At 47.7% G+C, this 115,343-nt stretch carries 100 protein-coding genes and 1 riboswitch (2 of these 101 running past the window's edge); of the genes, 48 read left to right on the forward strand and 52 right to left on the reverse strand.

Going from position 1 to position 115,343, the window contains the following annotated elements; genetic code table 11:
- A protein-coding gene (locus QFZ48_RS03250; protein WP_429061117.1) for a prolyl oligopeptidase family serine peptidase crosses the window boundary here: on the reverse strand, positions 1 to 169 show its 5' end (the start). It extends 1,925 nt beyond the left edge of the window; the window shows 169 of its 2,094 coding nt (coding positions 1-169); the start codon lies at positions 167 to 169; its stop codon lies off the left edge, out of view.
- 171 nt (positions 170 to 340) lie between these two features.
- Between QFZ48_RS03250 and pfkA the strand changes: the two genes are divergently transcribed.
- The 4 genes from pfkA to QFZ48_RS03270 all read left to right on the forward strand — a co-directional run bounded on the left by pfkA (position 341) and on the right by QFZ48_RS03270 (position 5,121).
- Entirely contained in the window at positions 341 to 1,321 is a 981-nt protein-coding gene (gene pfkA / locus QFZ48_RS03255; protein WP_370913492.1) for a 6-phosphofructokinase, read from the forward strand.
- Between the two features lie 12 nt (positions 1,322 to 1,333).
- A complete protein-coding gene (gene pyk, locus QFZ48_RS03260) occupies positions 1,334 to 2,821 on the forward strand; it encodes a pyruvate kinase (protein ID WP_429045772.1) in 1,488 nt (495 codons plus the stop codon).
- Between the two features lie 109 nt (positions 2,822 to 2,930).
- Positions 2,931 to 3,500 carry a TetR/AcrR family transcriptional regulator gene (locus QFZ48_RS03265; protein WP_429061119.1) on the forward strand — a complete coding sequence of 190 codons (570 nt, stop codon included), beginning with the start codon at positions 2,931 to 2,933 and terminating at the stop codon, positions 3,498 to 3,500.
- 214 nt (positions 3,501 to 3,714) lie between these two features.
- Positions 3,715 to 5,121: an MFS transporter gene (locus QFZ48_RS03270; RefSeq protein ID WP_429061121.1), complete on the forward strand. Its 1,407-nt coding sequence runs from the start codon at positions 3,715 to 3,717 to the stop codon at positions 5,119 to 5,121.
- Here QFZ48_RS03270 and QFZ48_RS03275 read toward each other — a convergent pair.
- A complete protein-coding gene (locus QFZ48_RS03275) occupies positions 5,111 to 6,286 on the reverse strand; it encodes an MFS transporter (protein WP_429045766.1) in 1,176 nt (391 codons plus the stop codon). The genes QFZ48_RS03270 and QFZ48_RS03275 overlap by 11 nt on opposite strands.
- 152 nt (positions 6,287 to 6,438) lie before the next feature.
- Here QFZ48_RS03275 and QFZ48_RS03280 point away from each other — a divergent pair, with 152 nt between their 5' ends.
- From QFZ48_RS03280 to QFZ48_RS03300, 5 genes are all read left to right on the forward strand, one after another.
- Positions 6,439 to 7,794: an NAD-dependent succinate-semialdehyde dehydrogenase gene (locus QFZ48_RS03280; protein ID WP_429045764.1), complete on the forward strand. Its 1,356-nt coding sequence runs from the start codon at positions 6,439 to 6,441 to the stop codon at positions 7,792 to 7,794.
- Between the two features lie 9 nt (positions 7,795 to 7,803).
- Positions 7,804 to 8,760 (forward strand): type I pantothenate kinase, encoded by a 957-nt coding sequence (gene coaA / locus QFZ48_RS03285; RefSeq protein ID WP_370913498.1) that lies wholly within the window; start codon positions 7,804 to 7,806, stop codon positions 8,758 to 8,760.
- On the forward strand, positions 8,761 to 9,339 hold the full coding sequence (locus QFZ48_RS03290; RefSeq protein ID WP_429045761.1) for a Crp/Fnr family transcriptional regulator: 579 nt from the start codon (positions 8,761 to 8,763) through the stop codon (positions 9,337 to 9,339).
- A gap of 84 nt (positions 9,340 to 9,423) precedes the next feature.
- Positions 9,424 to 9,870: a DoxX family protein gene (locus tag QFZ48_RS03295; protein ID WP_429061124.1), complete on the forward strand. Its 447-nt coding sequence runs from the start codon at positions 9,424 to 9,426 to the stop codon at positions 9,868 to 9,870.
- Positions 9,871 to 9,906: 36 nt separating this feature from the next.
- Positions 9,907 to 10,665, forward strand: coding sequence for an MBL fold metallo-hydrolase (locus tag QFZ48_RS03300; protein WP_429045757.1), 759 nt, complete (start codon positions 9,907 to 9,909; stop codon positions 10,663 to 10,665).
- A gap of 79 nt (positions 10,666 to 10,744) precedes the next feature.
- Here the strand turns inward: QFZ48_RS03300 and tssD are convergent, their stop codons facing one another.
- From tssD to QFZ48_RS03325, 5 genes are all read right to left on the reverse strand, one after another.
- Entirely contained in the window at positions 10,745 to 11,131 is a 387-nt protein-coding gene (tssD, locus tag QFZ48_RS03305; protein WP_079468771.1) for a type VI secretion system tube protein TssD, read from the reverse strand.
- Between the two features lie 154 nt (positions 11,132 to 11,285).
- A complete protein-coding gene (gene tssO, locus QFZ48_RS03310; protein ID WP_079468772.1) occupies positions 11,286 to 11,810 on the reverse strand; it encodes a type VI secretion system TssO in 525 nt (174 codons plus the stop codon).
- Positions 11,811 to 11,973: 163 nt separating this feature from the next.
- Positions 11,974 to 13,149, reverse strand: a complete 1,176-nt coding sequence (locus QFZ48_RS03315; RefSeq protein ID WP_370913502.1) for a hypothetical protein — start codon at positions 13,147 to 13,149, stop codon at positions 11,974 to 11,976.
- 12 nt (positions 13,150 to 13,161) lie between these two features.
- Positions 13,162 to 14,016, reverse strand: coding sequence for a TssN family type VI secretion system protein (locus tag QFZ48_RS03320; protein ID WP_429061126.1), 855 nt, complete (start codon positions 14,014 to 14,016; stop codon positions 13,162 to 13,164).
- Between the two features lie 109 nt (positions 14,017 to 14,125).
- A complete protein-coding gene (locus tag QFZ48_RS03325; RefSeq protein ID WP_429045755.1) occupies positions 14,126 to 15,088 on the reverse strand; it encodes a type VI secretion system baseplate subunit TssG in 963 nt (320 codons plus the stop codon).
- Between the two features lie 230 nt (positions 15,089 to 15,318).
- Here QFZ48_RS03325 and QFZ48_RS03330 point away from each other — a divergent pair, with 230 nt between their 5' ends.
- Genes QFZ48_RS03330 through QFZ48_RS03345 form a run of 4 tightly spaced genes read left to right on the forward strand, consistent with a single transcriptional unit; the run spans position 15,319 to position 18,666 of the window.
- Positions 15,319 to 15,780 (forward strand): hypothetical protein, encoded by a 462-nt coding sequence (locus QFZ48_RS03330; RefSeq protein WP_429061128.1) that lies wholly within the window; start codon positions 15,319 to 15,321, stop codon positions 15,778 to 15,780.
- Complete coding sequence (locus tag QFZ48_RS03335) at positions 15,674 to 16,375, forward strand: hypothetical protein (protein ID WP_429061130.1); 702 nt, start codon at positions 15,674 to 15,676, stop codon at positions 16,373 to 16,375. The genes QFZ48_RS03330 and QFZ48_RS03335 overlap by 107 nt, the downstream gene beginning before the upstream one ends.
- A gap of 9 nt (positions 16,376 to 16,384) precedes the next feature.
- Entirely contained in the window at positions 16,385 to 16,816 is a 432-nt protein-coding gene (locus QFZ48_RS03340; RefSeq protein ID WP_370913506.1) for a GPW/gp25 family protein, read from the forward strand.
- Positions 16,817 to 16,839: 23 nt separating this feature from the next.
- The gene (locus tag QFZ48_RS03345; protein ID WP_429061132.1) at positions 16,840 to 18,666 is read left to right on the forward strand and encodes a hypothetical protein; all 1,827 of its coding nucleotides are present in this window, start codon (positions 16,840 to 16,842) and stop codon (positions 18,664 to 18,666) included.
- Here the strand turns inward: QFZ48_RS03345 and QFZ48_RS03350 are convergent.
- The 9 genes from QFZ48_RS03350 to QFZ48_RS03390 all read right to left on the reverse strand — a co-directional run bounded on the left by QFZ48_RS03350 (position 18,647) and on the right by QFZ48_RS03390 (position 28,733).
- Positions 18,647 to 19,747, reverse strand: coding sequence for a transglycosylase SLT domain-containing protein (locus QFZ48_RS03350; RefSeq protein WP_429045749.1), 1,101 nt, complete (start codon positions 19,745 to 19,747; stop codon positions 18,647 to 18,649). The genes QFZ48_RS03345 and QFZ48_RS03350 overlap by 20 nt on opposite strands.
- Positions 19,748 to 19,756: 9 nt before the next feature.
- Positions 19,757 to 20,656 (reverse strand): hypothetical protein, encoded by a 900-nt coding sequence (locus tag QFZ48_RS03355; protein ID WP_429045747.1) that lies wholly within the window; start codon positions 20,654 to 20,656, stop codon positions 19,757 to 19,759.
- 116 nt (positions 20,657 to 20,772) lie between these two features.
- Positions 20,773 to 22,143, reverse strand: coding sequence for a DUF5458 family protein (locus QFZ48_RS03360; RefSeq protein WP_370913510.1), 1,371 nt, complete (start codon positions 22,141 to 22,143; stop codon positions 20,773 to 20,775).
- A gap of 38 nt (positions 22,144 to 22,181) precedes the next feature.
- Positions 22,182 to 22,628 carry a hypothetical protein gene (locus tag QFZ48_RS03365; RefSeq protein ID WP_429045745.1) on the reverse strand — a complete coding sequence of 149 codons (447 nt, stop codon included), beginning with the start codon at positions 22,626 to 22,628 and terminating at the stop codon, positions 22,182 to 22,184.
- Between the two features lie 37 nt (positions 22,629 to 22,665).
- Positions 22,666 to 25,107 carry an AAA family ATPase gene (locus QFZ48_RS03370; RefSeq protein WP_429061134.1) on the reverse strand — a complete coding sequence of 814 codons (2,442 nt, stop codon included), beginning with the start codon at positions 25,105 to 25,107 and terminating at the stop codon, positions 22,666 to 22,668.
- A gap of 374 nt (positions 25,108 to 25,481) precedes the next feature.
- Positions 25,482 to 26,492, reverse strand: a complete 1,011-nt coding sequence (locus tag QFZ48_RS03375) for a DUF3137 domain-containing protein (RefSeq protein WP_429061136.1) — start codon at positions 26,490 to 26,492, stop codon at positions 25,482 to 25,484.
- Positions 26,493 to 26,505: 13 nt separating this feature from the next.
- Complete coding sequence (locus tag QFZ48_RS03380) at positions 26,506 to 27,033, reverse strand: hypothetical protein (protein ID WP_370913513.1); 528 nt, start codon at positions 27,031 to 27,033, stop codon at positions 26,506 to 26,508.
- Positions 27,034 to 27,052: 19 nt separating this feature from the next.
- Positions 27,053 to 27,364: a hypothetical protein gene (locus QFZ48_RS03385; protein ID WP_429045738.1), complete on the reverse strand. Its 312-nt coding sequence runs from the start codon at positions 27,362 to 27,364 to the stop codon at positions 27,053 to 27,055.
- Positions 27,365 to 27,503: 139 nt separating this feature from the next.
- Positions 27,504 to 28,733 carry a PmoA family protein gene (locus QFZ48_RS03390; RefSeq protein WP_429061138.1) on the reverse strand — a complete coding sequence of 410 codons (1,230 nt, stop codon included), beginning with the start codon at positions 28,731 to 28,733 and terminating at the stop codon, positions 27,504 to 27,506.
- A 137-nt stretch (positions 28,734 to 28,870) separates the two neighbouring features.
- Between QFZ48_RS03390 and QFZ48_RS03395 the strand changes: the two genes are divergently transcribed.
- The gene (locus tag QFZ48_RS03395) at positions 28,871 to 30,427 is read left to right on the forward strand and encodes a C25 family cysteine peptidase (protein ID WP_429045734.1); all 1,557 of its coding nucleotides are present in this window, start codon (positions 28,871 to 28,873) and stop codon (positions 30,425 to 30,427) included.
- Positions 30,408 to 30,683, forward strand: a complete 276-nt coding sequence (locus QFZ48_RS03400) for a hypothetical protein (RefSeq protein ID WP_429061139.1) — start codon at positions 30,408 to 30,410, stop codon at positions 30,681 to 30,683. Before QFZ48_RS03395 ends, QFZ48_RS03400 begins: the two co-directional genes overlap by 20 nt.
- On the opposite strand, the gene QFZ48_RS03405 is transcribed toward QFZ48_RS03400, so the two are convergent.
- The 3 genes from QFZ48_RS03405 to dnaK form a co-directional block, all read right to left on the reverse strand.
- Complete coding sequence (locus QFZ48_RS03405; RefSeq protein ID WP_429061141.1) at positions 30,659 to 31,699, reverse strand: dipeptide epimerase; 1,041 nt, start codon at positions 31,697 to 31,699, stop codon at positions 30,659 to 30,661. The two genes, QFZ48_RS03400 and QFZ48_RS03405, sit on opposite strands and share 25 nt — an antisense overlap.
- 62 nt (positions 31,700 to 31,761) lie before the next feature.
- Entirely contained in the window at positions 31,762 to 34,386 is a 2,625-nt protein-coding gene (locus tag QFZ48_RS03410; RefSeq protein WP_429061143.1) for a 4-alpha-glucanotransferase, read from the reverse strand.
- Between the two features lie 287 nt (positions 34,387 to 34,673).
- Entirely contained in the window at positions 34,674 to 36,581 is a 1,908-nt protein-coding gene (gene dnaK / locus QFZ48_RS03415; protein ID WP_429045729.1) for a molecular chaperone DnaK, read from the reverse strand.
- A 266-nt stretch (positions 36,582 to 36,847) separates the two neighbouring features.
- Here dnaK and QFZ48_RS03420 point away from each other — a divergent pair, with 266 nt between their 5' ends.
- The 4 genes from QFZ48_RS03420 (at position 36,848) to argS (ending at position 41,453) form a co-directional block, all read left to right on the forward strand.
- Entirely contained in the window at positions 36,848 to 38,212 is a 1,365-nt protein-coding gene (locus tag QFZ48_RS03420) for an OmpA family protein (protein ID WP_429045727.1), read from the forward strand.
- 64 nt (positions 38,213 to 38,276) lie between these two features.
- Positions 38,277 to 38,762 (forward strand): GNAT family N-acetyltransferase, encoded by a 486-nt coding sequence (locus QFZ48_RS03425; protein ID WP_429045726.1) that lies wholly within the window; start codon positions 38,277 to 38,279, stop codon positions 38,760 to 38,762.
- Positions 38,763 to 38,842: 80 nt separating this feature from the next.
- On the forward strand, positions 38,843 to 39,418 hold the full coding sequence (locus QFZ48_RS03430; protein ID WP_429045725.1) for a porin family protein: 576 nt from the start codon (positions 38,843 to 38,845) through the stop codon (positions 39,416 to 39,418).
- 106 nt (positions 39,419 to 39,524) lie between these two features.
- Complete coding sequence (argS, locus tag QFZ48_RS03435; protein ID WP_429045722.1) at positions 39,525 to 41,453, forward strand: arginine--tRNA ligase; 1,929 nt, start codon at positions 39,525 to 39,527, stop codon at positions 41,451 to 41,453.
- A gap of 331 nt (positions 41,454 to 41,784) precedes the next feature.
- Here argS and QFZ48_RS03440 read toward each other — a convergent pair whose 3' ends face one another.
- The 3 genes from QFZ48_RS03440 to lepB form a co-directional block, all read right to left on the reverse strand.
- Positions 41,785 to 42,168 carry a hypothetical protein gene (locus tag QFZ48_RS03440; protein WP_429045720.1) on the reverse strand — a complete coding sequence of 128 codons (384 nt, stop codon included), beginning with the start codon at positions 42,166 to 42,168 and terminating at the stop codon, positions 41,785 to 41,787.
- A 77-nt stretch (positions 42,169 to 42,245) separates the two neighbouring features.
- Complete coding sequence (gene cdd, locus QFZ48_RS03445; RefSeq protein ID WP_429045719.1) at positions 42,246 to 42,734, reverse strand: cytidine deaminase; 489 nt, start codon at positions 42,732 to 42,734, stop codon at positions 42,246 to 42,248.
- A 109-nt stretch (positions 42,735 to 42,843) separates the two neighbouring features.
- Positions 42,844 to 44,043, reverse strand: coding sequence for a signal peptidase I (gene lepB, locus QFZ48_RS03450; protein WP_370913527.1), 1,200 nt, complete (start codon positions 44,041 to 44,043; stop codon positions 42,844 to 42,846).
- A 177-nt stretch (positions 44,044 to 44,220) separates the two neighbouring features.
- On the opposite strand from lepB, the gene QFZ48_RS03455 reads away from it, so the two are divergent.
- A complete protein-coding gene (locus QFZ48_RS03455; protein ID WP_429061145.1) occupies positions 44,221 to 45,090 on the forward strand; it encodes a MerR family transcriptional regulator in 870 nt (289 codons plus the stop codon).
- A 6-nt stretch (positions 45,091 to 45,096) separates the two neighbouring features.
- Here the strand turns inward: QFZ48_RS03455 and QFZ48_RS03460 are convergent, their stop codons facing one another.
- Entirely contained in the window at positions 45,097 to 45,744 is a 648-nt protein-coding gene (locus tag QFZ48_RS03460; protein WP_429061147.1) for an alpha/beta fold hydrolase, read from the reverse strand.
- 11 nt (positions 45,745 to 45,755) lie between these two features.
- Positions 45,756 to 46,940 (reverse strand): sigma-54-dependent transcriptional regulator, encoded by a 1,185-nt coding sequence (locus QFZ48_RS03465; RefSeq protein ID WP_370913530.1) that lies wholly within the window; start codon positions 46,938 to 46,940, stop codon positions 45,756 to 45,758.
- A gap of 245 nt (positions 46,941 to 47,185) precedes the next feature.
- Here QFZ48_RS03465 and QFZ48_RS03470 point away from each other — a divergent pair, with 245 nt between their 5' ends.
- Together QFZ48_RS03470 and cysM are read left to right on the forward strand one after the other, a co-directional pair.
- Entirely contained in the window at positions 47,186 to 47,998 is an 813-nt protein-coding gene (locus QFZ48_RS03470; protein WP_370913531.1) for a serine O-acetyltransferase, read from the forward strand.
- A gap of 4 nt (positions 47,999 to 48,002) precedes the next feature.
- Complete coding sequence (gene cysM / locus QFZ48_RS03475; protein WP_429045710.1) at positions 48,003 to 48,884, forward strand: cysteine synthase CysM; 882 nt, start codon at positions 48,003 to 48,005, stop codon at positions 48,882 to 48,884.
- Positions 48,885 to 48,958: 74 nt separating this feature from the next.
- On the opposite strand, the gene QFZ48_RS03480 is transcribed toward cysM, so the two are convergent.
- Positions 48,959 to 49,993: a pyruvate dehydrogenase complex E1 component subunit beta gene (locus QFZ48_RS03480; RefSeq protein WP_429065455.1), complete on the reverse strand. Its 1,035-nt coding sequence runs from the start codon at positions 49,991 to 49,993 to the stop codon at positions 48,959 to 48,961.
- A 210-nt stretch (positions 49,994 to 50,203) separates the two neighbouring features.
- Here QFZ48_RS03480 and QFZ48_RS03485 point away from each other — a divergent pair, with 210 nt between their 5' ends.
- The gene (locus QFZ48_RS03485; RefSeq protein WP_429061149.1) at positions 50,204 to 50,749 is read left to right on the forward strand and encodes a hypothetical protein; all 546 of its coding nucleotides are present in this window, start codon (positions 50,204 to 50,206) and stop codon (positions 50,747 to 50,749) included.
- 313 nt (positions 50,750 to 51,062) lie between these two features.
- Here the strand turns inward: QFZ48_RS03485 and QFZ48_RS03490 are convergent, their stop codons facing one another.
- Positions 51,063 to 52,235, reverse strand: coding sequence for an acetyl-CoA C-acyltransferase (locus tag QFZ48_RS03490; protein ID WP_429061151.1), 1,173 nt, complete (start codon positions 52,233 to 52,235; stop codon positions 51,063 to 51,065).
- Between the two features lie 144 nt (positions 52,236 to 52,379).
- On the opposite strand from QFZ48_RS03490, the gene dnaG reads away from it, so the two are divergent.
- Positions 52,380 to 54,347: a DNA primase gene (gene dnaG, locus QFZ48_RS03495; RefSeq protein ID WP_429045705.1), complete on the forward strand. Its 1,968-nt coding sequence runs from the start codon at positions 52,380 to 52,382 to the stop codon at positions 54,345 to 54,347.
- A 17-nt stretch (positions 54,348 to 54,364) separates the two neighbouring features.
- On the opposite strand, the gene QFZ48_RS03500 is transcribed toward dnaG, so the two are convergent.
- Together QFZ48_RS03500 and QFZ48_RS03505 are read right to left on the reverse strand one after the other, a co-directional pair.
- On the reverse strand, positions 54,365 to 54,856 hold the full coding sequence (locus QFZ48_RS03500) for a dihydrofolate reductase (RefSeq protein ID WP_429045703.1): 492 nt from the start codon (positions 54,854 to 54,856) through the stop codon (positions 54,365 to 54,367).
- 8 nt (positions 54,857 to 54,864) lie between these two features.
- A complete protein-coding gene (locus QFZ48_RS03505) occupies positions 54,865 to 55,686 on the reverse strand; it encodes a thymidylate synthase (protein ID WP_429045702.1) in 822 nt (273 codons plus the stop codon).
- 324 nt (positions 55,687 to 56,010) lie between these two features.
- Here QFZ48_RS03505 and QFZ48_RS03510 point away from each other — a divergent pair, with 324 nt between their 5' ends.
- Genes QFZ48_RS03510 through QFZ48_RS03520 form a run of 3 tightly spaced genes read left to right on the forward strand, consistent with a single transcriptional unit; the run spans position 56,011 to position 60,355 of the window.
- Positions 56,011 to 58,614, forward strand: coding sequence for a SusC/RagA family TonB-linked outer membrane protein (locus QFZ48_RS03510; protein ID WP_429061153.1), 2,604 nt, complete (start codon positions 56,011 to 56,013; stop codon positions 58,612 to 58,614).
- Between the two features lie 55 nt (positions 58,615 to 58,669).
- Positions 58,670 to 59,008, forward strand: a complete 339-nt coding sequence (locus tag QFZ48_RS03515) for a hypothetical protein (RefSeq protein ID WP_429061155.1) — start codon at positions 58,670 to 58,672, stop codon at positions 59,006 to 59,008.
- Between the two features lie 30 nt (positions 59,009 to 59,038).
- Entirely contained in the window at positions 59,039 to 60,355 is a 1,317-nt protein-coding gene (locus tag QFZ48_RS03520) for a RagB/SusD family nutrient uptake outer membrane protein (RefSeq protein WP_429045698.1), read from the forward strand.
- A 63-nt stretch (positions 60,356 to 60,418) separates the two neighbouring features.
- Here QFZ48_RS03520 and QFZ48_RS03525 read toward each other — a convergent pair whose 3' ends face one another.
- Positions 60,419 to 61,600 carry a proline dehydrogenase family protein gene (locus QFZ48_RS03525; protein ID WP_429061157.1) on the reverse strand — a complete coding sequence of 394 codons (1,182 nt, stop codon included), beginning with the start codon at positions 61,598 to 61,600 and terminating at the stop codon, positions 60,419 to 60,421.
- 182 nt (positions 61,601 to 61,782) lie between these two features.
- Between QFZ48_RS03525 and QFZ48_RS03530 the strand changes: the two genes are divergently transcribed.
- Positions 61,783 to 62,580 carry a FecR family protein gene (locus QFZ48_RS03530; protein WP_429045695.1) on the forward strand — a complete coding sequence of 266 codons (798 nt, stop codon included), beginning with the start codon at positions 61,783 to 61,785 and terminating at the stop codon, positions 62,578 to 62,580.
- A 192-nt stretch (positions 62,581 to 62,772) separates the two neighbouring features.
- Here QFZ48_RS03530 and QFZ48_RS03535 read toward each other — a convergent pair whose 3' ends face one another.
- Positions 62,773 to 63,984 (reverse strand): NAD(P)/FAD-dependent oxidoreductase, encoded by a 1,212-nt coding sequence (locus tag QFZ48_RS03535; RefSeq protein ID WP_429061159.1) that lies wholly within the window; start codon positions 63,982 to 63,984, stop codon positions 62,773 to 62,775.
- Between the two features lie 63 nt (positions 63,985 to 64,047).
- Here QFZ48_RS03535 and QFZ48_RS03540 point away from each other — a divergent pair, with 63 nt between their 5' ends.
- Positions 64,048 to 64,893, forward strand: a complete 846-nt coding sequence (locus tag QFZ48_RS03540; protein WP_429045691.1) for a dienelactone hydrolase family protein — start codon at positions 64,048 to 64,050, stop codon at positions 64,891 to 64,893.
- Positions 64,894 to 64,932: 39 nt separating this feature from the next.
- Here the strand turns inward: QFZ48_RS03540 and QFZ48_RS03545 are convergent, their stop codons facing one another.
- From QFZ48_RS03545 to QFZ48_RS03570, 6 genes are all read right to left on the reverse strand, one after another.
- Positions 64,933 to 65,955, reverse strand: a complete 1,023-nt coding sequence (locus QFZ48_RS03545) for a sugar phosphate isomerase/epimerase family protein (RefSeq protein ID WP_429045689.1) — start codon at positions 65,953 to 65,955, stop codon at positions 64,933 to 64,935.
- A 254-nt stretch (positions 65,956 to 66,209) separates the two neighbouring features.
- The gene (locus QFZ48_RS03550; RefSeq protein WP_429061161.1) at positions 66,210 to 67,088 is read right to left on the reverse strand and encodes an alpha/beta hydrolase; all 879 of its coding nucleotides are present in this window, start codon (positions 67,086 to 67,088) and stop codon (positions 66,210 to 66,212) included.
- 37 nt (positions 67,089 to 67,125) lie between these two features.
- The gene (locus QFZ48_RS03555) at positions 67,126 to 67,716 is read right to left on the reverse strand and encodes a TetR/AcrR family transcriptional regulator (protein WP_429061163.1); all 591 of its coding nucleotides are present in this window, start codon (positions 67,714 to 67,716) and stop codon (positions 67,126 to 67,128) included.
- 267 nt (positions 67,717 to 67,983) lie between these two features.
- A complete protein-coding gene (locus QFZ48_RS03560; protein WP_429045682.1) occupies positions 67,984 to 68,682 on the reverse strand; it encodes a LytR/AlgR family response regulator transcription factor in 699 nt (232 codons plus the stop codon).
- A gap of 34 nt (positions 68,683 to 68,716) precedes the next feature.
- On the reverse strand, positions 68,717 to 69,901 hold the full coding sequence (locus QFZ48_RS03565) for a DUF4407 domain-containing protein (protein WP_429061165.1): 1,185 nt from the start codon (positions 69,899 to 69,901) through the stop codon (positions 68,717 to 68,719).
- A 4-nt stretch (positions 69,902 to 69,905) separates the two neighbouring features.
- Positions 69,906 to 71,417: a sensor histidine kinase gene (locus tag QFZ48_RS03570; protein ID WP_429045680.1), complete on the reverse strand. Its 1,512-nt coding sequence runs from the start codon at positions 71,415 to 71,417 to the stop codon at positions 69,906 to 69,908.
- Positions 71,418 to 71,574: 157 nt separating this feature from the next.
- Here QFZ48_RS03570 and QFZ48_RS03575 point away from each other — a divergent pair, with 157 nt between their 5' ends.
- The 3 genes from QFZ48_RS03575 (at position 71,575) to QFZ48_RS03585 (ending at position 74,540) form a co-directional block, all read left to right on the forward strand.
- Positions 71,575 to 71,985: a Dabb family protein gene (locus QFZ48_RS03575; protein WP_370909870.1), complete on the forward strand. Its 411-nt coding sequence runs from the start codon at positions 71,575 to 71,577 to the stop codon at positions 71,983 to 71,985.
- Positions 71,986 to 71,994: 9 nt separating this feature from the next.
- Positions 71,995 to 72,498, forward strand: coding sequence for a DinB family protein (locus tag QFZ48_RS03580; protein WP_429061166.1), 504 nt, complete (start codon positions 71,995 to 71,997; stop codon positions 72,496 to 72,498).
- 68 nt (positions 72,499 to 72,566) lie between these two features.
- Positions 72,567 to 74,540 carry a gamma-glutamyltransferase family protein gene (locus tag QFZ48_RS03585; protein WP_429061168.1) on the forward strand — a complete coding sequence of 658 codons (1,974 nt, stop codon included), beginning with the start codon at positions 72,567 to 72,569 and terminating at the stop codon, positions 74,538 to 74,540.
- Between the two features lie 5 nt (positions 74,541 to 74,545).
- On the opposite strand, the gene QFZ48_RS03590 is transcribed toward QFZ48_RS03585, so the two are convergent.
- The 4 genes from QFZ48_RS03590 to QFZ48_RS03605 form a co-directional block, all read right to left on the reverse strand.
- Complete coding sequence (locus QFZ48_RS03590) at positions 74,546 to 75,244, reverse strand: hypothetical protein (protein WP_429061170.1); 699 nt, start codon at positions 75,242 to 75,244, stop codon at positions 74,546 to 74,548.
- A 77-nt stretch (positions 75,245 to 75,321) separates the two neighbouring features.
- A complete protein-coding gene (locus tag QFZ48_RS03595; protein WP_429045673.1) occupies positions 75,322 to 75,690 on the reverse strand; it encodes a winged helix-turn-helix transcriptional regulator in 369 nt (122 codons plus the stop codon).
- Positions 75,691 to 75,711: 21 nt separating this feature from the next.
- On the reverse strand, positions 75,712 to 76,224 hold the full coding sequence (locus QFZ48_RS03600) for a hypothetical protein (RefSeq protein WP_429045671.1): 513 nt from the start codon (positions 76,222 to 76,224) through the stop codon (positions 75,712 to 75,714).
- Positions 76,225 to 76,242: 18 nt separating this feature from the next.
- The gene (locus QFZ48_RS03605; protein WP_370909864.1) at positions 76,243 to 76,734 is read right to left on the reverse strand and encodes a DUF4240 domain-containing protein; all 492 of its coding nucleotides are present in this window, start codon (positions 76,732 to 76,734) and stop codon (positions 76,243 to 76,245) included.
- A gap of 239 nt (positions 76,735 to 76,973) precedes the next feature.
- Here QFZ48_RS03605 and QFZ48_RS03610 point away from each other — a divergent pair, with 239 nt between their 5' ends.
- The 5 genes from QFZ48_RS03610 (at position 76,974) to QFZ48_RS03630 (ending at position 85,169) form a co-directional block, all read left to right on the forward strand.
- Positions 76,974 to 77,573, forward strand: coding sequence for an RNA polymerase sigma factor (locus tag QFZ48_RS03610; protein WP_429061172.1), 600 nt, complete (start codon positions 76,974 to 76,976; stop codon positions 77,571 to 77,573).
- Between the two features lie 90 nt (positions 77,574 to 77,663).
- Positions 77,664 to 78,848, forward strand: a complete 1,185-nt coding sequence (locus QFZ48_RS03615; RefSeq protein ID WP_429045667.1) for a FecR family protein — start codon at positions 77,664 to 77,666, stop codon at positions 78,846 to 78,848.
- Positions 78,849 to 79,099: 251 nt separating this feature from the next.
- Positions 79,100 to 82,387 carry a SusC/RagA family TonB-linked outer membrane protein gene (locus QFZ48_RS03620; RefSeq protein ID WP_429061174.1) on the forward strand — a complete coding sequence of 1,096 codons (3,288 nt, stop codon included), beginning with the start codon at positions 79,100 to 79,102 and terminating at the stop codon, positions 82,385 to 82,387.
- Between the two features lie 24 nt (positions 82,388 to 82,411).
- Positions 82,412 to 84,049: a RagB/SusD family nutrient uptake outer membrane protein gene (locus tag QFZ48_RS03625; protein ID WP_429045663.1), complete on the forward strand. Its 1,638-nt coding sequence runs from the start codon at positions 82,412 to 82,414 to the stop codon at positions 84,047 to 84,049.
- Positions 84,050 to 84,215: 166 nt separating this feature from the next.
- Complete coding sequence (locus QFZ48_RS03630; RefSeq protein ID WP_429061176.1) at positions 84,216 to 85,169, forward strand: endo-beta-N-acetylglucosaminidase H; 954 nt, start codon at positions 84,216 to 84,218, stop codon at positions 85,167 to 85,169.
- Between the two features lie 56 nt (positions 85,170 to 85,225).
- On the opposite strand, the gene zwf is transcribed toward QFZ48_RS03630, so the two are convergent.
- Positions 85,226 to 86,731 carry a glucose-6-phosphate dehydrogenase gene (zwf, locus tag QFZ48_RS03635; RefSeq protein ID WP_429061177.1) on the reverse strand — a complete coding sequence of 502 codons (1,506 nt, stop codon included), beginning with the start codon at positions 86,729 to 86,731 and terminating at the stop codon, positions 85,226 to 85,228.
- Between the two features lie 85 nt (positions 86,732 to 86,816).
- Entirely contained in the window at positions 86,817 to 87,209 is a 393-nt protein-coding gene (locus tag QFZ48_RS03640; protein ID WP_429045659.1) for a hypothetical protein, read from the reverse strand.
- A 181-nt stretch (positions 87,210 to 87,390) separates the two neighbouring features.
- Here QFZ48_RS03640 and QFZ48_RS03645 point away from each other — a divergent pair, with 181 nt between their 5' ends.
- The 7 genes from QFZ48_RS03645 to QFZ48_RS03675 all read left to right on the forward strand — a co-directional run bounded on the left by QFZ48_RS03645 (position 87,391) and on the right by QFZ48_RS03675 (position 95,533).
- On the forward strand, positions 87,391 to 87,885 hold the full coding sequence (locus QFZ48_RS03645; RefSeq protein WP_429045657.1) for a molybdopterin-dependent oxidoreductase: 495 nt from the start codon (positions 87,391 to 87,393) through the stop codon (positions 87,883 to 87,885).
- A gap of 87 nt (positions 87,886 to 87,972) precedes the next feature.
- Entirely contained in the window at positions 87,973 to 89,289 is a 1,317-nt protein-coding gene (eat, locus tag QFZ48_RS03650; protein ID WP_429061179.1) for an ethanolamine permease, read from the forward strand.
- On the forward strand, positions 89,286 to 90,644 hold the full coding sequence (locus tag QFZ48_RS03655; protein WP_429061181.1) for a glutamine synthetase family protein: 1,359 nt from the start codon (positions 89,286 to 89,288) through the stop codon (positions 90,642 to 90,644). Before eat ends, QFZ48_RS03655 begins: the two co-directional genes overlap by 4 nt.
- Before the next feature lie 10 nt (positions 90,645 to 90,654).
- Positions 90,655 to 91,791, forward strand: coding sequence for an iron-containing alcohol dehydrogenase (locus tag QFZ48_RS03660; RefSeq protein WP_429061183.1), 1,137 nt, complete (start codon positions 90,655 to 90,657; stop codon positions 91,789 to 91,791).
- A gap of 3 nt (positions 91,792 to 91,794) precedes the next feature.
- A complete protein-coding gene (locus QFZ48_RS03665; protein ID WP_429061185.1) occupies positions 91,795 to 92,511 on the forward strand; it encodes a gamma-glutamyl-gamma-aminobutyrate hydrolase family protein in 717 nt (238 codons plus the stop codon).
- A complete protein-coding gene (locus QFZ48_RS03670) occupies positions 92,508 to 93,872 on the forward strand; it encodes an aldehyde dehydrogenase family protein (RefSeq protein WP_370909848.1) in 1,365 nt (454 codons plus the stop codon). Before QFZ48_RS03665 ends, QFZ48_RS03670 begins: the two co-directional genes overlap by 4 nt.
- A 143-nt stretch (positions 93,873 to 94,015) precedes the next feature.
- Positions 94,016 to 94,227, forward strand: a riboswitch (cobalamin riboswitch).
- A gap of 175 nt (positions 94,228 to 94,402) precedes the next feature.
- On the forward strand, positions 94,403 to 95,533 hold the full coding sequence (locus QFZ48_RS03675) for a DUF5074 domain-containing protein (protein WP_429045651.1): 1,131 nt from the start codon (positions 94,403 to 94,405) through the stop codon (positions 95,531 to 95,533).
- Positions 95,534 to 95,577: 44 nt separating this feature from the next.
- Here the strand turns inward: QFZ48_RS03675 and QFZ48_RS03680 are convergent, their stop codons facing one another.
- From QFZ48_RS03680 to QFZ48_RS03715, 8 genes are all read right to left on the reverse strand, one after another.
- Entirely contained in the window at positions 95,578 to 96,660 is a 1,083-nt protein-coding gene (locus QFZ48_RS03680; protein ID WP_429061187.1) for a DUF2652 domain-containing protein, read from the reverse strand.
- A 70-nt stretch (positions 96,661 to 96,730) separates the two neighbouring features.
- On the reverse strand, positions 96,731 to 98,692 hold the full coding sequence (locus tag QFZ48_RS03685; protein ID WP_429061189.1) for a hypothetical protein: 1,962 nt from the start codon (positions 98,690 to 98,692) through the stop codon (positions 96,731 to 96,733).
- 44 nt (positions 98,693 to 98,736) lie between these two features.
- Complete coding sequence (locus QFZ48_RS03690) at positions 98,737 to 100,335, reverse strand: solute:sodium symporter family transporter (protein WP_429045646.1); 1,599 nt, start codon at positions 100,333 to 100,335, stop codon at positions 98,737 to 98,739.
- A gap of 12 nt (positions 100,336 to 100,347) precedes the next feature.
- Positions 100,348 to 101,364, reverse strand: a complete 1,017-nt coding sequence (locus QFZ48_RS03695) for a GntR family transcriptional regulator (RefSeq protein WP_429045644.1) — start codon at positions 101,362 to 101,364, stop codon at positions 100,348 to 100,350.
- A 48-nt stretch (positions 101,365 to 101,412) separates the two neighbouring features.
- On the reverse strand, positions 101,413 to 102,486 hold the full coding sequence (locus QFZ48_RS03700) for a UDP-glucose--hexose-1-phosphate uridylyltransferase (protein WP_429061191.1): 1,074 nt from the start codon (positions 102,484 to 102,486) through the stop codon (positions 101,413 to 101,415).
- Between the two features lie 6 nt (positions 102,487 to 102,492).
- Positions 102,493 to 104,700, reverse strand: a complete 2,208-nt coding sequence (locus QFZ48_RS03705; protein ID WP_429061193.1) for an alpha-galactosidase — start codon at positions 104,698 to 104,700, stop codon at positions 102,493 to 102,495.
- A 90-nt stretch (positions 104,701 to 104,790) separates the two neighbouring features.
- Positions 104,791 to 106,449, reverse strand: a complete 1,659-nt coding sequence (locus tag QFZ48_RS03710) for a RagB/SusD family nutrient uptake outer membrane protein (RefSeq protein WP_429045638.1) — start codon at positions 106,447 to 106,449, stop codon at positions 104,791 to 104,793.
- 39 nt (positions 106,450 to 106,488) lie between these two features.
- Entirely contained in the window at positions 106,489 to 109,578 is a 3,090-nt protein-coding gene (locus tag QFZ48_RS03715) for a SusC/RagA family TonB-linked outer membrane protein (protein ID WP_429061195.1), read from the reverse strand.
- 246 nt (positions 109,579 to 109,824) lie between these two features.
- On the opposite strand from QFZ48_RS03715, the gene QFZ48_RS03720 reads away from it, so the two are divergent.
- Entirely contained in the window at positions 109,825 to 111,297 is a 1,473-nt protein-coding gene (locus tag QFZ48_RS03720; protein WP_429061198.1) for a M28 family peptidase, read from the forward strand.
- Between the two features lie 36 nt (positions 111,298 to 111,333).
- On the opposite strand, the gene QFZ48_RS03725 is transcribed toward QFZ48_RS03720, so the two are convergent.
- Positions 111,334 to 111,678: a winged helix-turn-helix transcriptional regulator gene (locus QFZ48_RS03725; protein WP_429045633.1), complete on the reverse strand. Its 345-nt coding sequence runs from the start codon at positions 111,676 to 111,678 to the stop codon at positions 111,334 to 111,336.
- Positions 111,679 to 111,748: 70 nt separating this feature from the next.
- A complete protein-coding gene (locus QFZ48_RS03730; protein WP_429045631.1) occupies positions 111,749 to 112,384 on the reverse strand; it encodes a DUF4142 domain-containing protein in 636 nt (211 codons plus the stop codon).
- Between the two features lie 329 nt (positions 112,385 to 112,713).
- Between QFZ48_RS03730 and QFZ48_RS03735 the strand changes: the two genes are divergently transcribed.
- From QFZ48_RS03735 to QFZ48_RS03745, 3 genes are all read left to right on the forward strand, one after another.
- Positions 112,714 to 113,316, forward strand: a complete 603-nt coding sequence (locus tag QFZ48_RS03735) for an RNA polymerase sigma factor (RefSeq protein ID WP_429045629.1) — start codon at positions 112,714 to 112,716, stop codon at positions 113,314 to 113,316.
- A gap of 56 nt (positions 113,317 to 113,372) precedes the next feature.
- A complete protein-coding gene (locus tag QFZ48_RS03740; RefSeq protein WP_429061200.1) occupies positions 113,373 to 114,566 on the forward strand; it encodes a FecR family protein in 1,194 nt (397 codons plus the stop codon).
- A 258-nt stretch (positions 114,567 to 114,824) separates the two neighbouring features.
- A protein-coding gene (locus QFZ48_RS03745; protein WP_429061201.1) for a carboxypeptidase-like regulatory domain-containing protein crosses the window boundary here: on the forward strand, positions 114,825 to 115,343 show its 5' portion. It continues 399 nt past the right edge of the window; 519 of the gene's 918 nt are visible here — the first part of the coding sequence; it begins with the start codon at positions 114,825 to 114,827; the stop codon falls past the right edge of the window.

A 115,343-nucleotide genomic window follows, 5' to 3' on the forward strand; every position in this document is an offset into this window, starting at 1 on the left:
CCACCCATGCTTTTGTTTCGGGGCTGTGATCGTCTTCCAGCCACCGGTAAGGATCTGCGATCGGGGTACCGTGATAGTTATCTATGGTATCCACTTTTTTGGATTCGGGATAAGTAATCGTTTGCTGCTGCTGCGCTATTGCCTGCCCGGCGATTAAACTTACGCTCATAAAGATCCACCTCCTATTATTTTTTTTCGACATGCGTAATATTTTTTAAAAAATTTATCTACTTTGTTTGATGGAAATTAAAAATTTAGGTTATTTCATCAGATAACAGTTAGAAAACAATTGCAAAATGTTATTTTTGTGCGCCTTTAAGATATTTTTTTAGCAATTTATATGAAAAAACTGAACAACATTGCAGTCCTTACATCGGGGGGAGATGCTCCCGGGATGAACGCCGCCGTTCGTGCCGTTGTAAGAACGGGCATTTATCATCAGCTGAATGTGTATGGCATTATGTACGGCTATAGGGGAATGTTGAAGAACGAGATCTTCCCAATGGAGTCAAAATCCGTTGCCAACATTATTCAGCGCGGAGGCACCATATTGAAGACCGCCCGGTGCAAAGAGTTCTATGAATATGAAGGGCGAAAAATGGCTTATGAAAATCTGAAAAAACACAACATTGACGGGCTGGTAGTAATTGGTGGAGACGGCTCGTTTAATGGTGCGCAAAAGTTCAGCCAGGAATTTGATATTCCGTGTATAGGCTTGCCTGGTACTATTGACAAGGACATTGCAGGAACTGATTCTACGATTGGATTTGATACAGCTGTGAATACAGCGGTGGAAGCTATCGACAAAATCAGGGACACTGCCGATGCGCATGACCGTTTGTTTGTAATCGAGGTAATGGGCCGTGATGCCGGTTATATTGCGTTACACAGCGGCATTTCCACTGGTGCGGAGCACATATTGCTGCCTGAGCGCAAAACCGAAGTAAATGACATTATTGAAGAACTGCAGGCGAACGAACGCCGCAGAAAACTGGTTAACCTGATCGTAGTAGCCGAAGGCGATGAAACCGGCGGCGCTACTGAAGTTGGTCGTATCATTAAAGAAAGGTGCCCACAACTGGATACCCGGGTTAGTATCCTCGGACACATCCAGCGTGGCGGCGCTCCCACCTGCACAGATCGTATTCTGGCCAGCCGTCTGGGCTATGCAGCCGTAGATGCCCTTCTCGAAGGCATCCACAATGTAATGGTCGGTGTTGTCAACGACAAGATCCATTACACTCCTCTTGATAAAGCTGTAAAAGCCAAACAGGAAATTGACCCCGAATGGTTTAAGATTGTTAAAATTCTTGCGAGTTAAAAAATTAGACTTATGAGTACAAAGGATCTTTCGAAATACTATCACAAGCAGATGGATAACGCTGCGGGTAGAGAACACTCTTCGCACAAAACAAAAATCGTGGCTACCGTAGGCCCGGCATGCGATACCTATGAAGGCCTGCTGACACTGGTAAAGGCCGGCGTTAACGTTTTCCGCCTCAACTTTTCACACGGCTCGCACGAAGATAAACTGCGGATTATTGAATACATCCGCCAGATCAATAAAACAGAACCTTACACCGTAGCCATACTGGCCGATTTGCAGGGACCAAAACTGCGTGTGGGTGAAATCGAAAACAATGCACTCCCGCTGAAGAAAGGTGATATCCTCACTTTCGTAAACGAAAAGCTGGTGGGCAACATGGAAAAAATTTACGTTTCCTACCCTGACCTGTACAAAGATCTTAGAGTTGGCCAGAAAATTCTGCTGGACGACGGCAAAATCGAGACAATTGTAAAAGAAATTACTGCCAGCGGTGAAATCAAAGCGGAAGTATCCCTGCCAGGTGTACTGTCTTCCAAAAAGGGCTTTAACCTCCCGGATACCAAAATCTCCCTCCCTGCGCTGACAGATAAAGATATTATTGACCTGGAATTCATCATCGACCACGAATGCGACTGGGTAGCGCTCTCCTTTGTAAGAAGCGTAAAAGACCTGGCCGTATTACGCAAACGCCTGGAAGCACGTAATTCTAAAATGAAGGTGATCTCTAAAATTGAGAAGCCTGAAGCGATACAGAATCTGAAAGAAATTATCTGGGAAAGTGATGGCGTGATGATTGCCCGTGGTGATCTCGGTGTGGAACTGCCAGTAGAGCAGATCCCGATGATCCAGAAAGATATCATCCGCAAGTGCATTCACCGTGCAAAGCCCGTTATTGTGGCTACACAAATGATGGAAAGCATGATGGACCGCACCCGTCCGAACCGTAGTGAAATCACCGACGTAGCCAACGCCGTACTGGAAGGTGCTGATGCGGTAATGCTGAGCGGCGAAACTGCTACCGGTATGTTCCCGGAACTGGTTATCCAAACCATGAATAAAATTATCCAGGAAGTGGAAAAAGAAGCGATCATTTACAACCGCAACCTGATCCCTCACCGCCACTCTCCTACCTTCCTCAGCGATGCACTGTGCTACAACGCCTGTAAAATTGCGGAAGACCTGGACGCTGATGCCCTCATTGGTATGACCCAGAGCGGTTACACCGGCTTTATGCTGAGTAGCTACCGCCCACGCAGCCCGCTCTACATCTTCACCAAAGAAAGGTCGCTGGTAAACCAGCTGAGCCTGAGCTGGGGTGTACGCGCCTTCTACTACGAAGAAGAAGAAAGCCTGGATGATATCGTATTCGATCAGATCAATATCCTGAAAGAAAGAGGATTCATCAAATCAGGAGATGTAGCCGTTAACACCGGTAGCACCCCTGTCAAAGAACACCTGCCCACAAACATGCTGAAGATCACGAAAGTGGACTAATTGCTATAAGGATTTAGTAAGCGGCGGAGAGGAAGTTCCTTTTCGCCGCTTTTTTGTCAATAATATATACAGACTTGTCTGTTTTGTAAATTTAGCCTAATATTGCCTTATGAAAGAACAAGGCGCAAAAGAAAGAATCTTAAACACAGCCAGCGAATTGTTTTACAAGCAAGGCTACCAGGCAACCGGTATTAACCAGATCATAGAAGAAGCGGGGATTGCCAAAGCAAGCCTGTACCAGCACTTTCCATCCAAGGAAGCTTTGCTGACGGAATATCTACTGCGAACCCGGACCAACAACCACGCCGAGCGGATGGCTTATATTGACCAGCTTGCGCCTGGCAGGGAAAAGCTCATGGGCCTGTTCGAATACCGCCGCCGCCACATGGAAAAAAACAATTTCAGGGGTTGCGCCTTTATCCGCATCGCCTATGAACTGCCAGGATTGAATGAGGACGCACTTTTACAGGTACGGACGCATACCCAAACGCTGAAAACATTTATCGCCGAACAATTACAAATCATAAAACACCCTTACCCCGCAGCGGAACTTGAAGAAATGACCGGCATGCTGTTGAATCTGTATGAAGGCGCGGGGCTTCAGGGCTATATCCAACGGTCCGCAAAACCGGTAGAAGACACGAAGAAAGTGGTTGCCAGGTTGCTGGATACACTTTGAAGCTGATAGATTGAGGAATTGCGACCAAAGGGAAACACATCTTTATAAATACCGGCGAATGCCGGATAAACAAAACTAAATACCAGCAACACTGCCGGAATATCACCAGCAAGGCTGGTAAAAAGCGCCGTAAAACATTAAAGTTTTCGCGGCGTATTTCCATCAATTATTTAGTGCATCCAATAACGTTATCTATTATAAAAAATTTACTCTCATGAAAACAGACCAGTCTGTATATATTAAACCAACCACTGTCAATCCATGGATATCGCTGGCAGTTATCCTGCTGGCGCCACTCATCACCGTGATCGATGTATTTATTGTAAACATCAGCACACCAGCCATTAAAGCGTATTTCCATAGTTCGGACGCAGCGCTGGAACTGGTGATTGCCAGCTACCTCCTGGGTTACGCCGTGTTTCTCATCACCGGCAGCCGCACAGGCGATTACCTGGGCAAAAAGAAAGTATTTATAACCGGGCTGGCTGCATTCACCCTCACCTCAGCCATGTGCGGCTTTGCCACTTCCATGGAAATGTTGATTGTGTCCAGGCTGCTGCAAGGCGTGGCAGCAGCTTTCACCGTACCGCAAACCATCACGCTGATACAACTGAACTTCCAGTCGCCCGCCGACCGCGACAAAGCCTATGGCCTCTACGGCATGGCCCTCGGCACCGGCGCCACCCTGGGACAATTCCTCGGCGGCTACTTCATTACCTCGCACCTGATCACCGACAGCTGGCGGCTGATCTTCCTCGTCAATCTCCCGTTTGGTATTGTAGCAATGTTGCTGGCCTGGTTCTTTGTGCAGGAATCCGGTCAAAACAAAAGCACCCGGTTTGATATACCAGGCATCATCCTGCTCACCTTAGCCTTATCTCTCCTGATATATCCTGTTATACAGGGTGCAGAACTTGGCTGGCCTGCCTGGACTATCACCATGCTGGCAGGTGCATTCATATTATTAGGCGTATTCGTGTGGTATCAACACTGGCTGGGAAAACGGCAACGCGATCCGTTAGTACCGCTGGAACTCTTTCGTATCAGGAGTTTCAACACCGGTGTCATCAGCGTATTATTCTTCTTTGGTGTAAACACCGCTTATATTTTTATTGTAGCCATCTACTTTCAGAATGGATTTCATATGTCGCCTTTTACAGCGGGGAATTACTTCGTCATGCAAACCATTCCTTTCCTGCTGGCTTCTTTGTGGTCAATTAAAAATGCTGCACGATACGGTATCCGCCTGCTACAGTTTGCGTGTATACTAATGATCCTCTCTTTTATCTTACAATTAGTTTTATTTCAGGGAGATGTAGTAACACCTTACGATATCATGCCGTGTTTAATTATTTATGGCAGCGGATCTGGTTTGCTGATGCCATCATTATTAAAAGTGGCGATGTGGGATATGCCGCCGGCTAAAGCAGGAGCCGCCAGCGGCGTGTATTCTACGGTACAGCAGTTTGCCTCTGCGCTGGGTGTAAGCATGCTTGGAGGCATTTTTCTCTACCTTGCACGCCACTCCGGCAATTTTTATCTCGCTTATAAAATTGCGTTGTTCTGCATGATGGGTTATTTAGTAATAGTGATGATCGTGCTAAACCGGGTTAAGCGGTAACTGCTCCTTTTGTTTTCTTATAAGTACCCAGGTAAATAATCAGGGCAATGGTGATCAGTGCAGTACCGGCCACGCATATACCATTCCATTGTGCAAAAGACCATACCCATAGCCCGATGCCGGAGCCAAGTGAAGTGCCAATAAAACTGGTAGTCATAAACACCGTATTCAAACGGTTCCTTGCTTCCGGCAATAATGTGTAGATGCGGGTTTGGTTGGATACATGGATACCCTGTAAACCAAGATCAATAGCGATGATCCCCACGATGATACCTATAATATTGGCTTTAAAAACATAGAAGAGAAAATAACCGAGGAACAAAAAGATGATACCATAACCAATGGCAATGCGCGGATTCTTTTTATCTGCAATGCGTCCCACCAGTGGGGCGCCTAAAGCGCCGGCAGCCGCAGCAAGTCCCATCAACCCGATTTGTTCACTGGTATATTTAAAAGGCGCATCAGACAATAAAAATACCACGGTTGTCCAGAACATGCCAAACATAGCGAAACAACAGGCATTGATAGCCGAAGCTTCTCTTAATAAAGGCTGTTCTTTGATCAGCGTAAGCAATGATTTCATCAGGTCGCCGTAGCTTCCTTTGAAATTTGGTTTACTGGATGGAAAAGATGTAATCATGATCACCGCCAGCAAAGCGCTGATACACGCGGCTATCCAGAACATGGCACGCCATCCGAAATGATGTCCTACTACACCGCTGAGGGTGCGGGATAATAAGATGCCGACGAGTAAGCCACTCATAATAGTACCAATCACTTTCCCCCGGCTTGCAGGATCAGAAAGGCCTGCTGCCAGTGGCAATATCAGCTGCGGCACTACCGAAGTAAAACCAATCAGCAAACCCGTAATTTTCAGCATAGTGATATTCACCGACTCTGCAGCCGCCACCAGGGCCACTACCGCAGCCAGTGTCATCACCACTATCTGCCGCTTGCGCTCCAGTTTGTCACCCAGCGGCACACAAAATAACAGGCCCAGCGCGTAGCCCACCTGCGTAAAAAATGTGACCTGTCCGGCATTACTTTCCGATACGCCAAATTCGTTGCTCATCAACACCAGCAAAGGCTGGCTGTAATAAATATTGGCAACGATCAACCCCGTGCAAAGGGCCATTATCATGATATTCCACCTGCTAAGCGCCATAAAATTGTACTGTTTTTTCCGGGAGATGCAAAGATAGCCTTTTCGTGTTTAGTAGTTGCCCTTTAGCTTTTAAGACGGGCTTTTAACGGAAAAAGGTAAATTTGTCGGACTATTCACTAACAGCTAAATGCTAACCGCTAAAAGCTACCCGTATGTTTACAAGCATTAATCCGTTTACGCAGGAAACCATTGCTGAATATGCAGCACATACACCGGAACAAATAGAGCAGAAATTACAGCTGGGCCATAAAGCATACCGGGAATTATTACAAGTTTCCCTGGAACAACGCCGGCAGTGGATGATGCAGGTTGCACAATCCATGAAAGACAATGCAGATGAACATGCCGCGCTGATCACGCGGGAAATGGGAAAAACGCTGAAAGAAGCACGGGCCGAAGTGCTGAAATGCGCCACCTCGGCAGAATATTATGCAGAAAACATCGTGGAAATGCTGGCACATAAACCGATCGGTTCCGATGCGTATAAAAGTTACGTATCGTACGAACCAAAAGGAATTATACTGGCAATCATGCCCTGGAACTTCCCCTACTGGCAGGTATTCCGCTTTGCTATTCCCAATATACTTGCCGGCAACACCGGCATCCTGAAACATGCCAGCAATGTAAGCGGTTGTGCACTGGCCATCGAAAAAATATTCACTGAAAGTAATTTTCCCGCCGGTACTTTCCAGTCGTTACTCATCTCTTCCAAAGATATAGAACCAGTTATCGCAGATCACCGCGTACAGGGCGTTACACTCACCGGCAGTACCCCCGCAGGTAAAAGTGTAGCGGCGCTTGCCGGGAAATATATCAAGAAAACCGTGCTGGAACTGGGTGGCAGTGATCCTTTTATTGTATTGAAAGATGCCGACCTGGAAGCCGCCGCTAAAACAGCGGTACAAGGTCGTATGCAAAACGCCGGTCAGTCGTGCATTGCCGCAAAACGCTGGATCGTAGAAAAAGATATTGTTCCCGCGTTTACCGCAGCTGTAAAACGGATCCTGCAGGACCTCAAACAGGGAGATCCCACGCAGGAAAGCACACAAATGGGCCCAATGGCCCGCCCCGACCTGGCAGAGGAGCTGGCCAAACAATTACAGGACTCTATTCGCCAGGGGGCTAAGCTGGAGTTGGGTGGCACGCATGAAGGCTGTAACTTTGCGCCTACCCTGCTTACCGGGGTAACCAATAAAATGACGGCTTTCAAAGAAGAAACTTTTGGTCCGCTCGCCGTGATCATAGAAGCAGCCGACGAAACGGATGCTATCGCACTGGCCAATGAAACAGAATTTGGCCTGGGCGCAGCCCTGTGGACCAGCGATCTCGACAAAGCCGCCAAACTGGCCACACAGATAGAAAGTGGCAATGTATTTATTAATGCGATGGTTCGCTCTGATGCACGCTTACCTTTCGGCGGCGTAAAGCAATCCGGCTATGGAAGGGAACTATCACTGGAAGGCACACACGAATTTCTGAATGTAAAGACTGTCTATATACAACAATAAAGCACTGGAATGACCACCTCTCTGAAACGCGACCGCTATACTCCCTATATCAGTTTCTCCCGTAAAGAATGGGCAGAAAGAAGCAATGATGCCATGCTGCAATTACAGGATTACGACCTGGAAGCGCTGCACGGCATGAATGAACCACTCACACAGGAAGAAATAACACAGGTATATCTTCCGCTGGCACATCTGCTCAACTTATATGTAACCGCGTCGCAACAACTGCATACTGCTACCAGTAATTTCCTCAGCAGCCAGGTACATAAAGTGCCTTATATTATTGGCATCGCCGGAAGTGTAGCCGTTGGGAAAAGTACGACCGCCAGGGTGTTACAAAAATTATTACAGGCATGGCCCAATCATCCGCGGGTAGACCTGGTAACAACGGATGGTTTCCTCTATCCCAATAAAGTGCTGGAGGCCAATAATATCATGAACAGAAAAGGCTTCCCGGAAAGCTATGATATTAAAAGACTGATCCACTTCCTGGCGGATGTAAAATCCGGTAAGGAAAAGGTGGCGGCGCCACTTTATTCCCACCTGGAATACGATATCTTACCCGGCCAGCTGCAGTGGATAGAGCAACCGGACATTGTGATTGTAGAAGGCGTGAATGTGTTGCAGGTTCGTCACCGGCAGCAACAAAAAGATCCAGCCGTATTCGTATCCGATTTCTTCGACTTCAGCATTTATGTAGACGCTGCGGAAAAAGATATCCGCAAATGGTACATCGCACGCTTTGAAACCCTGCGCAGAACTGCCTTTCAGAGTCCTGAGTCTTTTTTCCACCGTTATGCACATCTTTCTGATGCGGCCACTATCGAGTTAGCCACACAGATCTGGGATGATATCAACAAACCTAACCTGGAACAAAATATTGCACCTACCCGCTACCGCGCCAGCCTGATTTTGGAAAAAGGTCATCATCATTTCGTTCAATCCATTCAACTGAGAAAGACCTGAATGCAAGGCACACAAATTATCCGTCAACAGCTGCAGGCACTGCTGAAAGAACCCATGGTTCACTGGGAACTGTTTGAAGACATCCTGCAGCCGGTAACTTTCCCCGCAGGCGATCACCTGTCGGAAGCGGGTAAAACCGCCAATGCTATTTATTATATCGAAGAAGGAATTGTGCGGGTATATACCATCCACGATGGTAAAGACATCAGCATGGACTTTGCCTTTCCGCATAACTTTACTACTTCCTACGCCTCTTTCATTACACAAAAACCCGCGGTAGTAAGTTTGCAGGCAGTAACGCCGGTACGTGGGTACGCCTGTTATTATACCGATCTGCAACAATTATATCGCACCTCGCACCAGTCGGAGAAGATAGGCCGGCTGGTAGCTGAACAGCAATACCTGCGGAAATACAACCGGGAACTCTCCTTCCTGCAATACTCCGCACAGGAGCGGTATGCGCAGTTGCTACAGGAATATCCTGAAGTGGTGCAGCATATTCCTGTCAAACAAATTGCTTCTTACCTGGGAATTGAACCGGAAAGTTTAAGCCGGATCAGGAAGAAAAGAAGTACATAACTTGTTCTTCTTACCCATTAACTAACATTTGTCAATTTTATTCCTCCGGAAGATGTGGATCTTTGAGTCCTAAAAAATATACAAATGGCTTTCTTTTCCGGTTTATGCAGTATTGCCCTCTTACTACTGGCGATTGGCTATATCTTCCAGATCCCTCTTTTACAACAACTCCCTGCAGATGCCCGTATATCCGCTGCCGTTATGTTTCTCTTAATAGGGGTCACACATTTGGTTAAGCCGCGCAAACTTACCTATATGATTGAAGGAATGATCCCATATCCTTTATTCATGGTGTTGTTTACCGGGGCGCTGGAAGTATTACTGGGAGCGGGTTTGCTGTTTTCTGCCACACAGTATTATGCGGGATGGGGATTAATGATACTCCTGGTGGCTATGTTTCCTGCCAATATCCGCGTAGCGGTGCTGAACCTGCCGGCGCCTGGCGGATTACCCTCCAAACCCTGGTACATCTGGAGCCGCTTATTATTTCAACCTGTTTATATTTTATGGATATGGTGGGCCATCAATTAATTGATAACTTTATGCCATGCTATAAAAAATTTAACCATGCGCATACATTATTTACGCAATGCCACATTGCTCATAGAATGGAATAATAAGAACATACTGGTTGATCCCATGCTCGGCGTTAAAGACAGCCTGGACCCCGTTCCCAACGCAGCCAACAGCATCCGGAATCCCATGACCGATCTTCCGCTTAACGACGACGATTTAAAGCAGTTGCTGTCGTCCCTGGATGCCATTCTCGTCACCCACCTGCACCGCGACCACTGGGATGTAACTGCACAGGCCATACTGCCTAAAAGCATTCCTTTATTTTGTCAGCCGGAAGATGAAGCCACTATCAGGGAACAGGCATTTACACAGGTGATTCCTGTTGTTACGTCGGTTACCTGGGAAAATATAGTCATTACACGTACTGGTGGACAACATGGCACCGGCGAAATAGGCAAAATGATGGCGCCTGTTTCCGGCTTTGTGCTGAAAGAAGGGAACACTACATTATACATCGCCGGCGATACTATCTGGTGTGAAGAAGTAACAGCTGCGCTGGATACTTTCCGCCCGGATTATGTGGTGGTGAATGCAGGCGCTGCACAATTCCTGCAGGGAGATCCCATCACCATGACCGCAGCAGACGTGATTAAGACCATCCGGCACGCTTCGCAGCCCAAGGTAATAGCAGTGCACATGGGCGCTATAAATCACTGTTTTCTCAGCAGGGAAGCGTTGAGAGCGGCTGTTGCTGCCGAACAGCTGTCCGCCATTATTCCTGAACAAGGCGAATGGATTAATCTTTCATAAAAAGATCTTTTGTACACACAAAAAAAAGGGGCTGTTACCTTCCGGTAACAGCCCTTTCTGCATAATGTAAGGAGTTTTTTTATACCCACTCATTAACATGTTTTGCATTACCCATGCTAACTTCACGGGCCGAAATGGTAAAGGAAATTACCATTGGATTTTTGTTTTCGTAGTCAAAAGACTCTTCAAACTTTACTAAATACCCTTCTTTAAATTCCAGGGTTTTCAGTTTGGAATCAGTGTCTCTTTTGTAAAAAGTAATGGTACCATCTTTTCTTTCAAAGTTGTTTACCATCCACTCAAAGAGATCTGTTTTTCCGGTAGATTCAACGGTCAGCTTAATGCGTCCGCCACGGGTGATGGCTGAAGGGCGACCGGTTGCATCTACTTCTTGTGTGAGGTCATAAGCGACATGCTGTACATTGTACTCGTTGCCGCCTGCTTCAAATTTGGCTTTGAATGACATGTTGGGTTAATTTTTAAGGTTACAATAAAGAAAAAATAATTAGTATTTATTTATGAATTATAAGTACCAAATATAGGATGAAAATTTCAATAGTCAAGAGTCCTAACAAATAATTATTATTCCAATATTTACCGGATTAATACCCTTCTGAAAGTTAGTGAGCGCGGCTGTTTAGCAACATCATTTGCCGGCAGTTATCGAGGTCCCTGCTCTTGCTTTCCAGTTTCGCATTCAGGTCGGCGACCTGTTCTTTCAGACCTGCAATATTTTGTTGTGCATTTTGCAGTTCGCGGAGCTGCTGTTTGGTTTGTTGCAACGACAAACAGTTCTGCACAATATTATCATACAGCCCGTAATGCGTCACTGCATTTTTTGGAATAGAGTTGCGCATATCCGCCAGGGATGCGGCAATCACCTGATCCATGTAATTGGCGTTCTGGTTAGGAAGGTTAATAGAATCGAGGTTATGTTTTACCTTATCCAGCTTTTGCAGGAACTCTGATTGGAACGCCTGCTCTTCCCTGAATGAAGTCAATTCTTTCCGCAGGGATGCGTTTTCCCTGGCAGGTACCTGGTAATTAAAGAATACAGCCAATACAAATAAGGCGACCGTTATAATGAAAAATAACAGGAACCAAATAAAGGATACATTTCTTTCCTGCCTGTTTAATACTTGCATATTGCGGATCGTTTTTTTTAGGGAAATTATCTTGTTGAATGATCAGTTAAGCGGAATAAATTCCTGTTGAAACATTTAGTGTTATTGCACCTGGTTTGTACGCATCACAAACGTCAGAAGCGTTGGGTAATGGCTGTTATATTGCTGCCATAACCGCATGATACTAGTCGGTAAAGAACCAGCGCTTGGTTTTATGCTTCCGCAGGTATTCCGCGTCTTCCTGTGATTCTTCTTTTACGAAAATATTGCTGTCCTGCTTGCGTCCGATATAATCCAATCTGCTCAGGCTTTCAAACAGTTTATTCACGGCCCTTACAAAAGGAATCATGGGCTGCAGGCACTCTCTTACATCCAGGTGCTTATATTTGATATTGGCGCAGTTGATCATGAGCGTTTCAAGTTCTCCCTGTCGCAGTTCGCACCACTCAGATAAGTAGTTCAGCAGCTCCTCTTTACCTGCGCCGGCACGTTGATCAATAGCGTTTTTCATGGTGCGGGCAAGGCCTGCAATAATTTCCAGCATCTGGGCCGGTGGTTGCTGTAATCCTAACCACCGGAATTGCGTGATCCTGGTGCCGAGATACTGCACCATTCTCTCCGTGATATACAATACGACAAGTGCCAGGTCATTTTGCTGGTTCCTGCCGTAGATCTTTTGCACGATGTGTACGCCGTATAATTCCATTTGCCCCAGGAACTGGTCCAGTTCATGAAAGAGATCTATCAATGCAGGATGTGCGCTGACGATGCTGCAGGGAGGGATATAGTCATCATCCATCTCCGGACGGCCATCGGACACACTGATGCGGCCCAGCACCATCTGGTAGCTGCCTAGCTGGCCGGAAGGCAGCTGCGACGCCGGCGCTACGTATAAACTATATTCCGGTGTGGCATAAGGCAATCTTGGTGGATCTTCATCCAGCAAAGGCTCTCCGCTGGGCTGCCGGTCAAAGGGATTTACCTGTATGATGACGTAATAAGTAGTTTCTGTATGTTGCGGGTCCCAGGTATAAGTTGCTTCGGGGAAGGTAGTAGCATACTTCAGCGAATGCACGGTATGTTCAGGGATCTCAATACGGCCGCCACCGGGAGTTACCGCACGGCATTCGGTTAATTTGATCCGCCACAACTGCTGATTATCGGTCACAAACCAGCAACGCAGCGATTCCTTATTTTCTGCTTTGGGGGGCAACAGTCCATAGTTAAGCGCATGGATACCGCATGCCAATGCATCCCTGATCTGGTCCAGCAAAGCATTTTCCGTATCTATAAAATGCTGCTTTTTTATCTTCATACCATCAACCCAGTTAACGGGAAAATGCTTTAGCGGTTCTGCCATAGTTCTGCTCTTTTACGATAACATAATTCTGTTGCAAATAATCACACTGTTTTCTTTAATGCCATTCATAAACACGGCCTTGTCGGGGTCCAGTGTTTTAGCGCTGCCAAACCAACGTGGTTTCAGGTGGAATACCCATCCATATGGCTGCCCGGTGTGATCCACAAAATCAATCGGGGTATTGGGATAGCGATCATTATAATCATTGATAAAATGATAGAACAGGTCGCCCAGATCCATCTTGATAGGTGTACGTGCCCGGAAATAAGTACGGCTGTTGTCAAGCGGACCTTTTTCCATTTCCAGTCCAATGACAATCAGGTCTTTCATTTCATCCTCATTCACTTCCGGTACCTCTTTATAGATAGGATACTGCCACCACTTGTGTACCTTCACAGGAATGGCCATCATCTTTTCAAAAGTTTTATAAACAAAGGTGGGCAGTACAAAGGAAAACATGCTGGTGAGCATCGGGTAATAAAGAAACGTGTCCTTGTCCAGGAACCGGTTTACCAGTACAAATCCGGCGCCGCCAAATAACCAGATGGCCAGTATGAAAGCCAGTTCAGATACCAGGGTGGTTTCATTGGCCCAAAAGCGGGTATACATAAAGTGGCAATGCACTACGCCTAATCCCAGGAACCACACTTCGTAAAAAAGATATTGGTTCATCAGGTTCTGATGGGTAAACAGGAAGGGAATGGAACTGATTACAGCAAATACCAGCGTCATACACACTAAATACAGCAGTGCTTTCTTTTTATAAAGACTGAAATTTTTGATGTATCTGCTGAGCAGAGCCACTATAAAGGACCCTATTGCCAGGGCGCCGACCAGCATGATATAAAACTTAGCGGTGTATCTCATAGTTCTGTTGGTATGTCAAGGTTTTTCGGGTTTGGGTACTAACATTTCAGTTTTTCAGATGGTCGTTAATAGCAAAAATGATTCCATGTAACCTTCTGCCAGCTGTTTTTCAGAGAAAAAAATTATACCCCATCAGCCCCTGCTCAGGTTGCTTGTCAGACAGGATTACTTTTTTCTCTCCTGAAGACGGCACCAGCAAGGTATTAATTTCCACATCTGCAGGAAACAGGTATCCATAGCAGGTTTCCAGCAGCTTGCCATAAGGTTGCCAGGGCAGGTAATCGTATATCCGTTGGCGTTTTACCGGGCCAATGCTCACCGTTACCACCGGCATGTCCGTATAACACGATGTTCCTACCATAGCGTCTACCCCAAGCATGCATTCGCCCAGGGGAACACTGCTTCCGGTATTAACCATTTGCGGCTGACGTTGCCAGGTAATCGTTACCGTTTCTTCCAGTACCTGTTCCAGGCAAAGCTTCACCAGGGTCATATTGCCTGCTATCCGATGAACATATGGTAACAGTTTTACTAACCTGTTCACGGCAGCATCAGGAAGCCCGGGAGGCAACTCCCAGAATTCATGAAATAACTGGTCTGTGTCCTTTCCGAATACGTCAAACAACAGGTGCTTTTCCCGTTGTTCCAGGTATACACGTTGCAGGAAAAACTCATTTTCCAGGGGTTGAAAAAAGCGGCGTGCCTGCTGTTGCTGTTGCTGCTGCTTTTTATACCGCACCACCATTTCGGCAACGGCATTCTGCCTGGAAGAGGGCTCCTGCTTGAATTCATGAAACATGCCCTGCGGCAGCCGGTCGTAAATACCATCGCGCGAAAGGGAAAAACTAATAAACGGCTGATACGGCTGACTGTCGTCCAGCTTCACCCCGGTAATATCTGTTGCAAAAGAACGGGTAAATACATTTTGCAACTGCACCACTATTTCTTCTTCCCGCACATGATTATCGAGTAATTCCCCCACCACTACTTCGGCTCTGATGTCGTATGGTAAAGCATTGACGTGGTCAATCACTTCTTCCAGCACGGCAGCCTTCTGCGCATTATTTACCATGAGGTTATATTTAGGTTTCTCGGATTCTGCTATTAGCGGCAAACTGTTAGCATAACTATCTTTCGTTTATGGTTCCGGGCTAACAACTCAGTAACAAAAATAGCGGTTTGATTTTATTATTATGAATATTACGGCTTAAATTTTGAACCGGGAAAAAATTTTTTCTACGGCCATTATCTTTGGCAATTTATCTAAAAAAAACACTAAAATTGTAAAAACCTGAAAAACCGATGGCCCCCCGTAAACCCGAAAATGAACGCAAGGTAAATTCATTCAGACCCTTTGGAAAAATTGCCAGTCATGTTGACCCCATGGTGCTGTGGACCTTCCTGGGCCTGTTCCTCATAAGCATAGTACTGCTGGCTTTCCAACTCGATGGCCGGGAAGATTGCAGTAATACAGATATAAAACTCAGTCATATTCAGAATAGTAACAGTAAAGCATACGCCGTTGGAGAAGTGATTACTTTTAATGCCGAAAACGCTGATAAAAAAAATGCAGACTATTCCCTGGGAGTTCGGCGACTCCAGCGCCAGGGCCACTGGCAGGCAGGTATACCACTCTTTCAACAAGGCCGGCAGCTATATGATCACACTCACTTCCGGCAAATGCACCTGGCGGAAAGAAGTACTGGTGATCATGAACACACCGGCAGCAGCCAACAGTCAGCCCGATATCTTCCCCGTTATTGATGGCCCCGCTGAAGCATTTGCAGGCAGGCCGGTGACCTTCACCAACTCCACGCCAACCGCCAAAAACTGGACCTGGCGGCTGTTGCAGGATAATGCGGAACCACATGGCGGTTCATCTGTTACATATACCTTCTCTTCCCCTGGTGAAAGAACCCTGTCGCTGATCATCAACGGCGACAGCAGCCATATGGTGCTAAAACATATCACGGTATTCCCTGCAAGGGCCCCCGAACACCAGGAGCAGCCGGAACCGGCCTTTAACCCGGCGCCACTGCCTGCACCAACACCGGAGGTACCGGTAAAGAAAGAAGAGCCACGACCCACCATCTCCGATGATGAATTTAAATACATGCTCACCCAGGTGACCCTGAAACAAAAAACGGCGTCCGATTTTGCGCAATACCTCTGCAATAATCTTAATGCAAGGGTGGTGCTCAATACCAGCGATGTGGATAACTTCACGCATTTCTGTCAGCGGATCTATGGCAAGAAGAAATTCAAGATCGAAAGAGTAAACCTGGCAAAAGACGAGAAAGGATGCGTAAAGGAAATTCTCATCATGTACGACCGCAAAAAAGTGCTGGGCATATTTTAAGCTGATATCATGAAAGGAAAATATTATCAATTACCCATCGATTTTTCACTGCTGCTGCAGAAAAAAGACATGCCGGCCATTTCGCTGGAAGACTCTATCGCGCAGCATATTCACCTGCTCATCACTACCGTACTGGGCGAAAACAAGGATGATGCCCAATATGGCTGCCAGTGGTGGGACAGCGACTTTGACATCAAAGCTTCCAATAACGAAGTAAAGGAGCAGATAGAAAATGCGGTTAAAGCATCCATTACCCGGTATGAAAAAAGGATTTCCCAAATAAGGGTAGTGGCCGCTGTAAACCAGGAAGAATTGTTGCTGCCATCTACCCGTAAAATGAAAAAGAAAATCCGGGTGACCGTTTCAGGAAACGTTACCAAAAACAATCATCCGTTTCAGTACAGCAGCTTCTTTTATATCAGCCCGTTGTCGTACGATTGATTACTTGTTTATTAACCGCTCTCATGAAAGAAAAAAAAGAAAGAATAAAAGACCGCATGCTGAAAACAGCTGCACGGCTCTGGGGATACCCGGATGCTGAAGTGGAAACTTCGTTTGACCCGGTAGTGCAGCTGCTGCTGGAAGCATGCGCCAGTGAGCTGGAGAAAATTTCAGGAGAAGTGGATGTTTCACACGCCCGGCTGGTGGAACGTCTGGCGCAGATCATGATGCCGGAACCCATTACCAGCAGCCAGCCGGCCTATGGCATTCTCCATGCCATTGCCACAGAACCGGTAGCCGATATTCATGCCGATCACCAGTTTTATCATCATACCAAATCAGGCATGCATAACCGCGACCTGTTCTTTGCGCCGGTGACCAGTCACCGCCTGTTCCGCGGACAGGTGCAATACATGGTTATTGGCAACAAGCTGTATGAAACCCGCGATCACTGGTTCAAGGAGCAGATATTACAGGGGCAAACATTCCCTGATATGGCCCCGAATCATTTATGGATAGGCATTTCACTCGAAGATGTACCGCACTCCTGGGAAGGTATGTCCTTCTTCTTTGACCTGCGTAATATCCATCAGCAGGAAATGTTTTATCATTATCTCCCGCTGGCAAAAGTATTTAGCGGCAACCGGGAGCTGATGATAAAAGGAGGCTATCACCATAGCAGGACTGTAGCTGAAGAAGAAAGAGATAATATGATCCAGGTAGCAGTAAATAACAACTCCCGTTATAGCCAGCATATCCTGCAACGTTTCCGCCGCCACTTCCTTACCATCACGGATACGCAGCCACCCCTCGCTTCCCGCACACCGGAAGCCCTCACCAGGATTTTCGGGCAAGATACCGCCCGCTTAAATAAAAAAGTACACTGGTTGCGCATCGAGTTTCCCGAAGCGCTGCATCACACCCTGCTGGAAGACCTGTATTGCAGCATTAACTGCTTCCCGGTTATCAACAAAAAAAATAACGAGCAGTCTATGAAACTGAATCGTTATCTGAATATCATTCCCCTGCAAACACCAGATATTTTTTTTGATATCAAACGTGTTTACGACCTCGAAGGAACCGATTACTATGTGCGTAACTTCTCTACAGCCGGACAAATGCAGGAAGGCGAACTGGTGATCCGCAGCAGTGGCATCGGGCGTTTTGATACCCGCGAAGCCAAAGAAGTGATCGCTTATCTCGTGGAAGTAATCCGCGACGAAAGCTCTTTATTCGAAGAAGTAAAAAATGATTTTGTTACCAACCGCATGAGGGAACTGCATCAGTTGATTGCCTCACTGGAAGAACAGCTGCAACCCGGCAACAACAAAGGAAATATTCCTTATGTGATGGTAAAGCCCAAAGAAAATGCAGAATATATTTTCCTGGAATTTTACTCAACGAACGGCACCGCTGCTAATAATATCCGCATGGGTACGCGAATGCTGGAATATGGCAGTATCAACACCCGCCCCAACAGCATCACACTGCTGAGTAATACCCAGGGAGGAAAAGACAGGCTGAATATCGATGAGAAAATTAACCTGTACCGGTCCCATTTATTGTCGCATAACCGTGTGGTTACCCCCGAAGATATCAAAGCGCTTTGCCGTACTATTTTTGGAAAGGAAATGAAATCGGCCGCTGTTGTTAAGGGGATGGCCCTGCAACCCGGTATGAATGCGGGTTACAGCCGTACGCTGGATATCCGTATTTCATTGCTCCATCAAACCGAACGTTATCCCGCCGCCAATTTGCAATACATGAAAGAGGAATTGCTTTTGCAACTGGAAGAAAAATCCAGCAATACGTTCCCGTTCCGCGTGTTTATTAATGAAGTGTTGATGTAAGTGCATCAACCGGTGCGGGTAATGCAGAAATAGCGCTCCGGTTATCGGTTCTTCCACGCAACTGCACATCTCCGCCGGTTTTCAGCAAATCGGCGGGCACTCCTTTTTTACCATCTGCGGCGTATAATACCACTGCATTCTCAAAACCAAGGTCCACGTAAATCCGGCTACCCACCACCCAGCCTTTGCCGGAGAGGCTTGCATTTTTACGGATATACACGCCATTTGCCTGCAGGTCGTCCAGCAACTGAATGCTCACCAACTGGCCGTCTTCAAAGGCGTTGCTGATTTTCAGCCGCGCAGCATATATCATCATTGCCGGCCGGCTAACCGGCTGTTTACCTACAGAGATACGGATGGAATTAAAATCTTTGTCGCCCGCTTTGCTTACCGGTGCAGGAGTAGAGAAAACGGAACCATTGGCGGAGTTTTTACTGAACACATTGTATCCAAAACCTGGCAGGTATAATTCGGGGCTTTCAAAAAGCTGTTTTATAGCGATGATCTTGTAGATATACTGGGCGGTTTCGTTATTCAGCAGTAGCTGGTAGTAATCACTGCTCCCCTGGCGTTTTATGTTCCGGGAGATGTTACCCGAACCGGCGTTATAGGCTGCTGCGGCCAATGTCCAGGAGTTCAGCTGCTGGTGCAACAGCCGTATCAGTTTACAGGCCGCATGGGTAGCCTTGATAAGATGATTCCTTTCATCGTAGCCCCCGCTCACAGTTAGTCCAAGTTCAGCAGCAGTGCCGGGCATTATCTGCCACACGCCTTGTGCGCCCACCGGTGAGGTAGCATTGCTTAAACCGCTTTCCACAATAGGCAGGTATTTGAAATCCAGCGGCACCTGATATTGTTGCAGGATGGGTTCTATTATCGGGAAATATTGCTCCGCCTTCAACCGGAGTGCCGGCAGATAGCCCTGATAGCGCAGGTTGCGTTTAATAACATCCATGAGGCGGTACGAAACAAAATCCCTTTCCATTGGCACCACCTCCCCGCAGAAATCCACCTGCTGCGCCGTGGTATAACCCGGCAACAGCATCAGCAGTATTCCTATCAGAACAACCTGTTTCTTCATTTGGTTTCTCTATTGCTTCGCCAGCATGTACCGGGGGAATACAGTTACCGGCACATACAATACCAGTTGTTGTTTTCCTTCGGTTGTTTGCAGCACAATGATCACTTCATCCTCTTTCCGGAATTGCTTGGAGGGAACCACAAATACTTCATTGGCCTCTTCTTTTGGCGCTATGGTTTCCGGTCCTTTTTTATAAAGGATGGGCATCGCATGCAGCAGGGCGGTATCTTTCTTTTCCTTGTGCAACAGGCTTGCCTTCACTATTTCGAAAGGTACCTTTCCTTTATTGCGGATACGGAAACAAAAGTAGTTCATGTTGTTCAGTGTCATGGCCTGCGCATATCCTACGCTCACGTCTTCCACCTTCACTTCATACTGGCGGTTTACTTTACGGTCTTTCCCGAAGTCCTCCGCTATTTTACCTACTGTTACCGTATCAACACTGATCAGGTGTCCGGTTTCTTCCGGAACTTCTGCCAGGGAAATTTGCCCGTCCCTTTCGCCATAGCCGGCGCGGGGCGCCTGCGGTGTTGCTTCCGGAGTAGTAAATGCGCCTGTTGTTTTGGCTTTACCGGATAGTGTGTATTTCAGGCGGGCCAGGTCCACTTTATCGCGGAAGGCAATAATCATGTAATGAATGTTTTCTCCTTCCCTCACTATCAGGTTGGTAGGCCGGGGAGTGGGAGTTATCGGGCGCAGAAAAACCATGTTACCATCCACAATGCGGTAATCGTAGTCGGTGTTTTTCCCGTCGCCGATCTGAAAGGTACTGATAGGCGCACCGGATGTGATCAGCGTCACTGCCCCTTTGGTGGTCAGAATACTATCTGTGACCGTTTGGGCACTTACCGTTGACAAGGCGCCTGTGATTAACAAACAAAGCAGCAAACTGCACAGCACATGTTTCATCTTTTCAATTGGCTTTAATGCTTATGATATTTTATATACGGGGTTAAAGCAATCAGCTCCGGGATGGAAGGTTACTCCCACATACGCATTTAAGCCCCAAAGCTGACCGCTGACGGCTATTTACCATCCTGTTCGTAAGTAGTATCCCAATCTGCCGCATCATCGCCCCTTTGCCCCTCCATTTTGATCAGGAAGTTTTTGGCAGGGAAATATGGCTTCAGATGAATATCCAGGTGGATACGGTCTTTCTGTACCGGATCCTGCTCGAAACGGCGGATATTAAAATCTTCGATCAGCTTGTCCGGCCCGGTGATCCCATCAAGGAAGCGGATGATCTGTTTCATCAGGTCCTTGCGGGTGTTGGCGTTAAAGTTCTCGAAGGCCCTGCGGTTCAGGAAGTCCATCAGCACTTTGGTAACAAAGTCGAACACACGCACTACGGAATAAGTTTGCAGGCCCAGGTTATCCCCGTTGAACAGTGTTTTCGCACTGAATGCCATTACTTTTCCGTATTCTTTCACCATCGGTACCAGTCCCATTTTTTCCAGGCTGGCGATTTCACTTTTCTTCAGTTCAAATTTCACCCCGTCTACTTCGTTCATACCACCGAATTTCTTACCGGCGGTAACCTGCGACATCAGGGTTTTATAGATCTTACCTGCCAGTGCGCCGGAAGGTGGTACATACAAGTGATCCTGTTCTCCTACTTCATCAAATTTTCCACGGCCAACCAGCCAGTTGCAGGACATGATTACATTGGAACGATGAATTTCTCCACCGGTCAGATTCGCCAGTTCAAACATCTCCATTACATCATCCGGTGCATCGAGATGCGCGAAATCGGTTACCAGCATGGCTTTGTTTTCATGCGCGATCTTTGCCCATTTTTCTATTACCTTATTGGAGCCCAGGTAACCGGGAATCACCAGCAGGCTGTAGTTGGTACGAAGATCCAGTCGATCGTAGTTATTCACCAGTTCTGTACTGATGGCGTCAATGAACCGGGTGTTATCCAGGTCTTTGAGCTGCTCCAGTTCCACATTGATGAACGACACATTCTTTACTTTATCAGACTCTGTGTTCTTGAAGAAGAGTGCCACATTGCGGTACGACTGTTCCAGTTCACGGGTAGACTCTACTGCTTCCCCGAGATTAGTGGACAGCACCTTTTCCGCTTGCTCTGCATGGGAAGTACAGTAGTCCACCATTTCAGGCAGTTCGTTTGTTTCGGACAATACTTTTTCCCAGAGCGACAGTATCTTCTTTAATTTATCTCTTTCTGTTTTTTTGCCGGCTTCTGTCAAAAAGATATTGCGGCGCGCCTTACGATCGGGGTTCAGGTTTTGCGCACCTTCCACCGCTGCTTCCAGCAGGTCGAAGCCACCATATTTTGCCAGATCTTCAATACTTCCGGCGAGGTTTACTTCAGATTGCTGTGAAGACAGGTTCTCATTCTGCAGTTCCTGGTTTTTCTGTAATTCTGCCATAATCATTGAGGTTATGTTCCCGTATAGGCAACGGTTAATTATTTGGTATTAAGGTCTTTCATCATTCCACGAATGGCGTTCAGCATGGCTTTACGGGCGTCCGGATCCGCCAGGGCTGACTTCAGGATCTTATTCGTTTTCAGCTGCTTCATAATTTTCAGGTACTGCTCCTTTTCGGTAGCCAGGTCGTTGAGAAACGCGCTTTGCGCCGTGATACCTTTTATGCCAAAATCGCCCAGGTGGTGGAATTGTAATTTTTCCGGTACAGGGCGGCCTTCTGCATCATGGAAACTTACATTCACTGCCGGCTTGAAGTGTTCAAACACACTTTCTACGGAAGTAAGCCCTTCCACTATTTCGGGTTTAACAGGCGCCTGCTGGGTTAACTTTTCAGCAAACAAGGTACGGTTATGCGAGATTTCCGCGATGGCTTCGTTGGCGTCCAGCTTCACTTCTGTGCCGCCAATTCCGTAGTTGTCATTCATTTGAGATAAATTTAGAATTTTGGGAATCTGACAATCATCAAATTATTGTCCAGTCTAACTGATCATTTTTTATATCCAGTGTTACCGTCATATCTTTCCGGAGGCTGCCGTCGATAATCATTCTCGACAAGGGCTTCCGTAGTTGTCCCCGTATCACCTCCCGCAGCGGCCGTGCGCCATACTGAGGAGAATATCCCATCAGCGCCAGGTGCCTGCGGGCAGCTGTTGTTACGGTAAAACTGATGTGCTGCTGCTCCAGCAGTTGCAGTAAATGTTGCAAATGAATATCGAAGATCTTTTCTACGTTGGCTGATTGAATAGGCCCGAAGGGAACGATCTCGGTAAGTCTTCCCAGGAACTCAGGCCGGAAGTGACGGGCCATTAGCTCCATCAATTGTTGGGAAGCGGGAATCACGCCTTCCTGGAAGGACCGCGATATGGCTTCGCTGCCTATGTTGGAAGTAAACAACACCAGTGCATTGGAAAAGTCGCCTGTTTTCCCCAGCCTGTCGTGCAATTTCCCTTCATCCATGATCTGCAGAAAAATATCAAATACAGAGGGATGTGCTTTTTCTATTTCATCGAATAATACTACGGCGTAGGGTTGTTGCCGTATTTTATTCACCAGCAGTCCACCTTCCTCGTATCCCACGTATCCGGGAGGGGCGCCGTATAAAAGTGCGGCAGCATGTTCCTCTTTGAATTCCGACATATCGAAGCGGATCATGGAGCGTTCGTCCTGGAAGAGAAAATCCGCCAGTGATTTTGCCAGTTCTGTTTTACCCGTTCCCGTTGGCCCCAGGAAAAAGAAGGAACCAATTGGTTGTCCCGGGCGGCTCAGGCCTGAACGGGATTCCAGTATCGCATCTGCTACGGCTTTGAGGGCATGGTCCTGCCCTACCACCCGCTTGCGCAGTTGCGCTTCCATGTTGATCAGCCGTTCCCTTTCCTGCGATTGCACCTTTCCCAGGGGAATACCTGTAATGGCCGCAATCATGGTAGCCAGATCCACCGGTGTTACCGCTTCCTGCCGGGAAGAAGCGATTGTTTCCAGTTGCTCCAGCAATTGCTGCAAGGAGGATTGCAGTTCCGGCACAGACGTAATCTTATCAGGATCGGTTTCCGTATGTAAACGGGATGATAGTAATACGCCCAGCCTTTCTTTCATTTGCCGGTAAAACCAATGAAGATCCGCTATCTGTAAGGATTCCTTACTATTAAGATCAGCAAATTCCTGTTGTAAAGTTTGTAACAGCGGCTGGCTGGTGTCTTCCGTTGCCCTTACCGCGGCCATGGTGCGGTCCAGCAGGTTCACGGCGCTATCCGGGAGGCTTCTTTCCTTCAGGTAACGTTTCGACAAACGGATGGCTTCGTTTATCCCTTCGGGTGAGACGGTGAGCTGGTAAAAGTTTTCATACACCGGCACCACAGCACTTACCATTTTTCCGGCCAGTGCTTCGTCGGGCGCTGCCAGGTTGATCGTTTCAAAACGGTGCCGAAGGATAGCATCCGGCTCAATGAGTTTACGGAAACCTTCCGGTGTGGTAGTTCCGATAAGGATGATCTTCCCTTTGCCCAATGCGGCTTTCAGCACATTGGCCATGCCTGTACCGGTTTGTTTATCCAGCAGGCTATGAAGATTATCTATAAAGAGGATATGCCTCCCTGTTTGTTTAAGTTGCTGAATGATCTGGAGGAGACGGTCTTCCAGTTCACTTTTATAGGCGGCGCCTGCTATAAATGCACCGTAGTCCAGCGCATAAATATCGGATGCCTGCAATTGCAGTGGTACCTGCTTCTGCACAATGGCGCGGGCCAATCCTTCTGCCAGCGCTGTTTTCCCTACACCTCCCTCACCAATGATCAGTACGCTGGCGCGGTCTTTACGTGTAAGCACTTCCGTTACTGCCCTGATTTCCCCGTCGCGGCCAATCACCGGGTGAAAGGTTTTCAGCAGTTGCGGATCGGTAATACGGTATACATATTTCAATGCGCCGGGCTTAATAGCGCCGGGCACTGTGGTATTGGCGGTACTGGTTTCTTTTCCTTTTTTGCCGGCGCCCAGAAGCTGGTCGCGGGTGAATGGAAATGTTTTGAGTTGTTCATAGGAAAAACCTACACCCGGCGTGCATAAAGCAATAAGCAGGCTCCATGCATCCGGTTCACTGTCGCTATCCTGTGCTATACTGATGGCTTCATTCAATACTGCTGCCGCAGCTTCATCCGGTTCCGGTTCATCGGGAATACGCGATGCCCTGGGCATCTCATCCAGCCGGACTTCTGCCCATTCTTCCAGGTAGTATACATCGATGTCCATTTGATGCAATGCAGGGGCGAGACCCGTTTCCTTATGCAAACAGGCGCGCAGTAAGTGCGCAGGTGTAAACTGCGGATGATGATACTCCTTTGCAATGGCCGTTGCAATTCTGATAGCAGATTGCAATGCAGGGCCGAATATGGTCAAGGTTGACAGGGTCATTTGGATGATTCCAGGTTTTTCAGAATTCAGTTAACAATTACAATTTTTCGGGTTGCCTCTTTTGGAAGCAAAGTAAAGATACAGCGAAAACATATACGTAGAATTCATTCCGGAAAAAAATGCAGTCTTTTTTTAAGCCCACCACCACCGGATATATATCTTATCCCCCGCGATTCATAAAAGCCATAAAACGCGCTACAGCAAAGAGTTCCAAAGGGTGTCAAAAATCAAACAATATTATTTATCTTTTTTATAATATAAGTAATCATTAAAAAATAACAGCGGATATAGGGAGGATGTCTACCAATTAAATAGGAACGTGCGGTCTTTATATCTCCGGAAAAAAAATTACCTGGCATACTCATCCGGTTTTTTTATGACGGAGAAAATGCGCAGGAAGTCCAGATAGGCAGATTGCTTTTCAGGTCTTCCGCCAATTGTAACATTGACATGAAATCCAGGAAAAAGTTATTCAGCAGCTGCCGGTTATGTAACGACTTGTTCAAAGTGGTTTCAAAATAATCGGTTCCATGATCGATGCCGATGTAAACCCGGTTATTATAAAAAGAAATAAACAATCTCGCCCCGGTGCGTTCGTGCAATGCCACCATCCTCTCCATCAGCGCCGGAGTAAGCAGCTGCTGCGCTGCCACCTCATCAGGAGCGTACACCATAAATAATTTATTAAAAGCGGCATCAGCCGGCAATACCTTCTTTCCAAGATGCCAGGTTTGAATGTATCCCTCGCCGGCCGCGCTGTTATTGCGTGACAGCACATACACAGGCGTACTGAAGTACCGGGGAAACTGGCCGATAAAATAGCTGCCACAGAAAACGGTGTCGGGTCCCTGTCCGCGTACGGTTACCAACGGCATATGCATCACCGTGAGGTCGCAGAACTGAAAATTCATCTCCCCAAGTTTACCATACACCTGGTCATTACCCGTTATCTGGTATGCTTTCTTTTCAAACAGCCCGCTTTCTGTAAATTCTTCATAGCTGGCATGATTAAGGGGCTGGTATTGATAATCCGGATGGATGAAGCTGATTAATGGTTTTACAATCCGTTGCTTAAAATCGTGCCGGTAATCTGTTGCTTCGTTTACGCCTCCCTGTTTCATCATAAAACGGCGCATTGCATAGCCTGTCAGCGTTACAAGCAGTACCAGACCGGCAATAACGACGGTCCTGTTCCCTTCATTTCCCGAAGCGGGCTGCAGAGAAAAACGCACGATAAAGAAAACAAAGGCAGCAAACGGTAGCAGTGACACCACCCACATCCGGCGTACCCAGTTACGGCCGGCAATACGTTGTTTTTCCAGCGACTCCAGTTCATCATTGAGTTGCCGATCCAGGAAGGCATTAAATTCTTCCAGTGTTTTCATCACAAAATTGTTATCAGTTAGAAGACCAATGTGCAGCAGTGCCACCGATGCTGCTTACCACCCCGCCTGAAAATGGCTGGCTAATGAGCGCTTTAAATGGTTGCACATTTTCAGCAGATAAAGGCAGCTTGAAAAAAGACCGGCTTTGTCCGAGTTGTACATACGCATATTCCATAGGAAACAGGCGTACCCTGATGATCCGCAGCGGCAAAATGAGTTTATAGTCCGTATAGGTGTCCACGTTATTTACTGATTCACCTCTTTCCAGACGGCTCACAAAGTCATTAATTTTTCCCGGCCGTTTTCTGATCTGTGCAAACATAAAAAGATATGGGATCAGTACTCCCACGGGCATGAACAGCAGTATAAAAAGAACAGCAGCAGGTGTTTCAGTACTTCTGCCCGCAAAGATGCTGTAGCCGATAAGTCCAAACACCAGTACAGCCAATACTTCTGCGGTGATCAGGGCGGTGATGGTCTGCTTTTTATCTTTTTCATGGATTTCCAGCAGCTTGGTTTTCAGCTCAGAAAAATTCTTCATCGGATATGGTTTTGTAAATTTATTTTGCCCGCAGTTTGCTGTAATTGCTGATAGCGAGATAGAATCCTGCCAACGCCACGAGCCCATAGGCTGCCATCAGTGCCCAGATGCTTTCACCGGTTACCTTATAGATCAGCATTTCAATTTTGGTAATACTGATACTGACATCGCTGACGGCGTGAAATTGTTTGTAACGGTAGAAGATCAGCGCGATACCCGCTATGCCAAGTAATACACCAACAATAACGCCACCCCAGGAAGGCGGATCATCGTCTTCTTCTTCAGGATTACGCGGACGCACGTCTTTACCAGGTTCATTTGCATTACTCATCCGGATGATGGTTAAGGGTTACTAAATACAAGGCTGCTATCAATATTTCCGTTCACAGGGCTTCTCCGAGGTTAACCGAATTGAAACCGAATCATTCACTGTACGAAAATAAATGAAAAAGACATCACTCACAAACACATTATGGTGCGGTGATCACTTCCGGTGGATACGCATAGTCCTGCCAGGCTGCCTCTGCTTCTTCTGCAGTGATATCGCCGCTATACACCATTACCCGGTATTTCAGCTGGTAGCGGGCATCCGGATACAGCTGCCACGGTTTCATACGGGTGGGAGTATAATTGAACATCAGTTCACCACCTTCCGCATTTTCGGGCCATACACGCAGGGGTTCAGGAGAATCAAAATTATCAGGATAGTTCATGATCAGCAATCCTGCCTTTCCCTGTGGCGTAGCGCCGGATATTTTCACCCAGCGGGCACAGGTACTGTCGGCATCCCGGCGTGTTTTGCCCTCAGATGTAAGCACCTGGCTGGTTTTATCTGTAAAGTCGGCGGTGGTTCTTAAACCAAACCCGCCACCATAGCGGTATTGCAACAGGGTAATGCCAGTGGGGGTAGCTGGTGTAAAGGTGGAAGTAAAATCCCACAGGCGGCGGTTGCCGTTGTTGGTGGCGGGATACGCCTGTACCAGCCATGTTTCATGAATGGCGGTTTTTTCTGTACCATCTTTCAGAAATGCTATATGATCCTGGCTGGCACTGAATCCGCACCATACGTTTCCGGAAAATGTTTCCATTTTACCCGCAAAGCGCACCTTGCCTTCTTTCTTCTGCACATTCCAGAAATCAGTTTCGCGTCCTTCAAACAGCGTATGGGTCCAGGGATTCCAGATGCCCATATGATGCCGGTGACCGGCATTTGGGAAGATATTCGTGAGCACTACGCCATTAGGCGCCCAGAGCGGATGGATAAATGCACTGCGGTTATACACGGTATCTGTGCCGGCGGGTGCGGGCACCGTTTTAAAATTATACTGCAAAATAGGTTGCGCGGATTGTTCCAACAGTACATGGCCATCCTGGCGGAGCGCCTTCATCAGGGTATCAGTTGCGCCCTTGCCTTTGCGCAGTTCATATTTTCTTTCTGTACCTGCTGCAGTAGTTCCCGTAAGGATCCAGCAAAGCTGACCTGCCTGCCGGCTAACGGCTACGGGTACACGCTTATTACCGGTTACTTCTTCCAGTATCACCGGATCACCGGCGGATGACAGAACGCCGGTATATACAATGCTGTTGTAGCGGTTCAGCTTTCCTGCCTTCACAGTAAAGTGTGCAATTACCTGCGCATGGGTGTCCATATAAAAGAAAACAAATAGTAACGGTAACAGGTGGAATTTTTTCATATTCATCTCCGGTAGATTCCCTGAAAAATACGGTTTACTTTTTCAGTATGCAAATACCTTGCGCAGGGAAATATTAATATTGTTTGGAGACCGGCACCATATTATCCTTTAATTCAATATTTTTGAACGCTTAAAGGTTAATTATGGCAGCCCCTCTCAGTAACATGCTGACAACAAAACTCATTATAACCAATAAATCCGCCCTTCAACAGAAATACGGCGATGCTCACCAGCAGATTCTGGATGATATAAACGCATTGCAGGCATTTGATAACAACAGGCACCTGGATGCCCACATTATTTTCCTGGATGATGCTGCCCAGATGCTGGGCTGCCAGTCAACCGCAGTAACAGCAGCCACGGACGATGCCCAGAACAAAAAAGCGATTGATGAACTGTACCGCTTCTTTTCGCCCGGATATATACTCTTGCTGGGGTCGCAGGATATTATTCCGTTCCAGCGGCTGAAGAATTTGTTACCGGGAGATAACGACCCCGATACCTTTATACCCAGTGACCTGCCCTATGCGTGCGACACGCCGTATGATACAGACCCAGGTAAATTTATTTCACCCACGCGGGTGGTAGGGCGTTTGCCGGATATTCCAGGCGTGGGGGACCCTTCTTACCTGCACACGCTGATTACGAACATACTGGCAGCAGTGCCTTCCAAACAGGGCGACTACCTCCCCTATTTTTCCATGAGTACTTTCGACTGGCAGAACTCTACACAAAATACCCTTCAGAACATTTTTGGCAGTACCAGCAACCTGCTCATATTCCCCGGCAGCGATGAAACGCTGAACGGTACCAACTGGACCGCTGCGCAACTGCAGGCTAAAACGCATTTCATCAACTGCCACGGAGCCATCTATAATCCAGGGTTTTACGGGCAGAAGTCCACCGAGTTTCCGCTGGCGATGAGATCAGATATTCTGAAAGATAAGATCACCCACGGCACCATTGTGGCAGCCGAATGCTGCTATGGCGGCCAGCTGTTTGACCCGAAGAAAAACAGCGGTAAGCGCATCAGCATGGCCAACAGCTACCTGCTGAATCATGCACTGGCTTTTGTAGGCAGCTCCAATATTGCCTATGGCCCGCCTACCGGGCAGGGACTGGCTGACCTGCTCACGCAGTATTTTGTGATCAATGTGCTGAACGGCGCTTCTACCGGGAGAGCCTTGCTGGAAGCCAGGCAACGGTTCCTCAATGAAATGGGCCCCATGCTGGATCCCTATGAACTGAAAACGGCCGCACAGTTTTATCTCCTGGGCGACCCATCATGGCAACCGGTGATCAACGACAAAGATCCCAGCAGCACGGGCGATACGCAGCTTTTTGTAAATACCCTGCAAAACCGCCGCGATAACCTCGAAGCACGGGGTAAAATGCTGGACGACTTCATCGCAGTGCCCCATCCGTCTGATGGCTCGCACGCCACAGATCCCGCACTGCACCAGGCGATGCACAAGTTGCTGGATGAAAAGAACTTTGCCGAAAAAAGAGATCCGAAGGTATTTGTCAACAAAAAAAATAACCCTGTGGTTAAAGAAGATGTGAGCGGCTCCATGCCATCTGTAAAATTTCACGTATTTTCGGAATCTGCCACCACTGGGGACTCCCCTTCAACAAAGGTGATAGTGGTGAAAGAAAAGAATAATCAAATACTGGGGTATCGTGAATATGTCAGCAGATAACAGCAACAGGGACAAAAACAGTCCCTTTATTACACTTACCGGGCGTTTGGTGCTCCGCACATTTGGTAAACACAGCAAAAGTGAACACCTCGGCGTATTCCTGGTAACAGACCAGGGAGATTACCTGATTCGCCCTTCAGGAGCAAATCCCTTTATGCCCAACCCGCTGATGCCACTGGCCGGCAAAACTATAGTGGCCACGGGTTGCATTGAAGACTATGTTTTCCTTGCTCAAACCTGGAAAGAAGAAGAGTGAGCTGCCTTCAATAACTCCGCACCAGTTCCCCACCTGTCGGCGTAAATAATACGGCCGTTTTCCATTTTAATACCGTCTGCGCTATCTTCCGCCAGCAACAGCGGACCATCCATATCCACATAATCCAGCAGCGGCAGCAGATGCGCCACTGCAGAAGTGCCTACCGTGCTTTCGTTCATACTGCCGGTCATTACTTTCATGCCTAAACGCTTTGCCTCCGTAATCATCCGCAGCGCCGGTGTAATGCCGCCACATTTGGTAAGCTTGATGTTGATACCATGAAAATAACCGTGGCATTGGGCTACATCCTGTTCTACAATACAACTTTCATCGGCTATAACCGGTAACACCACTTTTTCATATACCTGTTTCATTCCTTCCTTGTCTGCTGCTGCCATCGGCTGTTCAATAAATTCCACGCCCAGCTCCTTTAACGCAATGGCATTACGCAGGGTTTCCTCTACTCCCCAGGCACAATTGGCATCTACCCGGAAAATAGCCGTGGTATGCTTTCTCAGCTCTTTAATAATCGCAATATCTTCCTTTGTACCAAGTTTGATTTTATAAATGGGCCACGGAAATTCCTGTAGTTTCCGCACCATATTTTCAATGGTGTCAATACCGATGGTATAGTCTGTAAGCGGATTATGCGAAATATCGAGTCCCCATACCTCGTAGAGTTTCTTTTGCTGCTGTTTTGCGTACAAGTCCCACGCAGCAATATCCAGGGCGCATAGGGCAAACATATTATCCTTCAGCAGCGGGTACATGTCCTGCCAGAAAAGCTCTGGTGTATGCAGGGTATAGTTTTCAATAAAAGAACGGTGCTGCTCAAGATCTGCCATCAGCCGCGGCACGGTCATCTGGTAATAGGCATTGTCGGCGGTTTCACCCAACCCGCTTTCCCCCTCCTGTTCCAGCTGTACCACCAGTAAGGGTTGCAGATCTTTGGACTTACGGGAAATCGTAAACGTGTGCCTGAATTTCAGTTCAAAAGGGAAAAGGGTGAGCTTCATTTTACTAACGGGTTCTTTCTGTGAAAATACAATGCATTTGTGATATTGTTAACCGCAGCTGATCATCGAACGGACATCATCTCCGGAAGGTTCCGCGGAATGCGGTAACGCCAGTAATGCGATGCCACTGCGGGAATATTGATCCTTTCCGTATCAGGATTCCGGGGACTTTCGGGGGCTTCCGCCGCCAACAGGTCCTGCACCTGGAAGATGCGCCACATAGCAGGAGACGCCATATGCCGGCTGATAATTTCGCGGATCAGTTCCGGCGTAGCAGTGGCAGGTGCTGGTCCGGTATGTTGCAGCTGTTGCTGATAATACTTCCGGGAGATGGATGTATTTTCCTTCCACCACCCTCTCAGGGTGCTCATGTCGTGCGTGGAAGGCGTTAAAACAGACAGGTAGGGCGCCTTTGATATGTCTGCAAAGAGTGCGTTCCCGGATTTTGGCATACGCTCAATTTCCAGGCTTAAAATGCCTTGTGCCTGCATTACGCCAGGCACACATGCGGGCACCATGCCCAGATCTTCCCCGCAGATGAGCATACGGGTAGCCCTTTTTATCAGGGGGAGTTTATCAAGCGCTTCCCGGCGCCAGCAGCTTTCCTGCCGCAGGTAGAAGTAGTCGTGGTACAATGCCTGCAAAGCTTCCCTGCTCCCGGCATCCAATGCCGCAAACGACCTGGTGGCCGCCATATCATAACGGGGATGGTACAACGTTTTACTGTCTCCACTTACTTTTATAAATAATACATCAGCTATCAGGTTATAGAGGATCGTTTTTATGGTTTCCGGCAACGCTGATGCCGCCACCTTTTGTTGCGTACTGTATGCCGGCAACAGCTGGTAACGTCCGTCCGGCAAGGGATGCATCAGTTGCTCTTTCATCATACCCGCATAGTTGCCAAACAGTTCTTCCAGGATGGCGTCGGTTATATAAGGCAGGCAGTACCTGCTTTCTTCAAACTGAATGCCACGGCGACTCATTTCCTCCGGTGTAACGGGAACGGCTGGATGAAAATATCCCAGTATGCCTTGTATAGCATCGCGGGGTATCTGCCAGATGCGGAAGAAGCCAAGGATATGATCAATCCGGAATGCGTCAAAATAAACAGACAGGTGACGAAGGCGCTGCTGCCACCACTCCAATCCGTTTTCCCTCATGTGTTTCCAGTTATAGGTGGGAAATCCCCAGTTTTGTCCTTCGCTGGTAAAGCTGTCTGGTGGCGCTCCTGCCTGCATATCCAGGTAATAATGACCGGGGTTCATCCAGGTGTCTGCGCTGTGGCGGGCCACACCAATGGCGATGTCGCCTTTCAGGACTACGTTACAATCGTGTACTGCGGCGCTGGCAGCGGCCAGCTGCCGGTGCAGGTGGTATTGCACAAAGAAATGATACTGTACTGCCGCAGCAGCATCTTCATCTGCTACTGCCAGTTGTTTCACTGCCGTAGCGTCATATACATTATAGCCGGGCCATTGAGCGAAATCACCGGTCCCGTAACGATCGCGCAGAAAGCAGTATACGGCGTAAGGCAGCAGCCAATGCTCATTGGCAGCCAGCCATTGCCGGTATTCCGGTGTTTGTAACCGGTGCCCTTCCGCTTTAAACAGCGCCCGCAGATAAGCCAGTTTGAACGACATTACTTCTTCATAGTCCACCGTTTCTTTTTCGTTGAGCCATTGCCGTAGCCGATCAAACTGCCGTTGCAACGGATGGGATGCAGGCAAACTGCCTACGTACTGCAAGCGGATATATTGTGGGTGCAGCGCGAAAGAAGAAATAGCGGCATATGGATAGGAATCTTTCCAGGTACCGGTTTGTATGGTATCATTCACCGGGAGCAGCTGTATCAGCTGCAGCCCTTTCTGCTGCGCCCATTGGGCAAATGCCGGCAGGTCTGCAAATTCGCCGGTACCAAATCCTTCGGGACTGCGCAAACTGAACACGGGTACGGCCACGCCGGCGCCTTTCCAGGGAGCAGGTGCAATACGCAAAAATCCGTCGTGTAAAATTACCTGCCGCCCTGTTGTTGCGGTGGTATGCAATTCACGGTTGCTGCCGGTTTCATACTGAACAAATTGTTGCCTGTTCTGGTCGTAAATGCCGTATTTATAATACATGGGCGCCGCTTCACCGGAAAGGTTCAGCGCTATGGAAAACCAGCCTTGTTCATCGTATTGCAGCAACAGTGGGTTACTGGTATCCCAGTTACCTGTTGACAGACTGCTGCCCAGCAAACAAACGGTTTTACTGCTATCCAGCAGTGGCGCCTGCACACGGAATATATGCGTTGCCGTTAGGGGTGCTGTAATTGCAGCAGGGGATCTTTTATAAAAAACGCGGGAGAAAGGAGCCGTTAGCCAGGCATTTTCCGGGCGATGCGCATCATTCCAGGTATCCAGGAAAACGATATCAGGATGTTCTCCCGGTATAAAAACAAATTCACGTACCGTGCCTTCGTATATCACCTCTTCCCCTTCTCTTAACAAGTACTGGTATCGCAGGGTAAAAGGTTTCCCGGGAGCCAGCCGGATATCGGTGTACCACCATTCTTCGTTTCCCCATTGCATAAGGCGGGCATGTTGTGGCACATCATTACCCAACGCAGGTAAATTACCAAGCAGGTATAGATCCTGCCCGTAATGAGTATGGTAACGGATATAAAAACGTACACTGTAATTCATCGGATCCCGGCTAAGCCGGAACAAAGTAGGAAAAAACGCGCGGATTTTCGCGGATGTTGTCTTTCCCGCTGATTACGCTGATTATACTGATTCAGGGGATTTGATCACTTTGGATTTTAAAGGATTGGGGGAGATGAAAGAGAATTTGATCATTTTTGATTAAAAAAAAGGGAGATATAAGCAGGTTTATCCGCTTATATCTCCCAAAATCCTTTAAAATCCAAAGTGATCAAATCCCCTGAATCAGTCTAATCAGGTTAATCCTGAGAAAGACAACATCCGCGGCATTATTTTACTTCTTCGAATTCTGCGTCGGTAACGCCATCGTTGGCACCACCCTGAGGCTGGCCCTGTTGCTGACCGCCGTTTGGCTGGCCGCCTTCGGGTTGACCCTGAGATGCTTTGTACAGCTCTTCTGAAGCAGCAGTCCAGGCAGCTTCCAGTTCTGCAGTAGCAGTATCCAGTTGCGCGCTGTCCTGTGATTTGTGTGCTTCTCTCAGCTTTTCAAGTGCTGCTTCGATAGTTGCTTTCTTATCAGCAGGCAGTTTGTCGCCGTATTCTTTCACCTGTTTTTCGGTCTGGAATATCAGGCTGTCTGCTTTATTGAGCTTTTCGATCTTTTCGCGTTGTTCTTTATCTGAAGATTCGTTGGCTTTTGCTTCGGCTTTCATCTTTTCGATTTCTTCCTTGCTCAAACCACTACCTGCTTCAATCTTAATGTTCTGTGTTTTTCCGGTGCCTTTATCCTTTGCAGTTACGTGCAGGATACCGTTGGCATCAATATCGAAAGTTACTTCGATCTGAGGAACGCCACGCGGAGCAGGAGGAATATCACCCAGGATAAAGCGGCCCAGTGTTCTGTTCTGGTTAGCCATTGGCCTTTCACCCTGCAGTACATTGATTTCCACGCTAGGCTGGCTATCTGCTGCAGTTGAGAAGGTTTCAGATTTCTTGGTAGGGATAGTGGTATTGGATTCGATCAGTTTGGTCATTACACCACCCATTGTTTCGATACCCAGTGACAGCGGTGTAACGTCCAGTAACAGTACATCTTTCACTTCACCTGTCAGTACACCACCCTGGATTGCAGCACCTACGGCTACTACTTCATCCGGGTTTACACCTTTATTAGGCTTTTTACCGAAGAATTTTTCTACTACTTCCTGGATTTTAGGAATACGGGTAGAACCGCCTACCAGTATAATTTCGTCAATTTCGGAAGTGTTCATACCGGCATCTTTCAATGCTTTGCGGCAAGGCTCCAGTGTTCTTTCCACCAGGCTGTCGCTCAGCTGTTCGAATTTAGCGCGGGTTAATTTTTTCACCAGGTGTTTGGGAACGCCATCCACTGCGGTGATATAAGGAAGATTGATTTCAGTTTCCTGAGAAGAAGATAATTCGATCTTTGCTTTTTCAGCAGCTTCTTTTAAACGCTGCCATGACATTGGATCCTTGTGTAAATCTACTGCTTCATCTTTTTTGAATTCATCTGCCAGCCAATCCATGATCACTTTATCGAAGTCATCACCACCGAGGTGTGTATCACCATTGGTTGATTTTACTTCAAATACGCCATCACCTAATTCCAGGATAGAGATATCGAAGGTACCACCACCGAGGTCAAATACAGCGATTTTGCTGTCCTGGTGTTTTTTATCCATACCATAAGCCAGTGCCGCAGCAGTAGGCTCGTTGATAATACGGCGAACATTTAAACCGGCAATTTCACCGGCTTCTTTGGTAGCCTGACGTTGTGCGTCATTAAAGTACGCAGGTACAGTGATTACTGCTTCTGTTACTTCCTGACCCAGGTAGTCTTCGGCTGTTTTCTTCATTTTCTGCAGGATCATTGCTGAAATTTCCTGCGGAGTATATAATCTGCCGTCTATATCAACTCTTGTGGTATTGTTGTCTCCTTTTACCACTTTATATGTAACGTGGCTCACTTCACTGGCAACTTCGTCAAAATGACGGCCCATGAAACGCTTCACTGACATAATAGTGTTTACGGGGTTGGTAATAGCCTGACGCTTTGCGGGGTCGCCTACTTTCCTTTCTCCGTTCTTTAAAAAAGCCACTACAGATGGGGTTGTTCTCCTGCCCTCATCATTGGCAATCACTACCGGTTCGTTACCTTCCATTACGGCAACGCATGAATTGGTAGTTCCTAAGTCAATGCCTATTATTTTTCCCATAGTATTAAAGATTATCCTTTAGTTGTAAGTATTTCCGTGTTTGTCGTTGGTTTGTCAATGATTATGCCAAGCAAAAAAATATGAAATTATGTCAGTCAGGTACCCTATATTTGATCACAGATCACAGTTATTCCGTTGGCAAACACCTTTTTACTAAATAACTGAGTCGTTTAATTTGTTCATAACCTCGCCTTTCTTCAGCTATTTTATTCCTGACCTCCTGTTTTTATAATGATACAAATTGTGTAACCTAACCGTTATTTCTTATGAATACATCCATTTTATGGAGGGCTGCGTGCTTGTTGTTAGCAACCACCCCAATGATGAGCCAGGCTCAGGATCAACCTACCACTACTTCTGCCGTACCCACAGCAAAATTATTCAGTGGCCCCAGTGACTATAAAACATGGTCAATTGGCGTAAATGGCGGCGTTTTGGCGCCAGTGGCTGCCACCGGTGGCAGTAACGACTTTACCAAATGGAAAGGATCCTTCGGTTATGGCGCCTATGTTAAGTACCAGGTACTGCATTTCTTTGCCCTGCGGGCAGATTATGTAGGCGGTAAACTCCAGGCAGATAACAGTAAAGAACTCGGTAACGGCTCCCTTCCTGTCAGACCGTATAAGTCGTACGAAACCAAATTAAACTGGTCAGGAACTTTAAATGCCGTATTCAATATCACCACCGTCAATTGGTTATTCCGGGAAAACTTTGTTCAGCTGTATGCCTCTGTAGGCGGAGGATTGGCCGGATATAAACCTACTGTAACCAGAAACGACAACACCAGTTTCCCCTATAAAGCGGAAGACAAAGCCATCAAGGAACTGATTATCCCGGTGGGCGCCGGCCTCAAATTCAGGCTGTCTGAGTTCATTAACCTGGACCTGGGCTATACCATGTATTACACCGACGCGGATAACCTGGACGGCTACAACTACGGACCCAACAAGGATAAGTACTCCTATGGCTATGCGGGACTGGAATTTGCCCTTGGCAAGAAAGGCAAAAAACAACTGCAGTGGTCTAACCCGGCCAAAGTGATGTATGATGAGCTGGAAGCCCAGAAAACCACCCTGGCAGCTTCGCTGGATGCTGCCAATCAGAACAATGCCAGGTTGACCGCTGATGTGGATAAACTGACAAAAGACAGTGACGCGGATGGCGTTTCCGACTTCTTCGATAAATGCCCGGGCACCCCTGCCAATACCAAAGTAGATGGCTCCGGTTGTCCGCTGCCGGTACCGGAAGTAGTGAAAAAAGAAGAAAAAGTAGTGATTACAGAAGAAGATAACCGTATCGTAAGGGAAGCCATTCAGAACCTGGAATTTGAATTTGCGAAGGCAAGCATCAAGCCCAGCTCCTATCCTGCGCTCGACCGGGTCGCAGAACTGCTGAAACGCAAAAACCTCAACCTGAAGCTGAGCGGCCATACCGACAATGTAGGCAGCAAGTCGCGGAACCTCGCCCTGTCAAAGGAAAGAGCGGAATCCGTTAAAGCATACTTTGTTGATAAAGGTGTGAATGCTTCTAAAATTGAAGCAGTGGGTTATGGCATGTCACAACCTATCGCCTCCAATAAAACCGCGGCAGGCCGGCAAAAAAACAGAAGAGTAGAGTTTACAATATTCTAACTGACTGACAATAAGATCATAGGGATTTTTTGATGTGAAATCAAAAAATCCCTATTTTCATTTTATGGAACCTTACATCATCAGAACAATAGCTCCTGCAGACGATCCGGCAATTGCCCATATAGTAAAAACCACGTTGACAGAATTCGGCATGAACAAAGCCGGTACCGCGTTTTCAGATCCTACCACCGAGCACCTCTCCCGGTTGTTTGATATTCCCCGTGCAGTGTATTATGTAGCGCTGGCAGATGACAGAATAATTGGCGGGGCCGGCATTCATCCGCTGGATGGCGGCGAAGCGCATGTGTGCGAACTACAGAAAATGTACCTGCTGCCCGAAGCCCGCGGGAAAGGACTGGCAGGCAAGCTGATCACCCTGTGCCTGGATTTCGCTAAACAAAACGGCTACACGCAATGCTACCTGGAAACAGCGCCAGAACTTGCCAGGGCCAGAAAAGTATATGAACAGTTCGGATTCAGGTACCTGACAGGCCCGATGGGTGATACCGGTCATTTTGGCTGTGACAGCTGGATGCTCAAGGATTTGTAGTTTCCGCAACAGGTGGATTTTTATTCCTCATTGTAAACCGGCACACTTCTTGTCAACTGGGGCTTACAAAATAACATATCATGAAAAAATTTATTTTGTCTGGTGTATTAGCCATTGGAACTATGCTGGCAGTACAAGCACAAAATGTAAAATTCGGCGTTAAAGGTGGTTTGAACATCTCCAAACTAACAGATACCGACGGCTCCAAAACACTCGCAGGCTTCCACGCCGGCGGTCTTGTTAACATCGGGCTGAATGAAAGCTGGGCAATCCAACCGGAAGTATTGTATTCTGCCCAGGGCACCAAAGCAGAAAAGAGTGTATTATGGTTAACCACTTCCAACACGGTGAAGGTTAATTATATTAATGTACCGGTAATGGTACAGTATTCTATTGTACCTGAATTTTATTTGGAAGCAGGTCCGCAGGTAGGCTTTCTCACAGCCGCCAAAGTTAAATCCGGCGATGTAACAGTAGATATCAAGGACGATATGCAATCCGTTGACTTCGGACTGGGCTTTGGTTTTGGTTATAAATTCGATATGGGTCTTGGTATCAGCGGCAGGTATAATTTTGGCCTGACCAACGTATATGATTCCGACAAAGTAGACAGCAAAAACTCTGTAGCACAGATCGGCGTGTTCTACACTTTTTAATGCAGGCATAAAATATTGCAGATAAGCGAAGGTTGTCTTTATCAGACAACCTTCGCTGCTTTCGGCTAATTAACTATCTTTGCCCCTCGCATTAATCATTTTCAGCATGAGTGTTGTACAATCCATCAGAACGGCCGCCGTGGCCGCCATTAATTCACTTTACGATCAGCAGTTAACAGCAGCAGAAATTGCTATTAATACCACCAAGCCTGAATTCGAAGGTGAGTATACCATTGTCGTTTTCTCTTTTACAAAATTCAGCCGGCAGAAACCCGAAGAAACAGCACAACGTATCGGGGAATACCTGACTGCCCACTACCCGGAACTGATTGCGCGATTCAATGTAGTAAAAGGGTTCCTGAACCTGAGCATCAACGATGCCTACTGGACAAAATTCCTCCAGCAACATTACAGCGACGTAAACATCGGATTACAGCCTGCCAATGGTAAAAAGATCATGGTGGAGTATTCATCTCCCAATACCAACAAACCTTTACACCTCGGTCACCTGCGTAATAATTTCCTGGGATATGCTATCGCCGAAATTATGAAAGCCAATGGCTACGAGGTGATCAAAGCCAACCTGGTAAATGACCGCGGTATCCATATCTGCAAATCCATGCTGGCATGGCAAATGTTTGCACATGGCGACACCCCGCAATCGACCGGTATAAAAGGCGATCACCTGGTGGGCGACTACTACGTGAAGTTTGAATCGGTGGTAAAAGAACAGGCAGAAATTATCATCGACCGCGTACTGGAAAATGACTTCCGTGACTTCGACAGCGCCGAAACCGAAAAGCTGGAAAAGCTGGTAACCGCCCTCCATAAGCCCGAAGTGAAAGACGATAAAGAAAAAACTGCCAAGATCATGGACGACATCAAAGAGATGTCGCGTAATAAAACAGAGATCATGCAGCAGGCGAAGATCATGCTGCAGCAGTGGGAAGCCGGCAACCCCGAAGTAAGGGAACTGTGGGCCACCATGAACAGCTGGGTGTATGAAGGCTTTGATCAAACCTATAAACGTCTTGGCATTGACTTCGACCAGATGTACTACGAAAGTGAAACCTACCTGTTAGGTAAAAACCTTGTAGCAGAAGGATTGGAGAAAGGCGTGCTGTTTAAAAAAGAAGATAACTCCGTATGGATAGATCTGACCGCCGACGGACTGGATCAAAAACTGCTGCTCCGCGGAGACGGCACCTCTGTATACATGACCCAGGACATGGGTACGGCGCGGTTGAAATATGAGCAGTACCAGATGGATCAAAGCGTATATGTGGTGGCAGATGAACAAAACTATCACTTCAAAGTACTCCAGCTGATTATGGAGAAACTGGGAGAACCTTCTGCCAAAGGTATTCACCACCTCAGCTATGGCATGGTGGAGCTGCCGCATGGCCGGATGAAAAGCCGGGAAGGTACGGTAGTGGATGCAGATGATATGATCACTGAAATGGTGAAAACAGCCGCAGAGAAAACACAGCAATCCGGTAAAAACCTGGATGCGTTTTCCGGTGAGCAACTCAACGAACTGTATGACACGGTGGGTATGGGCGCCATGAAATTTTTCCTGCTCCGCGTAGATCCTAAAAAGAAAATGATCTTTAATCCGGAAGAATCAATCGATTTGCATGGGTTCACCGCTCCGTTCATCCAGTATGCGTATGCGCGTATCAAATCCATCCTGCGGGACGCCGGCACAACAGCAGAACTTGAATCATATACCTACGAAGGAGAATTGCTGCCGCTCGAAAAGGAACTGATTATTCTGAACGAACAGTTTCCGGGTATACTGGCAGACGCATACCGCGAGCTGAGTCCTTCTGTGATCGCCAACTACGCGTTCCAGCTGGCCCAGTTATTCAATTCCTTTTATGCCGAGAAAGTGGAAGGCGTACCTACCTATTCCATTATCCGTGCTACCAGTGAAGAAAAGAAAAAACTGCGTTTACAGATTATCATGCTCACTGCACATACCATTGCTCAGAGTATGAAATTACTTGGCATCCGTGTACCGGAAAGAATGTAATAACGAGGAGGTTGTCTTTCTCACTGATTACGCTGATTTTACTGATTACAAGGATTTGATCATATGTGATTTTAAAAGGATTAGGGGAGATATAAGCGAATATACCCGCTTATATCTCCCCTAATCCTTTAAAAATCACATATGATCAAATCCTTGTAATCAGTAAAATCAGCGTAATCAGTGAGAAAGACAAAATTCGCTTATTAAAACGCTGCAGCCCTTACGGGTTGCAGCGTTAGCAACTTGCAGCCGCCGTGGCCGAAGTTGCCGAAGAAAATACCACAGTAAGCAGCGCAGCGAAAAAGGAGCTTGCCTATCCTTTATGCGCTGTTTAAAATCCCTCTACACTGTGGCAAATATTTTTACCGGGTTGTTCTCCGAGTATGAGAGCTTCATCGCATAAGCGTTCTCCCTTCTCCTGCTCACCCACACCCATATACGATTTTCCGAGCATAAACATAGCAAAAGCATTGATAGGTTGCAAGTGTAAAACTTTTTTCCATTGCACTATTGCCCGTTTAAAAAGTTTCCTTTCGTACAAGTCGTGTGCCAGATGCTGATAACGGTTAACGCTTTTCAGGGTATCCTTAACAACGTATAGCCCAGGACGGTAGTCTGCCTCTTTTTTATCAAAGTAACAGGCTGCCGGTTCACTATACACTGCAGTAAGTAATACAATACAACAGATACTAACGGATAGCTGACAGGATTTCATAGGTCGCGGCGCTTATGGGGCGCCGGACAAATATATACATAATAAATCGTAAATGAAAACTTACATATATGTAATAATCACACCCCCAGCTCCTCACCGCTAAAGGAAAGGGGCAGTAAATCGTTGGCACGACTGATCACATATATTTTACCGCTTAACCCCGCCATGATCACCCGGATAGGGCTTTCCTGTTTCCGTTCGTACTCCGACAATGTTTGCCGGCATATGCCACAGGGAGAAATGGGATGAGTACTGTCGCCGCTGAGGTTATTATAACTGATGGCAATGGTATCAATATCAATATTGGGATATACAGAAGCAGCGGAAGCCAGGGCCACTCTCTCCGCACATAACCCGATCGGATAAGAAGCGTTTTCCTGGTTAGAGCCCGCAATGATTTCCCCATTGGCCAGCCGGATCACCGCTCCCACCTGGAAACGGGAATAAGGTGCATAAGCATATGCCGTTACTTCCCTCGCTTCTTTCAGCAGCCACGCGTCAGCATCGGAAAGACCGGTAAGATCATCATATACCTCGTATTCAATATGCAGCAATTGTTTCTCCATAACAACAGTTGAAAAGGGTTCTTCGTATAGTCGTTGTCGGGGTAAGACAACAACGGACCGGCATACTGCCGGTCCGTAATTTACTTCAAATTATATTTCGGGCGGTTGCTTACTTAATATTTCTGAAGATACGGCTCCAGCGGATACCGCCTTCTCCATAGCTCATCCAGATCAACCAGGCTTTACCCACTACGTGATCTTCCGGCACAAAGCCCCAGAAACGGGAGTCGAGGGAGTTGTTACGGTTATCCCCCATCATCCAGTAATAGTTCATCTTAAATGTATAGCTATCAGCGGGTTGACCGTTGATGATGAACTTACCATCTTTCCGCTCCAGCGTATTGCCTTCATAAACACGGATCACGCGGTCGTATAAAGCGATGTTGCTTTCGTCCAGCTTAACGGTAGCGCCTTTTTTAGGAATATACAGCGGACCAAAGTTTTCTTCTGTCCATTTGAAATGCGCGGTATCGTGCGGGAAAACGTTATTGTAATTGAAATCCGTAAAATCAGACTCCTGGTATATTTTAATGTCTTTCACGATTGGCTTAAACTGCTCGAGCGCTGCTACGTTGGCCGGTGTGAGGTTGTAAATGAACTTGCTGGCATCAAGCTGGTAAAAGTCCGGGCCGGAAGTAGCAATGCCCAGGTCTTCCAGGCGGCTGCTGTTAAGCTGGTCGCCGGTAGTTTCCACTACATATTTATGCTGGCTGCCGGGAGGAACCGGTGCTGCCTGCCCGTTGACATATACTGCACCTTTGATGATCCGGATGGTATCGCCGGCCTGGGCCATGCAACGTTTGATATAATTCTCCCTTTTATCTACCGGGCGCTGGATGATCTTATAAGAGTTCTGCACCGACTGCCAGCCAAACTGCCGCACCATGCCATAATAGCTGGGATCGGGCGAGTCAATGGCTACGGTATCTCCTTCCGGGAAGTTAAAAACCACTACATCGTACCGTTTGATATCTGAGAAACCGGGTAAACGTCTGTATTTCCACTTCACCGCCTCTGAATAGGCTTTTGCGGATTTGGTAAAGGGCAGGGTATGATGTACAAAGGGTACTGCCAGCGGCGTCATTGGGATACGTGGTCCGTAACTGATCTTGCTCACAAACAGAAAGTCGTTCACAAGTAAGGTTTTTTCCATTGAAGGTGTCGGGATCGTATAGGCCTCAAAAATAAAGGTGCGGATAAGCGTGGCTGCTATAATAGCGAAGATCGCAGCGTCTAACCATTCTCTAACCGCAGATTTCTTTTTCTTAGGCTGACTGTCTTTGTTTTTTTTCCAAAATGCCAGGTTCATTCAGTTACGCTTATTAGATGCTTAAAAAGGCAAATATAATATTCTGTTGCTAGCCTGTCGCTATTACTTTACAAAAGTTTTCTTAAAAATAGATTAAAATATTGTTTATTATAGTTTTTAAGTATATGGTGTATCCACCAATGAATTGCCTAAATTTGACGTTTTACTATACCTCCGTTGAATACATTTACGATCAAGGATATTGAAAACTTTACCGGTATAAAGGCGCATACCATCAGGATATGGGAGCAGCGGTTCCAGTTATTCTCCGCCAGGCGGAAGGATACCAATCACAGGATCTATGATGGGGAGGATCTGAAAGCCTTATTGCGTATAGCCTATTTATATCATCACGGGATCAAGATCTCGCGCATAGCTGCGTTGTCGGAGGAAGAACAGAATAAACTGTCGTTGCAGCTGGCCGCCGAAGGATCGGCTGCAGGTCTCCAGGTAAATGAGCTGATTGCCGCCACGCTCGATTATGATTACTTCCGCTTTGAGCGCATTTTTTACAGCCAGGTATTACACCTGGGATTTGAGCACTGTATTACAAAGATCATTTACCCTTTCCTTGAAAAGATAGGCGTGCTATGGCTTACTGGCAATGTGATCCCGGCACAGGAGCACTTCTGCGCCAATATTATCCGCACCAAAATAATGACGGCGATCGACGGCCAGCAGATGAACCAACAGGCTACTACCCATTACCTGTTATTTCTCCCGGAGGGAGAATTTCATGAAATACCATTGTTGTATGTGCAATACCTGCTGAAAAAAAACGGGAAACTGGTTACCAGCTTCGGCGCCAACGTTCCATTTGATGATCTGAAAACATTTACCCCGGTGCCGCCGGTAACCCATATGTATACCCACCTGCTTACCAATGTAACGAAACAGGCAGTAACCCAGTTTGTCGCCGCACTGGCGCAGCAGTTCCCGGGTATTAAGATCCTGATGTCAGGACCGCAGGTATGGCAGCTGACCGGCCCATTGCCGGAAAATGTATTCGTATTGAAAAGCCTGGATGAGTTATTGGCGTTTAACTGATCTGTATCAAAGTACTTCCTCCAGGATACGATTGATGGCTGCTGAGCGGTTCAGCACCATAAAATGCCCGCCATCGGGAATGAGGTGTGTAGGCTGAAGATATTTAACCGGAAAAGGCAGGTCCCGTGCGCCGTGGATATGCACCAGTCCTTCCGGCACCTGCTCATTTTCCCAGTGCAGGATCGCGTTTACCGCCCAACGCGTAAAGGTATAGTCGCGCTTTGCAAGGTATTCATTCACCAGTTTGCGTTCTTCCGGTGTTTCGATATTGAGGAACTTCCTGACAACCACGCTTCTCCGTTGGTACAGCAGGCTGTCGGGCAATTTGTGCAGTCCGAGTTTCTTTACCCAGTTATAATAGGGAGGCTTTTCCGAGCTACGTTTAATGCTCGACAGGAGGATGTTCTTTTCTACGGGAATATGCCGGGCTATTTCCAGGCTCATGATGCCGCCGAAAGACACGCCTATTAGGGTTACTCTCCCATCAGCCGCAATGTTTTGGGCCATACGGGCCGCATAGCGGCTGATGGGTTCCTCCTGCAATGGAGGGATCCATTGCAGGTGATGCACCTGGTAGCCGGTGGGAAAACGCAGGTTGTTGAAAATGCGTTCATCCGCACCCAGTCCACTGATCAGATACAGGTGTTTTTGCATGTTGTTGCTGGTTAAGAGCTTACCTTTCTTTTATCGCGGCTTGGCACCACGAAATCTTCCACGTCTTCCGCAGTGATGGTTTTACCGGAAAGGATAACGAGCCTTTCCACTACGTTCCTGAGCTCACGGATATTACCGGTCCAGTTGTGATTTTGTAAAGCTTTCATGGCATCTTTATCCGCTACTTTGCGGGAGATACCATATTCGCTGCAAACGCTGTCGAGGAAGCTGTCTACCAGTAACGGCACATCATCCCGGCGGTCGTTCAGGGAAGGAACGTGGATCAGGATCACGCTTAAACGGTGATAAAGATCCAGGCGGAAGTTTTTGTTTTCCACTTCCTGCAGCAGGTCCTTGTTGGTAGCGGCTACTACCCTCACGTCCACGCTGATTTCCTTATCTCCGCCTACGCGGGTAATTTTTCCTTCCTGCAGGGCGCGCAATACCTTTGCCTGTGCGCTGAGGCTCATATCGCCAATTTCATCCAGGAAGAGGGTACCGCCACTTGCCTGTTCAAACTTCCCGATCCGTTGTTTTACAGCGGATGTAAAGGAGCCTTTTTCGTGGCCAAACAGTTCACTTTCAATGAGCTCTCCGGGGATGGCTGCGCAGTTTACTTCCACCATAGGGCCGCCGGCGCGGTTACTGCGTTCATGCAGCCACCTGGCCACCAGTTCCTTACCCACCCCGTTATCGCCGGTAATCAATACCCTGGCATCCGTGGGCGCTACTTTTTCTATCGTTTCTTTAATTTTCAGTATCGGGGTGGATTGACCAATCATATCCGGCACCTTATTCACCTTGCGGCGCAGGGTTTTGGTTTCGGTAACCAGGTTGGTTCTATCCATTGCATTACGCAGGGTAATGAGTAAGCGGTTCAGATCCGGCGGCTTTGAAATATAATCATAGGCGCCTTTTTTCACCGCATCTACTGCCGTATCAATATTACCGTGGCCAGACACCATGATAATAGGAATATCCCCGTTCACCTCACGTGCTTTCTCGAGAAACTCCAGTCCGTCCATTTTAGGCATTTTGATATCGCAAAGAACGGCATCATATGACTTTGCCTGGAACATTTTAAATCCTTCCATACCATCCGCGGCCTCATCTACCTTATAACCTTCATAGGTTAAAATTTCCGTGAGTGTTTTACGAATACTTTTTTCGTCGTCTATTATTAAAATGTTAGCCATAATCAGTTTTATTTTGTACGACCGGCAATACCTGCCTTTTATACAACGGGCAAAAATAAAGATTAATCCCTTAAAATTGCATTATATCAGGGATCATTTAACATGTCAGAAACAATTGAGAGATTACCATATCCTCCCGGCAGCCAGGAACGCTTGAATATTAGCAGACAGTCTACTACCTTTACAGGATTAATGCGTAATTTCAGTAACGATTAAAGTGCCAATACCTGTAATTCGATCCGCATATGAATGATTTTCTGGAAGAGTTGAAGCGGCGGCACCAGCTGGCAGCGGCGAACGCCTATCCTGCCACGGGTGCAGTAGATGAATTTGTGAGCCACCTGTTGAATTGGTTATTTCCTGAACATACCGGCCAGGTAATCCCCGATCCGGTGGCGCTGGAACGTTTTGGCCATGAACTGGAAGCCCAGTTGCAGCAATTGCTGCAATCAATGGAAAATCAGCTGCCTGCGGACGCCGCGGGGCTGAGCCGCGACTTTATGAACAAAGTACCGGTGATATATGATGAACTGACAAAAGATGCCACGGCCATTTACCAGGGCGACCCGGCAGCATCCTGTTTATACGAAGTAATCCGTGCCTATCCGGGGTTTTATGCCATTGCCTTTTACCGCATTGCGCATGCCCTGTACCAGCTGAAAATACCGGTATTACCCCGGATGATTACAGAACTGGCGCATTCCCGTACAGGAGTGGATATTCATCCGGGTGCGGTGATAGCGCCCTGGTGTTGCATAGATCATGGTACCGGCATTGTGATCGGGGAAACCACTGTAATAGGACCGCATGTAAAGCTGTACCAGGGCGTAACGCTGGGTGCACTGAGCATTGAAAAAAGTATGGCGCGCAGCAAGCGGCATCCTACTATTGAGGAACATGTAGTGATTTATGCCGGCGCCACCATTCTTGGCGGTGATACGGTGATAGGCCATCATAGCGTAATAGGCGGGAATGTGTGGCTGATTAAAAGTGTGGAACCTTTCTCCCGGATCTATTATAAAGCAGAACATAAATTTTCAGATACAAACCAGGACTAGTACAATGGCTTCCATCATAGATCTGATCGGCAACACGCCGATGGTAGAATTAAAGAAGATATCCGTTAACCCGGCCGTTAAAATTTTTGCCAAACTGGAAGGAAACAATCCTGCCGGCAGCGTGAAAGACAGGGCCGCCTATGGCATGATCAAAGGCGCGCTCGACAGGGGCGATATTAAGCCGGGCATGAAACTGATAGAAGCTACCAGCGGCAATACGGGTATTGCACTGGCCATGATTGCCAGTCTTTTCGGCATTGAAATAGAACTGGTAATGCCTGCAGATGCTACCCGCGAGCGGGTGCTCACTATGGAAGTATATGGCGCCAAAGTAACGCTCACGCCAAAGGAATTGTCCATGGAAGGCTCTATCGACTATGCCAACGCCCAGGTGGAGAAAGGCGGTTACTATATGCTGAACCAGTTTGCCAATCCCGATAACTACGGCATGCACTATAAAACTACCGGACCTGAAATCTGGAAAGATACCAACGGGGAAGTGACGCACTTTGTAAGTGCGATGGGGACTACTGGTACTATTATGGGTGTATCCCGCTATTTAAAGGAGCAGAACCCGGCAGTACAGATTGTAGGATGCCAGCCTACCGAAGGGTCAAAAATCCCGGGCATCCGCAAATGGCCGGAAGCTTATCTCCCTAAAATATTTGAAAAACCGAGGGTAGACCGTATCATGGATATTTCAGAAGAAGAAGCGAGGATCATGACCAAAAGACTGGCAAAGGAAGAAGCGGTATTTTGTGGTATGAGCAGCGGCGGCGCTGTGGCAGCGGCTGTACGGGTATCAAAGGAATTACGTAGTGGCGTGATCGTTAGTATCATCTGTGATCGCGGCGACCGTTACCTTTCCAGCGATCTGTTTTCCTGAAAATATTTTTAAAGATAAAAAGAAACGGAGCGAAGAAAATCTTCGCTCCGTTTCTTTTATATCGATAGCAGGTGCTATTTTTTCATGTACATTACTTCTTTCACCAGTTTCACGGTACGTTCCACATCCGGCAGGTATTGCTTAACCAGGTTAGGAGCATAGTGCATAGGAGCATCCTGTGCGGTGATACGGCGGATCGGTGCATCCAGGTAGTCGAAACCTTCTTTCTGGATACGGTAAGTAATTTCGGAAGAAATACTTGCGAATGGCCATTGTTCTTCAACAATTACCAGGCGGTTTGTTTTCTTCACTGATTCCAGGATGGTGAACCAGTCCAGCGGACGAATGGTACGGAGATCGATTACTTCTGCTTCGATACCTTCTTTTGCCAGTTCTTCAGCTGCACCCAGCGCTACTTTCATCATTTTATTGAAAGATACGATGGTTACATCTTTACCGGCACGTTTGATATCTGCTTTACCAATCGGGATGATATATTCTTCTTCAGGAACTTCACCCATATCGCCATACATCACTTCACTTTCCATGAAAACAACCGGATCATCATCGCGGATAGCCGCTTTGAGCAAACCTTTTGCATCATATGGATTGGAAACGGAGATTACTTTCAGGCCCGGGATATTGGCGTAGTAACTTTCGAATGCAGTGGAGTGCTGCGCACCCAATTGACCGGCAGAACCGTTTGGTCCGCGGAAAACGATCGGGCAACCCACCTGGCCGCCACTCATTGCCAACATTTTAGAAGCGGTATTGAGGATCTGATCCAGCGCCAGTACAGCGAAGTTCCAGGTCATGAATTCAACTACCGGACGCAGGCCGTTCTGTGCAGCACCTACTCCGATTGCAGCAAATCCAAGTTCAGCAATCGGCGTGTCAATAACACGTTTTGGACCAAACTCATCCAGCATTCCCTGGCTCACTTTATAAGCACCATTGTATTCGGCTACTTCCTCCCCCATAAGGAATACCCGTTCATCACGGCGAAATTCCTCCTGCAGGGCTTCTCTTAAGGCTTGTCTGAAAGCTATCTGACGCATGCTATTCTTAATTGAAAGTTTAAATGCCTTATTGAAAGGCAGGGCAAAAATATTGTTTGTTAGCGAAAAAGCAAAGCAAACGCCCGATTAATAATTATTATACCCCCCACATGCAGTCTGTATACTATTAATTAAAAAAAATACATATATTTATATTTTAGACTATAGTACACCCGGCCAACAACTTTACCCGCTGTCATGATTACCATTATTATCCTAACCTTATGCTTTTTAGCTGCCCTGTCCTGTAAAATAAAAAAGGTGAAAGCACCGGAAATACAGGCGCTCCTGTGGTACCTTCACCTGGTTTTTGGCTGCTTAGCGCTCCTGTGCGTGTTATTGATGCTGAACGACTACGGCTTCAAGGGCACACAAACCGAACGGGTGTTCTTTACCCTCTACGCAGGTACCGGTATGCTGATTTACGGCCTTACCAAACCGGATAACGACGCCAGGTACGCCTACCTGACAGGTTTTTTTGGCTTCCCGTTTGTATTGCTGATTGGGCTGCTGCTGCCGCCGCTGCGTACCCTTACCCTGGTAGCCGCTATCACCTTATTGTCGGACAGCGAGTTTCAGCGCTATACTATTGACGACGATTACGCCCTGCAAACGAAAACTACCGGCATATTGTCCAGCTACCCGGTTTACAGCCTGGTGGAAGATAAATACCTGTTTTTTGAGAAAATAGTGCCTGACGTGGTAAAACCAAAGGCTGCATTGCATTCGCTGAAGATGGTCAAAAAAGGGGAAGACAGCTTGAGAATACAGGTAAATAACATAGATACCGTGATTGCTATTTATTGATGAAGTGTAAACCTGTTTCAGGTTTATTTCTCCAGGTGTAAAGTTTTTTCAGGACAAAACCGGGGTGGAAGTGTATGGGGAGTGTATGGAGAGTGTATCATGAATGTAAGGGGACTATATGGGGAGTATATAGGGAGTACGACACATACACGACTCCTAAGTAACTGAGAAGTATCGGAGAAGTATCCGAGAAGTATCCAAAGAGTATTAACCCGCTTACCGGCAATGCCATAACGGCCCCTGCCGCTGTAAGATTAAATAAATCAGTCGTCAGCTGCTGGTTTCGAAAAAAACAGCAGCTGACGGCCTGTAATTAAACTCTTTCTATAATAATCGCGCTGGCGCCGCCACCACCATTGCAGATTCCTGCAACGCCGTAACGCGCCTGCTGCTGATGCAGAATTGCATTCAATGTTACCACAATCCGCGCACCACTGCAACCAATAGGATGTCCCATGGCTACGGCCCCACCCCATACATTCACTTTATCGAGCGACAGCCCCAGGTCTTTCGCATTGGCAATAGGCACGCAGGAAAATGCTTCATTCACTTCCGCCACATCCATGTCGCTGATTTTCAGGCCAGCTTTATTCAGTGCGTTGTTGATAGCTTTTACCGGGGTAGTGGTAAACCATTCCGGCACCTGCGAAGCATCGGCAAAGCTGATGATCTTTGCCAGTGGCTTTAATCCGAGCGCTTTCAGTTTTTCACCGCTCACCAGCACTACTACTGCCGCACCATCGTTGATGTTGGAGGCATTGGCAGCGGTGATGGTGCCGTCTTTCTGAAAACTTGGTTTCAGGGAAGGCACTTTTTCAAAAATCACTTTCTTATAGTCTTCATCTTCAGACACCGTTACCACCTGTTTTCCGGGTACCTGTACCGGCACTACTTCATCTTTAAAATATCCTTTCTCCCAGGCTGCGGCTGCGCGTTTATAGCTTTCGATAGCGTACGCGTCCTGGTCTTCCCGGGTAATTTTGTATTCGGTGGCGCACAGCTCTGCTGCGTTGCCCATATGAAAATCCTTGTAAGGGTCCCAGAGGCCGTCGCGGATGATGCCGTCGGTAATGGCGCCATGTCCGAGTTTATAACCGGTACGGGCTTTATCCAGGTAGTAAGGGGTTGCGCTCATGTTTTCCATGCCGCCGGCCACCACTACGTCGTTGTCGCCCAGCATAATACTTTGGGCGCCCAGCATAATGGCTTTCATACCGGAAGCGCATACTTTGTTTACCGTAGTACAGGGAACATTGTTAGGCACGCCTGCAGCGAGACTGGCCTGATTAGCGGGCGCCTGGCCGAGGTTGGCGCTCAGCACATTGCCCATATATACTTCATTTACTTCTGCCGGGGCGATACCCGCCCTTTCCAGAGCCGCTTTAATAACGTGAGCGCCAAGCTGTGTGGCCGGAATGCCTGCCAGTGCGCCATTGAACGAACCGATAGGCGTACGGGCCACGGCTACTATAAATACTTCTTTCATCTGATAAATAAGATTGATTTGGCTAGTTTATAATCTACCAAATATAAGGAAAAGTTGCCGGGAACAGCAACCACGCCTACATGCTGATCCCCTTCTCTCCAAATCCTAATTTTCCCGTATGTTTGCAGTTGCATTTACGAAACCGTGATATCTCAGAACTCCATACAACAGATCCTCAGCCGCATTGATATTGTGGAAATTGTGGGTTCCTTCGTTAAACTGAAAAAAAGAGGCGCCAACTACTTAGGCTTGTGTCCATTTCATAACGAAAAGTCCCCTTCTTTCACCGTATCTCCCGGAAAAGAAATCTATAAATGCTTTGGTTGCGGCGCCAGCGGCAATTCCATCAGCTTTATCATGGAGCATGAAAAGTACTCCTATGTAGAAGCACTCCGGTGGCTGGCACAACGGTACCAGGTAGAGCTGGAGGAAACGGAAGTAAGCCCCGAACTGAAGCAGCACCAGCTGATGGCGGATAGTTTGTTTATCATCAACAACTACGCCCGGGAGTACTTCACCGATACCCTTTTTAATAAAGATGAAGGCCAGAATGTGGGTCTGAGTTATTTTGAAGAAAGAGGATTTACGGAAGAAACCATCAAAAAGTTCCAGCTAGGCTACTGTCTGAATACCTTTGACTCTTTTGCCAAATCGGCACTGGACAAAGGCTACAACCTGGAATACCTGCAAAAAACAGGATTGGTTACCATCCGGAACGATCAACCTGCCGATAATTACCGCGGCAGGGTCATATTCCCGATCCATAACCAGTCCGGAAAAATACTGGGCTTCGGGGCGCGTATCCTGGTAAAATCAGACCGGGCGCCCAAATACATCAATTCTCCCGAAAACGAAATTTATGTAAAAAGCCGGGTACTGTATGGTACCTACTTTGCACGGCACGCCATCGATAAACTCAATGAGTGCCTGCTCGTAGAAGGTTATACCGACGTAATTTCCCTGCACCAGGCAGGTGTGGAAAACGTGGTGGCCTCCAGCGGTACCTCCCTTACGCAGGATCAGCTGCGGCTGATTAAGAAATATACCAATAACCTCACCATCCTTTACGATGGCGACAGCGCCGGGGTGAAAGCAGCGCTCCGCGGGCTGGACATGGCCATTGAAGAAGGATTGAACGTGAAGCTGGTATTGCTTCCGGACAAAGAAGACCCGGACAGCTATGTGCAAAAGATCGGTGCGGAAGCCTTCCGTGAATTCATTAAAGATAACAAGCAGGACTTTGTACTGTTCAAGCTGCAGCTGAGCATGCAGGAAGCCGGCGCCGACAGTAATAAAAAATCACAGCTGGTAAATGAAATCGCTGAAACCATTTCAAAAATTGATAAGGCGGAAGATTTTACCCGGCAGCAGGATTATATCCGTCAGTGCAGCCAGCTACTCCATATCGATGAACAGGGATTGATCCAGCTGGTCAATAAATTTATCCGCGACCGCCTCGTTAAACGGGAGCAGGCCTATGCGCGTAACAATCCCGCTCCCAGCGATGATGGCCTCAGCGAAGAAGCTATTGCCGCTATGGAGGCTGCTGAAACAGGCATTTCAGTAGACTCGCTCATCAACGGGCATGAAAAGCAGGAAAAAGAACTGGTGAAAATCCTGCTGCGTTTTGGCGATAAACCCTTCAGCGAAGAAGAAAACAACACCGTAGCCGACTATGTGTTCCACCTTCCCTACGATTTCGAGGCATTGGCAGAAAGTGAGCTGGTGAAAAGGATTTTAAGGGAATACAAAGCATTGTACGATGCAGGGAACCTGCAGGACAAACGGTGGTTCCTGTATCATGAAGATCAGCAGCTGTCAAAACAGATTGCCAATATACTGGAAGATAAAGAAGCCGATTTGAGTATTAACTGGAAAGACCGTTTCGAGATTGATACCGTATACGGTGATAATGCCTATCTGAGAGATACCATCTCCACTACCAACTATCTTATTCTGCGTAAGATCAAGAAGCTGATCCACGAAAACCAGGAAGAGGCTAAAAAGGCGACAGACATGGACCAGATCCTGAACTGCCTTGAAATGCAGAAGCACCTCAACTCCCTGGAAAAGGAACTCACGAACGGCATGGGCACCGTTATTTTCAAGTAACCGTTAACGTTAGTATCTCAAATCCGCTCCCATACCTGGAAGGAGAACGGGTACTGATTTTTTTCATCCGCCTCATGGCGCTCATCACTTACCAGTTCAAACTCTGCGCCATCCAGTTGGGGGAAAAAGGCATCCCCATGAACAACCGCATATACGCGGGTGAGATAGATCCGGTCTACTAACGCCCACGCCTGTTCGAAAATTTGCGAGCCGCCGGTGATAAACAATTCATCACCGCCGAATGACCTGGCTTTCTCAACACCTTCCTCTATAGAACGCACTACATATGCACCTTCCGGCTGAAAATCCGTTTGACGGGTAATCACGATATTAGGTCTGCCGGGCAATGGTTTGCCCAGGGAGTCAAATGTTTTACGTCCCATTACAATGGGTTTTCCCAATGTGGTGGATTTAAAATATTTAAGATCCAGCGGTAAACGCCAGGGTAACATATTGTTGATACCGATTACGTTATTTTCCGAAGCGGCTACGATAATGGATATACGCATATGGAAAGTTATATGGCTACCGGTGCTTTAATGGCCGGGTGAAACTGGTAATTCACCAGTTCAAAATCTTCATACTTAAAGGAGAAAATATCTTTTACGTCCGGGTTGATCTTCATCACCGGAAGCGGGAATGGTTGCCTGCCTAATTGCAGGTTGGCCTGTTCTATATGATTGCTGTACAAATGCACGTCTCCGAAAGTATGGATAAAGTCGCCGGCTTCCAGGTCGCACACCTGCGCCATCATCATGGTTAACAAGGCGTAGGAGGCGATATTGAAAGGTACACCGAGGAATACATCTGCGCTGCGCTGGTATAGCTGGCAGCTCAGTTTACCACGGGTTTGCCCTTTTGCGGGATCTGCAGGGGTTACATAAAACTGGAACAGGCAATGACAGGGGCTGAGTGCCATTTCCGGCAGTTCGCCCACATTCCACGCGTTCACAATAATACGGCGGGAATCAGGATTATTTTTGATGGTATTTACCGCTTCGGTGATCTGGTCTATTACCTTGCCGCTGCGGGTTTCCCAGCTGCGCCATTGCTTTCCGTACACGGGTCCGAGGTCGCCATTTTCATCGGCCCACTCATCCCAGATGCTTACGCCATGTTCTTTCAGCCAGGCGGTGTTGGTATCTCCTCTTAAAAACCAGAGCAGTTCATATATAATCGATTTGAGATGCAGCTTTTTGGTGGTCACCACGGGGAAACCATCCTGCAGGTTGAATCTCATCTGGTAGCCAAAACAGCTGGTAGTGCCGGTGCCGGTGCGGTCTGTTTTTACCGCGCCTTCCCGGATAATATGTTGTAATAAAGATAAATACTGCTCCATAAGGTCGCAATTTACGAAGTTTTCCAGTTGAAAAAATATAACATATTTAAGTCAAAGAAAAAAAGCGGAAGTACCCTTAAAATTTCGTAATCTGCTATATCATTTTACGTTACAATAAGATCGGCTTAATGAGAAGTCCTTGCCATCAGAGATGATGATGAAAAACCTGTAGTACCCCTTGTGCAAGGATCGCAACAAATTAACGCTATTAAACAACCAAAATCAAATCAGGATCTGTACTATCTATAAACCAGAAAAATAATCAGCAACATGATATTGTAACCTCGTTTTAATCATCATTCATTATCTAAACCATTTCAAGCTATGCTTCTACCAAAATCCAGCTTGCTGGTACTGCTATGCCTATGCAGTACCCTGGCACTATTTGCGCAGCAAAACATTACCGGAAAAATCCGGGATGCCGTCAGCGGCAAACCCATTCCGGGCGTCACCGTACGCATTCCCAACACCAATAAAGGGACCATTACTGATGCCGATGGCAACTATACGCTGGCCATCACGGCCGGCACTACCAGTTTAATGGTGAGCTATACCGGTTATAAAACCAAAACAATCAATCTTACACCGGGTAACAACGTAATAAACCTGAGCCTGGAAGAAGATTTCGCCCGGCTGGATGAAATTGTGGTAACCGGGTTGGCCACCAATGTAAAGCGAAGTAATCTTGCCAATGCGGTAGCTACTATTTCCGGCACGGAATTAAACGGGGTGGCGCCTGCGCAAACATTTGACGCAGCCATCAGCGGTAAGGTGCCCGGCGCACTGATAACCGCCAATTCCGGCGCCCCCGGCGGCGGCATCTCTGTAAAAATGCGCGGTATCACTTCTGTATTTGGCAACTCGCAGCCACTATATGTTGTAGATGGTATTTTCTTCAATAACAGCAGTATTCCCGCCGGATTGAACGATGTAACCGGCGCCGCTACCTCGGGCAGTCCCAACAACCAGGACAACCCTTCCAGCCGCATTGCAGACCTCAACCCGGAAGACATTGAAAATATTGAAATCCTGAAAGGCGCTTCCGCCGCCGCTATGTATGGCGCCAAAGCTGCTGCCGGCGTAATCATCATCACCACCAAAAAAGGTAAATCAGGCAAAACGAAAGTGTCCCTCAACCAGGAAACCGGTTTTACCAAAGTACGGCACCTGATGGGCGTCCGCACCTTTACCCCAGAAACAGCTGCTGATCTTGCAGGTACTGCTGATAACCCTGATCCTGACGTACAGGCGAAGCGTGCTGCTTACAAGGCGCAGTTCACCGAGGCAAAGAATGCCGGGAAGATCTTTGACTATGAAAAAGAGCTCTTCGGGCAAACCGGACTGGTGCTGAACACCGGCGTGTCTCTCAGTGGCGGCGGTGAAAAAACTACCTTCTATCTTTCCGGCAACCGGCGGCAGGAAAACGGTATTGTGAAAGGCACCGGCTATTTCAACAACTCCATCCGGCTGAATGTGGATCATAAGGTGAGCGATCGTATATCCATAGGCGTTACTACCAACTATATCAACTCTTCCGCCGACAGGGGGCTCACCAATAACGATAACAACGGCGTTTCCCTCGGTGTGGCGTTGTCGTCCACACCCGATTTTGTGAACCTGTTTCCCAACGCGCTCGGTGAGTATCCGCGCAATAGCTTCGCCAGTTCCAACCCGCTGGAAACGCGCGACAATATGATCAACAACGAACAAACCAACCGCTTTGTTGGTGGTGGTAATATTGAGATACGGCTGCAGCAAAGCGACCGTTCCACCACCAGGCTGGTAGGGCGCGGTGGTATCGATTACTTCAATTTCAAAACCACCGCCTTGTTTCCACGTAACCTCCAGTTTGAAGAGAACGGACAACAGGGACATTCCATCCAGGGCAATACCAACAACACCAATACCAACATCGGCGGATTTATAGTGAATACGTTTACGCCAAGCGACAAGCTCAGTTTAACCAGTACTGCCGGCGCCACCCTGGAAACCGGTTATCTCGACAATATTGTTACCGTAGCTACCAACCTGGTATCCGGCCAGAGTAACCTGGATGCCAGCGCCAACACCACTACCCGGCAATTCCGCCAGAAATACCGCGATAACGGTATTTTTATCCAGGAAGACCTTTCCCTGATAGACGCCATTACTTTCAGTGCCGGCGTACGTTTCGACCGGTCCACCAACAACGGCGAATACCAGAAATATTACGTTTTCCCCAAAGGATCTGTTTCCTGGAATATTGCCAAAATGGATTTCTGGAAGGTAGCCGGTGTGGATAATCTCAAGCTGCGCGCAGCTTATGGCCAATCCGGCAACGTACCTCCTTATGGCAGTAAATTTACCCAGATGCTCGGCAGCAATATCGGCGGCTTCCCCGGCGTGCTGGTAGAAAACCAGCAGGGCAACCCCGATATTAAACCGGAACGGCAAACAGAATTTGAAACCGGGCTGGATGTAAGCGTACTGAATGGCCGCATCAGCCTGGAAGCAACTTACTATAACAAAAAGATTTATGACGTATTACTGCGTCATGCGCTTCCCGGTTCTTCCGGTTATGCTACTGAATGGAAAAACAGTGGTGACCTGAGAAATAAAGGAATAGAGCTGGGATTAAACCTGATACCCGTGAACCAGCCCAATGTGCGGTGGAACAGCAGCATTAACTGGTGGCAAAACCGTTCCAAAGTCACCAAGCTGATCATTCCTCCCTATGCCATTGGCGCCTTTGGTAACTCCCTCGGCACTTTTTACCTGGAAGAAGGACAACCCGCCACACAGCTCAAAGGCATTGTAAACGGCGACCTGAAGCTGATCGGAAATGCTGAACCGGATTTCCAGATGAGTTTCTTCAATGAATTAACCGTGTTCAAAAACTTCTCCCTGCGTTTCCTCATCCACTGGAAAAAAAGGCGGCGACAACATTAATCTTACACAGCTGCTCACCGACGCAGGAGCCACCTCTTTTGATTATGACGATGAGATGAAAGGCACCAAGGCAGGGCTTTACCGCCCCGGCGCAGGCGATGCTTCCATTTATGTGCAGGATGCTTCGTATGTACGTATCCGTGAGATCGGTCTTTATTACAATATTCCCATGAAAAATACATCCGTGCTGAAAGCAATCCGTGTGGGTGTATCTGCCAATAATTTCTTTACATGGACAAAGTACGTGGGGTATGATCCGGAAGTATCCAACTTCGGAAGTAACACCATTACTACCGCTCAAACCCGTGGCAGTAACGGGTTATCAACCGGAGTAGATGTTATGCCGTTCCCTGCATCTAAAAGGGCCAGCTTTCATGTTGGCGTCGATTTCTGATCATTTTCCATCTGCTTAAAAACATTACATATGAAAAAGTATCTTTCAATAACAGCGATCGCTCTTTTACTGCTGGTGATGAACGCCTGCCAGAAAGGAGAGATCAACAGTTTGAATACACCCGTGGTAAGCGGCATCACTACCGATCCTTCCAGGAGCGACCTGTTTAACCTGGTAACCGGCGCCGAATCCGGCATGCGTAACAGCCTCTCTGCTTACCTCGATGGTACCGGTATTATTGGCCGGGAAATTTACCGTTTCTCCGGTGCAGAACCCCGGTACACCACCGATTTGCTGGGCGGCGGTTCCAAACAGCTGGACAATAACACCTTTTACCTTACCAACCCCTGGTCGGGCCGCTACCAGGTAGCCAGGCAGTGTTTCATTTTACTCGATGCCATCAGCAATACCCGCACGGAAGTAGCGTCTGATGTGCAAAAGAAAGCCTTTACAGGATTTGCCAAAACGCTGATCGGCTACCAGTTGCTGCTGAATCTCAACATGACAAATACCAATGGCGTACGTATTCCCGTTCCCAATGGCGCTACCCTGGGACCTGTGATTACCAACCCTTCGGTAGTGATGGATTCTATATTGAAATTCCTGGATGAAGGAAAAGCCGATCTTACCGGATCGGAGGTTATTTTTCCTTTGTCGGATGGGTTCCTGGGATTTAAAGATGCCGTGGGGCTGATTAGATTTAACCGCGCCATTGCCGCCAGGGTGTATACCTATCAACAGAAATGGAGTAACGCACTAACCGCACTCAATGAATCCTTCTTCGACCTGAACGGCGCTTTAAACAGGGGCGTTTATCATGCTTTTTCCACCAATGGCGGCGATCTTGCTAATACCATGTATCTCCCGCCAAATGGCAACGGGGAAATAAGAGTAGCGCATCCTTCTTTTGCTACCAATATTCTGCCGGGCGATGACCGCATCTCCAAAACATCGTTGCGGACTTCTTCCGCCAGTCAGAGTGGTTTAACCGGCAACCGCGATGTGATTGTATGGACCTCCCTGAACGCACCCATCAGCATTATCCGGAACGAGGAGCTGATATTGATATACGCAGAAGCCAAGATTCAGACAAATGCATTCCCCGACGCCATTGTGGCGCTCAACCGCATACGCACAGCGCATAACCTTGCGCCATATGCCGGTGGCGCTGTTTTAAATGCATTAATTACTGAACTGTTGTATAACAGGCGCTATTCCCTGTTTATGGAAGGGCATCGCTGGATAGATGTAAGGAGATATAACCTGTTGGGAACATTGCCTAAAGACAGGCCTGATGATGATGTGTGGCCTAGGTATCCGTTGCCGCAGAGTGAAAGCAATATTTAAAACTGATAGTATTATCCATAAAAAAGCGAAGCGCATCCAGGATGCGCTTCGCTTTTTTATGACTTATGCCATGGCTCTTCTCTTCATTTCCTTCCTGATAAGTGCCAGTTCGCGGCCCATTTGCCCGGCGATGGAGGTGTTCTCCTGCGCCCTGCGGATCAGGTAAGGCATTACTTCTTTTACGGGACCATAGGGCAGGTATTTGCTAACATTATAACCGGCATGCGCCAGGTTAAAAGTGATGTTATCGCTCATGCCCAGCAGTTGTGAAAAACTTACATGCGGATGGTTATGCGGCAGTCCTTTTTCGTGGAGCAGCCTGGCGGCAAACATGCAGCTGTTTTCGTTATGCGTGCCAATGAAAACCGCGAGTTTATCGAGGTTATCGATGCAGAATTTTACGGCAGCATCATAGTCCTTATCCGTAGCCTCTTTGCTTGGCTGGATAGGCGTTGGATAATTATTCTCTGCAGCGCGTTTGTTTTCTTTTTCCATGTAGGCGCCGCGCACCAGTTTGGCGCCCAGCAGGTAGCCGTTCTTTACTGCTTTTTCCAGGGATACCTGCAGGAAAGGGTAACGGTCGTGGCAATACATCTGGAAGGTATTGTACACGATTACCTTTCCTTTGTTGAATAACGACATCATTTCATCCGTGAGCGCGTCTACCGGGTCCTGGATCCAGGATTCTTCTGCATCCACGAGGATGGCTACGTTATGACGGGCGCCTGCTTCAGCGATGGCGTGCACACGGTTGCGTACACGGGTATATTCCTGTTGCTCGGCGGGCGTTAATGTTTCCTTGCGGTGTACTTTTTCCAGCAGATCGAACCGGGCAAAACCGGTAACTTTTATAGCGATAAAAGGAATATCGGGTCTGGAGGCAGCATACTGAATGGCACGGATGAACTCAGGAACAGCGGCATCATAGCTTTCTTCCCCTTCCATGGCTTCCACGCCATAGTCGAGTGCCACCCCTACATGATAGTTACCCAGTTGCAGTGCAGTGGTAGCTGCTTCTTCCAGGGTTTCGCCGCCGCAGAACTGTGAGAAAATAGTGCTTTTAATAATTCCTTTTATGGGTAATCCCAGTTTAAAGGCGATGGGAGTCATCACGGCGCCTAATTTTACCAGCCAGGGCTTCCCGATATTACTAAAGAGAAAGTTGGCTTTTTTCAGTGCCTTGTCGGTCTTTGCCTCAAATGCGATAGCGGTATTATCAAATGATAAAGGTAGCTGCTTTTCCATGGGCCGCAAAGTTAGGGTGCGTCCGGCTTCTAAACAAAAATCATTATAATATCAGTATATCTTTTTAACAGCGTTAACAGATATTGTCTATTGCTTCTCAGAAATTGTTTAAGCATACCCTTATGCCGCTGTTTATTTTATTACTTTTAGGTCTTTTAAGATACATACAAAATTCCCGGAATATGCTATTTAAACCTGATACTATTTCCCGTTGTTTTTTCAGCCGCTGTTCGCTGGCATGGTTACTAACGGGCGGAATAGTGATCACCGGCTGCCAGACAAAAGCACCGGAAAACGCACCTGTGAACCTGAAAACGCCGGGCATTGAATACCAGACCTATAAAGGCGCCACCGGCCGGCGTACTGCTATTACGCTGCCCGACAGCTCCCGGGTAATACTCAACTCCGCTTCTGTACTGGAGGTGCCCGCCAATTATTTACAGGGCAACCGTGCCGTGATCCTCGACGGCGACGCATTCTTTGCCGTAGTTCCATCTACCGATACTTTTACGGTTACCAGCGATAAATTAAGGGCTACCGTGCTGGGCACCGAATTCAAAATGCGTTCCTTTGCCAGTCAGCATGGCGCTACCGTATACCTTCTCAACGGGAAAATCCGCGTGGGAAAATCCTATCATTCTGCCACCGATAACCAGCCGGAAATACTGGAACGGGGACAAATGATCCTGGCCAATAATGACATCGACCTGATGGAAAAAGAAACCTATCATCCCGAAGAACTGGAAACCTGGTTATCTGATACACTGCGGATCAATAATGCCAATCCTATGGCACTTTCCCGCACACTGGAAGAATGGTTTGGCGTAGAAGTGGAAATGAAGGGGGATGCTTCCAAAGCACCGGCGATTACAGATGCCGCGTTTTTTCATGCTTCATTGGAGGAGGTGCTGAATAACCTTGGTGAACAACAGCATTTCAAATATAAGATCCGTGATAATAAAGTGGTGATTACTTTTTAGTATAGGCTTTAACGTTAGATGCTTTTCGCGGAGGTTGTCTTTCGCGGAGGTTGTCTTGAGCACTGATTACACTGATTATGCTGATTACCTTGATTTTACTTTTTTGATTTTATAAGGATTTGGGGAGATGGAAGCGGAGCAGGATTTGGTTTTATAATGATTTGGGGAGATGGGAGCGGGTTTGGGGTTGGTTTAGAAATGGATTTTCCTGTTGAAGGAAAAGATGGTGGCATCGGGATTTTTCTTTCCCTGTATGAGGTCAGTGATGATATTGGCGGCCATCTGGCTGAAAGTGATCCCGTTGCCGCCGAAGCCCAGTGCAAAAAAGGTATGCGGCATAGGTGCGAAAGGGCCGATAAACGGGAGTCCGTCTTCTGTAGCGCCAAAGGTGCCGGTCCATTTAAACTCGGGGTGGAAGCGCAGCTCGGGGAATTTCTTCTGAAGGTCTTTTTCGAGGGCCTTTGCTTTTTGGTGGATTAGCTTATCCCGGCGGCCGGGGTTATAAAAGGGCTCATCACGCCCCCCTACCATTATACGGTGATCGCTGGTAGTACGCATGTAGAGGTAAGGGGATTTTGTTTCCCATATCAGGCAATCCTGATACCACTGTTCTTCTGCGTGATTGGGTTCACTTGCGATGGCATAAGTGGAGTTTAATTTCAGCAGCGGCGTTTTGATATATTGCAGCACCTCATATCCTGTGGCAATCACGAGGTAACGCGCCGTAACCTGGTACCCCTGTGAAGTTTTTAACACTACGCTGCGAGGACGGAAATCAATATCCACCACGGCGGTACGGTCAAATACCTGCGCACCATGTTTGATATTGTGCTGATGCAAGGCATGGGTAAGCATATATGCATCTGTTTGCGCGGCGGTATGGGAATAGATGGCAGCCGGCGCATCAAAGCCCATCTTTGCTTTTACTTTTGCGGCATCCCACCACTCCATTTTCAGCCCCAGCTCCCGGCGGGCTTCCAGTTCTTCCGATAGTTTTTTTACGTCTTTGAGGTATGAAGCAAGGTACAGGCTATGTTTTCGTTCAAAATGCGGGAAATGCAGGGCTTTGCAAATCTGCTCCAGCTCGAGGATAGCAGCCACAGACAGTTCATATGCCCTGTTGGCATGGTAAGTACCCACTTTATCCCGTAGTACCGATAAAGGCGTATCAATTTCATACTGTAACAGCGAGGAACTGGCCGCTGTGCTGCCAAGCCCAATGGTCCGGGCATCGGCTACCACGCAGGGAATACCTGCGTTTGTTAGGGCATAGGCCGTTAAGGCGCCGGAGATGCCCCCGCCTATCACGGCCACGTGCGTACGAATATCCCGTTCCAGCCAGGGATAATTGTATGGGAGGCCGTTACGGATCAATGAATAAGGGTAACCTGACTGAAGATCCATATTTATTGATTTTACAAAAGCTGCACCAGAAATTCGTATCTTCTGTCAGCAAAATTAACTGTCATGAAAACACTAACTTTCTCAACCGGTTGTTTACTGATGGCTGTGAGTGCTTTTTCCCAAACGGCGCCCTGCTGCCATACAGATGCCATCACTGAATTTGCTGCACTGGCCAACCAGGAAGAATTCCGCATGGCGCACAAAGATCCGCTGCCATTTACCTACCAGGGAACTACGGGCGCTGCCATCACCTTTCCTGCTACAGATGGAACACCTGCGCACGGCTTTCTGTTCAAAGCCAAAGAAACCTCCGGTAAATACCTGCTGGTGTACCAGGAATGGTATGGCGTTAACGACTACATCAAAAAGCAATCGGAACAGCTGTACAACGACCTCGGAGGCAAAGTAAATGTGCTGGCAGTGGATATGTATGATCAGAAAATAGCTACCAACCGCGAAGATGCTGCTAAATTAATGCAGGGAGCTTCCAGGGAAAGATTACAGGCCATTATGCAGGGCGCCATTAACTACGCCGGGAAAACGGCTAAAATAGCTTCTATTGGCTGGTGCTTCGGCGGCGGACTCTCTTTGCAATCGGGTTTACTGGCTGGGCCTCAAAACGCAGGCGTAGTGATGTATTATGGCATGCCTGAAAAAGATGTGAATAAACTAAAAACCCTGCAGGGACCTGTACTGGGATTTTTCGGTAATAAAGACAAAGGCATTAACCCGCAGGTGGTGGATGAATTTGAGAAAAACATGCAGGAAGCAGGTAAAACGCTCACGGTTAAACGTTATGATGCGGCGCATGGCTTTGCCAATCCGAGCAATCCCATTTTCGACAGCGCCGCTACCGCGGATGCATATAGTCATGTGGTGCCATTCCTGAAGAAAATATTTTCATTGTAAGTGTTAAGCGGAGGGAATGTTCCCTCCGCTTAACTATTTTTATTTGCCGCCGAGCCTCAGCAGCAATTCTTTTGTTTTCCTGATACCTTCTTCTTCGGATAATTTTTCGCCCTCGTACTCAATACCCATGAAACCATTAAAGCCGGCGTCCTTCACTGTTTTGAGGATACGGGTATAGTCGATGGTTACTTCATTGCCGTTGGCATCGAAGTCGTATGTTTTTGCGCTCACGCCCTTTGCAAAGGGCATGAGCTCTGCCACTCCTTTATACCGGTCGTATTCTTCGAGGCAGGTGGTTTTAGCCCAGGCTTCCGGTGTATTGCTCTCCGGCTTACTACGTTTAATGCAGAAGTTACCCAGATCCGGCAGGGTACCGCAATTAGGCATGTTCACGGTTTTCATTACGCCGCTCAGCCATTCGCCGTTGGAAGACATGCCGCCGTGGTTTTCCACGATCACGCTGATGTCGTGTTCCTTTCCAAAGGTGGCCAGTTTAGTGAGGCCATCCGCTGCCGCTTTGGCTACTTCTTCCGGGGCGCCTTCTCCCGCTGCGTTTACACGGATAGCATGACAACCCAGGAACTTCGCTGCTTCTACCCACTTGTAATGATTTTCAACTGCCTTCATTCTCTTCTTCACATCCAGGTCGCCCATTTCGCCTTCCCCGTCGCACATAATGAGTACGCTGCGAACGCCCAGGTCGTCGGCGCGTTTCTTCATTTCTGTGAGGTAGGCCTGATCCTTTGCTTTGTCTTTGAAGAACTGGTTCACGTATTCAATGCCTTCAATGCCAAATTCATTCTTTGCGCGGGAAGCAAAATCGAGGTGATTCATTTTACCGGCAAACAACGCTTTATGGAACGACCATTCCGCCAATGAGATCTTAAAGAAAAGTTCGCGGGCAGTGGCTTCACCGGGTTTGGCAGCTGCGGCGCTGTCGCCTTCACTTTTAGTGGATTTCCCCTCATTACAGGCGGCCAGTATAGCGGGCAACATTCCCATTCCCATGGTGTACACGCCCATTTGACGCAGGAACTGCCTGCGGTTGTTAACATTACTCATATACGTGGGTTTTAAAGTTCATTCTCCTAAAATATTCATTTACACGGGGGAAAGCAAGTTAAAACGTATAAATTTTAAGAGAAGAAAAAAAAGAGCAGTTGAAAAGGGAAGATGATCACAGGCCGCTGCTATAGGCAGACTGCCTTAGCGGGAGATATAAATACAGATAGCTCGCCACGCTGATAGAAATCAGCGTATAACCGTGACAGTTACTCCTGCCTATTTTTAATTCCGGTTTCTTGTTGAATACCTTTTTATTTTATGTCATCCGCCAATACAGCCAGGACTCCCTGCAACACCGCTTCGTGCCGCATGATGCGGAAATGGCCATCACCGGTGATGCGGAGCGATTGTATGGCCGGGTATTGCTGCAGGTAGTCATCTATTTCCGTGGCTTTTGCGAGGGTATCAGTTGTATCGTAAGCCATCCATATTTTATCGGCTTTGATATGATTGATATAGCGGTGCAGGTCCATTTCAGCAAGATCTTCTTTCAGTCTTTGCCGGATCAGTTGCCGCAGCACGGGCATTACCACCGGGTGGATACGGAACAGGCGGAGTGCTTCATTAAAAAACACGGGAGCGCTCAATGCCGTGCTGAGCATCAGCAGACGGGGCACGTGTACATTTTTGCGGGAGAGTGTGAGTGCGGCATTGAGTCCGCCGAACGAATGGCCAACGATAGCGTGCAGAGGTCCTTCCTGTTGCATCACCTGTTCCAGTACATGCATCCATTGTACCAGGTTGGTGCGTTTGCCACCGGAGAGGCCGTGTGCCGGCCCATCGTAGGATACCACCTGGTAGCCCTGTTGCACCAGTGAGCTGATCAGTTGTTTAAAATGGAGGGGGCTGCCACCCCAGCCGTGGAGCAGTAATACTTTGGGGCCTGTGGTTCCCCATCGGTAGGTGGTTACTTTCAGGGGAGCGTTATCAAACGGATAGCTGGTTACCTGCAAATGTTGCAATACCGCCTGATCGCGGAACTGCTGATGTACCGGCCGGAGCTTCAATGCGGGCGGTGTGCAGTACAGCCGGTAAAACAGTTTGGCCGTGGTAACCGGGAACGGGCGGCTCATGGCGGATAATATCACGCCGGTCATCCGCAGTGACAATGGTAAAACCTGGTGTTGCATTATAGACCGATTGGTTTATTTTTAGAACAAAAAAAAGTTAAAGAGAATGCTGCCTGATTTCTTCTCTTAACGCTTCCAATACCACGAGCATTTGTTTGTTATGTCCGAGCACGCTGCTTACGAGTATAGCACCTTCCAGCATGGTAAACATCCGGATAGCAAATTTCCGTTCGTCCCAGTCTTTTTTAAACTCGCCATGCTCCTTGCCATACTGCACCATTTTAGCGATGCGCGACTGGTAATAGAGCACCAGCTCACTCACCTTTCTTTTCAGCCCCGGATTAGTATCATCTGCTTCCACGCCGAAGTTGAGCATCGGGCAACCGCCGGCGATCTTTTGTTCCTCCGGGTAGCGGGCATAATACTGAAACAGCGCCTCAAATTTCCCGGCCGAAGTATTAGCCGTGGCCGTCACCTGCCGCAGGTTCAGCTTCTCCTCTTCAGCGATATAATCGAACACCTCCATCACTATTTCCTCTTTGGAGGAAAAGTTCCCGTACACGCCGCCCTTCGCCAACCTGGTGGCTTTGAGGATGTCACTGATAGAAGTACCGGCCACCCCCTTTTTATTGAAAATAGGAGCGGCTTTTTCTATGATGAACTGGCGCGTTTTCTCTGCTTTACCCATGTGAGGACTAAATTAGACCAATTGGTCCATTCCAACAAATATTTCTCGCGCGCGGATTTTGTCTTTCTCGCTGATTACGCTGATTTTACTGATTACTCGGATTTTTACTTTTGGATTTTTTTAGATTTCTTTGATTTTTTAATAATAATCAAGGGAGATAAAAGCGAATATCCGCTTCTATCTCCCTTAATCCTTTATAAAATCCAAAAGTAAAAATCCGAGTAATCAGTAAAATCAGCGTAATCAGCGAGAAAGACAACATCCGCGTTAGAAATTGAAGATGCGTTCAATCGCAGGCGCATAGGCCGCCCCGATGGGGATGGGAATGTTTTTGATGTAAAGGGAGTTGCGGTCGGCGCGTTCAATTTTTTTATTGGCTACAATGTAGGAGCGGTGCACACGGGTGAAGGAGCCGATGGGCAGCAGGTCTACCGCTTCCTGCATGGAAAGGCGGGAGATGAGCTTGCGGTCGGTGAGGATGAAGTTCACGTAGTTGCCGGCGCTTTCAAGGTAAAGGATATCATCGAGTACAATACGGAATTGTTCGTAGCCGCTTTTCACAAAGATGTAGTCTGTTTGTTCCTTGCCTGGGGCGGGGCCATTTTGTTGCTTCAGTTGCAGCAGGTTATTGGCTTTGTTGCAGGCTTTCATGAAACGTATCAGGGAAAAGGGTTTGAGCAGGTAATCAATCGCGTCGAGCTCAAAGCTTTTCACCGCATGTTCTGAATAGGCGGTCGTAAAAACCGTCATGGGCGGATGAGGGAGACTGGATAAAAAATCCAGTCCGGATATATCCGGCATTTTGATATCCAGGAAGAGCAGGTCTACTTTTTCTTTGCTGAGAAAGTCGATGGCTTCAAAAGCATTGGTAAAAAAACCCTTCATTTCCAGGAAGGGAACCTTGGCAGCGTGATTTTTGATAACAGCCAGCGCCACCGGTTCATCATCTATCGCAATAGCAGTCATCTTTGGCTATTTTACGGGTAAGCAATACAGGGATCTAACTAATTTTGCCGAGCAATAATCTCCGGGCTTGCTGCCAGAGATTCTGGTACTGGCCGTTTTCGCGGCTTTGCCACTCTTTTACGAGGGCGTCGGCTTGTTCGCGGCGCAGGTCGCGGGTAGATTCAAACAGGTGATCCACCGTTTCCTTGTCGGCTGCCAGTGCGGCGGCCTGGTAGTGTTCCATTAATTCCTGGCTGGTATCTGTTTGCAGCCTTGCGGAGGCTACGCCCTGGGCAGTGGCGGCAGCCAGCTTTTCATCGTATTCTCCTTTGGGCATCAGTATTTTGCTGAGCAACGGCATTACTTCAATGAGGGTAATGATAAATACAATGAGGCGATAACGTTGTTTTACCGGCGGATGCGTTTCGGTGAGCTCATTCAGGGCTTCTATCTGTGCCAGGAATCCGTTGGTGAGGGTACCGACATATACAGATTCTTTCACGCTGTCGATGCTGTGCATACGGGCCATTTGTGCCTGCAGCTGTTGCTGCTGCGGCTCCCAGGCTCTTTGCATGGCCTGCAGCTCCTCTTCTGATTTGAGGTAAGCCGATTTTTTTACGCGGGCAATGTCCGACTCTCCTATTCTGCCGGAGCCACCGGTGCCATCGGTTTCTTTGATATAACCATCTTTATATACTTTCAGCTCCGCGGTTTTTTGCGCCAGCTGCTGCTTGCCCTGGTCAAGGGATTGCTGCAGGGTGGCCATCTGGCCGGCGTTGAGCTTTACCAGCTGCGCCCGGTAGGCATCGAGCTTTGCCTGCTTGCCAAGTTCCAGCTGCGTATCAATATCTTTCTTAAATAACATTAATACCACCGGCTGGGAAATAAACAAACCTATGGTAACGGCGAGGACTAAACGAAATATTACCGGCATTACTTTTATGCTGCCGTTGGTACGGGACATGGCAGCGATGAGGGTACGGTCGACCGATAAAATAGCGAAGCCAAAAAACAGCGCCAATCCGGCCACCACCATGTCATCGTTTACGATGGTGGAAAAGAAATAGCCCCACGACAGCGTGGCAAACATCCACGTAACCAATACTGATACACCAATGATCCGGTACCGCTCTTTCTCGGTTTTACACTCCTGCAAAACATCGGCATCAGCAGCGGCCAGCCACCACAAAAAGCGCGTCATGCCATCAGGCCCGGGTACCACTTCTTCTTCTTTTTTCATTTACTTATTTATTAACATCAATAGTCAGATGGATAAAAAACTCAGTAGCCGTGTGACGGATACTCAGCTCGTGCCGGTGCGGATACAATAAATTTAGTCTTTCTTTTACATTATTCAAACCAATGCCCATTCCCTCCCTTTCCGGATCATTTTCCGGGCGGGGATGCACGCTGTTATACACATCAAAGAAGATCTGATCAGTCGTACAGCTCAGGGAAATCACGATGCGGGAGCGATGCCGCAGGCTGATCCCGTGCTTAAACGCATTTTCCACGAAAGGGATCAGCAACATCGGCGCAATTTCATGCTGGCATTGACTTTCATCGATATTTACCTCTATCAGGATATCGGGCGATGACAATACACGCAGGCGTTGCAGGGCGATATAATTTTGCAGGTAAGCCACTTCCTTATCCAGTGGAATTTTTTCCAGGTGGTTATCATGTAGCATAAACCGCATCATATCACCCAGTTTCTGGATGCCTTCGCTGGTGCGGGCAGCCTCTTCCTGCAGGGCGGTTCCATACAGCGTGTTAAGGGCATTGAATAAAAAGTGCGGATTGATCTGGGAACGGAGGAAGTCGAGGTTGGCAGTGGAATGCCCCAGCGCCTTTTTCAGCGTTACCACCGTGTTCACCTGCTTCCGGCGGCTTTTAAACAACAGCCAGCAAACAGGCAGTACAATACCTGCCGATACCGCAATGCCGATAAAAGCCAGTGCTACAAACCAGCCTCCGTTGCGGTGCACCAGTGCGCGGCATATCAATGCCAGCAACACATTGCTTCCCAGGATGGTGAAAACGATATCCCGGATCAGGAGACTTTTATTCCGGTGAGTGTCCTCGAAGGCGGGGAATACCTGGTACCGGAGAATAAAGAACACGGCAATCTGCGAAGGACCAAAGAAAAAGATCATCAGCGCCATATCCCTGGAATCGGAGAACGACAAACAAAACAATACCATAAATACGCCGGCAGCCCAGCAAATTTCTGTGAGCATCTGCCTGAAAGCCATATCTGTTGCAATGCGCGGATACAGCATACTCACCAGCGCTTTCCGGAAATAATAATATGCTACATACAGCACACCGGAAAAGACCGTAGTAATGAAAGCTGTTTTAGCAAAATACATATGCGCACCCCGCACCGTGTCATATACGCCCAGCAGGTAGCCGTTGTAATAAGAATTGGCGACCATCATCATGGCGAAATAAAACAACCCTACCGGGATCAGCAGCAATATGCCACCCAGCCATTTTCCCTTCTCCAGGAACTCCGGTACAATGACAAAGTTCACCAGCAGGAAACTTACATATACCAGTGTAACCCGTCCCATTGAGGGCAGCAGGTAATGAATGTAATAATCGAATACCTGGTGGTAAGTGTCGAATTTTCTACCATAGATGTCCTGCAATTCAAATACGTTATACACAATGCTGGGATATAGGATCGAAAACATCAGCAACACAAAAATGGCGGTTACGATGCCAAATTCAATTTTCTTAAATTGATTCATAAGGTTGATGTATTTAGGGCAATAATAGCATTTGTTGCCATGCAGCAGGGGCAAAATGGGATGAAAGTAGTGTAATCCGGTATGAAATGGGCTTTGACAGTAAGAATTATAATAAATCGGTAATCTTTATTATTTTCATCGCCTCAACAAGCCCGATATGAGCACTTCCAACAGACGTAAATTTTTAGGAACCGCAGCAGCGCTTGCCGCTGGTACTGCCGCTGCCGCAGCAATCCCCTCAACAAATATGGAAAAGAAATACCCGATTGTGCATCATGTGTTCTTCTGGCTGAAGAACCCGGATTCCAAAGAAGACCGCGACAAACTGGTGGCCGGTGTAAAAACCCTGTCGAAAATTGAAACCGTTCGTGACCTGCGTGTAGGCGTGGTAGCGAGTACCGAAAAGCGCGATGTTGTGGATAACAGCTGGGGCGTATCAGAGCTGATCTTTTTCAGTGATCTCGCCGGACAAGCCACCTATCAAACCCACCCCATACACCTGGAGTTTATTAAAAACTGCAGTCATTTATGGGAGAAAGTAATCGTTTATGATGCCGTAGAGGTATAAAAAAATATCATGGCAACGGAATACTGGATGAGCGGGCCGGTAGAAAACATACCGGCATTATTGCAACCCGTGGCGCATGCGTTATTGCAGGCCAACCAGGAAATAAATACCCTGATGCAGGATTTCCCGGAAACACTTTTATGGGAAAAACTAGCGGGACTGGCCTCGCCGGGATATCATCTTCAGCATGTGAGCGGTGTGCTCGACCGGCTGTTTACCTACGCCAGGGCGGAAGCGCTCAGTCAGCAGCAATTTGCCGCCCTGGCCGGTGAAGGTAACCCAGGCGCCACCCTCCACGATTTGCTGGATCATTTCAATGCACAGGTACATCAATCGCTGATGCAATTGTCGGCCACCCCGGAAAACACCCTCACCGATTTCCGGGGCGTGGGCAGAAAACAACTCCCCTCCACCGTATTGGGATTACTATTTCATGCTGCGGAACACACCATGCGGCATACCGGGCAACTGCTGGTTACGGTAAAAGTACTGCTGGAAATGCATGCCCGTTGAAAGCAGAGAAGCATTACCCTTCATGTAAATCCGGATTGTTTTTATCCGTAAAACTATAAATTAGCCCTATGAAACGCTTATTCCTCCTTTCCCTCGTGTTGGGTTGTTATACCGGCATGCAGGCACAGCAAACGCAGAAACCACCTTTACACGGCAAAAACTGGATGGCCGTAACCGGCAAGCCACTGGCTGCAACAGCCGGCGCCATGATCTTCCAGCAACACGGCAACGCCGTGGATGCCGCCTGCGCTATGCTTGCCGCTACCTGTACCATGTGGGATGTGCTCAGCTGGGGCGGAGAAACACAGGCACTCATATACAATCCGAAAACAGGAAAAGTAATTGCCATCAATGCCCTGGGCGTGGCGCCTACAGGCGCTACTCCCACCTTTTATAAAGGAAAAGGATACGACTTCCCACCTGAATACGGTCCCCTGGCAGCAGTAACACCGGGAACTGCAGGTGGGTTGTGCTACATGCTGGCAGAATATGGCACTCTCAGTTTAAAACAGGTATTAGCGCCCGCCATGGAAATGGCCGCCGGCTACCCGATAGAAGCACAAACCGCCAATAGTATTGAACGCGGGAAAAAATATATCAACGAATGGCCTTACAGCAAAGCTGTTTTCCTGACACATCCCGGCGAAAAAAGAGAAGCCCCGGAGGCAGGAGAAATTTTTGTGCAGAAAGACCTCCTCGCTACCCTCTCCAAAATGGTTGAAGCCGAGCAGGAAGCACTGCGTAAGCACAAAAGCCGGAAAGAAGCCATTATGGCGGCATACGACCGCTTCTACAAAGGCGACATTGCGAAGGAATTTGTGCGTGGCTGCCAGGAGCAGGGCGGCCTGATCACCCTGGAAGACCTGGCCCGCTGGAAGCCGGTGGAAGAAGAACCGCTGCATATTAATTACAAAGACATAGAAGTGTACAAACTGCAGGAATGGACGCAAGGACCTATGCTACTGCAAAGCCTGAACATCCTGGAAAATTTTGACCTGAAATCGATGGGGTATAATTCCATTGAATATATTCATACGTTGTATCAAACCATGAACCTCACTTTTGCGGACCGTGATTTTTATTACGGCGATCCTGCGTTCAATACCAATCCTGCTATCAAAGGATTGCTGAGCAAAGAATACGGCAAGGCGAGAGCGAAACAGATGAATCTTGCGCAAAATGACGCCAATGCAGGACCGGGCGATCCCTATCCTTTCATGGGCAAAACCAATCCTTACCTGCATTTCCTGGAGGAGCGCAAGCAGCTGACAGATACCAGCAACGGCCGCAAGCCCGGCGGATTTGTTCCCAAACATGACGCCACTATGCTGCAGCATGAAAATGCGGACCAGCAATATGCTGCCAATGCCTTGTCAACAGAGGGAGATCTAAATCAGCTGTATGCCGGCAATACACCCGACAGCGCCTATATGGACCGGCTGTGGCGCGGCACCACCAGCGTGGAAGCAGCAGATAAAGACGGCTGGGTAGTATCTATCACGCCCAGCGGCGGTTGGCTGCCTGCCTGTATTGCCGGTAAAACGGGTATAGGAATGAGCCAGCGGGCGCAGAGTTTTGTATTGGATTCTGCCATTTGCCCTTTTAATGTAATTGCGCCCGGTAAACGTCCGCGGGTAACGCTTACTCCTTCGATGGCGTTGAAAGACGGCAAGCCTTTCCTGGCTTTTGGTGTGCAAGGTGGCGATACGCAGGACCAGAACCTCTTGCAGTTTTTCCTGAACGTGGTGGAATTTGGGATGACCGTGCAGCAGGCTACAGAAGCCGCGAATATCAATACCAACCAGTTGTGGTTGTCGTTAGGCGGTACTACCATCAAAGACAGGGAGCCGCGGCCGGGAAGTATTCTCCTCAATAATAATACCTCCGAAAAAACACGCAAAGCCCTGGAGCAAATGGGTTATCACCTCACTTTCGGAGAGCGTACCAGCGGCCCTATAAACGCCATTTACATAGATCGTGTACACGGCAGTTTATGGGGTGGCAGCAGTAATCATGGAGAAGATTATGGAATAGGGTGGTAAGTAAATTACTCCCGGGTCCATACTTCATGAATAGGATCTCCTTTTGAGCTTTTGCCGCTATGGTCCCAGTTGTTGCCGTTTACGCTGCCTTTAAAAGACAGTTCAGCCCCAATACGGGAGCTATCGCGGGAAAAGAACTCGATTTTTTCGGTGTAGGTACCGTTATCAAAAGTATAGGTACCTCCACCGGAACCAAAGAACTCGCCTGTTTCCTGGTTGATGGCTACCCATTGAAAGCGGGTGCCCGTCAGTATTTTCATGGTGCGCCTCGCACTGTTGGGAATGGGTGTCATCTTACCTTCTCTTTCCCGTGAAGTAATTTGCCAGCTGCCGGCCAACGGGCCGGTACCATCGTCGATACGCGTCCACTCCTGTTTTCCACCACCGGGACTGCTGGTGATCAGCTGCCCGTTTTCCATGCCTACCGGCACGGTTGTTTTTTGCCCTACCTGCGAGGCATTGGCCGTGTTAAAAAGAATGGCTACATCCACCTGCGTGTCACCCGCCTGTTTCCAGGTTCCTCCATATGAAGTAATGAAACGCTGGTTATTGTAATCGGTGACTGTAAACCAGTTGGGCGTAATCAGCAACACGCTGGTTACATCGCCGGTCGCTGATTTCCAGGCGCCTAAGGGTGAGTCTTGTGCGCTGAGTATACCCAGGCAGGAACAGCATAACGTAAATAACAGGAGTAGTTTTTTCATAACATAGCATTTGTGTACTTAAGATAAGCAAACAAACGCAGTAACTAAGCGGTTTCTCTCTGTGGTATGAACACGTTTTATTTATACAGATGCTGGTCCTGTATATAATCAACACCTTGTTTTTTGAGATAAGCGATTCCCCATTCGCTGACAAATTCGTACAGGGGAGCCAGTGATTTTCCTTCGGTGGATAAGTAGTATTCCACGCGGTATGGCTTTTGGGTAATCACATTCTTTTCAATCAACTTATCGCGTTCCAGTTCTTTAAGCTGCTGGCTAAGCATCTTTTCTGAGATGCCCGGCAGGTTATCTCTTATTTCAGCGTAACTTTTTTTAGTAAAGTAATGCAGGTGGAAGAGGATTAACAGTTTCCATTTCCCTCCAATAAATCCGAGTGTTACATCTACCGGGCAGGTGTATGTTTTATTGTTCAGTGTGATCATCATCAACCGTGTAAAGTGGTTTCGCTATGCTTCTTCCAGTACGCGCTTCAGGATATTCAGGTACCCGATATGCTGTTCCGCATAGGAACTGCTTTCGGAGAGCTGTGCCCAGGCAATTTGCCGTTCAAGGGCGATATTGATCACCGGCTTATTGGCTTCTTCGATTACACCTTCGTCTGCCAGCTGGCCAAAGCCGGCGGCAATTACTGAAGCATCCAATGTGAAAATAAAGTGCTGGTCATCAAAAGCAGGATCTTCTTTCATACGTATGATCAGATCCCGGTCCAGCAGCGTTTCGTTATACTCTTCAAAGGCCATTTCCCCTACCGATTCGATGGTCCATTTTAAGCATTCAATGGTAGGCGTGGAAGGATATTCCCGGCGCCATTCCCGGAATGAGGCAAGCCCGGTGTCTCCTTCATCTGATCCGAAAGGGGCCAGTTCATCAGCGGGATCCCAGAAAAAGTCTTCAGGTATCAGGGCAATAGCTCGTGCATGTGCATGATCTTTATCTATGCCATAGATTTCGTCCTTCATAAGATATGTTGTTTTAAATTACGCTTTACCCCACCCATCGGCATTTGAGCAGGTTTCGATGCCATGCCTTGTATACCGCTCAAATTCTTCTCCAAATAATTCCTGGTATACCATATACCCGATAAATCCTACAATTTCTGCTTCTGCATCGCAGGTGGCTTTTGAAGGATTTTCGTCGATCATTTCATAGTACGTTTTCCCCATTCCTACAATAAAACACCTGCAATAAAGGAAACCGTCATCTGATCCATCGGTATATGCATGGATATCTTCCCGGTCAATCTGAAATAATTTTTCTTCCATGATGTGATTAAACCCTGTCAGCTCTTCCTTATCCAATTGGAGCAGGATATCCCGGATATTATTGGTAATAACGCCGTATACTTCCCCGGTCAGGTCTTCGATCAATACCGCATCATTGGTTTTCAATGCTGTATTGCGCATATCCCGTAATGCCGGGGATGCAGCCCACGCTTCTTCAATAATCTGCCAGAATTTAAATTCATTCATAAGAGTAGCAATTAATGATCATTAAGAATTAACTGTAAGATATACATAGGAAACGCAGTGTAAATGCGTAGTAAAAAAAGCGGTCAGTGATCCGGTATCCCTTGAAAATACACAATAATTTTCTTTCTTTTCTACCCATCTGCTAAAACCTTCCTCCTGTATAAATTATTTTATTATTAATTCCCTGTCCCCTAAATTTACCGGGTTATTGTTTTTGTGAGGGTACAAAACTTCCAGCTTTGCCAGACATTTCCCTGAATGACGAACATGATTTACTGCAGAAAGTTGCCATGGGTGACGGGGATGCGTATACCATCCTGTTCAGGCATTACAGCGGGCAGGTGTATGATGTGGCCATGCTTTACCTGAGAGACAGCAGCCTGGCCAGGGAAATTGTACAGGAAGTTTTTATGAAGGTATGGCTGAAAAAAGCCGATATGTCCCACATAAAACAATTTAAAGATTACCTGTTTATCCTTACCCGCAACCATATTTACGACGGCTTCAAAAAGCAGCTGGTAAGGCTGAAAGCCTACGATTTCCATCTGAAAAACCAGCCGGAAGCACAGAATGATACCGATCACCTGTTGCTGCAACGGGAATACGACGCCATCCTGGACAAAGCCGTGTCCGGTCTGCCTCCGGAGCGAAAAAAGGTGTACCTCGCCCGTAAACAGGGCTGGAGCAACGAGGAAATTTCCCAACAGCTCAATATATCAGTACATACCGTTAAAAAGCAAATGAGCCTTGCTATGCACGCTGTACGGGCTTTTGTAAAGTCCAGGCTGCAAAATGATATCGTTCCCTTCCTCCTGTTTTTAATCCTCTTCCGCAAATAACATCTTCCCCGAAAAAAATTTCATCCCGGATACTCCTTTTTTACCGGTTGATCGTCTTTACCCCATATCACCCTTCCAAAATCGCTGATAATGTCCATAACGGAAGTACAGTTATTGCTTGAAAAATATAAGAATGGCCGGATCAGCCAGGAAGAACTGCTGCGCCTGAAAGCGATGGTAGCCGGAAACGACTACGAGCCGGAAATCAAAGCAGATATCCTGTCGGCACTGTACAACAGCGGGACGCCGCAAAGCGGTCTGTCTGCGGAAGATGGTGAAGCCATTTTACAAAACATCCTGCAAACAACGCCTCCCCGCGCTGCCGGCAATACCCGCAGAATAATCTGGTATGCAGCCGCAGCAACCTTGCTGGGAGCCACGCTTGTCACAGGCGCACTTTATATGAAACGGCAGCAACAGCCCGTTATAGTGGCTGCTCCGAAAGCCAATCCCCTGGCGCCCGGCACCAACACCGCCGTACTGGTACTGGCAGATGGTAAAACCATTCCGCTGGATAGTGCCAACACCGGCGCACTGGCCAAACAGGGCAACAGCAGCATCGTAAATTCAGTGCAGGGCCTTGCCTATAAAGCAGAAGGTGCCACCACGGAAGTGGTGTATAACACCGTAGTAACTCCCCGTGGCGGGCAATACCAGCTTACCCTGGCAGACGGCACTAAAGTATGGCTAAACGCCGCCAGCAGCATTCGCTTCCCTACTGCATTCAGCGGGAAAGAACGGCTGGTGGAGATTTCCGGGGAAGGTTATTTCCAGGTAGCCGCCAATGCGCAGCAACCGTTCCGGGTGAAAGTAAAAGGCAATCCTGATATGGAAGTAAATGTGCTCGGCACCAGCTTCAATATCATGGCCTATACCGATGAGAAAAACATTACCACTACCCTGGAAAGCGGCGCTGTTCAACTGGTGCATGGCAACATCCGGAGCGTGCTGCAACCCGGCTACGGCGGCAGCCTGAACACCGGCGATGCCGCATTCACCATCGAAAAAGCGGACCTGGAACAGGCACTGGCCTGGAAAGAAGGCAAATTCAGGTTCCGTAATACCAGCATACAAACCATCATGCGCCAAATTGCCAGATGGTATAATATAGAGGTTACCTATGAGGGTGATCTGTCGGATATCCGCTTAACAGGGATCATTTCCCGGCGGGAAAATGCAGCTTCTTTATTAAAGATTCTGTCAACAACAAAACGGGTTCACTTTGATATTAATGACAACCGGGTCGTGGTAGCACCATACGATCCTGAGCAATAGACGCTATTTGTCCACTTATGAATTGATCATTTTTAAATTTATTTAGGTTATGAAGACGTAAATAATTCCACTGCCGGTTGTAAAAAAAAACCGGAAGCAGTGCAATGCTCCCGGCTATAGAAGGCAACCCAACTCCCTGAATCATTTAGAAAATTGAATTATTAAGCCAACAACACAAAAGTATGGAACTACTTGGTACCTGCAAAGTCCCCGGGAAAGGAGGACGTATGCAAAGAAAATTACTGTTGATTATGCGATTAACTGCAATACTGACACTGGTATTCACCCTTAATCTGAGCGCCAAAACCTTCTCTCAGTCTGTTACCATCAAAGGGAAACGTCTTCCCCTTTACGATGTTTTCAACAGCATCAGCCGCCAGACAGGTTATGAATTCATTTATGATGAGAAGCTGCTGGAGAAAGCGCCGCCGGTAAATCTGAATATGAACCAGGCCTCCCTCACAGAGGTGCTGAATGCCTGTTTGAATAACAAACTGTTTAACTACAACATTGTAGATAAAACAATTGTAATCAGCCCGAAGGCTAAAGCAATGGTGCCCGCCGCCGCGGTGATAGCTGCCATCGACATACAGGGCAAGGTGACCGACACCAAAGGTCTGCCACTTGTAGGCGCATCTATCCAGGTAAAAGGCACCAGCAAAGGCACTGTTACCAACACCCAGGGCACCTTTACCCTGGCCGCCAATCCCGGCGATGTGCTGATCATCAGCATCATAGGATATGAAAGCAAACAGGTAACCATAGGGAATGATCCCAACATCCAGGTAACGCTGGCTGTACAGGACAGCCAGTTAGGCGCTGTAGTGGTAACGGCCCTCGGTATCAAAAGATCCGAGAAATCCATTACCTATTCCGCCCAGCAACTGGATGGACTGGAACTTACCAAAGCGAAAGATGCGAATCTTGTAAATACGCTGAACGGCAAAGTGGCAGGGTTAACTATTTCTTCCAGCGCTTCCGGTGTAGGCGGTTCTGCCAAAGTAATCCTGCGCGGCAGCAAATCAGGATTGGGCAGCAACCAGGCTTTGTATGTAATTGACGGTGTGCCGATGAACAACACCATCACAAACCAGCCGGGAAGTATTTATGGTGGTAGCTCCTCTTATGATGGCGGCGACCCTATCTCCAACCTCAACCCGGAAGACATTGAAAGTATCTCCGTACTGAAAGGCGCATCCGCAGCCGCTCTTTACGGCAGCCAGGGCGCCAACGGCGTAATCATTGTTACTACCAAAAGTGGTAAAGTGGGGCGCACTACTATCAATATATCATCCGGATTCAATGTTAGCCAGGCTGCCTATAAGCCAAAGTTCCAGAACAACTATGGCCAGTCGGCCGACCCTACCACCAAAAGCTGGGGCAGCAAAATCAGCGGCGCAACCGACAATGTATCCGACTTCCTTCAAACAGGACGCAACTTCACCAACGCCATCAGCCTGGCCGGTGGTTCTGAAAAAGCGCAAACTTATTTTTCTTATGCCAATACCTCCGCACGAGGTTTAGAGGCAGGCAATAAACTCGGTCGTCACAACCTGAGCTTCAAAGAAATTGGTCACTTTCTGAATGATAAACTCACCGCTTCTGCAGATGTGAATTACATGACCCAGAAAATTGACAACACGCCTTTGTCCGGGTTTTACTTCAACCCCCTCACCGGTTTATATCTTTTCCCGCGCGGAGTTGATATCAGCCCTTACCGGGACCAGTATGAAATTCCTGATCCTTCCCGGAATAACCTCATGGTGCAGAACTGGCCCTTTTCAGAAGATGTGCAGCAGAATCCCTGGTGGATCCTCAACCGCAACACCAATTCGCTTTCGCGCAACAGGATACTCGCCAATGCCAGCCTGAAATATGACATCAACTCCTGGTTGAATGTACAGGGAAGAGGAAGTATTGACCGTATGAATGATGTGTATGAGCAAAAGATATACGCCGGCACTCAAACCACGCTGGCCTCCAAAAACGGCGGTTATAACTATACCAACAATACCACTACGCAACAATACGGAGACCTGATCGCCAATTTTAATATCCCGGCAAATGATTTTCATTTTACGGGTATCGTTGGTGGTAGTATCCGCGATGTTAAAACAAACGGTATCTATTTCGCAGCAGGTCAGGAAGGTTTATATCTCCCGAATATATTCACCATCCAGAACATGAAAACGATCAACGCAGCGAACTCCGGTAGCTCACAGGAGAAACACAGCCAGTGGCAATCTGTTTTCGGAAGTGTGAATATTTCTTACAAAGACTGGGCATACATGGATCTGACGGCAAGGAATGACTGGGCCTCCAACCTGGCGTTTACCAACCAGTTATCTTACTTCTATCCATCAGTGGGATTGAATGTAATCCTCACCCAACTGCTTAAAATGCCAGAGGCTATTACCTACGGTAAGATCCGTGGTTCCTATGCTATTGTAGGCAATTCTCCGCTGGCCTACCAGAGTAATACACCGGATAACCTGATCAATACCGGCGGTAACGTAAAAGTGAATACCACAGCTCCATTCAGGGATCTGAAACCGGAAAAAACAAAGTCACTGGAACTGGGTACAGAATGGCGCTTTTTCGACAGCCGTTTGAGCGTGGATCTCACTTACTATAAAACCAATACCACTAACCAGACCATGGAAATTGCCGCACCTAATGCAACCTTGTATAACACCTACTTTATTAATGCAGGTGATATCCAGAACCAGGGTGTAGAAGCCATGATACGGTATGATGTGTTGCGCGATACAAAACTGAAGTGGAATACTGCTTTAAACTATGCAGTAAATGACAACAGGATCATTTCCCTGTCGCCGTTTGTAGACCGTTTCAGCCTGACCGGCGACGGCACCGGCGCCAACTACGCTTCACAATTTAAGGTAGGCGGTTCGTTTGGCGATATTTACGGTACGGTGTTAAACCGTGATGCACAGGGACGTGTGATCATTAACAATGGCGCTCCTTCTCTCGCAGGCGGCCAGATGCAATATCTTGGTAATGCCAATACCAAATGGCAATTAGGCTGGAACAATAATTTTGCATACAACAACTTTACCTTATCCTTCCTGATAGATGGTAAGTTCGGCGGACAGGTAATGTCTGTAACCCAGGCAATGATGGACGGATACGGCGTTTCTGCTACTTCCGGCCAGGCAAGGGATGCCGGTGGCGTAAAAGTAAACGGGGCAGATGCCAATGGCAACCCGGTTACCTCTGTAGATGCAGAGAAATGGTACAATGTGGTAGGCGGCAGAACGGGTGCTTCCGGGGAATATATGTACAGCGCCACTACTGTAAGACTGAGAGAAGCATCGCTGGGATACACCATCCCGTTGAAAAGCAATGCAGTGAAGGCACTGAAGGTATCTGCCAACGGCCGTAACCTGTTTTACTTCTCTAAGAAAGCTCCATTCGATCCTGAGCAAACCATGTCTACCTCTAATGGCTTGAGTGGTGTGGATGTATTTATGTTACCTGCTTCCCGCAGCTATGGCGTTACTGTAAATGCCACTTTCTAATCATTTACCGCAAAACTGAAAACGATGAAACTGTATAATAAAATGAAGCGTTACAGATCTGGTTTACTGGTGGCCACTGCAGCCCTGGTAACCGGGATGAGTGCATGTACTAAAAACTTTGAACGTTATAATACCGACAATACCGGCGTAACGGATGGTCAGCTGGGACCCGATTTTAATTCACTGGGACTGTACCTGAAATCCGCGCAGATGTCGATCCTGAACTTTTCCGGCGGCGGGGATCCCAACTCTTACCAGGTACAACAGAACCTCAATGCCGACTGTTTTTCCGGTTACTTTATGACACCCAATCCATTCAGCAGCTCCAATAATACTAATTACGGCCTGGTGCCGGGCTGGAATGGGGAAGCGTATAAAGTGGGTTATCTCAATGTGATGTCGCCGGTAGTGAAGCTGAGGGCAAGCGGCATAGATAAAAACTTCCCGGCAGTATGGGCAGTGGCGCAGATAATACAGGTAACCGCCATGAGCCGTGTAACCGATATTTACGGCCCTATTCCGTATAGCCGTGTAGGTGAAGGCCTGTCATCTGTTCCATACGACAGCCAGCAGGATGTATACAAGCGTTTCTTTGCCCAGCTGGACACCGCAACAGAAAGTTTGCGCGCCCAGGTTAACAGCGGCACGCAGCTGCCTTTCGACTTTTCCAATTTTGATGTCGTTTACAACGGCAATTTTGCGCAGTGGCTGCGTTTCGCTAACTCGCTGCGGTTACGCCTGGCCATGCACATCGTAAAAGCTGATCCGGCCAGCGCAAAAACGGAAGCAGAGAAAGCGCTGAACCCTGCCAGCGGCGGCATCATCACTGATAATGCCGATAACATGACCGTAAAAGTAACCGGCGACTTTACCAACCCACTTGTTTTCATTGCGAAAAACTGGGCGGACATCCGCATCGGCGCCTCTTTGCAGTGCTACCTCACCGGTTTTAAAGACCCACGGGTTTCAAGGTACATGGACAAAGCCACTGATCCTGCCACCGGGCTTAAAGGCGTATACAAAGGCATCCGTATCGGTAGCCTGGTAGATAAACCGAAGTACCAGACCTATTCTTCCTTAAATACAGAAGATGGCGCTTCTCCTGCTTTTACCCTGAAAACGCCAATGCAGGTAATGACTGCCGCAGAAGTGTATTTCCTGCGCGCAGAAGCAGCTGTAAGAGGCTGGAGCAATGCAGGCGGTAGTGCGCAACAATTGTATGAGCAAGGAGTTACTACGTCTATGGCGCAGTGGCAGGTAAGCGCTCCCGGCTATCTTGCCAATGATTCAAGTCATGCCGATGCTTACACCGATCCTAAGAATGCAGCGAATAATATAGGCAGTCCATCTTCCATTACTATTAAATGGAATGAAGGCGATGATGTGGCTAAGAAAATGGAACGCATCATTACCCAGAAATGGCTGGCCATGTTCCCAGAAGGACAGGAAGCCTGGACAGAATTCCGCCGTACCGGCTATCCTAAATTGTTCCCGGTAGTGAACAACAATAGCGGTAATACCATTGACGCGGCCATACAGATCCGCAGACTGCCGTTCCCGCAAAATGAATACAACACCAATCCTGCTGCAGTGGCGGCTGCCGTGCAACTGCTAAGTACACCGGCAGATAACGGGGGTACCCGTCTCTGGTGGGATAAATAAAAATAAAGAGCATTTAAGGAGATGGCCGGCCATTTACCGGCCATCTCTTCTATTAATATCTTTAAGTTAACCTGAGCATACGTTTGTTATAAGAGCCACCAGACCGGAAAACCCGTAACCAAAATTTGAACCCAGATTTCCTGATCATTTAAACATTCATTCCATTATGAAAAAACAATTTCACCCGTTACGGCTATTGGCCGTAGGAATGGCGTGCGCCGCCCTGTTTTTCACCGCCTGTAAAAAAGAAAGCAACACCAGCATTTCAACCGATCCCGGCAAAAGCGCCACCGGCGCGCATGTAGAAACCGTTACCAAAGCCGGAGGCATGTCTGTTTGTTATGTAGAAGTAAACAGCAACAGTTTACTCAATACCGGCAAGTACACATTAACCACCGGCGGGCAACAGCTGTTTGATATTGCCATTATTTTTGCCGCCAATATCAACTACAACACCAGTACCCAGAAAGCCGTGCTGTACAACAATCCCAACGTATCCAACGTGCTGGCCAACAAGGCTACGCAAATTGTGCCCCTGCAAAATAAAGGGATGAAAGTATTGCTGTCTATTCTCGGCAATCACCAGGGCGCGGGCTTCTGTAACTTCACCAGCAGAACCGCTGCACGCGCCTTTGCCCAACAGCTCAGCGACACCGTTACGTACTACGGACTGGATGGAATTGACTTTGATGATGAGTATGCCGACTACGGCAACAACGGCACCACGCAGCCAAACGACAGCTCCTTTGTGATGCTGGTAGATGAACTGCGTAAGCTGATGCCCACAAAAATTATCTCCTTCTACTACTATGGCCCGGCAGCATCCAGGTTATCGTGGGGTGGGAAAAAAGTGGGCGACTTTGTTAACTACAGCTGGAATGCTATTTATGGCTCTTATTCCGTACCTAACGTAGCCGGCCTTACAAAGGCACAGTTAGGCCCTGCGGCGGTGGACATTCAGAGTACCAGCCAGAGCACTGCCAATTCACTGGCCACGCAAACGAAGAACAACGGTTATGGTATTTATCTCTGGTACAATCTTACCAGCACCGATAAACATGTGTACTTCTCCAGTGTATCCAATATCCTCTACGGCAGTAATGTTACCTACACGCCCTAATAAAAAGAAAGGAGTCGTTTATAAAAACGACTCCTTTCTTTTTATTCGATACTCTTCTATTTAATACTGTCTTCCCTTGCCGATAAACGGAACCAGTCCTTTGCGTAAGGCTTTAACAAGGCGGTAGCCGCGGTGGGCCCCCAGGTGCCGGCCTTATACAAATGCAGTTCTTTTGCCGGGTATTTTTTCCAGGTATCCAGGATGGGCATTACTACTTTCCAGGCAGCTTCCACCTGGTCTGCACGCATGAACAAAGTAGGGTTACCATCCAGCACATCCAGCAACAATGCTTCGTATGCTTCGGGAATCGTTTCTGTATAAGATTCCTGGTAAGTGAAATCCATCTCCACCGGTTTTAATTTCATCTTCAAACCAGGCACTTTACTTTCAAACAACAAACTTATTTCCAGCTCCGGCTGAATACTGATGATCAGCCTGTTGGGCGTGATATCGTCTTTAAAAATTTTATGGGGAGAATCTTTAAACTGCACCACAATTACAGACGATTGCACCGGCATGGATTTTCCCGTGCGTAAAAAGAAAGGCACGCCTTTCCACCGGTCGTTGTCAATAAACAATCTTGCAGCCACAAAGGTTTCTGTATTGGAAGCGGACAGCACATGTTCTTCCTTACGGTAGGGCAAACGTGGCACACCGTGTACATTACCGGCCGTATACTGGCCACGGATAACGTTTTTCAGCACCTGTGCCGGTGTATACGGCCTGATGTCTTTGAGTACTTTTACTTTCGCATCGCGGATCAGTTCCGACTGGTAAAACTCCGGTGAATCCATCGCAACAATACACAACAGCTGCAGCAGGTGATTCTGCACCATATCGCGCAGGGCGCCGCTGCCTTCGTAGTAGCCGCCGCGTTTTCCTACGCCTACTTCTTCTGCCACGCTGATCTGCACATGATCAATATATTTTTTATTCCACAGCGGTTCAAATACATAGTTGGCAAAGCGGAACGCCATAATGTTCTGCACGGCTTCCTTACCGAGGTAGTGATCAATTCGGTAGATCTGTTTTTCAGCAAAACGTTTTGTCAGGAAGCGGTTGAGTTTTTTAGCCGTATCAAGGTCGGTGCCGAAAGGTTTTTCCACTACGATACGGTCCAGGCCATCGCGGTTGCAAATGGTGTGCTTGTATAAGCCTTCCGCAATGATTTCGATAAAACGTGGCGCCACTGCAAAGTAAAAGATGCGGGAACCGTTTTGTTTCTGTTTCTTTCCAAACGCATCCAGCTTCTCTTTCAGGCCGGTATAGGTTTCTGTTTTCAGGAAATCGCCCTGGAGGTAAGAGATATTTTTAGCAAATCCTTCCCATTCTTTCGGATCTGCTTTGCCGTTGCGGCTAAACTCATTGATCCCTGCCAGCAGGTCGAGTTTAAAGGCAGTTTCATCTTCGGGCAGGAAATCCACGCAATAAATGGTGAATACAGGCGGAAGGTGTTTATCGGTGTACAGATTATAAAGCGCAGGAATCAGTTTTCTTTTAGTCAGATCCCCTTTGGCGCCGAAGATGGTAATGGCGGCGGGGAGTGTTTTTCCAGTTTTCATCTAAGCATCGGTTTATTCCCCTGTAATTTAAGCATCATTCCTGTAATCTTTTCATCCATTTTTGGATGCCGGTGGATTCAAAAGATTACCGGTTGCGGGCCAGTATGGCGGCGCAAACGGCCAGGATACACGTCATTGGCGTGAAGATCAGCTGCTCCCATTTATTGATGGAGATGAGGTTACCCAGGGTGTTTACAAAAAATAAAAGACACATCAGCCACAGTACCAGGCTTAAAACCTTGCCATTGGCAGGCAGCTTCAATAGCTTCCTTTTCCCCAGCACCACCAGCAGGAAAAATACATTCACCAGAACAGAGATAGCCTCTAACCGGTACATTTCCATTGGTGACCTCAGTCTTCCTCCCCATACAAGGGAATAAGGTAAAACTTTCGCCACGATCAGCAGGTGAAAAAGAATAAGCAGGGAGAATATAGTGATCATCACTACACCCGCTATTTTTGGCATACGGATACTCATAAAGCGATTAACTTGCGTCAAAGGTAAGAATAGCGGCGTTAAACGGGCGGGAAAGAATTTAAACCGCATTTGACCCGGATTAAACATTAGCCTAATAATGCATATTAATGTCAGATGGAGTTACGTTTTTTGTCTGCAAAGTGATATTATTGTCTTCCATTCTTTTAATTTAAAAACGATCATGCTTTTCAAATTAACCGGGTTATTTCTCGCTATACTGGCAACATCCGTCGTATCCGCACAAACGTCTTCTGCCACCATCATTGTACAAGGGGAAGTTACCCACCCGCTGAAACTCAATGCCGATGATATCAGCAGGATGAAAAAAACGGAAGTCACGGCTACTGATCATGACGGGAAACCGCATCGTTATTCCGGTGTACCTGTAGCGGATCTTTTGCAGCAGGCAGGCGTAACACAAGGCGCTCAGCTGAGGGGAAAAAATATGTCCAAATACCTGCTGGTGAAAGCCAGCGATGGATACGAAGCAGTATTTGCCCTTGCAGAACTGGATACCGCCTTCACCAACCGGGTAGTGATACTGGCCGACCAGGTGGACGGGCAGCCGCTGCCGGCCGGCATAGGGCCGTTCAGAATAGTAGTGCCCGGCGAAAAGAAGCCGGCGCGTTGGGTACGGGAAGTAACCACTATGACCATACGATTTGCAAAAGAATAGGCCCGGCTGGAAAGGTCTTCTTCCCTGTAGTAAAATAATATTTTAATTTATATTATATTACACATACACGCAATAGAGATCTTTCAAATGACACAAAACAAGGGCTTAAAGAAAACACTGACTCCCTTTATGTTGTGGGGACTTGGAGTAGGATACGTTATTTCAGGAATGTATTTTGGTTGGAATCTTGGCCTTGAAAAAGGCGGTACAGGAGGTATGGCCATTGCCACACTTGTGATCATGGTGATGTATGTAACGTTTACTTTCAGCTATGCTGAACTGGCCTGCGCCATCCCCAAAGCAGGAGGAGTTTTTGACTACGCAAACAGGGCAATGGGAAAGAATATCGGCTTTATTGCCGGTATAGCCCAGGTCATTGAATTTATCCTGGCGCCGCCTGCCATTGCATTCGCCATCGGCGCTTATTTCAACGCTTTTTTTCCGCAGGTACCCATCCTCACCAGTGCCATTGCCATTTATTTTGTGTTCACCGGGCTGAATGTTTATGGTGTAAAAGCTGCTGCTTCTTTTGAGGTGATCGTTACCGTTTTTGCTGTGGGAGAACTGTTGCTCTTCGCCGGTTTGTCGTTGCCGAAATTCCAGGCGGTCCACCTTACCAACAACGCACTTCCCAACGGATGGGGCGGCGCCTTTGCCGCCATCCCTTTTGCCATCTGGTTTTTCCTTGGTATCGAAGGCATTGCCAATGTAGCCGAAGAAACCAAAAACCCGCAGCGCGATATCAGCAAAGGTTTTGGATGGGCCATCCTCACGCTGGCCATTCTCTGTGTCCTTATATTTATTTCCGCCACCGGCATTGCCGGATGGGAGGCAATTGTATATAAGAACGGGATCAGCGGGGAAACCTCCGACTCTCCTCTCCCGCTGGCGCTGGCAAAAATTACCGGGAGCAGTCACCTGATGTATCACCTGCTGATCACCGTAGGATTATTCGGGCTGGTGGCTTCCTTTCACGGACTTATCCTCGCCGCCGGGCGCTCTACTTATGAGATGGGCAGGGTACACAACCTTCCTGCTGCCCTCGGTAAAATTTCATCGCGGTTCCATACGCCCGCCAACGCGCTTCTTGGCAACATGGTGATCGGGATACTGGCACTGCTTTCGGGCAAAACTTCCGAAATCATTATCGTATCCGTTTTCGGCGCGCTCACCTTGTATATCATTTCCATGGTGTCTATTATTATTTTGAGAAGACAGGAGCCTGATCTGCCACGGCCTTTCCGGGTAGCCTTCTACCCTGCCTTCCCGGTAATTGCACTGGTGATCGCCAGCATTTCCATTGTTGCGATGTTTTTCTTCAACCTGCAACTTGGACTGATCTATTTCTCCCTGTTGGCCGTTTCCTTTTTGTTGTACAAAATTTTTAAACCTGCTCACACATGACAACTTCCGAAATATTAACGTACGTAAAAAACCATCCGTCGGGTAAGGTAAAAGTAGCGGTAGCGGACATCGACGGTGTACTGAGAGGGAAATATATTGCAGCAGAAAAATTTGCGTCTGTAACAGAGAGCAGGCTGGGATTCTGCGATGTTACCTTTGGCTGGGACATGAGCGATGTGGTGTACGACAACGTGAAATATACCGGCTGGCATACCGGTTATCCCGATGCACAGGTAAAAATTGACCTCAGCACTTTCCGGAAAATTCCCTGGGAAAACGATGTGCCTTTTTTCCTCGGGGATTTTGTACAGGCCGACAATGCACCGGTGTACACCTGTCCGCGGCAGCTCCTGAAAAAAGTGCTGGCAGATGCCGAAAACAGTGGCTTTCTGCCGTATTTCTCACAGGAATTTGAATGGTTTAACTTTACAGAAACGCCTGATACCGTTCACCAGAAACAGTTCCGCGACCTTACGCCTTTATCGCCCGGCATGTTTGGATATTCTATCCTGCGCAGCGCGTTAAAGAATGAGTACATGAGCAGCCTGTTTGAACAACTGGTAAAATTTGATATCCCGGTAGAAGGATTACATACAGAAACAGGGCCCGGCGTTTATGAAGCAGCTATTAAGTATGGCAGGGTTTTACAGGCCGCCGACCAGGCCATACTGTTTAAAACCGCTGTAAAAGAGATCGCATACAAACATGGCGTAATGGCCACCTTCATGGCTAAGATCCATGAAAGCCTGCCAGGCTGCAGCGGGCATGTGCACCAGAGCCTCTGGGATGTGGGCAGTCAACAGAATTTATTTTACGACGAACACGACGAACATAAAATGAGTGCCATCATGAAAAGTTACATCGCCGGGCAGCTGCACTGTTTACCTTTCATATTACCCATGATAGCGCCTACCATTAACAGCTATAAACGGCTGGTAGAAGGCGCCTGGGCTCCTACTACGCTCACCTGGGGCATAGACAACAGAACGGTGGCATTACGGGCCTTGCCGGGCGATAAAAAGGCCACCCGCCTGGAAACGAGGGTAGTTGGCTCGGATACCAACCCCTACCTCGCACTGGCCGCCTGCCTGGCTGCCGGGTTGTATGGCGTGAAAAATAAAATGGTGCTTGAAAAAAAATTGACCACCGGCAATGGGTACAAAGACACCTCGAATGGTGTATTACCACAGAACCTTCATGTGGCCACCCAACAAATGAAGGAATCGACCCTTGCAAAAGAACTGTTTGGTGAACCTTTTGTGGAACATTTTACGTTAACCAGGGAATGGGAGTGGCGGCAATATGCCAAAGCAGTGACCGATTGGGAACTTAAAAGATATTTCGAAATCATCTAAGCATCAGCATATGGCATTTCAGTATAATTTTCCTACTACTATCCGTTTCGGCGCAGGCGTCATCAGCGAGCTGCCAGCCTATTTACAGAAAAACGGATTATCACGGCCCATGATCGTTACCGATCCAACGATAGCTGGATTATCATTTTTTAAATCGATCGTGAGTGACCTGCAGGCACATCACATCTCCGTGGAAGTATTCAGTGATATCCACAAAAACCCGGTGAAGAGCGATGTGTATAAGGGCACGGATCTCTGGGATCATACACAACGCGACAGCATCATCGGTATTGGCGGGGGCGCCGCGCTGGATGTGGCACGCGCCATTGTGCTGCGGGTTAACCACCGGGAAGACCTGTTTAAATACGACGACCTGATAGGCGGCGATATTTATGTGACCAACGACGTACCTCATTTTATCACCGTACCTACTACCGCCGGCACGGGTAGCGAAGTGGGCAGAAGCGCCATCATTGCCGACGACGACACCCATCAGAAAAAAATACTGTTCTCACCTAAACTGATGGCGAAGATTGTATTTGCGGATCCGGCTCTTACCATGGACCTGCCGCCGTTTATCACCGCCGCCACGGGCATGGATGCATTGACCCACAACATGGAAGCATTCCTGGCAAAGAATCCACATCCCCTGTGTGATGGCATTGCCCTGGAAGGTATCTATCTCATTAAAAACTCACTGGAAAAAGCTACTAACAAACCGGACATAGAAAGCAGGAGCAACATGCTCATGGCTTCCATGATGGGCGCCATCGCTTTTCAGAAAGGACTGGGCGTGGTGCATTCCCTTGCACATCCTCTCTCCTCCCTGCTGGACACGCATCACGGTCTCGCTAATGCCGTAAATATTCCTTATGGCATGCAATTCAATATTGCAGGCTTTGAAGAAAAATTCCGGCGCATCGCCAGAACACTGGAGTTAAAAGAAGAAACAGGCGAAGCAGTGGTACAATATCTTTTCGATCTTAATGCAAAGATAAATATCCCGCATCACCTCCGCGATATCGGTGTTACCAACGCACATGTGGACACACTGGCAGACCTGGCACTTGCCGATTTCGCCCATCCCAATAACCCTAAACCGGTTACCCGGGAAGATTTCAAACAGTTGTACCTAAACGCGCTTTAGATCATGAAGAAAAAGATAGGGATCAGCTATACAGAAGCCAGTTTTGTCAATTATGAAAACTGGTTTACACCCGAAGACCTCGGCGATGACCTCGAAGTGGTGATCCTTTCCTTCCTGCGTAATAACGTGGAAGATATTTATACCTGCGATGGCCTGGTGCTTACCGGTGGCGTGGATGTGATTCCCTCGCTGTATGGCGGCGCCGAAAACTATCCGCATCAGCCGCAGGAATTTCTGCCGGAAAGGGATGCTTTTGAAAAACGCATCTATGAGTATTCCCAACAGCAACAGCTGCCTGTATTAGGCATCTGCCGCGGATTACAATACATCAACATCCTGGAAGGCGGGAAAGTATATGAAGACATCGGCGAAGCCGCCAACAAAATTCATAAAAAAGATATCAGCGATAAAATACACGGCGTAAATATCCGGAAAGACTCATTGCTGTACAGCATTACCGGCCAGGAAAAAGGACAGGTGAACAGCGCGCATCACCAGGGCATCCACCCGGCCAGGCTGGGAAATAATATTATGGTAAGCGCCACCTCCGACACCAGCGATGAAATGATTGAGGGTATTGAGTTCAAAGATAAAACCGGTAAAGGCTTTATGCTTTGCGTGCAATGGCATCCGGAAAGAATGCCGGAGAAAGAAAACAACCCGCTTTCCCAGCAAATCAAAACACAATTTCTTCAAGCAGTTAGAAACCATACGAAATGAGAATCTTTAATCCTGCCACCGCACAAACCCTCGCCGTTCTCAGAGAAGATTCACTGGCAAGGGTAGTTGAAAAAACCGCGTTGCTGCGGCTGGCATTCGACCGCTGGTCGGCCAAGCCACTGGCAGAACGCATCAAAGTAATTACCCGGTTCAACCAGCAGCTGGAAAAGAGAGTGGAAAAACTGGCGGGCGTGCTTACAGCTGAAACCGGAAAACCATTGCAGCAATCACGCAATGAAATCAACGGCGCCGTAGCCAGGATTAACTGGATGCTGGAGAACGCAGAGAAGTACCTGTCGGACGAATGGGTAACGAATACAGATAGCTTAAAAGAAAAAATCTCCTACGAACCACTGGGCGTTATCTGCAATATCTCCGCCTGGAATTATCCCTACCTGGTAGGTGTAAATGTTTTTATTCCGGCCCTGCTGGCGGGCAATACTGTGTTGTATAAACCTTCCGAATATGCTACTCTAACGGGTATGGAAATAGAGAAACTTTTTTACTATGCCGGTCTTGAGCAAAATGCTTTCAAGGTAGCCATTGGCGGGAAAGCCACCGGCGAAAGCCTCATGGATCTGCGGGTAGACGGCTACTTCTTTACCGGCTCTTATAAAACCGGTAAATACATTTATGAAAAAGTTGCTTCCAGGATGCTGCCCTGTCAACTCGAACTGGGTGGAAAAGATCCGCTGTATGTAACAGACGACATCGAAGATATCGCAGCAGTGGCATCAGCTACAGCCGACGGCGCCTTTTATAACAACGGTCAGAGCTGCTGCGCAGTAGAACGCATTTATGTACATGAAAAAGTATACGATGAATATGTAGCTGAATTTGTAAAAGCAGTGAAGTCGTGGAAACTGGGACTACCTACAGACGACGGCGTGTACTTTGGCGCCATCACGAGAAAGGAACAGTTAAAAGTACTCGAAAACCAGGTACTGGAAGCCCGTGCAAAAGGCGCCACGCTGAAACTCGGCGGTCATATCATTGTACATGATGGCAACTTCTTTGAGCCCACCGTTCTCACGGATGTGGATCACAACATGAAAATTATGCAGGAAGAAAGCTTTGGCCCGGTGATAGGCATCATGAAAGTAACCAGTGATAAAGAAGCTATTCAACTAATGAACGATACGGAGTATGGTCTTACTGCATCGGTATACTCTTCCAATGGTGAAAGGGCGCAGGAAATCCTTTCGCAGGTAAATGCGGGTACCGGCTACTGGAACTGTTGCGACCGGGTTACAGCAGGATTGCCGTGGGCGGGCAGGAAGCACTCCGGCTTTGGCGCAACGTTATCGCACCAGGGATTGAGAGCGTTTACCAAAACGAAGGCGTGGCAGATGAAGGGATAAGTTTTATAGAAATATTGTTTGTAAAGCGTGGTGCAATGTTGAATTGCATCACGCTTTTTTTATGAGTTAACAGGTTACAAAGGCAACCCATCCACTGAAATTCCTCCTACCACATCATTTTGGCAATTATACCTAATTACCGTAGGTTTGCTTCCGCATTTGGTTCCGCCCCGTGGCGGATTAAAAGGGAATCCGGTGTAAAACCGGAGCTATCCCCGTAGCTGTAATCCTGCATTTATCGTCAGATAAATTGTTTTTCCGGATGAACTCCATACCACTGTCTGCCTGTCCGGCAGATGGGAAGGTCCCGGAAAAGCAGGTAAGCCAGAAGACCTGCCTCTTGTAATTAATCATTCAACGCTTTCGGGTGAAATGCTGTGAATGTGGGCCTGCCAGCCATTTTATGCGCTGTTATTTTTTTTCGTTTAGCCTTAGGCGTAATTCCGGAGGATAGCCGGTATTATGATCATTTCTCCAGGGTTTTGCCCCGGGAGAAACGTGCGTTGTATTTTCTTAATAAAACAATAAATATGAAAAAACAGTTATTATCCTTTCTGTCTGCAGCACTGATGCTGTTTGTTGCTTCCTGCCAAAAAGATGATGCGTTACAGCCGCTCGAACGCCAACGCACAAGCGAAACGGGTACCGGCGGTGTTACGGCTTCATTAATCGCCGGCAAATACGGCAATGGATTTTTTATCGCCAACGAAGGGTGGTTTGGTCACGGCACCGGTGACCTGCATTTCTACTCCTACAGCGGCGATAGTCTTGTACCTAACATTTATCATGCAGAGAACCCCGCAGGCGCATTGGGTGGCCCATCCAACACGCTGCAGTATGCTACTATCTTCAACGGTAAAATGTATATTGTTGTAAAAGCAGGCGGCCCGCTGGTAGTGACAGATGCCGGCAGCCTCGTGGAAACCGGCCGTATTACCACCCTGCCGGGTAATGATGGTCATGCTTTTATCGGTGTGGATGCCACCCGCGGATTGCTGAGTGCAAAGGACGGCGTATATCCCATCACGTTACCTTCCCTTGCTGTAGGTGCTAAAGTAACTGGTGTAGCGGGTTATACCGGTGATATGTTAAAAGCCGGCAGCTATATTTTTGTGTTATCCCAAACAGATGGTATCGTTGCTTTAAACAGCAGTACCTATGCCGTAGTAAAAAAATTCGGCGCAGCCAACCTGGCCTTTGCTGCCGGTAAAGATGGCGGCGTATATGCCACCAACGCAGATTCCCTGATCCGCATAGATCCGGTTACACTGGCGCGAACCGCAGTGAAATTGCCTTTCACGGTACCTTCCCCATGGGGCGCATGGCGTCATGCTGCCATCACTGCCTCTACAACGGAAAATGCCGTTTACATTGTGCGTAACAACGGCTTTGCCGGTGGCACCCAACTGTATCGCTATATCATTGGTAACACGGCATCTCTTGCATCTCCTTTTATTACACTGCCTTCCGGCCAGTATTTCTATGGCGCCGGCGCAGCGTATAACAAGGATAAAAATGAACTGGTGATGACTACGCTGAACGGTTCCTTCACCGGGGATGTGAACAGGGTGCTGATGTATGATGCCACTACGGCCACATTGAAAAAAACGATTACTTACAACGGATGGTATTTCCCCGCCATGCCTGTATTTCATGAGTAGAGGAAGAAATAAAAAGAGGCGACTCCTGCGAGTCGCCTCTTTTCTTAAAAATCCAGCGGCAACTTCATATTCATTACCACAGGCTCCAGCTTTTCGAGCGACCTCCATAAACCCACTTCTACCTTATCTTTTTCCGTGAGCCGGAAAAGCCATTGCCGTATAAAATTTTTAGGGAGATAATAATCAATAGTCAACCGGCTTCTCTGGTCTGTTACCTTTTCCACCGTATAGTAGAAAGCGTTATGCCGCTTCTCATCTGTTTCACTGAACAACGCCTTTTGTTCCGGATCGTACGAAAAACTGCTGGTGAACATTATCACATGTTCGCCATTATCCATCACATGCCGGTGACGGCTACCTACGCCGGGCAGAAAATGTTCTACTTCGTCTATTGCCACCACACCGGGTTGCCACAGGTGCCTGAACTCAAAATGCACGACGCTATAAATGAGCGTTTTTATATCCCGGTCAAATTCCTTCGACACAGAAATCATTTTCGTTTTATTTTTAAGCTCTATCTGTGGATCGGGATCAGGTGGTAAGGTATTGCGCAGTTCACTTAAATGCGTGTAGTGAAAAGAAATATTACCGGTTTCTGTTTGTTTGATGCTGGCATCCCATGTCATCCATTGCGCCAGTCCTTCCGGCGGCTCATCATGCAACAGGTTATCTGTTACCAGCCAGTATTCATGCTGTTCTATATCATTTTTCAACAACTGGTGCGCCACTATCACATCTTTCCCTATCAGCTTACTGAAATTCTTTACCTGGTAGGTGGTAAACTCGCCATAGTGGGTAATTACCTTCAGGGTAAGGTCAATAGCGGATACACATGCTTTACACTGGCAAATTTTGCGGTGATTGTAATTGACCAGGTACCGGTGAAATTCGCAGAACATCTTTTCCACCTGCTTATACAGTACTTCCAGCTCCGGCGGGGATCCAAACTTATAGAACAGGATGGCGTCGCCTTCCACTTCAGACACTTCCAGGCCCGACTGATTAGCGTTTATCAGCAGTTCCAACAGTTGCTGGATAATATGGCGGCTGTGCTCAATCTCTATTTCATTCACAAAACGGGTAAAGCCACTTATATCCGGAATAAAAAGCAGCCCTCTATTTTCCATTTTTTTTATTAAAGTTAGAGATAAAAATAATAAAAACGGCATATAGCTGCGCTTCCGGGTATACCGGTCCTTATTTCTTCTCCAACCGGAAGATCATGGCGTCCGCAGCGTCTACCGTTACATGGATCTTCCCTTTCTCCCTGGATGTTTTACCGGAGAATAATTCTTTACAGAGATATTCCCCGGGGCTGAGTCCCAGCTTATCAAAATCAGCTTCGAAAGCGGTGGCTTTCCTGTTATAGTTCACCACGGCCAGGTATGTAAACCGGCCGCTGTTGTGTACAAACAGGCTGGAGGGGGTTTCGCCGGTATGGTGATCTACCGGAACAAAACCATTAGGCAACTGTGCGGCTTCCAGCACCTCGCGGTTTTGCAACAGCTGCTGTGCCACGCCGGAAGCGCTGCTGTGCTCAGCATAATCGTCGCCGGTAACAACGGTGCCGGTAACGATGGCAGAGGCAAGGCGGGCTCTGTTCTCACCGGGACTGGCGCCCGCAAACACTACGTGATCTGCATCGGTAAAATCGTATACTTCATTCTGCCACCAACCCAAACTGGTAGCATTAAGGGTATAGGCTGTTTCGTCAATGTTTTTAAACGCATCGCAGGCGATACGGCGCATATGCACATATCTGCCAGTGGCCATACCGGGCGAAATAGCGGCGTATACCAGCATCTTGCTATCCAGCTGATCTACCAGGAATTCCATGCCCTTCCTGAACGCCTGCATGCCCGTATGCACAGAAGGATCATACCAGCCATCTGCCTCTATGGCCGCATGGCCAATGAAGTCGATCTTAATCATTTCAAAGCCGGTTTCCCTGAACCGTTTGATGAGATAGGCGATGCGGTCGCGGGTAGCGGGATGAGTGGGGTCCATGGCACGGGCGCCATCAAAATCGTGGTATTGCCCGTTTACTTTGGTCCAGGTTTCCTCGTAATTATAACGGCTTCCTTCTACTACGCGGGACGATTTGGACCAGTCTACGAACGGCGCCCAGTAAATACCGGGTTTACATCCCCGTTGTCTGCAATAAGCCACAAATTCTTTCAACTGGCTGAAATCGCCGGTCATGCCGCCTTTGGTCATGTTATCCCAATAAGAGTCGAGGTCTATGTAAAGGCTGCCATCTTTAGCACGGAACGTTTTACAGGAGTCTGCAAAAAAATCGACCACCTGTTTGGCTTTCACCAGGTTCAACTTCGTTTGCATACTTCCCCAGCTGTTCCAGCCCAGCGGCTTTGCCCCCGTCCATTCAAAAATATAGCGGGGCTCTGCGAGGCGGTTAGCACTGCCATATTGCTCCATGCCTTTGCGCCAGTTGGCGGCCGGCAGTACCAGGATTTTCGGGGAGCTGCACAGGGTATCGCCCTGCGTAACTATGCCATGGGGTATTTTGTCGCGGGTAACAAGACTATCAGTCCACCCCGCCACTACAGAAACGTGTGAATCTTCCACCTTTACCCCTGTTTTCCAATTGTTATGCTCTACCGAGCCGAGTATCAGTCCAGCGTTGGTAAGACTGTCGTACAACGCAGTTACCTCTGAACTGGTAAATGCCGGGCCGCGCTGATCCGCTACACGGTACCTGATCCATGCATCATTATCAAAAGGAACGACTACCCCGCTGGTATAAATAGCCGCTTCCCCTGTTAAAGGGCTCATCGCCCGGGAACGGGCGCCCTTTCCCTGCAGAGTTAACGAAGTATAAAAACCATCTTTCCCTTTATATACATAAAATATTTGCTGTTTTTTTACGCCGTTACCGGCAGATGTAATCACATACCGGGTTCCTTCTCCCATACCATCTTTCACGGGTACACTGGTAAAAGTGCGGTTAACAGGAAGGGTATCTGGCCGGCCGGCATCTTCATAAAACGCAAATGCATGCCGGATGATTTCTTTTCCGCCGGTCCACACGGAGTAGGTACCTTTCCGTAAATCGTAGGCGATGTAATTGTTTTTCCCGAAGGAAATATGTTTGACATGAGCGGCCTGCTGCGCATGCAACGGCGTTAACAGGCAAAGCATTCCCGTAACAGATAAAAGGTATCTGCACCAGATCAGAGCGTTATTCATTTTGCAAGTCCTAGTGGTGAAAAGATGATAAATAGCAACACCATTAATATCAGTAAAGCAGCGCTGTACCAGTGCCGGTTCTTCCAGGGTTCTACCGATACCACCGGGATCACCGCCGGCTGATAAGGTACGGCCATCGGTTTTATTTTACCGATGATCAGCATCAGCACTGCCGTTATTACAAACGTCATCGCCAACAAATGCAGGTAATGGATACCGGTGTCGAATACCCATTGCAGTAATACATTTACAGCCAGGAAAAATACCAATCCCGCTTTGGCCGCCACCGGCGGAACATGCCGGGTAGCCATGCCCACCACCATGATGGTAAAAATCGGGAGACTGAAAAACCCCGCCAGCATCTGGATATAATTATAAAAACCTCCCTTGAACAACATGATAAAGGGTGCAATCACAATACCCGTGAGCAATACCAGTACCTGGAACAGGCGGGTTCTGCTGATCAGTTCTTTATCCGTGATGCTGCCTTTGCGGGCTATCATAAAAGGTTTATACAAATTCATAGTGAACAGTGTACCCACGCTGTTCAACCCTGCGTTAAAAGTGCTGAGCGCTGCACCAAAAACAATAGCCGCAATTAAACCGGTGTATACCGGCGGCAGCACATCCGCCGCCATCCTGGGAAACACTTCCGCCGTTGCCTGTGGATGGATATACAGGTGCACGGCAATAAGGCCGGGAATGTTGAGCATGAGCGGCGACAACAATTTACACAAACATGCCAGCGCAATTCCCTTCTGGCTTTGCTCCAGGTTCACGGAACCCAGCGCCTGCTGCACAATAAACTGTTCCATGCCCCAGTAATAAATATTCACCAGCAGCATACCAGTAAAAATAGTGCTGAAGGGAACTGCATCGTGTGCACCACCGATAGCATTTAAATGGCTGGTATGGGTGCCGAGTACGGTTAGCAAACCGGTTTCCGCATCGCCATGCCCCAGGTATTTAAACCCGAAATACGGCAGCAGCAATCCGCCGATGATCATACCGCCGCCCAGCAAAGTATCGGAGATACTGATCACTTTTAATCCGCCCAGTACATTGTAGAAAAAGCCCATGATGCCTATCAGGCAGGCCAGCAGCCAGATGGTAGACCAATAGCTGATATGCAGCAGCTCATTCAGGTGAAAGATCCCGTTAAAAGCCACCGCACCGCCGTACAATACCGCGGGAATCAGGTTTACCAGGTAGCTGAGCAGGAAAATAACGGAAACAATTTTCTTGGTGCCCCGGTCATACCGTACTTCCAGGAAATCCGGTGTGGTAACAGCGCCTATACGCAAGTAGATGGGCATCAGGAACTCGCCTACCAGCAACATCGCAAATACAGAAGTAACACCCCACGACATAATAGACATGTTATTGATGAAAACAGACTCGTTTTCACCAATAAACTGGTTGGCGCTGATGTTGGTCATGATGAGCGCACCGCCTATTACCAGCCAGTTTAAACTGCGGCTGCCAAGGAATACGTCGGCGGCTGTTTTCAACTGGTGCCTCCTTGTAATGTACCACGACAATACCGTCATGAGCACCACGAAAAAAGCAAAGCTTATAATAGTAGAAAGTGGCATTAATAATTACTGTTACAAAGATTTTCTTCTTATCAGCACGGTAGGCAGTACTTCCTGGATCTTCTCCCGGTTCAGTACAAAAACTGCTGCCTTCTCCGCCATTAATTTAAAGTCCGTGGAATAAGTGGTAATTCCATTGCAGATAATTTCCTTTACCACATCATCATTGTGAGATAAAATGCCTACATCCTTTCCAAGCGTCATTTTCTTTTCCACACAGTCTTTCAGGATAGCCCACAACTCCGTATTATTGATGGTGTAATATACTTTTCCCTTTGCCACCGTACCAGGTACGTATTCCGTTTTAATAACACCGTTGATCTTATGATCTTTTATAAAACGCTTAAAAGCCTTGAGTATTTCTATCGGCGTATCCGTAGAGGGCCGGTAATAAAAGATCATTTCATCAAACTGCTTTATGGTAGCTGTTAACGCAGTGAATGCCCTGTAGGAAGATTCCCCGAACTCCTGCACAATGTAAGAACAATCCATGTTCAACGGTTCGTAGCGGTCAATCATCAGGAACTTATCCACCGGCAGCCCCCGCAGGATCTCCGCGGTTTTGGGATGCGGAATAGGCGCCACCACGTACATGCCATAGCGGCCCTTTACAGATGCCACAATGCTCTCAAATACCTCGATGTTATTGTGATGAAAGAAAACATCCAGCTGTATGTTCTCCCCGAGATGTGCCCGGAAAGTTTTATAAAATGTTTCCTGGAAAGTATCAAACGCAAATAATAACAACGCTACTTTCAACTGCTGGCCGGTATCATCGCTGCTTACAAAAAAGCCCTTCCGGTTTTGCGATGCCACAATACCTCTTTCCACCAGCTCCTTATAACCTTTGGCAATAGTTTCCCTTGCAAATCCCAGCTCTCCGATCAGGTTATTCACAGAAGGCAATGGGTCGCCCCTCGACAACAATCTTGAATTGATAGCATTGATAATTCCCTGAACAAATTGTTCATGTTTAGAAAGACCGGGAATTCCTTCCAGTTCATGTATCTGTTCGTATACGTCCTGCATGTAAGGAAAATTAATCTGGAATTAACTGTACTACACTATCCTACTAAGCTATTGCGTTTTTTCAACACTTGCAACTTTTTGCAGTGAATAATGGGTTTCAGACAGGGATTGTAACTTCCTGGCGGCCCATTCCGGCGTAATATCGCGCTGCGGACTGGCCAGCAGCTCATATCCTACCATAAACTTTTTCACGGATGCAGAACGCAACAGCGGTGGGTAAAAATGCATGTGCCAGTGCCATTCCGGATGATCCCCCGAATTTACGGGCGCCTGGTGCATACCAGCGGAGTAAGGGAAAGATGTTTCAAAAAGGTTATCATATTTTGTGGTTAATCTTTTTAAAATATCCGCCAGCGCAAGCTGCTCTTCTTCCGTAAAATGCATCAGATCCGGTACATGCCGTTTGCTGATGATCATGGTTTCAAAAGGCCAAACCGCCCAGAAGGGCACTAATGCCACGAAGTGATCATTCTCACAAACAATCCGTTCCTGTTTCTTTAACTCCAGGGCAACATAACTTTGCAGCAGGCTTTTGCCGGTAGCTTCATAATATTTTTCCTGGTGAGATGTTTCCTTGATCAGTTCCGCCGGCAAATCGCTGGTTGCCCAGATCTGTCCGTGTGGATGAGGGTTGCTGCATCCCATGATATCGCCTTTGTTCTCAAAGATCTGGATATACCTGATAGCGGGATCTGCGGAGAGCTGCCGGTATTCCTCCTGCCACAACGTGATCACTTTCCTTATGTCTGCTACTTCCAGCAATGGCAACGTGAGATCATGCCGCGGAGAAAAACAGATCACGCGGCAGATGCCTTTCACGCCCCGTGCATGCAGTAAGTCATCTGTTATTGCTACGCCTGCCGGCGTATCTGCCATCAATGCGCCAAAATCATTGGTAAATGCGAAAGGTTCCGTGTAGGCCGGGTTCAGATCCCCGCCCATGCGGCTGTTGCCCGGGCATAAATAACAGGATGCATCGTACGCCGGCAGCGGATCTTTGTTTACCTTTTCTACTTTGCCCTGCCATGGCCTTTTGGTACGGTGCGGCGATACTAATACCCACTCGCCCGTTAAAATGTTTAATCGCTGGTGTGGATGTTCTTCTAACTGGAAATTGTTCATAGATAATCAGGATACTTCGTTGATCTGGATAACCACGCTGGTTCTTTTAACATTCAGCTGCGGATTAAACCCGATGTTCATTAAAAATTCGCCGGTAAATATAGCATTATCCGGGATAGTTGTTGCTTCGCCGGGATAAAGATTAATTTCTTTCAGGCGGTATTTCTTTGCAGGGTCCAGGCCCTTTAACCGGATGGGAAATTTGCTGCCTTCGCCATAGCGGTAATTGACCAGGTAGTTAAACAACACGCCGGTGGTTTTCTTTTCATCGAGATACATTATGGCGGCTACGCTGCCCTCGTGCGGATCTGCCAACCGGTACTGGTCACCGTGCCAGATCACCTCTTTCAAAGCACTATAATTGTTAATCGCCTCCTTGCAGAAAGCAAGATCTTTCTCTTTTAAATCTTTTACCACAATGTCAAAACCCAGCTTGCCCATCATGGCTACATCCACCCTGAACTTAATCGGTTGTTTTCCCCAGTCGGTTACGTGGTTGGCGCTGGCAATAGCCGGGTAGAAATAGGAATTTTCCCACTGGATGTAGATCCGCTCCAAAGGATCTGTATTATCGCTGGGCCAGTACTCCGTGAAGTACTGCAACGCGGCATAGTCCACACGGCCGCCGCCACCGGAACAAAGCATCATCGACACCTTTGGATATTTAGCGCGTACCCTGGCCAGTACTTTATACAGGCCCCGCACATATTCCACGTATAACTGCGATTGCTGCTGCCGCTGGTAAGCCGACCATGCGTTGTAAATAACGGCATTACAATCCCACTTAATATAAGATAATTTAGGCGCTTTTATGAACAACGAATCCACCACCTTAAACACAAAATCCTGCACCTTTGGATTACTTAAATCCAGCACCAGCTGGTTCCGGAAATAATGTTCTTCGCGGCCGGGTTGTCTTAACACCCAATCGGGGTGTGTGGCATTCAGCTCACTCTTTGGATTCACCATTTCCGGCTCTATCCAGATACCAAATTTCACCCCGTTGAGCTGTGCCATGCTATCCAGTGCAGCGATGCCGTTAGGCAGTTTTTTGCGGTTCTCCTGCCAGTCGCCCAGCCCTGCATGATCGCTGTTACGCGGGAACTTATTCCCAAACCAGCCATCATCCAGCAGGAACAGGTCCACGCCCAGGTCTTTGGTATCTTTTAATAACCCTTTCAGTGCAGATTCATCGAAGTTGAAATAAGTGGCTTCCCAGTTATTCAGTAACGTAAGCCGCTCTCCTTTTCCATCCGGTATTCTATAATTCCTCGCCCAGCTTTGCAGCTTACGGCTGGCCTCTCCTTTTCCTTTTGTGGAAAAGGTATAGAGGAACGGCGGTGTTTCAAAAGCAGTATTTGTTTTTAATACATAGGGAGATGCATAATTGTTGATCCCTGCTATGATCCGTAAGTTATCCAGGTTGTCAAGTTCCAGATCGATCCTGAAATTTCCGCTCCACTCCAGCGATCCGTATAGCACGCTGCCCTGGTCTTCTGTAGCCGGTTGATCCAGCGACACCATAAATACCGGCGGCTGGAATAAATTGGCGCGGGTGCCCAGTTTGGAGTCCAGCGTTTTAATGCCATGTGTAAGCGGTGTTTCCTCCGGCTGCATTTCTCTTGCCCAGTCGCCATGATACTGGCGGAGCCAGTAACGGGGAGCTTTGAGATAAAGATTGGCAGATGCAAATTTCTGCAGGGTAACATTTCCCTTTTCCTGGTGCCTGATCACCGACCATTGCTCTATTACATCTTCCGCTTTATATACCTTATAGTACAACGTTACTTCAAACGGGTATACCGGGTCTTTCAGCAGGATGCTGATTTCTTCCACACCGGCTCCGCGGGCAGTCACCTTATGACTTACATAACGCAGGTCCAGTGCATTGTTGCCATCGGCATGCGTTACTGCGATGGCAGGTTCCATCAGGTTTTTTGTGCCGGCGGCAGCATAAGCGGCATTGGATACGGTTGAATAGTCTTCGGTTTGTTTGTATGCCAGCGGCGCCTGTTGGTATTCTGCCGCATTGGATAGCTTAGTACCAAAGTAGATGGTAGACAGTTGTCCTTTTGCATCTACCTGCAATACCACGGCGTTGTTCTTTGATTCCACAGGTATCGTCAATGGCCTGGCATCCTGTGCGAATGCTTGTCCGCAGCAGCACATCGCCAATAACCAGATGCCCTGTTTTAAATGGAAGAATCGTGTCATGAAAAAAATCTTTTAAATTTATAGCTACAGGTCTTTATGCGCAATACGGATAACAGGTTGCCCGCTATCCGTATCATTTTAAGGAGAATATCAGTACCCGTCATTCTGACGGAGTTTTCTTCCGGATGAATTTATTTCTGATTGCGGAACAGGCACCCAGTAATTTTTTGTTTTATCAAATTTGCGGTTATCCAGCGCAATAATCCTGGTATATACGATTGTACCATTGGATTGTTTGGATGGTAATATGCCGTAGCCCGGAATATTTTCTGTCACCTCGGCGATCTTCCACCTGCGTACATCGAAATAGCGGTGTTCTTCAAAAGCCAGTTCAATGCGGCGTTCGTTGCGGATGCGGATACGCATGCTGTCGGCCGATAATCCTTTCGGCAGTTCAGGCATGCCTGCCCTTGCGCGGATATCATTTACGGCTTTATACACGGTATTATCCGGCCCTGCAGCCTCGTTCTGCGCTTCAGCATAATTGAGCAGCACTTCTGCATATCTTAAATACTTCCAGGGCTGGTAAGCGGTTTGATTCGGATTTTCAACCGGGTTGCCTTCATTGATATATTTTCTTACGTAGTAGCCGGTAGGACTGGTATTCCAGTTGCCGTTACCATCTTTACTGTCTTTACCGCCGGGAAGAAATGTTTCCACGTTGCGGGTTCTGTAAGGCGCGCCGTTATAGAGAATGCTGGCATAAAAACGCGGATCCCTGTTCTGGTAAGGATTTGCTTTTTCTGCGGGATTGTTCCAGTCGAAACGGGAGCCATCAGCCATTTCATAATCGTCAACCAGGTTTTGCATCGGGGTATTCCCACCCCATCCGCCATACCCATTAGGGCCGTTGACCAGTTCCAGGTTGGTGTGCTCATTGGTAGGAGAATATACCCGTTCAAAGATATCTTCACTGGTGCCGCTGATGGTGAATAAAGTTTTGTAGTTGTTGTACAATGTAAACTTGTTCAGCGCCATTACATCTGCGGCGGCAGCAGCGGCGGCGGCCCATTTTGTTTTATCGTTGGTTCCTTTGGTATACAAGGGGCTGGCGGCATACAGCAACAGGCGCGCTTTCAGCGCCAGCGCGGCGGCGTATGAGCCACGGCCAGTGGGGTAGCTTTTATTCTGCATCATGGCAGCAGCTGTATTCAGTTCATTCACGGCATACTGAATACATTCCTGCACCGGTTTACGGATAAAAAGCGAATCGAAATTGGTATCATCCAGGTTGTAAACACGGTCGCCTACCAGCGGCACATCACCGAAGTTGCGGATCAGGTCCTGGTAGCGGTAAGCGCGGATAAAATGAAGTTCCCCTTTCAGTTTTTCTTTACCATAATCACTCATCGGCACTTTATCGATATTGGCTAAAGCGTAGTTTACTTCGCGGATGCTGCGGTAGCTCCTGATCCAGGTATCGCTCATCCAGCCGGTTCTGTCCGGGGTAAGGGCGCCCTGTTGCACAAACCAGGTGTTGTTGTCCCATACCACCATGGATTCGTCCGTTACAGAACTCATCCAGGCATCTTCAAAACCGCGGCCAAAGCCTGGTTTTCCACCATCGTTATTGCCGCCTACACCGATATATCTTCCTGTAACATAGGCTTCTGCCAGCGAGGAATCGCCCCACACGGCCGCATCGGTGATGATGCTGGTTGGTGTGGTATCAAGAAAATCTTTCTTACATGCTCCTAGTGCTGCGAGGCCGGCCGCTACCAGGATCAGTGATATATTTTTAGTCTTCATTTCTTTGCAATTGAGATAATAAATGATTTGTTCCCCCGCTTAAAAATTCACATTCACACCTACATTAAACACTTTCTGCTGCGGATAAAAATATCCGCTGCCATCGGTGCCTTCCGGATCTATTTGTTTTACTCTTGTAAAGGTGAGCAGGTTAAAGCCGTTCACGTAAAAGCGGGCGGATTTAACAGATGCCCTGGATAGCAAGGCAGTTGGGAGATTATAGCCAATCTCCAGATTTTTAAGGCGTAGGAAAGAAGTGTTCCAGTTCCAGAAAGTACTCGGGTATGCACCGAGGTTGCTGGAATTCGGTCTGGATACCGGGCGTGGCCAGGAAGCGTTGGTATTTTCCGGCGACCAGCGGTTATCTGCCCATTCCTTGAGAAAGGAGCCAAATTCGCCGGATTCCCAGAGGAGGTATTGTGCGGATTCGCCTTGTCCCTGTAACAGTATATTCACATCAAAATTTTTCCATGACGCGCCTAACGTGATCCCATATACGATTTGCGGAATATTGTTCTGGTCTACCCTCACCCGGTCTGCGGCAGTGATTTCTTTATCACCGTCATAGTCTTCCAGGATCAGGTCGCCGGGCCTGGTGCCGGGTGCATGCGGCGTGGCATCGATCTGCGCCTGGTCTTTGAAGATGCCGATGCTGCGGTAATACAGGCCAGCGTTGATGGGGTGTCCTTCCACTTTTTGGTACGACAGGGTACCGGGGGCTTCATCCAGGAAAATGACTTTATTTTTGATAAAGCTGAAGTTACCGCCGATATGGAATTTCACGTCATTAAAATGGGTTTCATACATCACGGAGGCTTCAACTCCCTTGTTGGTTACCTTACCGATATTTTCATCGGGAATCTGGCTGCTGCTGATACCGCTTACCCCCGGAATACTTAAATTTCTCGGCGCCAGGATGTTGTCTCTGGTTTCGCTGAATACATCCAGGGTCACATTAAAGTGGTTGAATAAAGATGCGTCTATACCGATGTTGGCCTTCTTCGCTGTTTCCCAGGTGATATTTGGATTCGCGAGTTTGGCATATACAATGGTGGGAATATTGGCGCCGTAAGGTTGCCCTGCGTTTGTTAAAGTGCTCAACACGTTGGTTTGCAGGTTCAGGTTCTGAAGATACTGGTAGCCGGGCGCATCGTCAGGTTTAATATTTTCATTTCCCAGCAGGCCGTAGGAGGCACGGATCTTTAAGCTGTTGACAGCACTTTTATTAAACCACGACTCTTCCGAAATGCGCCATGCTGCCATTGCGCTGGGGAAAAATCCATATTGTCTTCCCGGGGCAAAAATAGAGGATCCATCTTCGCGGAGCTGTACATCTAACAGGTACTTCTCGGCGTAATTATAACTGATACGCCCGAAGTAACTTCTGCGGGTAATAATATAGCTGCTGCCATAGTTACTTGCATCCGTTGGCAGCGCGCCACCCTGGCTCAGTTCCGGCAACAAGGTAGTAATGTAGTTCTGACGTGCGGCCCCAAAAGTTTCATAGGTTGTTTTCGATTGCTGTACGGCTGCAAACGCGCTGAGCTGATGCTTACCAAAATGTTTATCATAGCTCAAACGGAGAAAAGAGTTCAGCAGTGTATAATTGATCTGGCTTTCCGACAAGGATGGGTTATTAGGTCCGCCTTTCACCGGGTTATAGGTTTGTGCACCTTTATCGTACTGGTACACGATCCAGTTTTGAGCCAGCTGTTTATCAAATTCGAAACGTTTATCGATAGATACCATTCCATCTACGGACAACCCTTTGGTCAGTTCGTAACTCGCTTTACCGATGATACTGCCGGTGGTGATAGGTCTTTTATCCGCACCGGATAACTGCGCCATTGCCAGTGGATTTTTTCCCATTTCCACGCCAGCGCCCATGAGTCCATTCGGATAGTAAGCCGGTAGTGTTGGATAGGTGCGGTAAAGGAATTCAAATACGTTGGAGGCGCCAAAACCGGCCAGGGCGGTCTTTTCTTCCTGGCGGCCGGATAGCTGCACCGTTGCTTTAAATTTGGAAGAGAAGTTAATATCGAAGTTTGCGCGGATGTTATATTGTTTATAATTGAGTGGACTGCTGCGATACAATCCATCCTGGTTCAGATAACCACCGGAGATATAATACGAAAGTTTATTGCTGCCACCGGAGAAGGAAAGATTGGCAGAAGTCTGAGGCGCCAATGGTTTCATCAGTTCCTTTTCCCAGTCTGTATTCGGGTAAGACACCGGGTCTTTCCCATTTCTGAACAATTCTATTTCCGCATCAGAATAGCGCTGGTGCTGGCCTTGCGACGGGTTGTTATAATAGCCTATTTCATTTACGATAGTAGCATAGGTAGCCGCATCCACAAATTCCGGCAGCCGGGTGGGTTTAATAAGTCCCTGGTTCAGGTTAAAGCTGAAATTTGTTTTACCTGCTTCTCCTTTCTTCGTAGTAACCAATATAACACCGTTTGCGGCCTGCGAGCCATAAATGGCCGCGGAGGCATCTTTCAGGATACTGATGCTTTCAATATCGCTGGCATTTAAGCGGGAAAATCCGCCGAGCGCATTGGGTACGCCATCAATTACAATTAAAGGTGCAGAGTTGCCGGTGGTGGCCACACCACGGATCAGCAGGCGTGCATCATCGTAACCTGGTTCCCCGCTGGTGTTGGGCGCAATGAGGCCCGGCATACGGCCTACGAGTGAGTTGGAAATATTGGGTTGCGGGCTCCTTACGATCTCTGCACTTTTCACCGCTGCAACCGATCCTGTTAACGTAGCTTTTTTAGTGGTGCCATATCCTACTACCACCACGTCGTTCAGGTTTTCAACAGAGGGCTCCAGCGCGATCGTAGTGAAATCGGTGGTAAGTAACAACTCCTGCTGCCGGAAACCAATTCCTGAAACAACCACCGTATTGCTGCCGGCGGGCATTGCGAGCACAAACCTGCCTTCCTCATCTGTTTTGGCGCCGGAAGTGGTGCCTTTTACGACTATAGAAATAAATGGTAGTGGTGATTTGTCGGTGGAACTGATGACTTTACCTTTGAATGTTTTTTGCTGTGCATACCCTGGTATGCACAAACAAAACGCAGCAAAAAATGCGATGACGCATTTCAGCAAGTGTCTGGCAATCATTTTTTTTTAATTTAAAACGTAAATGGAATACGAATGGTGGAACATGAATCGTGGAACGGCGCTGTGATCCCATCATTCATAACGTGCTTTTTTTAGTTGACCTGTACTATTCACATCTGTACTATACTATACTATTCTACAAATATAATTTCCGGTTTTCAAACTTCCAAAAAAAATTCCCTGGTCATCACCGGGATGAATATATTAGACCCTATTACCGTATTTTTATTACAGAAAGATATGCTTATGACAAACCGTTTCTCCGCAGCATTGGCTGCATTGTTGTTAACCACCAGCGCATTAATGGCACAGCGTAACAAGCCCATAGACGCCATTAAAGCGGACGATATCAAAAAAGATCTGTACTACCTGGCCGACGATCATTTCAGGGGCAGGGAAGCCGGCACATTGGACGAACTGAAGGCATCCGTATGGCTGGCGGAGCAGGCGCGTAAAGCCGGGCTTGAACCTGCCGGCGATGATGGCACCTACCTCCAGTTCTTTTCCCTTATAAGGGAACGGGTAAGTAACCACAGCACCATCAGTGTAGGCAACCGGCCATTTCATTTGTGGCAGGATGCCATTGTGTATGAACCCAGCTTTGCAGCGGTGGATGCCCCCATTGTATTTATTAAGGACGCCGACACCGTATCTGAGGCCACCATACGGGGAAAAGTAGTGGCGTTACAGTTTTCCGCCAAAGGCATCAATGATCCGCGTGTATGCATACCCACACGATACGCAGGCATAGTGGTGAACTATTGGGCGCGGTACCTCGCGGCCAAAGGTGCAGTAGCTATTATCTTTGTTGCTGATGAACTGGCACAGAAAGGATGGTCAAAAGCCACGCAATATAACAACCGCGGTTCCTACCAGATAGAAGGCAGTCTTTTTCACCGGCAGCTGTTAACCGGCGTTCCCATTATCTGGCTGCAACAGGATGCGCTGCCGCTGGTACAGCAACCAGGTCAGCAACTGAAAGCGCATATCTTTTCCGAGTCGTTCACCTATCCGTCTGTAAATGTAGTAGCGAAAGTAAAAGGCAGCGATCCTAAACTGGCGGGAGAATATGTAGTGTTTAGCGGTCACCAGGATCATGACGGGGTAAGGAATGTAGCGGGAGTGGCCGACTCAATTTACAACGGAGCAGACGATAATGCCAGCGTAAGCGTTGCCTTGCTGGCCATTGGCCGGGCTTTTCATCAGCAACCAGGTAAGCGCTCTACGCTGTTCATCTGGCATGGTTCGGAAGAACGGGGGCTGTTTGGCTCCACCTGGTTTGCCGATCATCCAACAGTGCCCCGCGAATCGCTCGTAGCCGTATTAAACGCGGATATGATCGGTAATAATGCACCCGACAGCGCCGCTCTTCTTGGCCTCATTCCGCCTCACCTCAGTTCTTCCGCGCTGGCAAAAATAGGACTGGAAGAAAACCAAAAAGGGCCGCGGTTTAAGCTGGATACAGCATGGGACAAAGCCTCTCACCCGGAAGTATGGTACTTCCGCAGCGATCACTATCCTTATGCAAAAAAGAATATCCCGGTATTATACTTCAGCTCATTGCCGCATGCGCTTTATCATACCCCCGGCGATGAAGCCGCCACCATCAATATAGAAAAGCTGACAAAAATAGCCCGGTGGATGTATGCCACCGGCTTTACCGTATCCAATCTTGCAGAACGGCCGGCAATGGAACCCGGCTTTCAGCTGGAAAGGTAAAATATAAGAAAGCAACTGCCCTAAGCAGTTGCTTTCTTATATTATAATCTGCTCCTCCTTCATCAGGAACACGCCATAAGCATTCAATGCATCAATAACAGACAATGCCTGCCGGGCTCTTTCAGTGAGTGCATAATCCACTCGTGGAGGCTTCTCCTGGTATGCCTTCCTGGTGACCATATTTTTTTCTTCGAGGTCGCGCAATTGCGTGATCAGCATTTTATCGGTGATATGCGGTATGGATTTTTTCAGATCACCATATCTTACAGGCCCTTCCTGCAACGCCACGAGGATAGGAATTTTCCAGGTGCCACCGATATAATTCATCGCAAATTCAACAGGACTGTAATACAGCCTGTTCTGATGCCGGAAATCTTTCATGCCGGAAATTTACTCACGGATTCCCGGTTTTTTGCCTTTACATACCAAAAAGTATATAACAAGGCTATTTCTATTCGTAAGGTGGCGGGCCAACCGGTATCTCCTTAATGCCTAACCGCTTCTGCAACTGCTGCACAGAATCAAGATGCGCATATAACATCGGCAGATTGGCCGCCGCAAATGATTTTATATCACTGTCTGTTGCATTCTTTGCTGCCCGTTGAAATTCCCGGATGTCTTTTTTATGGTCGCTGAGCATCGCATTTACATAAGCCCTGTCGAATTCGTCTCCCTTCTTTTTTCCAAGCCGATCCTTTTCTTTCTGTTGGGAATTTGAGATGGAATCCGGCAACGTTATTTTTTTGGAAGCGGCTAATGCCTTTATTTGCGCTCCCCCGCCGCTGTGATCTTTTACCATCAATGCACCGAAATCCTTTACCTGTTGGTTCCGGGAATTTGTTTGTGCCAACTGTCCCAGTTGCACTTCCATCATTCCCCCACTGGCTGCTTCCACCACGAAATCAGCATCTGCCTGCGACAAAACCACTGATACCGAGTCCGAGGACTTGTTGTTCATAATCTGGCTGTCGATCCGCTCACTATTGGCTTCTTTCGCTTTCTTCTCACTATCTGCAGACCTGTTGTTACAACTCCATAAAAGGAATGCCAATGGCAGAGTATAATAAACCAAAAATGAGTTTTTCATAATACCCTCCTTTTTTGAAAAAAAAGCCCAAAACATATGCCACGTGCGTCAAACCAGGTATTTATTTCTTTATGAGCACCAACCAGCCGTCTGGTTTTTGCAGCAGGTTGAAACCAACGTCCGTACGAAGGCGGGCGAGATTAAGATGGTACCGGAAACTTATCCGTTTGGTACGTAAAACTGGTTTCCCATTATATGAGAACACACCCATCACTGACCAATTATTATAAATTCATAACAATTTAATTTTCAACTTCTTAAACACACCCCTTTTTCCTTGAGAATTTTTGCTCTAGTTTGTGCTTCCAAACATGAACATAAAATAAGCATTGTCAAGTAAGCAAGCATACGGGGAAATTGAGCTGATATCTTCTTTTCAGCAGGGCGAACACAAAGCACTGCATCAAATTTATGCGCTATACCAGCGGCCACTCTGCTTTTTTACGGAACAGCTGACTTCCGATACCATGGCCGCAGAAGATATTGTTTCTGAATGCTTCATCCAGGCATTTCAAAAAAAAGAGGACTTTCCTACACTCGGGCAACTCAAAGCTTTCCTGTTCACCGCAGCAAGGAATGCCGCCCTCAATTATCTCAAGGCGCAAAAACGACATGGTGATATTCACCAGTCGATAGAAAGGAACGCCGACCGCTTTTCCATAGATGTTGAAAAAGCCTATATAAAAACGGAGGTCACCCAGGCTATTTTTCTTGAAATTGAAAAACTGCCGCCACAATGCCGGCAGGTTGTCCGCCTTTCCGTTATCGACGGGAAAAGGCCGCAGGAAATAGCCGACGAACTTAATATGGCCTACCAGACCGTTCTGAACCAAAAAGCAAAAGGCGTAGGATTATTACGTACCGCTCTTTTAAAAAATGAGCTGATATCCCTTCCAGTCCTCGTTTCCGCACTATTAATGCTGCAGCGGTAATTTTTTTTGAAAAGGGCGGTATAAAAAGAGGAGTTAGTTGTTTTAGTAGTATCGACATGACTGAGAACAATCATTACATAGCCGGCCTGATTGGCAAATACCTGGACAATAGTCTGAATGCTGACGAGAAGATGGCGTTAACGGAATGGATCAACGCCTCCGATGACAACCGTCATCTTTTTGCGGAATTAAGCGATCAGCAACAGCTGGTGGCGAACCTTCAGCGGTTTTATGCCTATGATGCTGACAGGATTTCCAGGAAGATCAGTGAACAGATTCCCGGATTTGACCAACCCATTATGAGGCCGGTTCACCGGGTTCATTTTATCCGCAGATGGGGCTGGGCAGCTGCTGCGGCACTGCTGCTTGCAGGAAGTGCCTACCTGCTGGTAATGAATAAAAAAGATCAGTCACCGGCCATCGCATCCAATGTAACGGATATCACTCCCGGCAGCCAGGGCGCCATACTTACCCTCGCCGACGGACGGCAGGTAGTGCTGGATAGCCTGACCAGCGGGGTTGTTGCGCAGCAGAGCGGTACTTCCATCGTACTGTCGGATGGTAAACTCAAGTATGATCCTTCCGGGGAAGCCGTCTCCGACATTCAATATAACAAAATGACCACGCCCAAGGGGCGGCAATTTCAGCTGACCTTACCTGATGGAACAAAGGTGTGGTTGAATGCAGCCAGCTCTATCCGCTACCCTACTGTATTTGCTGGTAAGGAACGAAAAGTGGAGATATACGGGGAGGCCTGTTTTGAAGTAGCAAAAGATGCCAATAAACCTTTCCTGGTAAATGTAAATAATAAAGCTTCCATAGAAGTACTGGGCACGTTGTTCAACGTAAACGCCTACGAAAATGAAAAAACGATCAATACTACATTGCTCGATGGAAGCGTAAAAGTAATCAATGAACCTGCCAGCGTAATCCTCAAACCTGGCCAGCAGGCACAGATCAGCAACACACCGGGAGGAAAAATAGCTATAGTAAACAAACCGGACATTGAAAAAATAATGGCCTGGAAAAGCGGCCTGTTCAACTTTGAAGGCGCTAATCTTGAAGAAGTAATGCGACAGCTGGAACGCTGGTACAATATAGATGTAGTTTATGAAAATGGTATACCGGATATACAATTCATGGGAGAAATGAGCAGACAAATTTCATTAACAGACCTGCTGGAAATATTAAGGAGAACAGAAGTAGACTTTAGAGTAGAAGGACGCAAATTGATTGTGCTGAATAAATAAGTATCAGTTACACTGCACCGGGAATCACAGAAGGGGCCTGCATGGCCCGGCCTGACTATGTAATTTAACAAGCCAACCATTAAAAAACCGTCACGGATTGCGGCCGTGACGGTGTATTTGACTTAGTTGGTTTCTAAACGGTTTATTGCAATTCACATTTATTAACAACCAAATCTCATGCAATTTATGCAAAAAAAATGCTATTGGCCGCCGGATCGCCGGGGAAAAAACACGGGCCTAACCAAAATCTTTCTGGTAATGAGACTTACTGTCATTCTATTAACAGCCGCCATCTTTCAGGCAAGTGCCTCGGGTCACGCACAAACCGTTACCCTGTCGGGTAAAGCCATCCCTATCAAACAAGTATTTAGTGCTATTAAGCAACAAACCGGGTACGTAGTTTTCAGTAATAATAACACGATCAATGATGCAAGGAATGTATCGCTTTCTGTACGGGATATGCCCCTGAAAGACTTGCTGAATGAAATATTGAAAGACTTACCCGTTACCTACGTGATCAAGGACAAAACGATTGTACTGTCACGCAAAACAATACCAGCCGGCGATATCCTGGCTCCTCCAAATACGATTACCGGCACCATCCGGTCTTCCACTGGTGAACTATTGCCAGGCGTATCTGTCCGGATAAAAAATACGGTCAACGGTACCATCACCGGTTCCGACGGGTCCTTCTTCTTTAACCGTCCACCTGAAGATGCCGTATTCGTGATCAGCATGCTGGGGTATGAAACCCTGGAAATCGCTGTTCTGAAGGGC

The sequence above is a fragment of the Chitinophaga sp. W2I13 genome (genome assembly GCF_050434005.1).
Classification (GTDB): Bacteria; Bacteroidota; Bacteroidia; order Chitinophagales; family Chitinophagaceae; genus Chitinophaga.

Bases quoted from the DNA above. Each gene is read 5' to 3' on its own strand.
- pfkA (WP_370913492.1), top strand. From the start codon at position 341: ATGAAAAAACTGAACAACATTGCAGTCCTTACATCGGGGGGAGATGCT.
- pyk (WP_429045772.1), top strand. From the start codon at position 1,334: ATGAGTACAAAGGATCTTTCGAAATACTATCACAAGCAGATGGATAAC.
- QFZ48_RS03265 (WP_429061119.1), top strand. From the start codon at position 2,931: ATGAAAGAACAAGGCGCAAAAGAAAGAATCTTAAACACAGCCAGCGAA.
- QFZ48_RS03270 (WP_429061121.1), top strand. From the start codon at position 3,715: ATGAAAACAGACCAGTCTGTATATATTAAACCAACCACTGTCAATCCA.
- QFZ48_RS03275 (WP_429045766.1), bottom strand. From the start codon at position 6,286: ATGGCGCTTAGCAGGTGGAATATCATGATAATGGCCCTTTGCACGGGG.
- QFZ48_RS03280 (WP_429045764.1), top strand. From the start codon at position 6,439: ATGTTTACAAGCATTAATCCGTTTACGCAGGAAACCATTGCTGAATAT.
- coaA (WP_370913498.1), top strand. From the start codon at position 7,804: ATGACCACCTCTCTGAAACGCGACCGCTATACTCCCTATATCAGTTTC.
- QFZ48_RS03290 (WP_429045761.1), top strand. From the start codon at position 8,761: ATGCAAGGCACACAAATTATCCGTCAACAGCTGCAGGCACTGCTGAAA.
- QFZ48_RS03295 (WP_429061124.1), top strand. From the start codon at position 9,424: ATGGCTTTCTTTTCCGGTTTATGCAGTATTGCCCTCTTACTACTGGCG.
- QFZ48_RS03300 (WP_429045757.1), top strand. From the start codon at position 9,907: ATGCGCATACATTATTTACGCAATGCCACATTGCTCATAGAATGGAAT.
- tssD (WP_079468771.1), bottom strand. From the start codon at position 11,131: ATGTCATTCAAAGCCAAATTTGAAGCAGGCGGCAACGAGTACAATGTA.
- tssO (WP_079468772.1), bottom strand. From the start codon at position 11,810: ATGCAAGTATTAAACAGGCAGGAAAGAAATGTATCCTTTATTTGGTTC.
- QFZ48_RS03315 (WP_370913502.1), bottom strand. From the start codon at position 13,149: ATGGCAGAACCGCTAAAGCATTTTCCCGTTAACTGGGTTGATGGTATG.
- QFZ48_RS03320 (WP_429061126.1), bottom strand. From the start codon at position 14,016: ATGAGATACACCGCTAAGTTTTATATCATGCTGGTCGGCGCCCTGGCA.
- QFZ48_RS03325 (WP_429045755.1), bottom strand. From the start codon at position 15,088: ATGGTAAATAATGCGCAGAAGGCTGCCGTGCTGGAAGAAGTGATTGAC.
- QFZ48_RS03330 (WP_429061128.1), top strand. From the start codon at position 15,319: ATGGCCCCCCGTAAACCCGAAAATGAACGCAAGGTAAATTCATTCAGA.
- QFZ48_RS03335 (WP_429061130.1), top strand. From the start codon at position 15,674: ATGATCACACTCACTTCCGGCAAATGCACCTGGCGGAAAGAAGTACTG.
- QFZ48_RS03340 (WP_370913506.1), top strand. From the start codon at position 16,385: ATGAAAGGAAAATATTATCAATTACCCATCGATTTTTCACTGCTGCTG.
- QFZ48_RS03345 (WP_429061132.1), top strand. From the start codon at position 16,840: ATGAAAGAAAAAAAAGAAAGAATAAAAGACCGCATGCTGAAAACAGCT.
- QFZ48_RS03350 (WP_429045749.1), bottom strand. From the start codon at position 19,747: ATGAAGAAACAGGTTGTTCTGATAGGAATACTGCTGATGCTGTTGCCG.
- QFZ48_RS03355 (WP_429045747.1), bottom strand. From the start codon at position 20,656: ATGAAACATGTGCTGTGCAGTTTGCTGCTTTGTTTGTTAATCACAGGC.
- QFZ48_RS03360 (WP_370913510.1), bottom strand. From the start codon at position 22,143: ATGGCAGAATTACAGAAAAACCAGGAACTGCAGAATGAGAACCTGTCT.
- QFZ48_RS03365 (WP_429045745.1), bottom strand. From the start codon at position 22,628: ATGAATGACAACTACGGAATTGGCGGCACAGAAGTGAAGCTGGACGCC.
- QFZ48_RS03370 (WP_429061134.1), bottom strand. From the start codon at position 25,107: ATGACCCTGTCAACCTTGACCATATTCGGCCCTGCATTGCAATCTGCT.
- QFZ48_RS03375 (WP_429061136.1), bottom strand. From the start codon at position 26,492: ATGAAAACACTGGAAGAATTTAATGCCTTCCTGGATCGGCAACTCAAT.
- QFZ48_RS03380 (WP_370913513.1), bottom strand. From the start codon at position 27,033: ATGAAGAATTTTTCTGAGCTGAAAACCAAGCTGCTGGAAATCCATGAA.
- QFZ48_RS03385 (WP_429045738.1), bottom strand. From the start codon at position 27,364: ATGAGTAATGCAAATGAACCTGGTAAAGACGTGCGTCCGCGTAATCCT.
- QFZ48_RS03390 (WP_429061138.1), bottom strand. From the start codon at position 28,733: ATGAATATGAAAAAATTCCACCTGTTACCGTTACTATTTGTTTTCTTT.
- QFZ48_RS03395 (WP_429045734.1), top strand. From the start codon at position 28,871: ATGGCAGCCCCTCTCAGTAACATGCTGACAACAAAACTCATTATAACC.
- QFZ48_RS03405 (WP_429061141.1), bottom strand. From the start codon at position 31,699: ATGAAGCTCACCCTTTTCCCTTTTGAACTGAAATTCAGGCACACGTTT.
- QFZ48_RS03410 (WP_429061143.1), bottom strand. From the start codon at position 34,386: ATGAATTACAGTGTACGTTTTTATATCCGTTACCATACTCATTACGGG.
- dnaK (WP_429045729.1), bottom strand. From the start codon at position 36,581: ATGGGAAAAATAATAGGCATTGACTTAGGAACTACCAATTCATGCGTT.
- QFZ48_RS03420 (WP_429045727.1), top strand. From the start codon at position 36,848: ATGAATACATCCATTTTATGGAGGGCTGCGTGCTTGTTGTTAGCAACC.
- QFZ48_RS03425 (WP_429045726.1), top strand. From the start codon at position 38,277: ATGGAACCTTACATCATCAGAACAATAGCTCCTGCAGACGATCCGGCA.
- QFZ48_RS03430 (WP_429045725.1), top strand. From the start codon at position 38,843: ATGAAAAAATTTATTTTGTCTGGTGTATTAGCCATTGGAACTATGCTG.
- argS (WP_429045722.1), top strand. From the start codon at position 39,525: ATGAGTGTTGTACAATCCATCAGAACGGCCGCCGTGGCCGCCATTAAT.
- QFZ48_RS03440 (WP_429045720.1), bottom strand. From the start codon at position 42,168: ATGAAATCCTGTCAGCTATCCGTTAGTATCTGTTGTATTGTATTACTT.
- cdd (WP_429045719.1), bottom strand. From the start codon at position 42,734: ATGGAGAAACAATTGCTGCATATTGAATACGAGGTATATGATGATCTT.
- lepB (WP_370913527.1), bottom strand. From the start codon at position 44,043: ATGAACCTGGCATTTTGGAAAAAAAACAAAGACAGTCAGCCTAAGAAA.
- QFZ48_RS03460 (WP_429061147.1), bottom strand. From the start codon at position 45,744: ATGCAAAAACACCTGTATCTGATCAGTGGACTGGGTGCGGATGAACGC.
- QFZ48_RS03465 (WP_370913530.1), bottom strand. From the start codon at position 46,940: ATGGCTAACATTTTAATAATAGACGACGAAAAAAGTATTCGTAAAACA.
- QFZ48_RS03470 (WP_370913531.1), top strand. From the start codon at position 47,186: ATGAATGATTTTCTGGAAGAGTTGAAGCGGCGGCACCAGCTGGCAGCG.
- cysM (WP_429045710.1), top strand. From the start codon at position 48,003: ATGGCTTCCATCATAGATCTGATCGGCAACACGCCGATGGTAGAATTA.
- QFZ48_RS03490 (WP_429061151.1), bottom strand. From the start codon at position 52,235: ATGAAAGAAGTATTTATAGTAGCCGTGGCCCGTACGCCTATCGGTTCG.
- QFZ48_RS03500 (WP_429045703.1), bottom strand. From the start codon at position 54,856: ATGCGTATATCCATTATCGTAGCCGCTTCGGAAAATAACGTAATCGGT.
- QFZ48_RS03505 (WP_429045702.1), bottom strand. From the start codon at position 55,686: ATGGAGCAGTATTTATCTTTATTACAACATATTATCCGGGAAGGCGCG.
- QFZ48_RS03510 (WP_429061153.1), top strand. From the start codon at position 56,011: ATGCTTCTACCAAAATCCAGCTTGCTGGTACTGCTATGCCTATGCAGT.
- QFZ48_RS03515 (WP_429061155.1), top strand. From the start codon at position 58,670: ATGAAAGGCACCAAGGCAGGGCTTTACCGCCCCGGCGCAGGCGATGCT.
- QFZ48_RS03520 (WP_429045698.1), top strand. From the start codon at position 59,039: ATGAAAAAGTATCTTTCAATAACAGCGATCGCTCTTTTACTGCTGGTG.
- QFZ48_RS03525 (WP_429061157.1), bottom strand. From the start codon at position 61,600: ATGGAAAAGCAGCTACCTTTATCATTTGATAATACCGCTATCGCATTT.
- QFZ48_RS03530 (WP_429045695.1), top strand. From the start codon at position 61,783: ATGCTATTTAAACCTGATACTATTTCCCGTTGTTTTTTCAGCCGCTGT.
- QFZ48_RS03535 (WP_429061159.1), bottom strand. From the start codon at position 63,984: ATGGATCTTCAGTCAGGTTACCCTTATTCATTGATCCGTAACGGCCTC.
- QFZ48_RS03540 (WP_429045691.1), top strand. From the start codon at position 64,048: ATGAAAACACTAACTTTCTCAACCGGTTGTTTACTGATGGCTGTGAGT.
- QFZ48_RS03545 (WP_429045689.1), bottom strand. From the start codon at position 65,955: ATGAGTAATGTTAACAACCGCAGGCAGTTCCTGCGTCAAATGGGCGTG.
- QFZ48_RS03550 (WP_429061161.1), bottom strand. From the start codon at position 67,088: ATGCAACACCAGGTTTTACCATTGTCACTGCGGATGACCGGCGTGATA.
- QFZ48_RS03555 (WP_429061163.1), bottom strand. From the start codon at position 67,716: ATGGGTAAAGCAGAGAAAACGCGCCAGTTCATCATAGAAAAAGCCGCT.
- QFZ48_RS03560 (WP_429045682.1), bottom strand. From the start codon at position 68,682: ATGACTGCTATTGCGATAGATGATGAACCGGTGGCGCTGGCTGTTATC.
- QFZ48_RS03565 (WP_429061165.1), bottom strand. From the start codon at position 69,901: ATGAAAAAAGAAGAAGAAGTGGTACCCGGGCCTGATGGCATGACGCGC.
- QFZ48_RS03570 (WP_429045680.1), bottom strand. From the start codon at position 71,417: ATGAATCAATTTAAGAAAATTGAATTTGGCATCGTAACCGCCATTTTT.
- QFZ48_RS03575 (WP_370909870.1), top strand. From the start codon at position 71,575: ATGAGCACTTCCAACAGACGTAAATTTTTAGGAACCGCAGCAGCGCTT.
- QFZ48_RS03580 (WP_429061166.1), top strand. From the start codon at position 71,995: ATGGCAACGGAATACTGGATGAGCGGGCCGGTAGAAAACATACCGGCA.
- QFZ48_RS03585 (WP_429061168.1), top strand. From the start codon at position 72,567: ATGAAACGCTTATTCCTCCTTTCCCTCGTGTTGGGTTGTTATACCGGC.
- QFZ48_RS03590 (WP_429061170.1), bottom strand. From the start codon at position 75,244: ATGAAAAAACTACTCCTGTTATTTACGTTATGCTGTTCCTGCCTGGGT.
- QFZ48_RS03595 (WP_429045673.1), bottom strand. From the start codon at position 75,690: ATGATGATCACACTGAACAATAAAACATACACCTGCCCGGTAGATGTA.
- QFZ48_RS03600 (WP_429045671.1), bottom strand. From the start codon at position 76,224: ATGAAGGACGAAATCTATGGCATAGATAAAGATCATGCACATGCACGA.
- QFZ48_RS03605 (WP_370909864.1), bottom strand. From the start codon at position 76,734: ATGAATGAATTTAAATTCTGGCAGATTATTGAAGAAGCGTGGGCTGCA.
- QFZ48_RS03615 (WP_429045667.1), top strand. From the start codon at position 77,664: ATGTCCATAACGGAAGTACAGTTATTGCTTGAAAAATATAAGAATGGC.
- QFZ48_RS03620 (WP_429061174.1), top strand. From the start codon at position 79,100: ATGCGATTAACTGCAATACTGACACTGGTATTCACCCTTAATCTGAGC.
- QFZ48_RS03625 (WP_429045663.1), top strand. From the start codon at position 82,412: ATGAAACTGTATAATAAAATGAAGCGTTACAGATCTGGTTTACTGGTG.
- QFZ48_RS03630 (WP_429061176.1), top strand. From the start codon at position 84,216: ATGAAAAAACAATTTCACCCGTTACGGCTATTGGCCGTAGGAATGGCG.
- zwf (WP_429061177.1), bottom strand. From the start codon at position 86,731: ATGAAAACTGGAAAAACACTCCCCGCCGCCATTACCATCTTCGGCGCC.
- QFZ48_RS03640 (WP_429045659.1), bottom strand. From the start codon at position 87,209: ATGAGTATCCGTATGCCAAAAATAGCGGGTGTAGTGATGATCACTATA.
- QFZ48_RS03645 (WP_429045657.1), top strand. From the start codon at position 87,391: ATGCTTTTCAAATTAACCGGGTTATTTCTCGCTATACTGGCAACATCC.
- eat (WP_429061179.1), top strand. From the start codon at position 87,973: ATGACACAAAACAAGGGCTTAAAGAAAACACTGACTCCCTTTATGTTG.
- QFZ48_RS03655 (WP_429061181.1), top strand. From the start codon at position 89,286: ATGACAACTTCCGAAATATTAACGTACGTAAAAAACCATCCGTCGGGT.
- QFZ48_RS03660 (WP_429061183.1), top strand. From the start codon at position 90,655: ATGGCATTTCAGTATAATTTTCCTACTACTATCCGTTTCGGCGCAGGC.
- QFZ48_RS03665 (WP_429061185.1), top strand. From the start codon at position 91,795: ATGAAGAAAAAGATAGGGATCAGCTATACAGAAGCCAGTTTTGTCAAT.
- QFZ48_RS03670 (WP_370909848.1), top strand. From the start codon at position 92,508: ATGAGAATCTTTAATCCTGCCACCGCACAAACCCTCGCCGTTCTCAGA.
- QFZ48_RS03675 (WP_429045651.1), top strand. From the start codon at position 94,403: ATGAAAAAACAGTTATTATCCTTTCTGTCTGCAGCACTGATGCTGTTT.
- QFZ48_RS03680 (WP_429061187.1), bottom strand. From the start codon at position 96,660: ATGGAAAATAGAGGGCTGCTTTTTATTCCGGATATAAGTGGCTTTACC.
- QFZ48_RS03685 (WP_429061189.1), bottom strand. From the start codon at position 98,692: ATGCTTTGCCTGTTAACGCCGTTGCATGCGCAGCAGGCCGCTCATGTC.
- QFZ48_RS03690 (WP_429045646.1), bottom strand. From the start codon at position 100,335: ATGCCACTTTCTACTATTATAAGCTTTGCTTTTTTCGTGGTGCTCATG.
- QFZ48_RS03695 (WP_429045644.1), bottom strand. From the start codon at position 101,364: ATGCAGGACGTATACGAACAGATACATGAACTGGAAGGAATTCCCGGT.
- QFZ48_RS03700 (WP_429061191.1), bottom strand. From the start codon at position 102,486: ATGAACAATTTCCAGTTAGAAGAACATCCACACCAGCGATTAAACATT.
- QFZ48_RS03705 (WP_429061193.1), bottom strand. From the start codon at position 104,700: ATGACACGATTCTTCCATTTAAAACAGGGCATCTGGTTATTGGCGATG.
- QFZ48_RS03710 (WP_429045638.1), bottom strand. From the start codon at position 106,449: ATGAAGACTAAAAATATATCACTGATCCTGGTAGCGGCCGGCCTCGCA.
- QFZ48_RS03715 (WP_429061195.1), bottom strand. From the start codon at position 109,578: ATGATTGCCAGACACTTGCTGAAATGCGTCATCGCATTTTTTGCTGCG.
- QFZ48_RS03720 (WP_429061198.1), top strand. From the start codon at position 109,825: ATGACAAACCGTTTCTCCGCAGCATTGGCTGCATTGTTGTTAACCACC.
- QFZ48_RS03725 (WP_429045633.1), bottom strand. From the start codon at position 111,678: ATGAAAGATTTCCGGCATCAGAACAGGCTGTATTACAGTCCTGTTGAA.
- QFZ48_RS03730 (WP_429045631.1), bottom strand. From the start codon at position 112,384: ATGAAAAACTCATTTTTGGTTTATTATACTCTGCCATTGGCATTCCTT.
- QFZ48_RS03740 (WP_429061200.1), top strand. From the start codon at position 113,373: ATGACTGAGAACAATCATTACATAGCCGGCCTGATTGGCAAATACCTG.